The 109,892-nt window shown below is 66.7% G+C and carries 113 protein-coding genes, 1 tRNA gene and 1 pseudogene (2 of these 115 only partly in view); 61 read left to right on the forward strand and 54 right to left on the reverse strand.

Annotated features, from left to right (window positions below):
- The 4 genes from odhB to lpdA form a co-directional block, all read left to right on the forward strand.
- Positions 1–68, forward strand: partial view of a 2-oxoglutarate dehydrogenase complex dihydrolipoyllysine-residue succinyltransferase gene (gene odhB, locus AC0J5K_RS13075; protein WP_274565976.1) — the 3' portion only. The gene continues 1,483 nt to the left of window position 1, outside the view; the window shows 68 of its 1,551 coding nt (coding positions 1,484–1,551); the start codon falls outside the window, past its left edge; the stop codon is at positions 66–68.
- Between the two features lie 120 nt (positions 69–188).
- Positions 189–452: a hypothetical protein gene (locus AC0J5K_RS13080; protein ID WP_274565977.1), complete on the forward strand. Its 264-nt coding sequence runs from the start codon at positions 189–191 to the stop codon at positions 450–452.
- Between the two features lie 115 nt (positions 453–567).
- Positions 568–978: an MAPEG family protein gene (locus tag AC0J5K_RS13085; RefSeq protein ID WP_274566002.1), complete on the forward strand. Its 411-nt coding sequence runs from the start codon at positions 568–570 to the stop codon at positions 976–978.
- A gap of 87 nt (positions 979–1,065) precedes the next feature.
- Complete coding sequence (gene lpdA / locus AC0J5K_RS13090) at positions 1,066–2,460, forward strand: dihydrolipoyl dehydrogenase (protein WP_274565978.1); 1,395 nt, start codon at positions 1,066–1,068, stop codon at positions 2,458–2,460.
- 112 nt (positions 2,461–2,572) lie between these two features.
- Here lpdA and AC0J5K_RS13095 read toward each other — a convergent pair whose 3' ends face one another.
- The 3 genes and pseudogenes from AC0J5K_RS13095 to AC0J5K_RS13105 all read right to left on the reverse strand — a co-directional run bounded on the left by AC0J5K_RS13095 (position 2,573) and on the right by AC0J5K_RS13105 (position 4,900).
- Positions 2,573–3,322, reverse strand: coding sequence for a lysophospholipid acyltransferase family protein (locus AC0J5K_RS13095; RefSeq protein WP_274565979.1), 750 nt, complete (start codon positions 3,320–3,322; stop codon positions 2,573–2,575).
- Positions 3,322–4,196, reverse strand: a pseudogene (locus tag AC0J5K_RS13100) (cell division protein FtsX). Before AC0J5K_RS13100 ends, AC0J5K_RS13095 begins: the two are co-directional and overlap by 1 nt.
- 26 nt (positions 4,197–4,222) lie before the next feature.
- Positions 4,223–4,900 (reverse strand): cell division ATP-binding protein FtsE, encoded by a 678-nt coding sequence (locus AC0J5K_RS13105; RefSeq protein WP_048532711.1) that lies wholly within the window; start codon positions 4,898–4,900, stop codon positions 4,223–4,225.
- Between the two features lie 176 nt (positions 4,901–5,076).
- Between AC0J5K_RS13105 and AC0J5K_RS13110 the strand changes: the two genes are divergently transcribed.
- Complete coding sequence (locus AC0J5K_RS13110; RefSeq protein ID WP_274565980.1) at positions 5,077–5,922, forward strand: zinc-ribbon domain-containing protein; 846 nt, start codon at positions 5,077–5,079, stop codon at positions 5,920–5,922.
- Between the two features lie 18 nt (positions 5,923–5,940).
- On the opposite strand, the gene AC0J5K_RS13115 is transcribed toward AC0J5K_RS13110, so the two are convergent.
- The 6 genes from AC0J5K_RS13115 to argH form a co-directional block, all read right to left on the reverse strand.
- Entirely contained in the window at positions 5,941–8,475 is a 2,535-nt protein-coding gene (locus AC0J5K_RS13115; RefSeq protein WP_274565981.1) for a TIGR02302 family protein, read from the reverse strand.
- 71 nt (positions 8,476–8,546) lie between these two features.
- Positions 8,547–9,812, reverse strand: coding sequence for a diaminopimelate decarboxylase (gene lysA / locus AC0J5K_RS13120; RefSeq protein ID WP_074836449.1), 1,266 nt, complete (start codon positions 9,810–9,812; stop codon positions 8,547–8,549).
- A 42-nt stretch (positions 9,813–9,854) separates the two neighbouring features.
- Positions 9,855–11,012 (reverse strand): sugar-transfer associated ATP-grasp domain-containing protein, encoded by a 1,158-nt coding sequence (locus tag AC0J5K_RS13125; RefSeq protein ID WP_420398600.1) that lies wholly within the window; start codon positions 11,010–11,012, stop codon positions 9,855–9,857.
- A gap of 110 nt (positions 11,013–11,122) precedes the next feature.
- On the reverse strand, positions 11,123–11,449 hold the full coding sequence (locus tag AC0J5K_RS13130) for a DUF2834 domain-containing protein (RefSeq protein ID WP_274565983.1): 327 nt from the start codon (positions 11,447–11,449) through the stop codon (positions 11,123–11,125).
- Positions 11,450–11,454: 5 nt separating this feature from the next.
- Positions 11,455–11,601, reverse strand: a complete 147-nt coding sequence (locus AC0J5K_RS13135; protein WP_274565984.1) for an argininosuccinate lyase — start codon at positions 11,599–11,601, stop codon at positions 11,455–11,457.
- Complete coding sequence (gene argH / locus AC0J5K_RS13140) at positions 11,598–12,989, reverse strand: argininosuccinate lyase (protein WP_274565985.1); 1,392 nt, start codon at positions 12,987–12,989, stop codon at positions 11,598–11,600. Before argH ends, AC0J5K_RS13135 begins: the two co-directional genes overlap by 4 nt.
- On the opposite strand from argH, the gene AC0J5K_RS13145 reads away from it, so the two are divergent.
- The 3 genes from AC0J5K_RS13145 (at position 12,988) to AC0J5K_RS13155 (ending at position 14,888) form a co-directional block, all read left to right on the forward strand.
- Positions 12,988–13,560 carry a TlpA family protein disulfide reductase gene (locus AC0J5K_RS13145; protein ID WP_074836306.1) on the forward strand — a complete coding sequence of 191 codons (573 nt, stop codon included), beginning with the start codon at positions 12,988–12,990 and terminating at the stop codon, positions 13,558–13,560. The genes argH and AC0J5K_RS13145 overlap by 2 nt on opposite strands.
- Positions 13,561–13,744: 184 nt before the next feature.
- Positions 13,745–14,086, forward strand: coding sequence for an antifreeze protein (locus AC0J5K_RS13150; RefSeq protein WP_274565986.1), 342 nt, complete (start codon positions 13,745–13,747; stop codon positions 14,084–14,086).
- Positions 14,034–14,888, forward strand: a complete 855-nt coding sequence (locus AC0J5K_RS13155) for a hypothetical protein (RefSeq protein WP_274565987.1) — start codon at positions 14,034–14,036, stop codon at positions 14,886–14,888. Before AC0J5K_RS13150 ends, AC0J5K_RS13155 begins: the two co-directional genes overlap by 53 nt.
- Positions 14,889–14,948: 60 nt before the next feature.
- Here the strand turns inward: AC0J5K_RS13155 and arsJ are convergent, their stop codons facing one another.
- Genes arsJ through AC0J5K_RS13170 form a run of 3 tightly spaced genes read right to left on the reverse strand, consistent with a single transcriptional unit; the run spans position 14,949 to position 18,083 of the window.
- A complete protein-coding gene (gene arsJ / locus AC0J5K_RS13160) occupies positions 14,949–16,220 on the reverse strand; it encodes an organoarsenical effux MFS transporter ArsJ (RefSeq protein WP_074836301.1) in 1,272 nt (423 codons plus the stop codon).
- Positions 16,221–16,236: 16 nt separating this feature from the next.
- Positions 16,237–17,238 (reverse strand): ArsJ-associated glyceraldehyde-3-phosphate dehydrogenase, encoded by a 1,002-nt coding sequence (locus AC0J5K_RS13165; protein WP_274565988.1) that lies wholly within the window; start codon positions 17,236–17,238, stop codon positions 16,237–16,239.
- Positions 17,235–18,083 (reverse strand): arsenate reductase/protein-tyrosine-phosphatase family protein, encoded by an 849-nt coding sequence (locus AC0J5K_RS13170; RefSeq protein WP_274565989.1) that lies wholly within the window; start codon positions 18,081–18,083, stop codon positions 17,235–17,237. Before AC0J5K_RS13170 ends, AC0J5K_RS13165 begins: the two co-directional genes overlap by 4 nt.
- Before the next feature lie 131 nt (positions 18,084–18,214).
- Here AC0J5K_RS13170 and modA point away from each other — a divergent pair, with 131 nt between their 5' ends.
- Genes modA through modC form a run of 3 tightly spaced genes read left to right on the forward strand, consistent with a single transcriptional unit; the run spans position 18,215 to position 20,729 of the window.
- Positions 18,215–18,988: a molybdate ABC transporter substrate-binding protein gene (modA, locus tag AC0J5K_RS13175; RefSeq protein ID WP_274565990.1), complete on the forward strand. Its 774-nt coding sequence runs from the start codon at positions 18,215–18,217 to the stop codon at positions 18,986–18,988.
- A complete protein-coding gene (gene modB, locus AC0J5K_RS13180; RefSeq protein ID WP_274565991.1) occupies positions 18,988–19,656 on the forward strand; it encodes a molybdate ABC transporter permease subunit in 669 nt (222 codons plus the stop codon). Before modA ends, modB begins: the two co-directional genes overlap by 1 nt.
- The gene (modC, locus tag AC0J5K_RS13185) at positions 19,653–20,729 is read left to right on the forward strand and encodes a molybdenum ABC transporter ATP-binding protein (RefSeq protein ID WP_274565992.1); all 1,077 of its coding nucleotides are present in this window, start codon (positions 19,653–19,655) and stop codon (positions 20,727–20,729) included. Before modB ends, modC begins: the two co-directional genes overlap by 4 nt.
- Before the next feature lie 228 nt (positions 20,730–20,957).
- On the opposite strand, the gene AC0J5K_RS13190 is transcribed toward modC, so the two are convergent.
- A complete protein-coding gene (locus AC0J5K_RS13190) occupies positions 20,958–21,842 on the reverse strand; it encodes an MBL fold metallo-hydrolase (protein ID WP_074836291.1) in 885 nt (294 codons plus the stop codon).
- Positions 21,843–22,402: 560 nt separating this feature from the next.
- Between AC0J5K_RS13190 and AC0J5K_RS13195 the strand changes: the two genes are divergently transcribed.
- The 11 genes from AC0J5K_RS13195 (at position 22,403) to AC0J5K_RS13245 (ending at position 36,500) form a co-directional block, all read left to right on the forward strand.
- On the forward strand, positions 22,403–23,722 hold the full coding sequence (locus AC0J5K_RS13195) for a nucleotide sugar dehydrogenase (RefSeq protein ID WP_074836290.1): 1,320 nt from the start codon (positions 22,403–22,405) through the stop codon (positions 23,720–23,722).
- Between the two features lie 43 nt (positions 23,723–23,765).
- Positions 23,766–25,241, forward strand: coding sequence for a glycosyltransferase (locus tag AC0J5K_RS13200; protein WP_274565993.1), 1,476 nt, complete (start codon positions 23,766–23,768; stop codon positions 25,239–25,241).
- Between the two features lie 8 nt (positions 25,242–25,249).
- Positions 25,250–26,344 (forward strand): hypothetical protein, encoded by a 1,095-nt coding sequence (locus AC0J5K_RS13205; protein ID WP_274565994.1) that lies wholly within the window; start codon positions 25,250–25,252, stop codon positions 26,342–26,344.
- Entirely contained in the window at positions 26,341–27,744 is a 1,404-nt protein-coding gene (locus tag AC0J5K_RS13210) for a mannose-1-phosphate guanylyltransferase (protein ID WP_274565995.1), read from the forward strand. Before AC0J5K_RS13205 ends, AC0J5K_RS13210 begins: the two co-directional genes overlap by 4 nt.
- Positions 27,734–29,236: a right-handed parallel beta-helix repeat-containing protein gene (locus tag AC0J5K_RS13215; protein WP_274565996.1), complete on the forward strand. Its 1,503-nt coding sequence runs from the start codon at positions 27,734–27,736 to the stop codon at positions 29,234–29,236. Before AC0J5K_RS13210 ends, AC0J5K_RS13215 begins: the two co-directional genes overlap by 11 nt.
- 3 nt (positions 29,237–29,239) lie before the next feature.
- A complete protein-coding gene (locus AC0J5K_RS13220) occupies positions 29,240–29,992 on the forward strand; it encodes a hypothetical protein (RefSeq protein WP_274565997.1) in 753 nt (250 codons plus the stop codon).
- Complete coding sequence (locus AC0J5K_RS13225) at positions 29,992–31,290, forward strand: alginate O-acetyltransferase AlgX-related protein (protein WP_274565998.1); 1,299 nt, start codon at positions 29,992–29,994, stop codon at positions 31,288–31,290. The genes AC0J5K_RS13220 and AC0J5K_RS13225 overlap by 1 nt, the downstream gene beginning before the upstream one ends.
- Entirely contained in the window at positions 31,278–33,995 is a 2,718-nt protein-coding gene (locus tag AC0J5K_RS13230; RefSeq protein ID WP_274565999.1) for an SEL1-like repeat protein, read from the forward strand. Before AC0J5K_RS13225 ends, AC0J5K_RS13230 begins: the two co-directional genes overlap by 13 nt.
- A complete protein-coding gene (locus AC0J5K_RS13235) occupies positions 33,923–34,978 on the forward strand; it encodes an alginate lyase family protein (protein ID WP_074836280.1) in 1,056 nt (351 codons plus the stop codon). The genes AC0J5K_RS13230 and AC0J5K_RS13235 overlap by 73 nt, the downstream gene beginning before the upstream one ends.
- Positions 34,979–35,079: 101 nt before the next feature.
- Positions 35,080–35,154, forward strand: a tRNA-Phe gene (locus AC0J5K_RS13240).
- A 272-nt stretch (positions 35,155–35,426) separates the two neighbouring features.
- On the forward strand, positions 35,427–36,500 hold the full coding sequence (locus AC0J5K_RS13245) for a dsDNA nuclease domain-containing protein (protein ID WP_274566000.1): 1,074 nt from the start codon (positions 35,427–35,429) through the stop codon (positions 36,498–36,500).
- An 840-nt stretch (positions 36,501–37,340) separates the two neighbouring features.
- Here AC0J5K_RS13245 and AC0J5K_RS13250 read toward each other — a convergent pair.
- The 4 genes from AC0J5K_RS13250 to nrtS all read right to left on the reverse strand — a co-directional run bounded on the left by AC0J5K_RS13250 (position 37,341) and on the right by nrtS (position 40,875).
- A protein-coding gene (locus tag AC0J5K_RS13250; RefSeq protein WP_350185620.1) for an IS3 family transposase occupies positions 37,341–38,500 on the reverse strand; the annotation gives its coding sequence in 2 pieces (ribosomal slippage) (positions 37,341–38,242 and positions 38,242–38,500; 1,161 coding nt in all).
- A gap of 30 nt (positions 38,501–38,530) precedes the next feature.
- Entirely contained in the window at positions 38,531–39,919 is a 1,389-nt protein-coding gene (locus tag AC0J5K_RS13255; protein WP_274566003.1) for a relaxase family protein, read from the reverse strand.
- Entirely contained in the window at positions 39,913–40,194 is a 282-nt protein-coding gene (mobC, locus tag AC0J5K_RS13260; RefSeq protein WP_274566004.1) for a plasmid mobilization relaxosome protein MobC, read from the reverse strand. The genes AC0J5K_RS13255 and mobC overlap by 7 nt, the downstream gene beginning before the upstream one ends.
- Before the next feature lie 426 nt (positions 40,195–40,620).
- Positions 40,621–40,875 carry a nitrate/nitrite transporter NrtS gene (gene nrtS, locus AC0J5K_RS13265; RefSeq protein ID WP_274566005.1) on the reverse strand — a complete coding sequence of 85 codons (255 nt, stop codon included), beginning with the start codon at positions 40,873–40,875 and terminating at the stop codon, positions 40,621–40,623.
- 214 nt (positions 40,876–41,089) lie between these two features.
- Here nrtS and AC0J5K_RS13270 point away from each other — a divergent pair, with 214 nt between their 5' ends.
- The 4 genes from AC0J5K_RS13270 to AC0J5K_RS13285 all read left to right on the forward strand — a co-directional run bounded on the left by AC0J5K_RS13270 (position 41,090) and on the right by AC0J5K_RS13285 (position 44,504).
- Entirely contained in the window at positions 41,090–41,677 is a 588-nt protein-coding gene (locus AC0J5K_RS13270; RefSeq protein WP_074836268.1) for a uracil-DNA glycosylase family protein, read from the forward strand.
- 127 nt (positions 41,678–41,804) lie between these two features.
- Positions 41,805–42,590, forward strand: a complete 786-nt coding sequence (locus AC0J5K_RS13275; RefSeq protein ID WP_074836266.1) for an SseB family protein — start codon at positions 41,805–41,807, stop codon at positions 42,588–42,590.
- A gap of 115 nt (positions 42,591–42,705) precedes the next feature.
- Positions 42,706–43,626: a manganese-dependent inorganic pyrophosphatase gene (locus AC0J5K_RS13280; RefSeq protein ID WP_074836265.1), complete on the forward strand. Its 921-nt coding sequence runs from the start codon at positions 42,706–42,708 to the stop codon at positions 43,624–43,626.
- A 5-nt stretch (positions 43,627–43,631) separates the two neighbouring features.
- On the forward strand, positions 43,632–44,504 hold the full coding sequence (locus tag AC0J5K_RS13285) for a hypothetical protein (protein WP_274566006.1): 873 nt from the start codon (positions 43,632–43,634) through the stop codon (positions 44,502–44,504).
- Here the strand turns inward: AC0J5K_RS13285 and AC0J5K_RS13290 are convergent.
- The 6 genes from AC0J5K_RS13290 to AC0J5K_RS13315 all read right to left on the reverse strand — a co-directional run bounded on the left by AC0J5K_RS13290 (position 44,492) and on the right by AC0J5K_RS13315 (position 50,532).
- Positions 44,492–45,280: an extensin-like domain-containing protein gene (locus AC0J5K_RS13290; RefSeq protein WP_274566007.1), complete on the reverse strand. Its 789-nt coding sequence runs from the start codon at positions 45,278–45,280 to the stop codon at positions 44,492–44,494. The genes AC0J5K_RS13285 and AC0J5K_RS13290 overlap by 13 nt on opposite strands.
- A gap of 18 nt (positions 45,281–45,298) precedes the next feature.
- A complete protein-coding gene (locus AC0J5K_RS13295; protein WP_048532752.1) occupies positions 45,299–46,222 on the reverse strand; it encodes a prephenate/arogenate dehydrogenase family protein in 924 nt (307 codons plus the stop codon).
- The gene (gene hisC, locus AC0J5K_RS13300; RefSeq protein ID WP_274566008.1) at positions 46,222–47,304 is read right to left on the reverse strand and encodes a histidinol-phosphate transaminase; all 1,083 of its coding nucleotides are present in this window, start codon (positions 47,302–47,304) and stop codon (positions 46,222–46,224) included. Before hisC ends, AC0J5K_RS13295 begins: the two co-directional genes overlap by 1 nt.
- A 302-nt stretch (positions 47,305–47,606) precedes the next feature.
- Positions 47,607–49,028 (reverse strand): homospermidine synthase, encoded by a 1,422-nt coding sequence (locus tag AC0J5K_RS13305; RefSeq protein WP_074836258.1) that lies wholly within the window; start codon positions 49,026–49,028, stop codon positions 47,607–47,609.
- A gap of 77 nt (positions 49,029–49,105) precedes the next feature.
- Positions 49,106–49,726 carry a 30S ribosomal protein S4 gene (rpsD, locus tag AC0J5K_RS13310; RefSeq protein WP_048532758.1) on the reverse strand — a complete coding sequence of 207 codons (621 nt, stop codon included), beginning with the start codon at positions 49,724–49,726 and terminating at the stop codon, positions 49,106–49,108.
- 191 nt (positions 49,727–49,917) lie between these two features.
- Positions 49,918–50,532 carry a DNA-3-methyladenine glycosylase I gene (locus tag AC0J5K_RS13315; RefSeq protein WP_274566009.1) on the reverse strand — a complete coding sequence of 205 codons (615 nt, stop codon included), beginning with the start codon at positions 50,530–50,532 and terminating at the stop codon, positions 49,918–49,920.
- Positions 50,533–50,617: 85 nt separating this feature from the next.
- On the opposite strand from AC0J5K_RS13315, the gene AC0J5K_RS13320 reads away from it, so the two are divergent.
- From AC0J5K_RS13320 to phbB, 3 genes are all read left to right on the forward strand, one after another.
- Positions 50,618–51,454, forward strand: coding sequence for an EAL domain-containing protein (locus AC0J5K_RS13320; protein ID WP_274566010.1), 837 nt, complete (start codon positions 50,618–50,620; stop codon positions 51,452–51,454).
- Positions 51,455–51,645: 191 nt separating this feature from the next.
- Positions 51,646–52,821: an acetyl-CoA C-acetyltransferase gene (locus AC0J5K_RS13325; RefSeq protein ID WP_048532764.1), complete on the forward strand. Its 1,176-nt coding sequence runs from the start codon at positions 51,646–51,648 to the stop codon at positions 52,819–52,821.
- Positions 52,822–52,965: 144 nt separating this feature from the next.
- Entirely contained in the window at positions 52,966–53,688 is a 723-nt protein-coding gene (phbB, locus tag AC0J5K_RS13330) for an acetoacetyl-CoA reductase (RefSeq protein WP_048532766.1), read from the forward strand.
- A gap of 201 nt (positions 53,689–53,889) precedes the next feature.
- Here the strand turns inward: phbB and AC0J5K_RS13335 are convergent, their stop codons facing one another.
- From AC0J5K_RS13335 to AC0J5K_RS13345, 3 genes are all read right to left on the reverse strand, one after another.
- Positions 53,890–54,063: a YdcH family protein gene (locus AC0J5K_RS13335; protein ID WP_074836254.1), complete on the reverse strand. Its 174-nt coding sequence runs from the start codon at positions 54,061–54,063 to the stop codon at positions 53,890–53,892.
- Positions 54,064–54,154: 91 nt separating this feature from the next.
- Positions 54,155–54,940 carry a tRNA1(Val) (adenine(37)-N6)-methyltransferase gene (locus AC0J5K_RS13340; RefSeq protein ID WP_274566011.1) on the reverse strand — a complete coding sequence of 262 codons (786 nt, stop codon included), beginning with the start codon at positions 54,938–54,940 and terminating at the stop codon, positions 54,155–54,157.
- On the reverse strand, positions 54,915–55,127 hold the full coding sequence (locus AC0J5K_RS13345) for a putative signal transducing protein (protein ID WP_048532770.1): 213 nt from the start codon (positions 55,125–55,127) through the stop codon (positions 54,915–54,917). Before AC0J5K_RS13345 ends, AC0J5K_RS13340 begins: the two co-directional genes overlap by 26 nt.
- Before the next feature lie 55 nt (positions 55,128–55,182).
- On the opposite strand from AC0J5K_RS13345, the gene AC0J5K_RS13350 reads away from it, so the two are divergent.
- Positions 55,183–56,181 carry a polyprenyl synthetase family protein gene (locus AC0J5K_RS13350; RefSeq protein ID WP_074836251.1) on the forward strand — a complete coding sequence of 333 codons (999 nt, stop codon included), beginning with the start codon at positions 55,183–55,185 and terminating at the stop codon, positions 56,179–56,181.
- Positions 56,182–56,273: 92 nt separating this feature from the next.
- Here AC0J5K_RS13350 and AC0J5K_RS13355 read toward each other — a convergent pair whose 3' ends face one another.
- From AC0J5K_RS13355 to AC0J5K_RS13365, 3 genes are all read right to left on the reverse strand, one after another.
- A complete protein-coding gene (locus tag AC0J5K_RS13355) occupies positions 56,274–57,092 on the reverse strand; it encodes a 4-(cytidine 5'-diphospho)-2-C-methyl-D-erythritol kinase (RefSeq protein WP_274566012.1) in 819 nt (272 codons plus the stop codon).
- Positions 57,079–58,797, reverse strand: a complete 1,719-nt coding sequence (locus AC0J5K_RS13360; protein ID WP_274566013.1) for a tetratricopeptide repeat protein — start codon at positions 58,795–58,797, stop codon at positions 57,079–57,081. Before AC0J5K_RS13360 ends, AC0J5K_RS13355 begins: the two co-directional genes overlap by 14 nt.
- Before the next feature lie 138 nt (positions 58,798–58,935).
- Positions 58,936–59,154 carry a DUF6356 family protein gene (locus AC0J5K_RS13365; protein ID WP_244526470.1) on the reverse strand — a complete coding sequence of 73 codons (219 nt, stop codon included), beginning with the start codon at positions 59,152–59,154 and terminating at the stop codon, positions 58,936–58,938.
- Between the two features lie 105 nt (positions 59,155–59,259).
- On the opposite strand from AC0J5K_RS13365, the gene AC0J5K_RS13370 reads away from it, so the two are divergent.
- The 4 genes from AC0J5K_RS13370 (at position 59,260) to AC0J5K_RS13385 (ending at position 61,080) form a co-directional block, all read left to right on the forward strand.
- Positions 59,260–59,718 carry an Lrp/AsnC family transcriptional regulator gene (locus AC0J5K_RS13370; RefSeq protein ID WP_274566014.1) on the forward strand — a complete coding sequence of 153 codons (459 nt, stop codon included), beginning with the start codon at positions 59,260–59,262 and terminating at the stop codon, positions 59,716–59,718.
- 13 nt (positions 59,719–59,731) lie between these two features.
- Positions 59,732–60,214, forward strand: coding sequence for a DUF6173 family protein (locus AC0J5K_RS13375; protein WP_274566015.1), 483 nt, complete (start codon positions 59,732–59,734; stop codon positions 60,212–60,214).
- A gap of 79 nt (positions 60,215–60,293) precedes the next feature.
- Positions 60,294–60,428 carry an aa3-type cytochrome c oxidase subunit IV gene (locus tag AC0J5K_RS13380; RefSeq protein ID WP_074836245.1) on the forward strand — a complete coding sequence of 45 codons (135 nt, stop codon included), beginning with the start codon at positions 60,294–60,296 and terminating at the stop codon, positions 60,426–60,428.
- Between the two features lie 22 nt (positions 60,429–60,450).
- Positions 60,451–61,080, forward strand: coding sequence for a hypothetical protein (locus AC0J5K_RS13385; RefSeq protein ID WP_170850529.1), 630 nt, complete (start codon positions 60,451–60,453; stop codon positions 61,078–61,080).
- A gap of 49 nt (positions 61,081–61,129) precedes the next feature.
- Here AC0J5K_RS13385 and AC0J5K_RS13390 read toward each other — a convergent pair whose 3' ends face one another.
- Together AC0J5K_RS13390 and AC0J5K_RS13395 are read right to left on the reverse strand one after the other, a co-directional pair.
- Positions 61,130–61,456 (reverse strand): AzlD domain-containing protein, encoded by a 327-nt coding sequence (locus AC0J5K_RS13390; protein ID WP_074836243.1) that lies wholly within the window; start codon positions 61,454–61,456, stop codon positions 61,130–61,132.
- On the reverse strand, positions 61,453–62,166 hold the full coding sequence (locus AC0J5K_RS13395; RefSeq protein ID WP_048532781.1) for an AzlC family ABC transporter permease: 714 nt from the start codon (positions 62,164–62,166) through the stop codon (positions 61,453–61,455). The genes AC0J5K_RS13390 and AC0J5K_RS13395 overlap by 4 nt, the downstream gene beginning before the upstream one ends.
- Before the next feature lie 52 nt (positions 62,167–62,218).
- Here AC0J5K_RS13395 and AC0J5K_RS13400 point away from each other — a divergent pair, with 52 nt between their 5' ends.
- Genes AC0J5K_RS13400 through AC0J5K_RS13410 form a run of 3 tightly spaced genes read left to right on the forward strand, consistent with a single transcriptional unit; the run spans position 62,219 to position 65,548 of the window.
- Positions 62,219–63,103 (forward strand): formate dehydrogenase accessory sulfurtransferase FdhD, encoded by an 885-nt coding sequence (locus AC0J5K_RS13400; RefSeq protein WP_274566016.1) that lies wholly within the window; start codon positions 62,219–62,221, stop codon positions 63,101–63,103.
- 43 nt (positions 63,104–63,146) lie between these two features.
- Complete coding sequence (mobA, locus tag AC0J5K_RS13405; RefSeq protein ID WP_274566017.1) at positions 63,147–63,776, forward strand: molybdenum cofactor guanylyltransferase MobA; 630 nt, start codon at positions 63,147–63,149, stop codon at positions 63,774–63,776.
- On the forward strand, positions 63,773–65,548 hold the full coding sequence (locus AC0J5K_RS13410) for a bifunctional molybdopterin-guanine dinucleotide biosynthesis adaptor protein MobB/molybdopterin molybdotransferase MoeA (RefSeq protein WP_274566018.1): 1,776 nt from the start codon (positions 63,773–63,775) through the stop codon (positions 65,546–65,548). Before mobA ends, AC0J5K_RS13410 begins: the two co-directional genes overlap by 4 nt.
- Positions 65,549–65,673: 125 nt before the next feature.
- Here the strand turns inward: AC0J5K_RS13410 and AC0J5K_RS13415 are convergent, their stop codons facing one another.
- Positions 65,674–66,732, reverse strand: coding sequence for a hypothetical protein (locus tag AC0J5K_RS13415; protein ID WP_274566019.1), 1,059 nt, complete (start codon positions 66,730–66,732; stop codon positions 65,674–65,676).
- A 47-nt stretch (positions 66,733–66,779) separates the two neighbouring features.
- Positions 66,780–67,250 carry a transcription elongation factor GreA gene (greA, locus tag AC0J5K_RS13420; protein WP_048532790.1) on the reverse strand — a complete coding sequence of 157 codons (471 nt, stop codon included), beginning with the start codon at positions 67,248–67,250 and terminating at the stop codon, positions 66,780–66,782.
- 296 nt (positions 67,251–67,546) lie between these two features.
- Here greA and AC0J5K_RS13425 point away from each other — a divergent pair, with 296 nt between their 5' ends.
- Positions 67,547–69,196 carry an electron transfer flavoprotein-ubiquinone oxidoreductase gene (locus tag AC0J5K_RS13425; RefSeq protein ID WP_048532792.1) on the forward strand — a complete coding sequence of 550 codons (1,650 nt, stop codon included), beginning with the start codon at positions 67,547–67,549 and terminating at the stop codon, positions 69,194–69,196.
- A 34-nt stretch (positions 69,197–69,230) separates the two neighbouring features.
- Here AC0J5K_RS13425 and AC0J5K_RS13430 read toward each other — a convergent pair whose 3' ends face one another.
- On the reverse strand, positions 69,231–70,175 hold the full coding sequence (locus AC0J5K_RS13430) for an L-threonylcarbamoyladenylate synthase (RefSeq protein ID WP_074836232.1): 945 nt from the start codon (positions 70,173–70,175) through the stop codon (positions 69,231–69,233).
- A gap of 92 nt (positions 70,176–70,267) precedes the next feature.
- Between AC0J5K_RS13430 and AC0J5K_RS13435 the strand changes: the two genes are divergently transcribed.
- Positions 70,268–71,986, forward strand: coding sequence for an acyl-CoA dehydrogenase (locus AC0J5K_RS13435; RefSeq protein ID WP_074836230.1), 1,719 nt, complete (start codon positions 70,268–70,270; stop codon positions 71,984–71,986).
- A complete protein-coding gene (locus AC0J5K_RS13440) occupies positions 71,986–73,038 on the forward strand; it encodes an MBL fold metallo-hydrolase (protein ID WP_074836229.1) in 1,053 nt (350 codons plus the stop codon). The genes AC0J5K_RS13435 and AC0J5K_RS13440 overlap by 1 nt, the downstream gene beginning before the upstream one ends.
- A gap of 201 nt (positions 73,039–73,239) precedes the next feature.
- Here AC0J5K_RS13440 and AC0J5K_RS13445 read toward each other — a convergent pair whose 3' ends face one another.
- On the reverse strand, positions 73,240–73,824 hold the full coding sequence (locus tag AC0J5K_RS13445) for a YqgE/AlgH family protein (protein WP_244526469.1): 585 nt from the start codon (positions 73,822–73,824) through the stop codon (positions 73,240–73,242).
- 118 nt (positions 73,825–73,942) lie between these two features.
- On the opposite strand from AC0J5K_RS13445, the gene AC0J5K_RS13450 reads away from it, so the two are divergent.
- Positions 73,943–74,740, forward strand: coding sequence for a protein-disulfide reductase DsbD domain-containing protein (locus AC0J5K_RS13450; protein ID WP_083416010.1), 798 nt, complete (start codon positions 73,943–73,945; stop codon positions 74,738–74,740).
- Here the strand turns inward: AC0J5K_RS13450 and AC0J5K_RS13455 are convergent.
- Positions 74,737–75,126 (reverse strand): YbgC/FadM family acyl-CoA thioesterase, encoded by a 390-nt coding sequence (locus AC0J5K_RS13455; protein WP_074836225.1) that lies wholly within the window; start codon positions 75,124–75,126, stop codon positions 74,737–74,739. The two genes, AC0J5K_RS13450 and AC0J5K_RS13455, sit on opposite strands and share 4 nt — an antisense overlap.
- 163 nt (positions 75,127–75,289) lie before the next feature.
- Between AC0J5K_RS13455 and AC0J5K_RS13460 the strand changes: the two genes are divergently transcribed.
- Entirely contained in the window at positions 75,290–76,111 is an 822-nt protein-coding gene (locus tag AC0J5K_RS13460) for a glycosyltransferase (RefSeq protein WP_074836224.1), read from the forward strand.
- A 113-nt stretch (positions 76,112–76,224) separates the two neighbouring features.
- Complete coding sequence (locus tag AC0J5K_RS13465) at positions 76,225–76,476, forward strand: hypothetical protein (RefSeq protein ID WP_048532805.1); 252 nt, start codon at positions 76,225–76,227, stop codon at positions 76,474–76,476.
- A 69-nt stretch (positions 76,477–76,545) separates the two neighbouring features.
- Here the strand turns inward: AC0J5K_RS13465 and AC0J5K_RS13470 are convergent, their stop codons facing one another.
- Positions 76,546–77,172: a hypothetical protein gene (locus AC0J5K_RS13470; protein ID WP_074836221.1), complete on the reverse strand. Its 627-nt coding sequence runs from the start codon at positions 77,170–77,172 to the stop codon at positions 76,546–76,548.
- 118 nt (positions 77,173–77,290) lie between these two features.
- Between AC0J5K_RS13470 and AC0J5K_RS13475 the strand changes: the two genes are divergently transcribed.
- The 3 genes from AC0J5K_RS13475 (at position 77,291) to AC0J5K_RS13485 (ending at position 80,009) form a co-directional block, all read left to right on the forward strand.
- Positions 77,291–78,526, forward strand: coding sequence for an MFS transporter (locus AC0J5K_RS13475; RefSeq protein WP_274566020.1), 1,236 nt, complete (start codon positions 77,291–77,293; stop codon positions 78,524–78,526).
- Between the two features lie 158 nt (positions 78,527–78,684).
- Positions 78,685–79,557: a 50S ribosomal protein L11 methyltransferase gene (locus tag AC0J5K_RS13480; RefSeq protein WP_274566021.1), complete on the forward strand. Its 873-nt coding sequence runs from the start codon at positions 78,685–78,687 to the stop codon at positions 79,555–79,557.
- A gap of 107 nt (positions 79,558–79,664) precedes the next feature.
- The gene (locus tag AC0J5K_RS13485; protein WP_048532809.1) at positions 79,665–80,009 is read left to right on the forward strand and encodes a Rossmann-fold NAD(P)-binding domain-containing protein; all 345 of its coding nucleotides are present in this window, start codon (positions 79,665–79,667) and stop codon (positions 80,007–80,009) included.
- Between the two features lie 225 nt (positions 80,010–80,234).
- Here the strand turns inward: AC0J5K_RS13485 and AC0J5K_RS13490 are convergent, their stop codons facing one another.
- Positions 80,235–80,450 (reverse strand): DUF1127 domain-containing protein, encoded by a 216-nt coding sequence (locus AC0J5K_RS13490; RefSeq protein ID WP_048532810.1) that lies wholly within the window; start codon positions 80,448–80,450, stop codon positions 80,235–80,237.
- Between the two features lie 321 nt (positions 80,451–80,771).
- Here AC0J5K_RS13490 and ruvC point away from each other — a divergent pair, with 321 nt between their 5' ends.
- The 4 genes from ruvC (at position 80,772) to AC0J5K_RS13510 (ending at position 84,406) form a co-directional block, all read left to right on the forward strand.
- A complete protein-coding gene (gene ruvC, locus AC0J5K_RS13495; RefSeq protein WP_074836216.1) occupies positions 80,772–81,266 on the forward strand; it encodes a crossover junction endodeoxyribonuclease RuvC in 495 nt (164 codons plus the stop codon).
- The gene (ruvA, locus tag AC0J5K_RS13500; RefSeq protein ID WP_048532812.1) at positions 81,263–81,928 is read left to right on the forward strand and encodes a Holliday junction branch migration protein RuvA; all 666 of its coding nucleotides are present in this window, start codon (positions 81,263–81,265) and stop codon (positions 81,926–81,928) included. The genes ruvC and ruvA overlap by 4 nt, the downstream gene beginning before the upstream one ends.
- Before the next feature lie 25 nt (positions 81,929–81,953).
- The gene (gene ruvB / locus AC0J5K_RS13505) at positions 81,954–82,979 is read left to right on the forward strand and encodes a Holliday junction branch migration DNA helicase RuvB (RefSeq protein WP_274566022.1); all 1,026 of its coding nucleotides are present in this window, start codon (positions 81,954–81,956) and stop codon (positions 82,977–82,979) included.
- Positions 82,980–83,068: 89 nt separating this feature from the next.
- Entirely contained in the window at positions 83,069–84,406 is a 1,338-nt protein-coding gene (locus AC0J5K_RS13510) for a GH1 family beta-glucosidase (protein ID WP_274566023.1), read from the forward strand.
- Here the strand turns inward: AC0J5K_RS13510 and AC0J5K_RS13515 are convergent.
- The gene (locus AC0J5K_RS13515) at positions 84,403–86,601 is read right to left on the reverse strand and encodes a primosomal protein N' (protein ID WP_074836211.1); all 2,199 of its coding nucleotides are present in this window, start codon (positions 86,599–86,601) and stop codon (positions 84,403–84,405) included. The genes AC0J5K_RS13510 and AC0J5K_RS13515 overlap by 4 nt on opposite strands.
- A gap of 288 nt (positions 86,602–86,889) precedes the next feature.
- Here AC0J5K_RS13515 and AC0J5K_RS13520 point away from each other — a divergent pair, with 288 nt between their 5' ends.
- Positions 86,890–87,600, forward strand: coding sequence for a DUF484 family protein (locus AC0J5K_RS13520; protein ID WP_074836210.1), 711 nt, complete (start codon positions 86,890–86,892; stop codon positions 87,598–87,600).
- The gene (locus tag AC0J5K_RS13525) at positions 87,597–88,550 is read left to right on the forward strand and encodes a tyrosine recombinase XerC (protein ID WP_407657382.1); all 954 of its coding nucleotides are present in this window, start codon (positions 87,597–87,599) and stop codon (positions 88,548–88,550) included. The genes AC0J5K_RS13520 and AC0J5K_RS13525 overlap by 4 nt, the downstream gene beginning before the upstream one ends.
- A 60-nt stretch (positions 88,551–88,610) precedes the next feature.
- Here the strand turns inward: AC0J5K_RS13525 and AC0J5K_RS13530 are convergent, their stop codons facing one another.
- From AC0J5K_RS13530 to AC0J5K_RS13540, 3 genes are all read right to left on the reverse strand, one after another.
- Positions 88,611–90,107 (reverse strand): TRAP transporter large permease, encoded by a 1,497-nt coding sequence (locus AC0J5K_RS13530; protein ID WP_274566024.1) that lies wholly within the window; start codon positions 90,105–90,107, stop codon positions 88,611–88,613.
- Positions 90,104–90,679: a TRAP transporter small permease gene (locus tag AC0J5K_RS13535; protein WP_274566025.1), complete on the reverse strand. Its 576-nt coding sequence runs from the start codon at positions 90,677–90,679 to the stop codon at positions 90,104–90,106. Before AC0J5K_RS13535 ends, AC0J5K_RS13530 begins: the two co-directional genes overlap by 4 nt.
- Before the next feature lie 64 nt (positions 90,680–90,743).
- Entirely contained in the window at positions 90,744–91,784 is a 1,041-nt protein-coding gene (locus tag AC0J5K_RS13540; protein ID WP_274566026.1) for a TRAP transporter substrate-binding protein, read from the reverse strand.
- 258 nt (positions 91,785–92,042) lie between these two features.
- Here AC0J5K_RS13540 and AC0J5K_RS13545 point away from each other — a divergent pair, with 258 nt between their 5' ends.
- Genes AC0J5K_RS13545 through AC0J5K_RS13560 form a run of 4 tightly spaced genes read left to right on the forward strand, consistent with a single transcriptional unit; the run spans position 92,043 to position 95,508 of the window.
- Complete coding sequence (locus tag AC0J5K_RS13545) at positions 92,043–92,735, forward strand: CDP-alcohol phosphatidyltransferase family protein (protein WP_048532821.1); 693 nt, start codon at positions 92,043–92,045, stop codon at positions 92,733–92,735.
- Positions 92,732–93,598: a DMT family transporter gene (locus tag AC0J5K_RS13550; RefSeq protein WP_274566027.1), complete on the forward strand. Its 867-nt coding sequence runs from the start codon at positions 92,732–92,734 to the stop codon at positions 93,596–93,598. Before AC0J5K_RS13545 ends, AC0J5K_RS13550 begins: the two co-directional genes overlap by 4 nt.
- A 40-nt stretch (positions 93,599–93,638) precedes the next feature.
- Positions 93,639–94,370, forward strand: a complete 732-nt coding sequence (locus AC0J5K_RS13555) for an esterase/lipase family protein (RefSeq protein ID WP_074836206.1) — start codon at positions 93,639–93,641, stop codon at positions 94,368–94,370.
- Entirely contained in the window at positions 94,360–95,508 is a 1,149-nt protein-coding gene (locus tag AC0J5K_RS13560; protein WP_420398604.1) for an alpha-D-ribose 1-methylphosphonate 5-triphosphate diphosphatase, read from the forward strand. The genes AC0J5K_RS13555 and AC0J5K_RS13560 overlap by 11 nt, the downstream gene beginning before the upstream one ends.
- Before the next feature lie 76 nt (positions 95,509–95,584).
- On the opposite strand, the gene AC0J5K_RS13565 is transcribed toward AC0J5K_RS13560, so the two are convergent.
- The 4 genes from AC0J5K_RS13565 to AC0J5K_RS13580 form a co-directional block, all read right to left on the reverse strand.
- Positions 95,585–96,658: a 5-(carboxyamino)imidazole ribonucleotide synthase gene (locus AC0J5K_RS13565; protein WP_274566029.1), complete on the reverse strand. Its 1,074-nt coding sequence runs from the start codon at positions 96,656–96,658 to the stop codon at positions 95,585–95,587.
- Positions 96,651–97,139, reverse strand: a complete 489-nt coding sequence (gene purE / locus AC0J5K_RS13570) for a 5-(carboxyamino)imidazole ribonucleotide mutase (RefSeq protein WP_048532826.1) — start codon at positions 97,137–97,139, stop codon at positions 96,651–96,653. Before purE ends, AC0J5K_RS13565 begins: the two co-directional genes overlap by 8 nt.
- Positions 97,140–97,291: 152 nt before the next feature.
- The gene (locus AC0J5K_RS13575; protein ID WP_274566030.1) at positions 97,292–98,245 is read right to left on the reverse strand and encodes an endonuclease/exonuclease/phosphatase family protein; all 954 of its coding nucleotides are present in this window, start codon (positions 98,243–98,245) and stop codon (positions 97,292–97,294) included.
- 6 nt (positions 98,246–98,251) lie between these two features.
- Positions 98,252–98,476 carry a YdcH family protein gene (locus tag AC0J5K_RS13580; protein WP_048532827.1) on the reverse strand — a complete coding sequence of 75 codons (225 nt, stop codon included), beginning with the start codon at positions 98,474–98,476 and terminating at the stop codon, positions 98,252–98,254.
- Between the two features lie 157 nt (positions 98,477–98,633).
- Here AC0J5K_RS13580 and AC0J5K_RS13585 point away from each other — a divergent pair, with 157 nt between their 5' ends.
- Positions 98,634–99,047, forward strand: a complete 414-nt coding sequence (locus AC0J5K_RS13585) for an Hsp20 family protein (RefSeq protein ID WP_048532828.1) — start codon at positions 98,634–98,636, stop codon at positions 99,045–99,047.
- A 5-nt stretch (positions 99,048–99,052) separates the two neighbouring features.
- Complete coding sequence (locus AC0J5K_RS13590; RefSeq protein WP_048532830.1) at positions 99,053–99,280, forward strand: DUF1150 family protein; 228 nt, start codon at positions 99,053–99,055, stop codon at positions 99,278–99,280.
- A gap of 106 nt (positions 99,281–99,386) precedes the next feature.
- Here the strand turns inward: AC0J5K_RS13590 and AC0J5K_RS13595 are convergent, their stop codons facing one another.
- Positions 99,387–101,462, reverse strand: a complete 2,076-nt coding sequence (locus tag AC0J5K_RS13595; protein ID WP_420398605.1) for a bifunctional sulfate adenylyltransferase/adenylylsulfate kinase — start codon at positions 101,460–101,462, stop codon at positions 99,387–99,389.
- A 125-nt stretch (positions 101,463–101,587) separates the two neighbouring features.
- Positions 101,588–102,499: a LysR substrate-binding domain-containing protein gene (locus AC0J5K_RS13600; protein ID WP_274566032.1), complete on the reverse strand. Its 912-nt coding sequence runs from the start codon at positions 102,497–102,499 to the stop codon at positions 101,588–101,590.
- A 109-nt stretch (positions 102,500–102,608) separates the two neighbouring features.
- On the opposite strand from AC0J5K_RS13600, the gene AC0J5K_RS13605 reads away from it, so the two are divergent.
- Complete coding sequence (locus tag AC0J5K_RS13605) at positions 102,609–103,142, forward strand: DUF6647 family protein (RefSeq protein WP_274566033.1); 534 nt, start codon at positions 102,609–102,611, stop codon at positions 103,140–103,142.
- A 78-nt stretch (positions 103,143–103,220) separates the two neighbouring features.
- Here AC0J5K_RS13605 and trxB read toward each other — a convergent pair whose 3' ends face one another.
- Positions 103,221–104,225: a thioredoxin-disulfide reductase gene (gene trxB / locus AC0J5K_RS13610; RefSeq protein ID WP_048532834.1), complete on the reverse strand. Its 1,005-nt coding sequence runs from the start codon at positions 104,223–104,225 to the stop codon at positions 103,221–103,223.
- A gap of 201 nt (positions 104,226–104,426) precedes the next feature.
- Here trxB and AC0J5K_RS13615 point away from each other — a divergent pair, with 201 nt between their 5' ends.
- Entirely contained in the window at positions 104,427–104,927 is a 501-nt protein-coding gene (locus tag AC0J5K_RS13615) for an Lrp/AsnC family transcriptional regulator (RefSeq protein WP_048532836.1), read from the forward strand.
- 13 nt (positions 104,928–104,940) lie between these two features.
- On the opposite strand, the gene AC0J5K_RS13620 is transcribed toward AC0J5K_RS13615, so the two are convergent.
- Complete coding sequence (locus AC0J5K_RS13620; protein ID WP_274566034.1) at positions 104,941–106,554, reverse strand: hypothetical protein; 1,614 nt, start codon at positions 106,552–106,554, stop codon at positions 104,941–104,943.
- Positions 106,555–106,719: 165 nt separating this feature from the next.
- Here AC0J5K_RS13620 and AC0J5K_RS13625 point away from each other — a divergent pair, with 165 nt between their 5' ends.
- Complete coding sequence (locus AC0J5K_RS13625; protein ID WP_274566035.1) at positions 106,720–106,911, forward strand: DUF1127 domain-containing protein; 192 nt, start codon at positions 106,720–106,722, stop codon at positions 106,909–106,911.
- Between the two features lie 15 nt (positions 106,912–106,926).
- Here the strand turns inward: AC0J5K_RS13625 and AC0J5K_RS13630 are convergent, their stop codons facing one another.
- From AC0J5K_RS13630 to AC0J5K_RS13645, 4 genes are all read right to left on the reverse strand, one after another.
- A complete protein-coding gene (locus AC0J5K_RS13630; protein ID WP_274566036.1) occupies positions 106,927–107,574 on the reverse strand; it encodes a pseudouridine synthase in 648 nt (215 codons plus the stop codon).
- A 48-nt stretch (positions 107,575–107,622) separates the two neighbouring features.
- Positions 107,623–108,540, reverse strand: a complete 918-nt coding sequence (gene rarD, locus AC0J5K_RS13635; protein WP_074836191.1) for an EamA family transporter RarD — start codon at positions 108,538–108,540, stop codon at positions 107,623–107,625.
- Positions 108,541–108,801: 261 nt separating this feature from the next.
- Positions 108,802–109,632 carry a 3-deoxy-8-phosphooctulonate synthase gene (gene kdsA, locus AC0J5K_RS13640; RefSeq protein WP_274566037.1) on the reverse strand — a complete coding sequence of 277 codons (831 nt, stop codon included), beginning with the start codon at positions 109,630–109,632 and terminating at the stop codon, positions 108,802–108,804.
- Positions 109,629–109,892, reverse strand: the end of a protein-coding gene (locus AC0J5K_RS13645) for a 3-deoxy-manno-octulosonate cytidylyltransferase (protein ID WP_048532842.1). Its footprint extends 528 nt past the window's final position; the window shows 264 of its 792 coding nt (coding positions 529–792); the start codon falls outside the window, past its right edge; its stop codon occupies positions 109,629–109,631. The genes kdsA and AC0J5K_RS13645 overlap by 4 nt, the downstream gene beginning before the upstream one ends.

Genomic DNA, 109,892 nt, shown 5'->3' on the forward strand with positions numbered 1-109,892 from the left:
CGGTCACCTTCCTCGTCCGCGTCAAGGAAGCGCTGGAAGACCCGGGGCGTCTGCTGATGGATTTGTAACCCGGCGCCGGGCCGTCGGCCGGGCGTCCGCCCGGCACGCCCGCGGGAACCGCAACCGGGAGGGGGCCGCGCCCCCGCCCCTTACGCGGCGGCCTGGGGAGGGAAACGAGGAGGCACAAGATGCAACTGCTTTGCCGCTACGACGTGAACGATTTTGCCAGCTGGAAAGAGCATTTCGATGCCGACACCGAGGCACAGCGCGACGCCGGCCTCTCGCTTCTGCAAATCTGGCAGGAACACGACACGCCATCCCGGGTGTTCTGCCTCTTCGAGGTCAACGACCTGGACAAGGCCCGCGACTTCATCGATGGTCCGCGCGCCAGGGCCCGGTCCGAGACAGCCGGCGTCCGGGACGCGGCCTGCCACATCCTGGATACGCTATGAGGATCGCACCCGCCGCCCCGGCCCCCCAGGCCCCCCTCGCCCCGGACCTGCTCCGGGGCCTCTCGCTTGCCCGCCCCCAGGAGGCCCCGGGTCAAGCCCGGGGCGCGTTGTGTCCGTGACCCCCGAGCTCACCGCCCTCACCCTCGCAGCCCTGCTGCAAATCGGCCAGATCGCCCTGATGGCGGTCCCGGCCAATCTCGAGCTCGGCCCGGGCAAGACCCTCTCTCCGCGCGACCGCCCCCGTCTGGGTGGCGCGCTCGAGGATCAGGTGAGCCTGCGCACCGCGCGGCTCTACCGGGCGATGAACAACCACTTCGAGAGCCTGATCCTCTTCGCCATCGCCACCCTGGTGGTGACCTTCGCCGACAAGGCCAGCGGTGTCACCGCCGCGGCCTCGGGCCTCTACCTTGTCGCCCGGCTGCTCTACATCCCGGCCTATGCCTTCGGCTGGGTGCCCTGGCGCAGCCTGTTCTGGGCACTGGGCCTTGTCGCCATCCTCACCCTGCTCGTGGCAGCCTTGCTATGAGCCCAACCCGCATCTTCTTCTGGCCGCAAATATCCCGGGGGTCCGGGGGCAGCGCCCCCGAATTGCCCGACCAAGAAAGGACACACCATGGCAAGTTATGATGTCATCGTCATCGGCGCAGGCCCCGGCGGCTATGTCGCCGCCATCCGCTGCGCGCAACTGGGTCTCAAGACCGCCTGCGTCGAGGGCCGCGAGACCCTCGGCGGCACCTGCCTCAACATCGGCTGCATCCCCTCCAAGGCGTTGCTGCACGCCACCCATCAGCTGCACGAGGCCGAGCACAACTTTGCCAGGATGGGCCTCAAGGGGAAAAGCCCCTCGGTCGACTGGAAGCAGATGCAGGCCTACAAGGACGACGTCATCGGCCAGAACACCAAGGGCGTCGAATTCCTGTTCAAGAAGAACAAGATCGACTGGCTCAAGGGCTGGGGCTCGATCCCCGAGGCCGGCAAGGTCAAGGTCGGCGACGAGGTGCACGAGGCGAAAAACATCATCATCGCCTCGGGCTCCGAGCCTTCGCCGGTGCCCGGCGCCGATGTCACCGTCGACGAAAAGGTCGTGGTCACCTCGGAAGGCGCGCTGGCCCTGGGCAAGGTGCCGAAAAAGATGATCGTCATCGGCGCCGGTGTCATCGGGCTCGAGATGGGGTCGGTCTATGCCCGGCTCGGGTCCGAGGTCGAGGTGATCGAATATCTCGACCACATCACCCCGGGCATGGATTCCGACGTGCAGAAGCAGTTCAAGAAGCTGCTCGAGAAGCAGGGGCTGAAATTCACGCTCGGCGCCGCGGTCTCGAGCGTCGAGGCCACCAAGACCAAGGCCAAGGTCAACTACAAGCTGCGCAAGGATGACAGCGAGGCCACGGCCGAGGCCGATGTGGTGCTCTGCGCCACCGGCCGGCGGCCCTTTACCGACGGCCTCGGCCTCTCCGATCTCGGCATCGAGACCACCAAGGGCGGCCAGATCAAGGTGGGCGACGACTGGCAGACCAGCGTCAAGGGCGTCTATGCCATCGGCGACGCCATCGAGGGCCCGATGCTGGCGCACAAGGCCGAGGACGAAGGCATGGCAACGGCCGAGGTCATCGCCGGCAAACATGGCCATGTGAACTACGGGGTCATTCCGGGCGTGATCTACACCCATCCCGAGGTCGCCAGCGTCGGCAAGACCGAGGAACAGCTCAAGGAAGAAGGCCGCGCCTACAAGGTCGGCAAGTTCTCCTTCATGGGCAACGGCCGCGCCAAGGCGGTGTTCGCCGGCGACGGTTTCGTCAAGCTGCTGGCCGACAAGGAAACCGACCGGGTGCTCGGCTGCCACATCATCGGCCCGGCGGCCGGCGACCTGATCCACGAAATCTGCGTGGCGATGGAATTTGGCGCCTCCGCCGAGGACGTGGCGCTGACCTGCCATGCCCATCCGACCTTCTCCGAGGCGGTGCGCGAAGCGGCGCTGGCCTGCGGCGACGGCGCGATCCACATGTGAGACCGCGCCGGTGGCGGGCCCAGCCCCGCCACCGGCCATGCCAGAAATCCTCACGGAATTTTTGCACATTTTTCCGGTGACGGAATTTCGCCTGCCCGACCGGCCGGATCGTTCAGGGCCGGGTCAGGTGCCGGTTTTCCTCCGGTAGATCCGCGAACCCCGCCTCGAGCATCAGCTCCTGCGAGCGCCGCTCGACCACCTCTTCCAGCGTGTTCAGAAAGCTCGCGCGCGACTGCCCCGGCGCGATCGGCTCGAGGAACTCCACCACCGCAAGGCCGGGTTTGCGCAAAACGCCGTGGCGCGGCCAGAAGACACCGACATTGGTCGCCGCCGGCACGCAGGGCTGGCCCAACTCAGCGTAGAGCACATGCGAGCCCACCTTGTAGGGCAGATAGCGGTTCGGCGCGACGCGGGTGCCCTGCGGATAGATCACCAGCTGGCCGGGGTTGGCCATGCCGGCGGCGACGTCGGCCACCATCTTCTTGATCGCGGCCCCGCGCTTGCCGCGGGCAACCGGAACACAGCCGATGCGGGCGGCATATTGCCCGAGGACCGGTGCCCAGAGCAGCTCGCGCTTCATGATGAACTTGGCCGCCGGCAAGGCGGAGAAGATGATGATGATGTCGAGAAACGACTGGTGCTTCGCCGCGACCAGAACTTCGCCCTGCGGCACCGCGCCGCGCACCTCGGTTTTCAGCCCGACCATCCAGCCGGCGGTCCAGCGGACCCAGCGGCAATAGGTCTTGCAGGCCCATTGCGCGCCGTCGCGGCTGGCCAGCGCCAGCGGAAAAAAGGCGATCCCCATGAGGCCGAGCATCAGGTACATCTGGAAATTGAACAGCAGCGACCGCGCATATTGCATCAGCGAAGTCCCCCAAGCACGCGCATCGCCGCATAGCGGGTGGCGGCAAAGGCCACCACCGCCGCGAGGAGCGGCACCAGCAACGGCAAGAGCCAATGCCCCCCTGAAAGCGCAGCCCGGTAAGCACGCCGGCCTCGGAGCCGGCGCCGGGCAGCAAAACCACCGCCAGCAGCCCGGCAAGGACGCCGGCGCCTGCGCCGGTGGCGGCGCGCAGGGTAAAGCGGCGCACGAAGGCGCGGGCGATATAGGTGTCGGTGGCGCCCACAAGGCGCAGCACCTGAATCACCTGGGCATTGGCCGCCAGCGCCGCATTGGCCGCCAGGGTGATCATCGCGCCCATGGTGCCAAAGATCAGCACGATTGCCAGCCAGCCCAGCAACTTGAGCCGTCCTGCCGCGCTGACCAGCGGTTTGCGCCAGCGGGTATGATCGTCCAGCACCGCGCCGGGCAGCTCGGCCTGGAGCCTGAGCCGCAGCCCGTCGCCGTCATAGCCCGAGGCGGTCTCGCGCACCTCGATCAACTGCGGCACCGGCAGGCTCTCGACCGGCAGGTCCGGGCCGAACCAGGGCTCCAGCAGGGCGCGCTGTTCGTCCGGCTCCAGCGCGCGGGCCTCGGCCACGCCGGGGGTCTCAGACAGGATCGTGAGCGCGCGCTCGGTCTGCGCGGCCATCTGCGCGGCGGGTGCCGAGATCCGCAGCGTGGCGCTGCCGGCCAGTGCGTCACGCCAGTTCGCGGCCAGCCGCCCGGACGCCAGCGACAGCGCCAGCGCAAAGACCGCGAGAAAGGCCATGGCCCCGGCAGTAAAGACGGTCAGCCGGGCGGTGAAGCCGGTGGGCGGCACCACCCGGTCGGCGCCGGCATCAAAGGACAGCATGTCGGTCACGGCGGCGAGGTTGATCTTCACAGGTCCGCCCCCGCCAGTTGCAGCTTGCGCCCGGAGATCCGCAACACGCGGGCCTGCACGTGGTGCTTGGCGGCGCGGATCAGGCTGAGATCATGGGTGGCAATCATGACCGTCTTGCCCATCTTGTTGAGTTCGACGAGCAATTTCAGCAGCCGCTGCGACATTTCCCAGTCGACGTTGCCAGTGGGCTCATCCGCAAGGATCACGTCGGGCGACAGGATCAGCGCCCGGGCCAGCGCAGCACGCTGCCGCTCGCCGCCCGACAGCTCGGGCGGCAGGGCCTGGGCGCGATGCGCCAGGCCGACCCAGGACATCAGCTCCTTGAGGTTGGCCTGCGCCGCCAGCCTGTCCTGTCCCGAGACCGCCAGCGGCAAGGAGATGTTCTCGGCCACCGGCAGGTGATCGAGGAACTGGCAATCCTGATGCACCACGCCGATCCTGCGGCGGGCATAGGCGATGCCGTCCCGGTCGAGCTCGCGCACGTCCTGATTGAAAAGCCGCACCTGCCCGCCGGTCGGCACCAGCGCGCCGTAACAGAGCTTGAGAAAGGTGGTCTTGCCGGCGCCGGAGGGGCCGGTGAGGAAGTGGAACGACCCCGGCGCCAGCCTGAGCGACAGGTCGGTCAGCAGTTCGCCGCCGCCATAGCTGTAGGCCACTTCATCAAGCTCGATCACGTATGCGCCCCGCCCTGTAAAATAAGGTTCGTCGTCAAGTCCGGCCCGTAATGCAACAGCCCTGCCCCACTTGCAATCCGCGCCCTTGGCGGCATTGCGCTTTTCCTTGCCGATCGGTGGACATATGATCCAAGCTGAGGCAGGGGTAGCCCCCGAAAGAGCGACAGGTGGGAAAGATGCGGCTGACGTGCCCGAATTGCGACGCGCAGTATGAGGTTCCGGATGATGTGGTTCCGCCCGAGGGCCGGGACGTGCAATGTTCGGCCTGCGGCAAGACCTGGTTTCAGCCCGCCGCCAGCGCCCCGGAGCACGAAGATTTTGACCACGCTCGGCAGTCGGCACGCCCGGGCCCGGAAGACGCGTCAGCCGGCGCGCCGGAGCCAGCGCCCGCCACACCGCCGCAGCCCGCCGCGCCCCAACGCCAGCTGGACCCGGAAGTCGCCAGCGTGCTGCGCGAAGAGGCCGAGCGCGAGAGCCGGGTGCGCGAGGCCGAGCGCGGCGCCGTCGAGAGCCAGCCCGATCTCGGGCTTGACGACATGCGCCGCACCGAAGACGAACAGGCGCAGCGCGCGCGACAATCGCGCGAGCGCATGGCGCGCCTGCGCGGCAAGGATCCGAAAGCGCCGGAGCCGACGCCCAGCGCCACCGCGGCGGCGGCCGCCGCCGCCAGCGGCTCGCGGCGCGAACTGCTTCCCGATATCGAAGAGATCAACTCGACCCTGCGTTCCACCGATCAGCCGCGCAAAAGCGAGGCCAGCGAAGAGATCGCCGCCGAGCCCGAGCGCACCGCACGCAGCCACTTCCGCCGTGGCTTTACCTGGGTGTTGCTTCTGGTGGCGATTGCGGCGCTGATCTATGCCTATTCGCCGCAGATCGCCGAGACGGCCCCGGGACTCGCGCCAGCGCTCGAGAGCTATGTGATCTGGGTCAACGGGCTGCGGGGCTGGCTCGATGCGCAGGTGCTGGCGGCGCTGCACTGGCTCGACGGCATGTCGTCGGAGGCGGCACAAACCCCGGGCTGATCCCGGCCTCGCCCGCCATCAGAACCGGTCGAGCAACCGTTCCAGATAGTCGCGTTCGATTTCCGGCCGGGCGCCCTCGCCCGAGCGGCGGCGGATTTCATCCAGAAGCTCACGGGCGCGGCGATAGACGTCTTCGCCGTTCAACAACTCTTCGCCGCTGCTGATGGTGCCGGAATTGCCGGCGTCGCGGCCCAGCGGATCACGCCGCTCGCCCTCGCGGGCGCCGGCGGTGTCGCCCTGGCCGCCCTGTTCCCGCTGTTCCTCGGCCAGCGCTTCGCCGAGGTTGCGCATGCCCTCGCGCAGCGCGTCCATCGCTTCGGCCTGGCGGTCGATTGCCTCGGCCAGATCATCCGCGCGCAGCGCCTGTTCGGCGCCCTCCATGGCGCGTTCGGCATCCTCGAGCGATTGCTGTGCCCGGCGGCCGGCCTCAGTGCCCTGACCGGGCAGCGCGCCACGCTGGCGTTCGACCTCGCGCCGCAGCGCCTCCTGCCGGTCGGCCAGCTCGCCTTCGAGCCCGCCTTGACCCTGTTCACCCTGCTGCTGACCCTGGCCCTGGCCTTCGCCCTGCTGGTGCTGCTCGCCCTGGCCCTGCTGGCCATCCCGACCCTGGTTGCCCTGGTTCTGGCCTTGCTGGGCATTGGGGTTGAACTGTTCCTGAAGGTCGCGGAACGCCTGGTCCGACAGCCCCTGCTGATCGCGCAGGGTCTCGGCCAGCCCGTCCATTGCCTGTTGGCCGGGCGACTGCTGGCCCTGACCCTGCTGGCCCTGGGTGACCTGCATGTTTTCGAGCATCTGCTGCAATTCGGCCAGCGCCTGTTCGGCCTCGGCCATCCGCCCCTGTTCCATCAGCTCCTGGATCCGGTCCATCATGGCCTGAAGATCGTCTTGCGTCATCTCCATCATGTTTTCCGGGGTCTGCGCCGTTTCGGGCTGTTCCCCGTTCTCGCGCTGCTGCTGGGCCAATTGCCGCATGTAATCCTGCGTCGCCTCGCGCAGCTCCTGCATCAGCTCGGCGATCTCCTGATCCGAGGCGCCGTTCTTCATCGCCTCCGACAACCGCTCCTGCGCCCGGCGCAGCCGTTCGAGCGCATCCGACAGGTCGCCATCCTCGAGCAGCACCGCCAGATCCCACATCGCGGCGGCCAGTTCGTCACGTTGCGCACCGGTCATGCCGGTGGCGGCAAAGCTCTCGAGCCGGCGCTGGATGGTACGCATCCGCAGGTAGGGCACGGCCGACCGGAAAAGACCTTCGGGACGGTGGGTGATGGCACGCAGGATCATTGCCGCGTCGCCGGCATTGCCGCGCGACCACAAGAGCGCCCGGCGCTGGTCGATGATGGCGGCGGCGAAAGGATCGAAAAACCGGCGGCCGGGCAGCGGCGTGGCCAGGGTCTCTGGCGCGCTGGTCTGGTCGCGGTCGTCGATGACCCGCAGCTCGATGGTGACCGGCAGGTTGGCCCAGGGATGTTGCGAGAAATCCTCGATCAGAGTCTCGTTGAACGCCGCCCGCGAGCCGGAAATCGGCAGCGGCAATGGCACCCTGATCGCCGCGCGCGGCTCGGGCTCGACGGCCAGGCCATGGCGGCGGTCGACCTCGGCCAGATCGAGCCGGATGGTGGCCTCGCCGGAGCGGATGCCGTAATCGTCCTCGGCCTCGAAGGGCAAGGACATCTCGCCGCGCGCGGCGGTGGTGATCTCGTCGATCACGCGCACCTGCGGGGCGGTGTCTGCGGCGAGCGCGATCTGCCAGTCACGGCCGCCCGGGCCGTCGATCACCAGCGCCCCGGGCTGGCGCACCTCAAAGCTCTGCGAGGCCTCGGCCACGCTTTCCACCTCGGCAGTGCGGCCCGAGACCGTCTCGCGCGCCGTCAGCGCACCGACCTCGCCGTAAAACCGCAGGGTGATGCGACTGCCCTCGGCCACCTCCAGCGTGCCGCCGGTCTGATCGGCAAGGTAGAGCGACGGCAGGCCGGTATAGGCCGGCGGCTCGACCCAGCCTTCCCAGGTCGGGCCAGAGGCCAGCGCCTGGCCGCCGGCGGTGACGCCGGTGACCGAAGAGACCTTCCAGAACGAGCCGAAGAGCAGCGCCACCGCCAGCGCCAGAACCGCCACGTAACGCAGGGCAAAGGGATCGCGCCGCGACACCCGCAGATCCGGCGAAACGGCGCGCGCCTCGGCGGCGTGCGCGGCCATGCGATCCTGATGCGCCTGCCAGACCGCGACCGAGGCGGCATCACTGCCGCCGATCGCCTGATTGTCACGCAGGGTTTGCAGCGGCCGTCCCCGCAGCGTCGCATCGAGCCGGTCGAGCGCCTCGTCGCGGCGCGGCCGGCGGAACCGGCGCAGGCCAAGGCCCAGCGTCAGCAGCCCGCCCAGCGCAAAAAACACGATCAGCGCCCAGACCGCCTCGAGCGGCAGGAGATCCTGCATACCGAGCATCAGGAGGGCAAGCGCCACAAGCGCCACCGACCACAGCGGCCAGAAGGCACGCGTCACACGCTCGGACCAGAGGCCGAGATATGTCAGGGTCACCGCGCCGCGAATGCGGCTCACACTCTCAAGATACCGTGTCGTCCGGGGGATGATACCGCTCCATACTGACCGGCCCGAACGCGGGGGCGCGCTCAGAGCCACTCGGGGATGGTATCGCGGTTTATCATTTCGTCAAAGGTCGGACGGGCGCGGATGACAGCAAATTTATCATCCCGCACCAGAACCTCGGGGATCAGCGGGCGGGTGTTGTATTCGCTTGCCATTACAGCACCATAGGCCCCGGCCGAGCGGAAGGCGACCAGAGCGCCGGGGACCAACGGCGCCATCATCCGGCCCCTGGCAAAGGTATCCCCCGATTCGCAGACCGGGCCAACGATGTCATAAGCGGTCTGCTCGACCCCGGCCTCGGGCTCGATCACCGGCACGATATCATGCCAGGCATCGTACATCGCCGGGCGGATCAGGTCGTTCATCGCGCCGTCGAGGATCAGGAACTGCCGGTCCTCGCCCTGTTTGACGTAGATCACCTTGGACACCAGGATACCGGCATTGCCGGCGATCAGCCGCCCCGGCTCGATCTCGACCTCGCAGCCGAGGTGGCCGACGGTCTCCTTGATCAATGCGCCGTATTCCACCGGCAGCGGCGGCGCCTCGTTCGAGCGGGTGTAGGGAATACCCAGCCCGCCGCCGAGATCGAGGCGCTCGATGTCATGGCCGTCGGCGCGCAGCGTTTCGGTCAGTTCGGCCACCTTGCGGTAGGCCAGCCGGAACGGCTCGAGCTCGGTAAGCTGCGAACCGATATGCACATCGATGCCCACCACCTTGAGGCCCGGCAGACTGGCGGCATGGGCATAGACCTCGCGGGCGCGCGAAATCGGGATGCCGAACTTGTTCTCGCTCTTGCCGGTGGCGATCTTGGCGTGGGTCCTGGCATCGACATCCGGGTTCACCCGGATGGTGATCGGCGCCTCGACGCCCAGCGCGCTGGCGACTTCGGAGATCACCGCCATTTCCGGCTCGCTCTCGACATTGAACTGGCGGATGCCGCCGGTCAGCGCAGTGCGGATCTCCTCATGCGTCTTGCCGACACCGGAAAACACGATCCGCTCGCCCGGCACGCCGGCCGCCCTGGCACGGGCATATTCCCCGCCCGAGACCACATCCATCCCCGCCCCGGCCTGCGCCAGCGTCTTCAGGATCGCCTGGTTCGAGGCCGCCTTCATCGCGTAGCAGACCAGATGCGGCAGACCGTTCAGCGCCTCGTCGAACAGGGTGAAATGGCGCAGCAGCGTGGCGGTGGAATAAAGATAGAACGGCGTGCCGACCGTGGCGGCAATCTCGGCCACGGGCACGTCCTCGGCGAAAAGCGCGCCGTCGCGGTAGAGAAAATGATCCATGGCGGCGGTCATAGCAAAACCGCCGGTGGGATCAATGGGCGATCAGCGCCGCGTGCCGGGCGCCGCGCCGCGCCCGAGTGCCACCTGCACCGCCTGCGCCTGCCGCGCCGCCACCGCCCGAAATCGGGGCGCGAAGCGCGGGTTCATCACGCCTTCGCCATGGGCCAGCTGATAGAGCGCGTGGCGCGGCGTGCCGGTGCCGCTGACAAGCGCCGGGCCGTCGACGGTCAGGCCGATATCCCAGCCCATGATGCCGCATTCCGGCAAGAGCGCATGGGCCGCAGAGGCCAGCTCGCAGGCCGCGCGCCAGTCGGGCAGCTCCTGCCCCGTCAGGCGCCGGCCGGTAACCGGATGGCTGCTGCGCCACTCGGTGTCGGGCCCGCTGCCCCGACGGATCTCGCCCAGCGTGCCATCGGACAGGTCGACCGGGCAGAGCATTCCCGCGCCCGCATCCGGCAGGCAGGCCAGCGCATAGAGCACGGCAGGCGCCTGCGGCGCTTCGGCCAGGGTCACCAGCCGGAGGGTGACAAGCGCCGGGCCGGTCAGCGCCGTCAGTGCGCCGTGCTGACGCAGCGCGCTCTGGAACACCAGGCCGGTGCGGCCGTGATCCCGCATCACCTCTTCGGCAAAGCTCGCCAGATCGGCGCAACGGCCATTGGCAAAGCGCAGGAAGCGGCCTTCGTCGTCGATCCGGTCGATGCGCGGCGCGCCGGTGCTGAGCCGGCCGAAGGTCGGCTTGGCCAGCAGCGGATAACGCGCTCCGGCGGAGAGAAAACCCAACAACTGGCCGGTGTTCCTGAGCCGGGGAATGCCGCCAAAGGCATGGCTCTTGCCGACGGTGGCCTGGGTCTCGGCGGTGGGCATTCCGCGTTCGGCAAGGTACTGCACCAGCGCCACTTTGTCGGAAACGATGGCGTCGTGGAGCCAGACCCCATCCGGGGAGAGCGAAAGATTGAGCTCGCGGCTGGCCTGTTCGCCAAGAAAGCGCGCGCGGCCGCGGCCGGTGTGGGCGTTGTCGTAAAGTCCGAAATCGTAGTATTCGCCGGTGTCGATCCCGGTGCCCCTGACCCGCAGCGCCAGCATCTGGGCATATTGCCTGACCGGCCCGACTCCGTGTTCGCGGGCCACCCGCATCAGCCGGCCCTGGCCTGCGGCGGGTGGCACGGAAACGGCTGTCTTGTTGGCAGAGACAAAGGTCATGGCGCGCTGTGGATTCCCCTGGCTGAGTCCGGCCATAATTTCCCAGCCAAATATGGCTGGAATGGGGCAGCTGCGTTACAAACGCGGGAATTCTGGTAGAGGAATGCGCGCTAAAGTATAGGCCGGCTGCGCAGGAAGAGATAGAGCGGCAGGCCGCAGGACAGGCCGATCAGAAAGGTTGCCGGAATCGCCAGCAGCGCCTCCCAGTTGCGGCGCACCGCCACCTCGGCGGCGATCCAGAGGGTCAGCGCCAGGGCGGCAATCGTCAGGTCCCAGACCAGCCCGCTGGTCGCCGCATTGGCGTGCCAGGCCGCCACCAGGCCCGGCAGGTCAAACCCGTTCTGCGAAAACCAGCGTAGGAGATAGGCCATCGGATGCACCGCCCCCCAGAGCGCGAGCGCGAGGTAGAGCCAGCGAAGCGGAGAGACCCCGGCCATGGCGTTCAGCTCGAGCCGCCGGAAAGGCCGACCTCGGCGGTGCCGGTGACCGACAGGTTCACCGGCGTCCTGGCCTCGGGCCGCTCCGGTTCGCCGTCGACGCCACAGGCCGCCAAAAGCACGAACGCGGCCAGCGCCGCGAGGCGGCTCATGCCAGCGCCTCTTTCCAGCGCGCCACCTGTTCGCGCACCCGCGACGGCGCGGTGCCGCCATAAGAGATGCGCGAGGCCACGGAATTATGCACGCCCAGAACGTCAAAGACGTCCTGGGTGATATGCTCATGCACCGATTGCATCTCTTCGAGGCTCAGGTCGGGCAGATCGCAGCCCTTGGCCTCGGCCTTGGCCACCAGCGACCCGGTGACGTGATGTGCATCGCGGAACGGCATGCCCAGCACCCGCACCAGCCAGTCGGCCAGATCGGTCGCGGTCGAGAATCCGGTGGCGGCCGCGGCCTCGAGGCTGTCGCGATTGGCCGACATGTCCTTGACCATCCCCTCCATCGCGGCCAGCGCCAGCATCAGGTTGTCGGCGGCGTCGAAGACCTGTTCCTTGTCTTCCTGCATGTCCTTGGAATAGGCCAAGGGCAGCCCCTTCATCACCGTCATCAGCGCCACGTTGGCGCCGAAAATGCGGCCGATCTTGGCACGGATCAGTTCGGCCGCGTCGGGGTTCTTCTTTTGCGGCATGATCGAGGAGCCGGTCGAGAACCGGTCCGAGAGTGTCACGAAGCGGAACTGCGCAGAGGACCAGATCACCAGCTCTTCGGCCAGGCGGCTGAGGTGCATGGCGCAGATCGAGGCGGCGGCGAGGAATTCCAGCGCGAAGTCCCGGTCAGACACGGCGTCGAGCGAATTGGCGGCGGGGCGGTCGAAACCCAGCGCCTGCGCCGTCGCCTCGCGGTCGATCGGAAAGGAGGTGCCGGCCAGCGCGGCGGCGCCGAGCGGGCATTCGTTCATCCGGCGACGGGCGTCCTGGATGCGGGAACGGTCGCGGGCGAACATCTCGACATAGGCCATCATGTGGTGGCCCCAGGTGACAGGCTGGGCGACCTGCAAATGGGTAAAGCCCGGCATCACCCAGTCGGCACCGGCTTCAGCCTGGGCCAGCAGCGCCTTGATCAGCGCGCCCAGCGCCTGATCCACGGCATCGAGCTGGTCGCGGGTCCAGAGCTTGAAGTCGGTCGCCACCTGGTCATTGCGGCTGCGGCCGGTGTGCAGACGACCGGCGGGTTCGCCGATCACCTCTTTCAGCCGGGCCTCGACGTTCATGTGAATGTCTTCCAGCGCGGTGGAAAAGGCGAAATCGCCCCGCTCGATCTCTGACAAGATCGTGAGAAGCCCTTCCCTGATCGCTTCGGCGTCTTTACCGTCAATGATGCCTTGGGCGGCCAACATGGCGGCATGGGCGCGCGAGCCCTCGATGTCCTGCGCGGCCATGCGCTGATCGAAGCCGATCGAGGCATTGATCGCCTCCATGATCGCGTCCGGTCCAGCGGCAAAGCGGCCGCCCCACATCTGGTTTGAGGATTTGTCTGACATGAAGCTCACTCGTCGGGGATTGAATGCATCGGCTCTTGCTGCCGCTGTCTATATGGGCTTGGGGGCAAGCGCAAATGCTGCCGATCCCGCCGCGCTCGAGGCGCTGCGCGAGGGCGACATGCAAAAGCTCAAGGTGCATCCCGCCCCGGTCTCGGTGCCGGCACGGGATTTCACTGATTTCGATGGCGCGGCGCTCAACCTCGACGATTACCTTGGCAAGGTGGTCCTGCTGAACTTCTGGGCCACCTGGTGCGCGCCCTGCCGCAAGGAAATGCCGATGCTGGCCGATCTCCAGACCGAGCTGGGCGGCGAGGATTTCGAGGTGGTGACGCTGGCCACCGGCCGCAACCCGGCGCCCTCGATGACCCGGTTCTTCGAAAGCATCGGTGTCGACAACCTGCCGCTGCACCGCGATCCCGATCAGGCGATAGCCCGCGGCGTCCGGGTGCTGGGCCTGCCGACAACGGTGATTCTCGACCGCGAAGGCCGGGAGATCGCCCGCCTTGAAGGTGACGCCGATTGGTCGGGCGAGAGTGCCAAGGCCATTTTGCAAGCGATGATTGACAGCTGACCCCTTGGAATAGCGCCGCTTTTCGCGCCTCCTGACCTAACGGCAACAGGCCGCCGACGCCCGCCGCAGTGCAGCATTAAATATGCTGCAAGCGCGGCAATTCGTGTTATACTGGCCGGTGACAGAAATCGTGGCGAGCGCCACGTCCGGGCGTGCCCGGTGCCGCGAAGGACGACACGGTGAGATGCAGACAGGCTTGAAGCAGGCCCTCGACAGCTGGAACGCCTGTCTTGCCATGGGCGCGCTGGCCGCGCAGGCCCAATGCGTCATCGCCTATCGCAGCCTCGGCATGTTTGGCGGCTGGTCGGTTGCACGGGATGAAACCACCCGCATGTTCACCGAAAAGCCGGCGGCCTTTTTCGAGGCCCATCTGGCTGCGGCGCTGGCGCTGGCGTCGGGCCAGCGCCCAGAGCAGGTGACGTTGGCCTGGGTGGCGCCGCTGTCGGATGCCGTGGGCGACAACCGGAGCCGGCTTGCAAAACGCGGGCCTGCCGGGCCGGGAGCCCTGTTCGGAAACCTTGCATAAACAGGAAAGACTGATGAATCTGCTTGTCAAACAACTTGAAATGTCGGCGGCCTGCCTTCAGATGGCCAACCGCGCCTTCGAATCCAACATGCGCCTTGCGCAGGTCATGATGACTTCGGCCTTCGAGAGCGCCAAGCTGCTCTCGCCGGTGGGTCCGGTCGTGGCCACCCCGGCAAACACCGCAGCCGAAGCGCCCGGAAAACCGGCGACGGCCAAGCCGGCCGCCCGCAAGGCCCCGGCCCGCAAACCCGCGGCGAAACCGGTGAAACCGGTCGCGGAGAAACCGGCCCCCGCCGCACCGGCTGCAAAGACGGCTAGCGCACCGGCCCAGGTGACAAAACCTTCGGCCAAGGTCGAAACGCCGAAGCCCGCAGCCAAGGTCGAGGCACCGACGGCCGAGGCGCCGAAACCTGCTGCCAAGGTTGAGGCGCCCAAGTCAGACGCACCGAAGCCTGCTGCCAAGGTCGAAGCGCCGAAAACCGAAGAGGCCAAGCCCGCCGCCAAGGCCGAAGCGCCCAAGACAGTCGCACCGAAGCCCGCTGCCAAGGTCGAAGCGCCGAAAACCGAGGTGGCGAAGCCTGCTGCCAAGGCTGACGCGCCGAAAACAGAAGCGGCGAAGCCTGCTGCCAAGGCCGAAGCGCCGAACGCAGAAGCGTCAAAGCCCGCTGCAACAACCGAAACGCCGAAAATTGATGCTCCCAAGGCAGAGGCCCCCAAGGCGGCCGCGAAACCGGCCGCCCCGGCGCGGCGCACCCGCAAGCGCATGCCCGCAACGCCCAAGCCGATGCCGGGCTCCAAGTAAGCTCGGCTTCAAGGCTCAAGAGCTCCACGACCCCCGCCACCGGCGGGGGTTTTTTCTTGCCTAGCCCCGGGCCTGCCCCGGCGCCAGCCTCACCATCGCGCCCCAGCTCAGCGCGATGAACAGCGCCGCCGCGGCAAGACAGAGCGCCACGCCGCCAATCTGATAGGCCAGCCCCGACATCACCGTGCCCAGAAGCCGGCCCGCCGCATTGGCCATGTAGTAGAAGCCGACATCCAGCGTCACGCGGTCGTCGCTGGTGAAGGCGAGGATCAGGTAGGAATGCAGCGCCGAGTTCACCGCAAAGAGCGCCCCGAAAATCAGCAGGCCGATCACCAGCACCCCGGTCAGCCACGGGGCCGGCGCGCCAGACATCACCACCAGCGCCGCCAACGCCGCCGGCACCGGGATCAGCGCCGCCACCCAATGCCGCGCCAGGGCGGCAATTTCGGGGTCGGGCCGGGTTCGGGCGCGCAACAGCCGTGGCGCCGCGGCCTGCACCGCGCCATAGAGGATGGTCCAGACCGCCATGAAACTGCCGATCATGAAAAAGGCCGCGCGGTTGCCGGCTTCGGTGCCATCCGACAGCACGGCGTAGAAATAGATCGGGATGCCGACCACGAACCAGACATCGCGGGCTCCAAAAAGGAACACCCGCGCCGCGCTCAGCCAGTTGATCTCGCGGTTCTTCGATATCACCTCGCGGAATTTCGCGTCCTTGCGCCCCATCGACAGCCCCGCCGGCATGCGCAGCGCGACAGCCAGGAGGATCAGGGACAGCACCGCCGCCATGCCCAGCACCGAGGCGGTGAAGCCGAAAAGGCCCAGCGCCGCAGCGCCGGCCAGGAAGCCGAGACCCTTGACCGCGTTCTTCGAGCCGGTCAGCAGCGCCACCCAGCGAAACAGCCCGCCGCCCTCTTTCGGGGCCAGCACCTTGACCGCCGATTTCGATGACATCTTGGCCAGGTCCTTGGCCACGCCGGAAGCCCCCTGCACCGCCATCACATAGGCCACCGAGGCGCCCACCGCCCAGCCGGGATCGAGCTGCGCCAGCGCCAGCAGCGCCAGCACCTGCACCCCCAGCCCGGCATACAATGTCGAGGTCAGGCCAAAGCGCGCGGCGATCCAGCCGGCAGAGAGGTTGGTCACCACGCCGGCGATCTCGTAGAGCACGAAGAGATAGGCCAGCTGTACCGGGCTGAAGCCCAGGGTGTGAAAATGCAGCAGCACCAGCATCCGCAGCGCGCCATCGGTGAGCATGAACGCCCAATAGGCGGCGGTGACGGCAATATAGGCGGCAAGCCCGTTCGGGGTCTCAGCGGTCTGAGCGGTCATTGCTTCGGCTCCGCTCTCAGAGGTCCGCGCCGACCATCAGGGCAACATCGGCCAGCCGGTTGGCATATCCCCATTCATTGTCGTACCAGGCATAGATCTTCACCTGCGTGCCATTCACCACCATCGTCGAAGGCGCATCGACAATCGCGGACCTTGGGTCATTGGTGTAATCGGTCGAGACCAGCGGCCGGGTCTCATACCCCAGAATGCCCGTGAGCGGACCTTCGGCGGCGGCCGCTTCAAACAGCGCGTTGACCTCTTCGGTCGAGGTTTCGCGCGCCACTTCGAAAACGCAATCGGTCAGCGAGGCATTGAGCAGCGGCACCCGCACCGCATGGCCGTTCAGCTTGCCGGCAAGCTCCGGGTAGATCAGCGTGATCGCCGTCGCCGATCCGGTGGTGGTGGGGATCAGAGAATTCAGCGCCGACCGGGCGCGACGCAGGTCCTTGGCGGGACGGTCGACGATGGTCTGGGTATTGGTCACATCATGGATCGTGGTGATCGACCCATGTTTGATGCCGAGGTTCTCGTGGATCACCTTGACCACCGGCGCGAGGCAATTGGTGGTACAGCTTGCCGCCGTGACGATGCGGTGACCGGCCGGATCATAGCGGTCGTGGTTCACCCCCATCACGATATTGGCGGCGTTGCCGTCCTTGACCGGGGCGGAGACCACGACCTTTTTCACGCCCGCGTCGAAATAGGGCTGGAGCGTGGCCGCACTCTTGAAGACCCCTGTGCAATCGATCACCGCGTCCACACCCTCGAGCGGCAGATCGGCGATCTCACGGCTTTGCCGGCAGGGGATGCGGGTGCCGTCGATGGTGATGCTTTGGTCATCGGCAGCAAAACTGGCGGGCCAGCGGCCATGCACCGTGTCGAACTCCAGAAGATGCGCGTGCATTGCCGGTTCGCCGACCGCATCGTTGACAAAGACGATCTCGGCGCCGCGTTCGAGAAGCGGACGCAGGACAAGCTTGCCCATCCGCCCGAGGCCGTTCAAGGCATAGGTGGTCATGCAGTTTCCTTTTCGCGGCCGATGTCATCGACCCTGTTTTGCAGCGAGACGCGGTCGAGCGCATCGAGCGGCAGCGCGGCAAAGGCGATGATCCGGTGCCGCATCATGGCGTAGGTCTGTTGAAAGGCCAGGCTGCGCTCGGCCGCGCTGCCGGTGGCCTTGACCGGATCGTGCAGGCCCCAGTGGGCGCTGATCGGCTGACCCTGCCAGGCCGGGCACTCCTCGTTGGCGGCGCGGTCGCAGACGGTAAAGACGAAATCGAAGGTCGGTGCCTCGGGCCCCTGGAATTCATCGACGTTCTTGGCCCGCAGATCGCCGGTCGGAATGCCCTTGGCGGCCAGTATCTCGAGCGCCATCGGGTTGAGCTCGGAACCGGGCCTGGTGCCGGCTGAATGGGCCTTGAACCGGTCGCCCGCCACATCGCGCAGGATCGCCTCGGCAAAGATCGACCGGGCGGAATTGCCGGTGCAGATGAACAGAACGTTGTAACTGCGGTCACGCATGGTCTGGCTCCTGTCGGACAGGGGGTGAAAGATCGGCGGGCAGAGATCGGGCCGCCCGCGACAGCAATCGAGAAACAGATCGCTCACCAGACCCTGCGCCGCCTTTGTGTCAAGCGCGTAAAGCAGCGAGGTGCCGCGCCGGGTCTGGGAAATCAGGCCGACCCGGGTGAGCGCGGCAAGATAGACCGAAAGCGTCGAGGCCTTGTGCCCCAGCACCTCGGCGATCTCGCCGGCCGGCAGCGCATCGGGGCAGCGCCGGACCAGCAGGCGAAACACCGAAAGGCGCTGCGGATGGCTGAGCGCGGCGAATTGTTCGGTGAGGGTGGAGGTTTCTTTTTCCATATTTTGTGAAGTATCGAATGAAAGATGATTCCACAACGGAAAAGCGCCGCGCCTGTCCCGCGTCGAAGGTCGGGCTTTTATCCCTGCCCCGGCGCCGATAAGGTTTCGGAAACCTTGGAAAACCGCCCGACATGCCGCTGCCCCGCCGTCATTTTCTGACCCTGACCGCCGCTGCCCTGGCCCTGCCGGCGCAGGCCGAGGCGCCGCCGGTGATTGCCGCGGCGGCCTCTTTGCGCTTTGTCATGCCGGCCTTGACCGCGGGCTTTGCCGCCGCCGGCGGAGGGCCGGTGCGGGTGGCTTTTGGCTCCTCCGGGACGCTGGCACAGCAAATCCGAAATGGCGCCCCGTTCGAGCTCTTTCTGTCGGCCGATGCCGCCTATGTGCAGGTTCTGGCCGATAGCGGTGCGGTTCAGGCGGCCGCCACGGTCTATGCCCGCGGCCGCCTGGCGCTGATCGCGCCGCACGGCGGGCTGGCAGTGGATGCGGCGATGGACGGGCTCGCCGCGGCGCTGACCCGAGGCGAGATCCGCCGCTTTGCCATCGCCACCCCGGAACATGCGCCTTATGGCCAGCGCGCCCGCGAGGCGCTGCTGCATCGCGGGCTCTGGGAGGCCATCGCCCCGCATCTGGTCTTTGGCGAGAATGTCGCCCAGGCGGCGCAATTCGCAAGCTCGGGCAATGCGCAGGGCGGGCTGGTCGCGGCCTCTCTGGCGGCGGCCGACACCCTGCGGGCACGGGCCGAAAGCGCGCTGATCCCCGACGCCTGGCACAGCCCGCTCGATCAAAGCATGGTGCTGACGCCCAAGGCTGGCGCGACCGCCCGGGCGTTTCACGAGTTCATGCAAACACCGGCGGCGCAGGAGATCCTGGCCGCCTATGGCTTTGCCGCGACGGAGCCCGCCTGATGGACTGGCCCGCGCTCTGGCTCTCACTGCATCTGGCGGGCTGGACGGTGGTACTGCTCTTACCGGTGGCGGTGTTTCTCGGCCGCTTCATGGCCTTTCACCGCTTTGCCGGCAAGGGCGTCGTCGAGGCGCTGGTGATCCTGCCGCTGGTTCTGCCGCCAACGGTGCTGGGGTTCTACCTGCTGGTGGCCTTCGGCGCCGAAGGCCCGGTGGGCCGGCTCTGGCAGGGCGCGTTCGGCGGGCCGCTGGTGTTCAGCTTCGAGGGGCTGGTCGCGGCTTCGGTGCTGTTCAACCTGCCGTTTGCGGTGCAACCCGCCCAGCGCGGCTTCGAGGCGGTGCCGCGCGAGGTACGCGAAGCGGCGGCCTGCTGCGGCATGGCCCCGCTGACGGCGCTCTGGCGGGTCGAGCTGCCGCTGGCCTGGCCCGGGGTGCTGACCGGTATGGTGCTGACCTTCGCCCATGTGCTGGGCGAATTCGGCATCGTGCTGATGGTCGGCGGCGCGATCCCGGGCGAGACGCGGACAGTGGCGATCTCGATCTACGACCGGGTGCAGGCCTTTGACATGGCCGGCGCGGCGCAGATGTCGGCGGTGCTGCTGGCAATCTCGCTGGTGACCATCGCGGTGACCTTCCGGCTTTCGGCGCGCGCCGGGCGGAGGCTGTCGTGACGCTCGAGGTGGCGGTCAGTTCCGGGACGCCGATCCCGCTCGATGTGGCGTTTCAGGTCGAGGCCGGCGAACTGCTGGCGCTGGTCGGGCCCTCCGGCGCAGGCAAATCCACCCTGCTCCGGGCGATTGCCGGGCTCTGGCAACCGGACCAAGGCCGCGTCGCCGTGGGCGGCGAGACCTGGCTCGATACCGCGCGGGGCACGCGGCTGCCCACCCATCGGCGGCGGCTGGGCGTGGTGTTCCAGTCTTACGCGCTGTTCCCGCAGATGACGGCACTGGCCAACGTGATGGCCGCCGGCGCCGATGAGACGCGGGCGCGCGCCGTGCTGGAGCTGGTGCATCTGGGCGGGCTCGAGGCACGCCGGCCGGCGGAGCTTTCGGGCGGGCAGCAACAGCGGGTCGCGGTGGCCCGGGCGCTGGCGCGCGATCCGGCGGTGCTCTTGCTCGACGAGCCGTTCTCGGCGGTCGACCGGGGCACCCGCGAGGGGCTTTACGCCGAGATCGAACGGCTCCGGGCACATCTGAACATGCCGGTGGTGCTGGTGACCCACGACATGGAGGAGGCCCGCCGGCTGGCCGACCGCATCGTGGTGATCGACCGGGGCCAGGTGCTGCGCGACGGGCCGACCGAGGATATCCTGTTCGATCCGCGCGCCCTGCGCGGCATGGGATTGCGCGAAGCCGGAGCAACGCTGACGGCGCGGATCGATGGCCAGGAGGGGGACGGGCTGACCCGGCTGCGCAGCGCCGGCGGGCCGCTCTGGCTGCCGCGGATCAGCGGCACCCCGGGCGATCTGGTGCGGGTGCGGATCATGGCGCATGACGTCATGCTGGCCCGCCGCCGCCCCGAGGCGATTTCGGCGCTCAACGTGATCCCCGGGGTGATCGAGAGCCTGCTGCCGGGCGACGGGCCGGGCGCGCTGGTGACCCTGACGGTAGGCGACGAGGTGCTGTTGGCGCGGATCACCCAGCGTTCGGTGCAGGCGATGGGGCTGGCGGTCGGACAAAGCTGTTTCGCGCTGGTCAAGTCGATGGCGGTGGCCCGGCATCAGGTCGGGCGCGAAGACCCGTAGACAGGGCGTCGGCCCCCAGTGCGGGGTACGGTGGCGCAAGGCGCCCCATTGGAACCGCATAGAGCAGGATCGGCGGGCAACGGGACATGCGAGGGTGAGTGGGCACCGTTCGGTGTTTTCGCAAAGGGATGCGTCGCGTCTCGGGACGGGGAGAAAGGCCCCGGATCATATGTCCGGGGCGGAAAGGCGGCGGCGGGGCCCCGGATCAGGTCCGGGGCGCGCGACGGTTCAGAGGCCGTTGACCGGCACCTTGAGCACCGGGTTGCCGTCCTTGTCGCGCGGCACCTCGCCGGCGCGCATGTTGACCTGAAGCGAGGGGATGATCAGCTTGGGCATGGCCAGCGTGGCATCGCGCTCGGTGCGGAACTTGATGAAATCCTCGCGCGTCTTGCCGCCACCGACGTGGATGTTGTGCGCCTTTTCCTCCGCCACCGTGGTCTCCCACTGGATGTCGCGGCCGTTGGGGCCGTAATCGTGGCACATGAACAGCCGCATCTCGTCCGGCAGGCGCAGCACCTTCTGGATCGAATCGTAGAGCTCGCCGGCATCGCCGCCGGGGAAATCCGCCCGCGCCGAGCCGCCGTCAGGCATGAAGAGCGTGTCGCCGACAAAGGCCGCATCGCCGATCACATGGGTCATGCAAGCCGGAGTATGCCCGGGCGTATAAAGCGCAAAGGCCTCCATCGTGCCGATCATGTAGCGATCGCCATCCTCGAACAGCTTGTCGAACTGGCTGCCATCGCGCTGAAACTCGGTGCCTTCGTTGAACACCTTGCCGAAGGTGTCCTGCACCACCATGATTTTCGATCCGATGCCGATCTTGCCGCCGAGCCGGTCCTGAATATAGGGCGCGGCCGAGAGGTGATCGGCATGAACATGGGTTTCGATGATCCACTCGAGACGACACCCCTGCTCTTCGATCGACCGGATCAGCGCATCGGCGTGATCATAGGTGATCCGCCCTGCCGCATAATCGATGTCCATGACGGAATCGATGATCGCACAGGCGTCCGACCCCGGATCCCGGACGATATAGGAAATCGTATTCGTGGCCTCGTCAAAGAAAGCCTGCACCTGCGGGGTAACGGTCATGTTCACGGGATAGCTGGTCATAATGCCTCTCCTGATCCGGGGCGCCCTGCGGCGCCTTTGGCCTGACGTCAGTTAAACTAGCATGAAAGACGTTTCAATACATAGCAATGTTTGAATGCGTCAATCGAACCACCGCGACAAGGGTTTTGCTACGTAGCGGAACCCTGTGAAGTTTTTTCTTGCAGCGGATTTCTGAACACTGGTTCATGTGGCCCGGGCGGCGGCGGTGACTCGGACTGGACGCGCAGATTGACGCCCCCTCAATTCACGCTCAAATCACGATATATCGTGGCATCCGTGAATTTCCTGTCAATATCTTCACTCAAGGTTAACCCAGGATTAATGGGAGTGACGTGATGCCTTTGCGCGTCATCCTATACCGATGCCCCGGAATCGACTGTGGCGCAAATACCACCGCAAATGTGAACGCGCACAAAATTCACGTTTTACATTACCAATCTGACGCAAATTCTTAATATCTCCGTATAAAACGAGCATACTAGTCTCAAAAAATGCCCAAAATAAGGGCAACAATAAAAAATCATAACCGCCCACAAGGGTGGACAGTAGAGGTAGAGCAAATGGCAAGAATCAGTGTCTTTGGCATTGGGTATGTAGGCGTGGTCTCAGCGGCCTGCCTGGCCCGCGACGGTCATCAGGTCATCGCGGTCGATGTCGAGCCGGGGAAGGTCGAGGCGATCAATGCGGGGCTTTCCCCGATCGTCGAAAACGGATTGGATGCGCTTATTGCGCAGGTTGTCGGCGACGGCAAGCTGTCTGCCACGGACGATGTGCAGCATGCGATCGACAACAGCGACGTCTCCTTTATCGCCGTCGGCACGCCCAGCGCGCCGGATGGCTCTGTCGGGCTGACCTATGTCGAGACCGCCTGCCGCAACATCGGCGCGGCAATGGCGAAAAAGCAGGGCTACCACAGCGTGGTCATCCGCTCGACCATCGTCCCCGGCTCGACCGAGCACACCTGCATCCCGGCGCTGGAAGCCGCAAGCGGCAAGATCGCCGGGCGCGACTTCGGCGTCGGCTATTACCCCGAATTCCTGCGTGAGAGCACCGCGATCGAGGATTACGACGATCCCGGCCTGATCGTCTTCGGCGCGCTGGATCAGGGCACCGCAGACATCCTGACCGCGATCAACATCGACCTGCCCTGCGACATCAAAGTTGTCGATGTGCGCACCGCCGAGATGGTGAAATACACCTCGAACACCTGGCGCGCGGTCAAGGTGACCTTTGCCAACGAGATCGGCAATATCGCCAAGGCCGCCGGCCTCGACGGGCAGACGGTGATGGAGATTCTCTGCTCCGACACCAAGGTCAACATCTCGTCCTACTTCATGCGGCCCGGCTTTGCCTTCGGCGGCTCCTGCCTGCCCAAGGACGTGCGCGCCCTGCGCCATCTGGCGGAGACGCAGAACACGCCGGCACATCTGCTGAACGCGGTGCTCGAGGCCAACGAGGCACAGATCCGCCGCGCCGAGGCGATGGTGGAACGCACCGGGGCGAAAAAGGTCGGCTTTGTCGGCATTTCCTTCAAACCGGGCACCGACGACCTGCGCGAAAGCCCGCTGGCAGAGCTGGCGGCACGGCTGATCAGGAACGGCGTGCAGGTCGATGTCTATGATCCCTATGTGCACGAAGCCTATGCCAACGACAATTCGGCGGCGGGCCGCGGCAATGACGTGATCCCCGATCTCAAGGACCGGATGACCCCGGACCTGGATGCGATGATCCATGAGGCCGGCGCGATTCTGGTGGGCAACTTCTACCGCGACACGCTGGATACGCTCGAGGCCGCGGCCAAGGACCGCCCGGTGCTCGATCTGACCCGGATGAACCGCCAGAAGGTGTCGAGCGGCACCTACGAGGGCATCTGCTGGTAAGCCAGCACTTCGCAACATCGTGATCGCAGAGAGGAGCCGAGCCATGCTTGCGCTCTCCCATATGGCCTATTTTTCGTTGGTCGTCCTGTTGGTGACCCTGGTGCCCAGAGCGGCACTGGGGGAGATCCAGTATGCGACCAACACGATCTTCATCATGGGCTTCCTGGGCACGTGGCGGTACAGCTGGGCGGCCATCAACTTTGCCCGCGCGGTGGTCTTTCGGCGGGTCATCCATCCGCGGCGCAAGCGTCTTGCGCGGCGGCGGTTCGCCCAACGGGCCGGCAGATCGCACATGTACATGCTGGTCACCTCCTACATGGTGGAGCCGGAGGTCACCCTGCCCGTCTATCGCAGCGTGTTCCGCGCCGCCGCGCGCGCCCGGGACGGGGCGACGATCGTGGCTTCGGTGGTCGATGGCGCCGACGCGCGGCTGATCCGACAGATCTACGAGACCCAAGCCGAGGACATGACCGGCGTTCAGCTGATCGTCGACCGCATCAAGGCCAACGGCAAGCGCGACGCGCTGGCCCGGACCCTGCGCATCCTGGGTGGCCTTTCGCCCACCCACCGCGACATCCTCGTCTTTGTCGACGGCGACACCATGGTGCCCGAGGACATCTGGACCGAAAGCGCGCCGGTGTTCACCGATCTCAAGGTCGGCGCTCTGACCACCGACGAAGACGTCGAAGTCGGCCGCGAGAGCCTGTTCAAGGATTGGTTCGTGCTGCGCTTCAACCAGCGGCAGGTGATGATGTGTTCGATGGGGCTGTCCAAGCGGGTGTTGACGCTGACCGGGCGGATGAGCGTCTTTCGCGCCGATCTGGCCACCGATCCGACCTTCATTCAGGCCATCGGCCAGGATTTCCTCGACCACTGGCGGCTGGGCCGGGTGGATTTCCTGACCGGCGACGACAAATCCACTTGGTTCTGGCTGCTCAAGAACGGCTACGAGATGCATTACCTGCCGGATGTGCGCTCGGTCAGCTTCGAGTTTCAGCCGCGGCCGACGTTTCTAGACAGTTCCAAAACGCTGATGGTGCGCTGGTTCGGCAACATGATCCGCACCAACGGCCGGGCGCTGCGGCTCTCGCCGCGGCTGATCGGTGGCTTTACCTGGTGGTCGGTGCTCGACCAGCGGGTCTCGATGTGGACGACGCTTGTCGGGCCGATCACCGTGGCGCTGGCCGCGATCATGGTCAGCCCCTCGGTGATCCCGCTCTACATCGCCTGGGTGATGATCACCCGCTATATCTTCTGCGTCATCATCGCGCTGTTCCGGGGCAGCTGGTTTCCGGTCACCCATCCGCCGATCCTGTATTTCAGCCAGGTCGTGGGCGCGGCGCTGAAAACCTATGTCCTGTTCCGCATGGACAAGCAGAAATGGACCCGCCAGGGCGGCGGAACCGGCGGCGCGATCACCGCGCTGCGTGACAAGCTCAAGGCAACCGAAAGTGCCGCCCACCACGCGCTCGCGCTGGTCTGGCTGACGGTTGCGATCCTGTATTTTACCAAAGTCTGAGGTGCGCGATGCTTGACAAGATCACCATGGAAAAAGACGAACATGGCGCACCCAAAGCGCCTCAGGTCCCGACCGAGTTCGGATTTGACAACGAGCACCCGGTACTGCCGGTGCCGTTCACGGCCCAGATCGGCGAGGCCCGCTTTACCGGCACCGGGGTTTCGGTGACGGCGGCCTACGTCGAATTGCTGAACGCGGTTCCGCCGGCGCTGATCAACAGCCGTCAGCCGGTGCGCCTGCGGTTCGATTTCGGCGGCTTCACCATCACCCTCTTTCCCGAGGCCAAGGTCAGCGTCAATGCCACCGGCGACGAGCTCACCTTGCAGTTCATCGACCCCACCGGCCCGCATCTGCCGCAGCTGCGGTATATCCTGAACACCTATATCGCCGGCGACGTCGTCAGCCTTGGCTCGATGATGAGCTACACCGGCCCGACCCAGCTCAAACAGCCGAAGGCGGGCGGCACCGAAGAGGACAACCGGCGCCGGCTCAAGAGCATCGGCGTCGTGCTGACCTCGCTGCTGCTGATCTATCTGGCTCTGAGCGCGCTCTTTGTGCGCTACACCACCAATTACGAGCTGCGCCCGGTCTTCATCATGCGCGCCGGCAATGAGATGCGCGCCACCAGCGGCGGCCAGATCATCTATCTCAACGCCGATGCCGGCAAGGGCGAGGTGCTCTATTCGCTCTCGGCCACCACCGGCGACGTGCTGAATTTTCAGTCGCCCTGCGACTGCACCGTCACCCTGACCGATGGCATGTTCGAAGGCGCCACCGTGCTGCCGGGCGACAGCATCCTGATGCTGTTCGGCCAGGACGAAACCGTCAGCGTGCAGACCCAGATGAGCACCGAAGGCCTGTCGCGCGCGATGGCAGGCGAGGTGGTGCATCTTCAGATGAATGACGGCCGGGCGATCCCGGCGCAGATCATCCTGACCTCGGCTACCAGCGCCGCGGCGGAAGACGGCGATCTCTTCCTGCCGGTCCGGCTTCGGCCGCAGCCTGGCGCATTGACCGCCGATGATATCGGCAAATCCGCACGGGTGCGGATTTCCAAGGCACTTTTCGCCAAACCGTTTGAGAATGGGACGGACGGACAATGAAAGAGATCACCCCCCTGATCATCTGCGGTGGCAATGGCACGCGGCTCTGGCCGATCTCGCGCACGCACAGCCCGAAGCAGTTTCAACGGGTCGGCGATGCCGCGTCGCTCACCTTTTTCCAGTCCGCCGTCGAACGGCATTCCGGCGAAGGCTTCGGCACCCCGCTGATCGTCTCGTCCGCGAAACACGGCCGCACGCTGCATCGCCAGCTGCGCCAGATCGGCCGCGGCGCCGAGGTGATCCTCGAACCGATGGGCCGCAACACCGGCCCCGCCGTCCTTGCCGCCGCGCTCAAGCTGGCGGCCAGGGATCCGGATCAGCTGATGCTGGTGGTGCCGGCCGATCACGTGATCGAGGGCGACATCAACACCGCGATCAAGGCGGTGCAGCCGGGCGCGGAGGCCGGATACATCGTCACCTTCGGGATCAAGCCGCGTTATGCCGAAACCGGCTTTGGCTATATCACCGACGGCGGCCCGATCATCGCCCATCCCAACCTGCGCGAGGTCGAGCGCTTTGTCGAAAAGCCCCCCACCCGCAAGGCGCGGCTGCTTGTCGAGAGCGACATCGCCTATTGGGCCTCGGGCATCAGCCTGTTCAAGGCGGCGACCATCATCGAGGAATACGCCCGTCACGATCCCGAAACGCTCGACCACGTGGTGCAGGCGCTGAGCGGCGCGTCCGAGACCGCCGAGGGCCTGCTGCTTGACGGCGAAGCCTTTGGCCAGGCCGATGCCGAACCGACCGAAAAGGCGGTCTTCGAGCAGACAAGGCGCATCGCGCTCTGCCGGCTCGACGTGGAATGGAGCGACGTCGGAAGCTGGACCGCGATGTACGGCATTTCCAACACCGACGCCTCGGGCAATGTCATTCAGGGAGACGTGATCTCGGTCGAGAGCAAGAACTGCATGATCCGCTCGGAAACCCGTCTGGTGACCTGTGTCGGGCTCGAGGATATCATCGTCGTCGACACCGCCGATGCGCTGCTGGTCACCAAGGTGGGCCATTGCCAGTCCGTCAAGCAGGTGGCCGAACACCTGAAGTCGAACGAGCGCATCGAGGCCGAGAAACACCAGCGCACCGATTACGAATGGGGCAGCATCCGCCAGCTGGTGGCGCGCGATCACATGACGCTCTGCACCGTCACGGTCAAACCCGGCGGCACCATGCGGCTCGATCCCGCGCCGGGACGCGAGGCGATCGTGGCGGCGGGCGAGGTGCTGCTGACCAATGGCCGCACCCAGGCGCGGCTGCGCGACGGCGACCGCCAGACGCTGTGCCATCAGACGCGCACGACGTTGAGCAATCCGACCGACACGGCGGTCGAGGTGCTGGTCTTCACCATCGTCTTGCAGGAGGCCCCGCAGGACCTGGCCAGCAGTGCGCGTCATGCCTCGTGAACGGCACATGACACGCGCCGGGCTCTGGGTTGCGGCGGTGATGGCGGCCGGCATGGCCCTGCCCGGTTTCGCCGCGCCAGACAGCCATGGCCAGCAGCAGCGGCAGGCCGTCCTGCGGCTGGCCGAGGCGGTGGCGGCGGATGAGGCCGCGCGGTTCGGCGCCCGGGCGCTGATGGCCGAAGCCGGCTTTGCGCTGCCGCCGGCGGCCGATGTCACGCCGATCGGGGGCCCCGCCGGCGCGTCGATCTCGACCGGCAGTTTCGATCTGCGGATCGCGCTCGGCCGTCTGGCGCAGGCCTTCGGGCATGAGGACAACAGCGCCGTCCTGGCGGCGCAGGCCGGGCGCGGCCCCCAGGTGCGGATGATCGAAAGCGGCAGCCTCGGGCTGGCCGATCTGGCGGCGCTGATGGGCGAGGACGCGGTGCCCGGCACGGGCGGGCTCGAAGTGCGTGCGCCGCTGATCATCCGGCAGGGGGCCGAGCTGCGGATCGGGCCCGGCGAGCGGCTGGACCTCAGCCGCAGCCACGGCGCCTTCGTGCTGAATTTCGGCCGGCTGGTGCTGGAGGGCGCGGTGCTGCGCGGGGTCGGAGGCGAAAGCCCCGACAATGCGGAATTCGCCCCCTTCGTCACCACCACCGGCGCCGGCACGCTGCACGTGCGCGACGCCGAGATTGCCGATCTCGGGTTTGGCAGCACGGTCAAATATTCCGGTCTCTCGGTCATTCGCGGCGCGCTCGACCGGCCCGCCGCCGGCTCTTTCATCGCCAACAGCAAGATCGCGCGGATCAAGCGCATCTCGGTGCAGGCCGCCGAGGGGCTGGTGATCGACGGCAACCGGATCCAAGACGCGGGATCGGCCGCGCTGGTCATCCTGCACAGCCGCGACACCCGCGTCACCGCCAACCTTCTGGCCGGGCGCTCGGTGACCAACGCGATCCGGGTGCTCGACGGCTCTTCCGGCACGGTGCTGGCGGGCAATGCCATCCTTGAGGGCGACCGCGTCGGCATCCTGATCAAGAACGCCCCCGACCGCACCCGGGTCGAGGGCAATATCGTCTGGGCCCGCGATGGCAGCGGCATCAAGCTCGACCGGGCCCGTTGTGCCCGTGTCAGCGGCAATTACGTGATCGGCAACCGGCAGAAGGGCATCGAGGTACGCCACAGCCTGGCGGCGCATCTGGACGGCAACGTCCTGGTCAGCAACAAGAGCGCCGGCATCTGGGTGTCGGGCCAGCCCGCCGGCGCGGTGACTCGGATCGAGGACAATGTGCTCGACGCCAACGGCGCCGGCGTGGCCACGGCCACGGCCGAGGCGATCCTGCTGGAAGGCAATGATTTCACGCGGCAATTCCCGCGGTTCCTGGCCGGAGACCTGGGCCGGCAGGCGCGTTACATCGCCTCGGACATTACCGGCCGCGCGCCGATCGCGCTGGACGCGGCGGGCCTGGTGCGGATCGCCGATCTGCCCAGTCATTGCGGACAGGAGGGCTGAGCCATGGCAATGCGCCGAACCATCGTGCTGGCAACGGTGCTGGCCGGGACACTGGCCAGCGCCGGCCTCGCCCAGCCGCTGACCCTGCCGGCAGCCCCCGAAAGCCGCAGGATCGCGGTAGTGGTCGACCGTGGCATCACCCACACCCGCCAGTTGCCCGGCGCCGAGCTGCGGCGGCTGCGCAAGGCGATGGTCGGCAACAGGCCGCTGCGCGACGCCGATCTGCGCCGGCTGGCCGAGGCCGGGGACGGACTGGCGGCACTGCGCATGGTCAAGCGCCTGCGGCCGCGCGGCCCGGCGGAACATGCCTCTGACATCGCCTATTACGCCAGCATCGCCTCGGGCGCCGGCCGGCAGGGCCTGTTCGACGATTTTGTCGCGGCGCTCTATCTGCTCGACCCCGCGCGCGAGCCGAAACACCGCGTGTCGCAATATATCCGCGTGCTCTATCCCCATGCCTGGGCCGGCAACAGCCTGGCCCAGGATGCGCTGATCGCGCTCAATGGTCCGGGCAATCTGTTTGGTCCGATGTCCGAGGCCACCCGCGCCCGCATCCGTCAGGAGGGTGGCGCGCGCATGGTGCTGGCACTGGCGATGAAGGATCTGAGCCGCGACGATCTGGATGCGGCGGCGCTAACCCGGGTGATCGGCTATCTCGAGCTGGCCGAACGCACGGGCGATCTGCCCATCCGCACCGTGGCGCAGAGCCTGCGCCGGAGCGCCGAGGCGCGGCAGCGGCACAGGGAGGCGACATGATGACGCGATGCGCAACATTCCGGCGGCGCGCCGCCGCGGCGATGCTGGGGCTGGGATTGGCCAGTCTGGGACTGGCGGGGCCGGCGGCGGCTTCGGGCTATGGTTGCCGCGGCTTGGCCGAAGGGCAGTTCATGGCCAGCGTCGAGGGGCGCGACGGCGTGTTCTTTCGCCTGCATCCCGACCTGCACAATCATCACCCGATGGCGCCGGAGACGATCGCCGATCTCGCCACACTCACGCAGGCGCTGGCCGCGAAGGGGACGGCACTGATCTATGCGCCGGTGCCGGTGAAATCGCTGGCGATGCCGAAATACCTGTCTCCCGCCACCACCAATTACGGCTTTGACTATTCGCTGGCCACCACGGTCTATCTCGACGCGCTGTCGCAATTGCAGGCGGCCGGGGTGCGCGCCGTCGATCTGCGCGCCGAAATGGTCGACGCCACCGGCCCCCTGCCCTATTTCCGCACCGATCCGCGGCTGACCGCCGAAGGAGCGCGCTTGGCCGCCGCCGCCATCGGCGCCGCGATCAAGGCGGTGCCGGGGATCGATGCGCTGGCGCAAGGCCGGTTCGAGACGGTGCCCACCGGTTCGGCCAGCGTGGCCTCGCACGCCCGCCTTGTCCGCCAACGCTCCTGCGCCGAGCCGCTGCCGCCGGCCGAAACCGCGACCTGGAAGACCAGCCGTACCTTTACCGCCGAGGGCGCGAGGGGCGTTGTCGCCTTGGTGGGCAGCGAGCATTCCGACACGCCGGAGGCCAATTTCGCCGGCTTTCTGGCGCAGCAAACCGGGCTCGACGTGGTGCAATATTCGGTGCCGGGTGGTGGTGCCTTTGCGGCGATTTCCACCTATCTGACCTCGGCCGAGTTTCAGAACGCCCGGCCCAGCGTGCTGGTCTGGGAACTGCCCCAGGCCGAGGCCCCGGGGCTTCATGACGACCAGCCGATGGCCGAACTGATCGCCGCCGCGCGCCACCGCTGCGACATCCCCCTCGAAGTCGCGCGCGACGCCGACGATCCCAAGACCCTGCGCGTCGATCTTTCGACGCTTGATACGGAGAGTGCGCACATGCTGTTTGTCGATGCCGCGGGCGCCCCGGCCCGCCGCGCGGTTCTGGCCTTTGGCAATGACGCGGGCGAGACCCGCCACCGCGAAATCCTGCGCCACCGGGCGCAGCTGCCCAGCGGGCGGTTCTATGCGCCGATGACCGGTCTCTGGAGCGCGGGCGTCAGCTCGGTCGCGGTGACGCTGGACGTGGATTTCGGCGAGCATGCGGAGGTGCGGGCATGTCTGCGCTGAGCCGTCTTCTGGGTGCGCCCTGCGTAATGGCGCTCTTGGCGCCGGCGGCGCTGCCGGCCGTGCCGCTCGATCTGGCCTTCCTGCCGCCGGCGGTCGAGGAACAATCGCTCTGCGGCCGCGCCGCGGCCGAGCGGCGCGTCGACGACGGCAGCCCCGGCGACGAGGACGCGCTGACCGAGATGGAACGCGCCCGCTATCTGCAACGCGACATCCGCCGTTATCAGAGCGCCGATCCCGACCGGCATTTCGACTTTATCGCCACCCTGCGCGCGCGGCTGTCGAGCGCGGACGCGCGCTTTTCAGGGGCGGCCGAGCTGATCGACCTGATCGGTCTGCACATCGACGCCGGCCGCTTCGATGCGCTTGAACAGGCCGGGCTTGTGGCGCAGCTGACGGCGCAACGCCCGCTGCTGACCAACGGCCAGAAAATGCAGCTGGCGCAGTTCCATCGCAATGGTATCGGCACTCCCGCCGACACCTCCGCCGCCGATGACCTGATCCTCGAGGCGGCCTTTGCCGGTCACCCCGAAGCGCTCCTTTTGGTGGCGCGGCGCATGGCCGAAGCGCGCCCCCTGCCCGGCTGGGACGCGCCGGAGGATCTGACCGCCACCATGGCCTTTGGCGGGCTGCTGGGACAGATGGACAGTGGCGTCTGTGCCCGCGCCGAACGCATCGCACACGAATACCTCACCGGAGGCATTGTCCGCCGCAATGCCGAGATCGGCTGGGCGTGGTATCGCTTCGCCGCCGATCTGGGTTCGGCCAGGGCGGCCTGGCGGATGGTGGAATTTCATCTCTCGGCCGCGGCCGAAGATCAGGACAGCGCCGAGATGTTGCATTATCTCCGGCGCGCCGTGGCCCGCGGCATCGTGGTCGATGACGGTTCCCGGGGGCGGCTCGAGGAGGGCGGCATCGACGCCGACACCCTGCGCGAGATCCTCGCCCATACCCAGGCCGACGACCGCGGCCGCCGCCGCGCCTCGCTGACGCCGCTGTTGCAGACCGGCGTGAACATCGATGCCATGGAGACCAGCCTCTCGGGGCCCTACCTCACCTATCTGCGCGAGATCGCCACCATTCCCGGCGCGCCCGGCCTGGTCTTTACCCAGCTGGCGCAGGAGCTTTCGGTGCGGCTCGGCCGCTGGGCCGGCGAAGACGAGATCATCGCGCAGCTCGAGATCGCCACCGCCCGCAACGACCCCGCGGGCATGCGCGCGCTTGCCGCCAGGCTGCTGCGCTATCGCGACGATCCCGCGCAGCTCAACCGCGCCGTCGACCTCTTGACCCTGGCCGCCACGCGCCACCGCGACGCCGCCGCAATGAACGACCTCGACCGGCTGTTCCGCTGCCAGGCGCCCGATGCGCCGCTGCTGGATCAGGCCGAACCCTGGGCGCGGGCCTATGCCGGCACCACGCACAAGATGGTGGCGCTGACGCCGTCGAACCTGATGGCGCTCGATCCCTACAAGGACCCCTGGCGTCTGGCCCGTCTGCAATCGCAGGCGTTGGACGGGCGCACCCTGTCCCTCGCCCATTACCTGCAACTCGTGCAGCGCGACCCGATCGCCACCGAGACGGCACAGCGGATCTGGGCCGACCGCACCGACAATTCCGATAAGACGTTGGAAGAGTTCGCCAAGCTCGAGTTTGCGCTGGCCACCAATCCGGCGGAACGGGCGCTGGCGCTGGAATTCTTCCGCCGGGTCTATCTCAACAATGGCGTGACCACCGCGCTCGATCTCTCGGTCGCGATGATCAACGACAGCGGCATGAACCCGGCCATGGCCGAAGAAGTGCGGCACCTGCTGCGCCAGGCCAGCCACCGGGGCGAAGGTGCCGCGATCCGACTGCTGGCGCGGCTTGGCAAGACGCCGGAAGCCGAACGCCGGGTCTTTGACGAATTTGCCGGGATCATCGACGACCGTGGCGATTTTCTCGCCATGATGTTCGCCCTGCCCCACGTCGCCGAAACCAAGCGCGACGATTACTTCGACCGCGCGGTCAGCCTGATGGCCTGTTCCACCAAGGACACCGACGAACTGGGCGAGGCACATGCAATCCACGGCACGGCGCCGATGTCGTTTCACTGGCGCCAGATCGGGCTGGCCATCGCCGGTCACAACACCCTGTCAAAACTGCGACTGACCAATGGCCAGATGGCCGGATTCGACACCCGGCCGGCACCGGGGCCCGCGCAGGTTGTCGCCCGCGACCGGGCCGGAGACCTGCAAGGCCAGTGGCGGCTGTTTCACCTGACCGCGCAGCCCGATCTGGCGAGTTACGCGCCGCAACAGGCGGCCGCGCATTTCAAGGCACTGGTTGACCGCGGCGACACCCTGCCGCGCGCCTTCGAACAATACCTCGCCGCACCGGAGGAGCTGCGCCGGGCGATCGACGAAACGTTCGATTTCCCGCAGCTGGTGGCCCGGATCGCCGCAGCAGGCGAGCCGGAGGCGCTCTGGCGTCACGCCCGGCTGCTGCAAAACCGTGCCACAACGGCGCAATCCCTGGCCGAGGCCATCACCGCCCTGCGCGCCGCCGCCCACGCGGGCGCGGTGTCGGCGATGGCGGAACTTGGCCGCAACCTTGCCATGGGCGCGGGCGTCGCCCGCAATGAAACGGAGGCCCTCGAATGGCTCGACAAAGCCGCCACCGGCGGAGATTCAGACGCCGCGGATCTGGCGCGCTGGCTGCGGCTGCGCTGAGCCTCGGGCTTGCTGCGCCGGCGCTGGCCCTGACCTGCCCGGAACCGCCGGCGCCGGTGCTGACGCTCGCCTATGACAGCCGCTACGCCGATCAAGGCGCGACCCGCTCCGAGATCGACCCGGCCGCCGAGGCCGCCGCCGAAGCCGCGCTGGCGCCGCTGGACGATTTCATCCGCGACCTCGCCGAACTGGCCAACCGGGTGTATGAACCAGGCGCGCAGAAAGCCGTGATCGCCGATTGCGTGATCGCCCAGCTTGCGACCTGGGCCGAGGCCGGCGCGCTCGAGACGCTGGCCACCGAGACCGCCCAGCTCACCATTGGCGCGCGGCTGGCCGGTCTGGGGCTGGCCCTGCGCCAGATCGTGCCCCATGCCACCCGGCACGAAGATCTCTCGGCCATCCAGCGCTGGCTGAGCGCCCTGGCCTATCGCCAGCTCGGTTTCTGGGAACAGGCCCCCGGCGGCGCCCGCCAGGGCAATCTGCGCGCCTGGGCGGCGCTCGGCGTGGCGGCCATCGCCGATCTGGGCGGCGATCGGCTGTTGCGCGGCTGGGCTGCCTGGTCGACCGATTACGTGCTCTGCACCGCCGCCCCCGATGGCAGCCTGCCGCAGGAGATGACCCGCGGTCGGCTGGCCTTCCACTACCAGATGCACGCGGTGGCACCGCTCGTGGTGGCCTCGCGCCTGCTGGCCGATCACGGTTTCGCCCCGGGGGCGCGCTGCGACGCCGCGCTCGACCGCGTGGTGGGCTTTGTGCTCGACGATCTGACCGACGGCGCCACCACCCGCGAGATCACCGGCGAGGAGCAGAGCTATTTCGACGGCAGCCGCGAGATCTCGGCCTACAACCTCGCCTGGCTCGAGGCCTACCTGACCCTCACGACCTCGTCGGATCTGGAAGTGCTGGCAGCGGTTTACCGCCCGCTGGCCAGCTCCAAGCTCGGCGGCGACCAGGGGCTGATCTGGCGACGTGCGGCGGAGTGAAGAAATGCCGTGCCGGGGGGCAGAAATTTGCAAAAACCCACTGGACACTCCGGCACGGCTCTCCTAGAAGGCATCCACCCGAACGCAACGCGTTCTCCCGTGCCCGGGTAGCTCAGGGGTAGAGCAGTGGATTGAAAATCCTCGTGTCGGTGGTTCGATTCCGCCCCCGGGCACCATTTTAGTTAGAGAAATCAAGATCTTATCCGTATTCGAATTATGCTCACCGCATAGGCGCTTTGGGCTGGGTGCCCATTGGGTGCCACATAGCAACGTCAGGTGCCGAATATGACAACAAGACTGGCTCCACGCATGACTCCTGATGCCGCGGTGTTCACTTCCGCCGCGAGTCGGACTGCAAAGCACTGAGCAAACGTTATTGCAAATCGCCTCAGCAACTCTAAGGTGAACGTCGTACAACATAGCATACGTTTGTCGAGCGAAGCGTTTGATGTCGAAGACACTTTTGGAAGAGATGCTAAAGAAGCCACAGCGCGAAACGGCTGGGGCTGATACAAATCTGCGATTTGACTATCAAAAAAACTGGGCGTTTTGTGAAATGATAAAGAGGCATTTGAAAGGTGCCGACTATCTGGTTGCTTTCGAATACCACGACGATGTGGTCTTCATGGAGCCAGACGACGATCCACAGAACGTGGATTTCTGCCAAGTCAAAACAAAGAGATCATCTTCAAATGTCACTTTGGGGTTCTATTTAAAGCGCGACAAAGCCAAGGAGGGGAAAAAGCCTTCAATTCTCGGCAAGATGTACGAGAACTTTGACGGCATCGGAGCGGGACATACGGTCAAGACAATTCTTGTCTCGAACGTGCCGTTTTCGTTTTGCGTTAGCAATTCTTGCGCAGCTGACCTCAAGGAAAACGACGTAGAAAAAATTAAAGAGAAACTGACAGCCGAGCTACCAGATTTTGATGAAGACCGCCTAAGCAATGTGCACTTTCTTGCAACTGGTATCTCTCTGGACGCCATGCAAAGCTTCCTAATGGGCGAAGTGTCCGAGTTGTTCAAGAAGGAGCTTGGAGAAGGCCATGGGGTCAACATGCACGCGTGGACTAGGCTGGTGCAAGACGAGATCAATCGCAAGAACAACATCGACTCTGAGACCATTTCTTCCACTAGTGACCTAAAGCTAAAGAAGTGCGTTGACCGTAAGTTCTTGACTGGCACCATCCAGCTGGTCGCAAACAACAAAACTCGCGCGCCTGATATGGCGTTGGTAAATGCCGAACTGAAGGACGCTGGTTGGTCCGCTATTGATCTTATGAAACTGGGAAAGAAGATCTCTAACGCAGTTTCTGACTACACCAACCCAACGAACGGCGATGCACAGCAACTGAGGCAACGTCTCGAACACCTTTTTCACTCCGCAGTACCAGAAACACTACCGGGATTCCTTACCAGTGCTTTGTCGCAAGTGGAGACGATTACGGACGGCCTATCGCTGTATAGCGAAAAATTCTACTTTCTGGCGTTTGCAGTGATCGTGTTCAATGAAGAAATTTAACTTTCATAAACTCATTAGAAACCTAAGAAAAGGTCGTGAAGATGACAGGCTTGGTATTCAAAAGGCTTTGGATAGTATCAAAGCTCGAGAAAGCCGCGAGGATGGTGAGCTTTCAGCCCGGGACCAACATTCTGACGGGGGAGAATGACGTTGGTAAATCGACGCTGATTAAGTCCCTCTACCATTCTATTGGCGCTGACGCGCCTCAGATGAACAATACTCGTTGGAAGCGAGCTAAAGCGTTTTACTGCTCTGAAATTTCCTTGAATGGCGCAACCTACTTTATTGTGAGGGACGGAAAGCACTTCGGCGTCTTTGATGCCCAGAAGGATATGCTTTCAAAGCATAGTGGCATATCAACGGAAGGCGGTATTGCTGATTTCATTTGTGACCAATTGGATTTCAACATTGAATTAGAGAAGAGCGCGGACGGCAAGTTGGGACGAGCAGGACCAGCTTTTTACTTTCTTCCATTTTACGTTGATCAAGACGCCGGCTGGACTAAAAGTTGGGATTCGTTCAGCGGGCTTCAGCAGTTCACTTCGTTTCGCAAGAACATGATCGAGTATCATCTGGGGATACGTCCACAGAGCTACTACGACGCCAAGAAGAAAGAGATGGAATTCGTAGAGGCGAAGTCATCGCTCCAAGGTGAAAGAAACGTGTTGTCCACAGCACTAGCCACTTTTCAGAAACGGTCCTCTCAAATCCAAGTCAGCCTTGATCCTGAGGCTTTCAAGGAAGAGTTGGACCAGTTGGTCGACGCTTATAATTTGCAGAGAGCGCGGCAACAGGATGCTCTGTCTAAGGTCAATGACCTGCCCCCCGCTGGTCCCTCGCTCATGACGAGAGTCTGCCGGTTTGATTTTGGTAGTCGTCGGTTTCGGGCTTGGCAAGCGTGGCAGGCGCGGAGCCCTCAAATAGCTCAAGCGCCTGCCGCGCTTGCTTTGGCGTTCTGTTCCCCAGCGAAGAGTGCGGCCTGACGTTGTTGTAATCGTAGCGCCACAGCGCCAGCTTGCGGCGGGCATCGTCGAGGGTATCGAACAGCTCTTCATTGAGAAGCTCGTCCCGCAGGCTGCCGTTGAATGACTCGATAAAGGCATTCTGCTGCGGTTTTCCGGGGTCGATGTAATGCCAATCCACGCCGTTCCTGTCGGCCCATCTCAGGATTGCCCGGCTGGTGAATTCCGTGCCGTTATCACTGACAATGCAAGCAGGCTTTCCGTAGATCCGGACGAGCGCGTCCAGTTCTCGGGCAACTCGCTCACCTGAAATGCTGGTGTCTGCCGCCAGGCACAGGTTTTCCCGGCAGCAATCATCATTCACGGCCAAGATGCGAAACTTCCGCGACGCCCCGAAGCTGTCCGACAGGAAATCCAGGGACCAGCGCTGGTTGGTCTGTGTGGCTTCAGGCATTGGCGTTCTCGAGCCCCGGGCGCGTTTACGGCCCCGCCGTCGTTTCACTGCAAGGCCCTCCTCTCGGTAGAGGCGGTAAAGCTTTTTGTGGTTCATGATCATGCCTTTTCTCTCAAGCAGCACGCCGATCCGCCGGTAGCCGAACCGGCGGCGTCTGCCAGCGATCTCCTTCATCTCCTGGCGGATCTCAGGATGGTCGGGCGGGCGTTCGCGCCGGACCGTCTTGGGGTCGACACCGACAAGCCGGCAGGCCCTGCGCTGCGAGATGCCATGATCCCGCATCGCATTGAGCGCTGCCTCTCGCCGCTCCTTCGGTGCCGTCAGCTTTTTCCCAGCAGGTCTTTCAGAACCACATTGTCGAGCATCGTGTCTGCCAGCAGCCGCTTCAGCTTGCCGTTCTCATCTTCCAGCGCCTTCAGCCGCGCGGCCTCTGACACCTCCATGCCGCCATACTTGGACTTCAGCTTGTAAAAAGTCGCCGGGCTCAGGCCGTGCCGACGGCACACCTCCGCTGTCGGCATCCCGGCTTCCTGCTCTTTGATCATCCCGATGATTTGCGCCTCGGTGAAACGGCTCTTACGCATTCGTCTGCTCCTTCAGAGTTGGCGCAGACTCTACATCATGGTGAGGGATTTTGCGGGGGGCAGGTCACATCCAACTGGGCTTGCAGCCTCTTCGTCGAGCGCGCTTCCAAGCCGCTCAATTCCGCGGCTGAGGTTTCGCAGGCTGTCACCAACCGCTCGACGCAGGCGAGCAAGTCGCGCTCCAAGGCTGTCAGGGGTGTCGTCATTCATCTCTCCTCGATCTTGATGCAAATGACCGGCGTCCTGGCCAGTGTGCAGGTCTTCAATTCGGTCCGGTCGGGGTCCAGAGTCAGCCAGGTCTGTTCCCCCTGGTCGATCCGCGTCAGGCCCAGTTCCGCTATCTCCGAGCGCGTCAGCATGGACGTCCAGAACCAACTCGCGGCCATCGTCGAGGCGATCCCCGTCACGATCAGCCCCGAGATCACCCAGGGCGAGATCGTCAGCCAGCGCCTGATCTGCTCGGTCCGCGTCTCGAACAAGCTCCTGTTCTCGTTCAGGAAGCGGCGCGTATCGTTCTCGATGGTACGCCGCGCGTCGCTCGCAATGGCCGTCAAATCGGTCCTGAAGCTCTCCAGCTGGGATGCCATCGAGGCGGCGTAGTCCTGGCGTATCGTGTCCAGTTCCGCGTTCAGCTTCTCGCTCAGCCGGGTTGGCTTGCCAGTCTTCATGGAAAATCTCTCCTTTCAAACGCCAGCGCTCGCCGGTGTCGGGGTCTTGTGCGGTCAGGTAGGCTTTGCCGACGCGGGGCAGGTCGAAGCCTGCGTCTGCGAGAGCGTCGACCATGCTGGCGCGGTCTGTGATCAGGCCGACGCTGATCTGGTCTTGCAGCCACGCGTGCAGCTCGTCGCGACCCTGAGCGCGGGTTGGAGTCTCAATGGTGTCGCGGACCTCTTGGGTGCGTTCCAGCTCCATCGGATCGGCCCAGCCGTAGCGGTGGTTCATCACATCACGCAGGCTATCGAAGGCATTCTCATAGCCGGGTGGCGCGATGTTCAGGCTCCGGCCCGAAGTCAGCTCCAAGCGCGGTGTGCAAAAGTGAAGCTCGACACGGTCTTCGTGGGTATGTCGGACCCAGAGCACGTCAAATTGCGTCGGGTCCAGCCCCGCGAAGGCCAGCCGCTCGAAGTGGTCCATGACCTCGGCCTGCTGTTCCTCGGTCGGGGCGTCGGTGGCGGCAAAGCTGATTACACCCGCGCGGTAGCTCCACTGATGGCGGCTGGCGTCGATCAAGGCCTCGGTGCGGTCGGGATTGCCACGCAGGACCTCGGGCAAAGGCTCGCGCCTGACGGTCATCGGCTGCCCGTCCGCTTCGCGGATCAGGTCACGGTTCTCGTCGTAGGCCAGCACCTTGTCCGCGACGAGGTAGCCGACAGGACCCGCCCCTGCGCCTTTGCCGTTGCGGAAGAACTTGATCAGCATCGGCGCGACGCCTCGATGATCTGGGCAAGCTGGCGCTCGATGGCCAGCAAGCGGCGGGCAACGGTGAGAGCGTCGAGGTCAACGCGGCCCGCCAGCATCGCACGGTTCAGCCAGCGCGCGATCTGGTTGAGGTTGCCGCCAATGCGCCCGACCGCCAGCACCAGTGCCGGATCGACGCGCGGCACGGGCTTGCGGCGGCGCGCTTCGGTCAGGCCAAGCGCCTCTCGCAAGAGCGTCGCGGCAGGCAGGCCATCGGCCTCAGCCTTGGCGCGCAACTCGGCCTTCTCTGCCGCTGTGCACCGGAAGACGAAAGTCTCGGTCAGCGGCTCTTTGGTGCGGGCTTTTCCCGCGCAGGTGGGGTTCGAAGGGGAGGCGTGCCGCCCCTCGCAAGGTCCCGTGTCAGCAGCGCCAGCGTATGACATGGGTCGCCTTGCTGTTTGCGCTTCAGTCGGTCCGGTGCTGGTCATGATCTGAGGCCTGCCGCCTGGATTTGCGCCTGCGTCACCAGTTCAGCGGCCAAGAGCGCATCGATCTGGCCGGGAGTGATGTGGCGGCAAAGGGTGAAAATCCTCGTGTCGGTGGTTCGATTCCGCCCCCGGGCACCATTTAGACCCAAGACCTCTTCAAGATCAGCGCCTTAAGGGCCAATTCCGTCCAACCGCAGCCTCGCGCGGTCAGCCTTGGCGCCCCTTGAATTCCGGTCAGCCGGCATCGCGCTCGCGGATGGCCAGTACCGAGGAATAGGTCGAGACCGAAAAGGGCACCAGGAAGGTCAGGCAGATCTTGGCGAATTGCCCGGCGTTCACCGTTCCCGCAAGGATCGCGTCGCCGTGGTTGAGCAGCCCCAGAACGATCCCGACCACAATCGCCACGCGAAGCGCGCGGGTGACAACCGATCTGCGGGTCGCGATCCGGATAAATCCCTCGCGGGGCGTGCCGCCCGTGGTGCTGGTCATTGGCTCTTTCTCCCGGCTCTGCGCTGCGCCGCCGGCCCAAGGCACGCTGTTGCGCGACGCGCGGCGGCAGACGTCCCCGCAGAAAGCAGGTCTGCCGGCGAAAGTCGAGCCTGCGGGGCGCCGGCGCAAGACACGCCGCGCTGCTTCGGCCTGCCCCGGCGCGGCTTTGTCGGTGCCGGCTTGTGTCCGTCCGGCCCGGGCCTATCTAAGCAGCATGAGCGACCTGCACACCGCGATCTCTGCCTGCCGGCTCTGCGCCGCGCGATTTGCCGCGACCCGCACCCGGCATACCCCGCGGCCGGTGGTCTGGTTCGATCCGGCGGCACGGCTGCTGATCGCGAGCCAGGCGCCGGGGCTGCGGGTGCATGAGGCCGGGGTGCCATTCTGGGACCGGTCGGGCGACCGGCTGCGGCACTGGCTGGGAGTGGACAAGGACACCTTCTACGACCGCAGCCGCATCGCCATCCTGCCCAACAGCTTCTGCTTTCCCGGCTATGACGCCAACGGCAGCGATCTGCCGCCGCCACGGCTCTGTTCCGAAACCTGGCACAGTCGGGCGATGGCATCGATGCCCAACCTGCGGCTCAAGCTCGTGATCGGCGGCCATGCCCAGAAATGGCATCTGGGCACGCGCCGCCCGGTCACCGAGGTGGTGCAGGACTGGCGCGCGGCGCCCGAGGGAGTCATCCCCCTGCCCCATCCCTCCTGGCGCAACACCGGCTGGCTGAAGAGGAACCCCTGGTTCGAGGCCGATCTGGTGCCGGAGCTGCAACGCCGCGTGCGCGAGGTTCTGGCGGGCTGAGCCGATGTTGTCCACGCCTTTCGCTTGCCTCGTCGGCCCGGGCGAACTACCCGAGAGCGAAAGCAACCCCGGGGCCCGCGGCCGATCTGCCGCCGTTTCCCCGGACACGAGGCAAGGAGATGCCGAGATGACAGACCCCACGCCGCTCGACCTGGCCCATGCCGCGATGGAGGCGGCGCCCGAAGATGACGCCGCGCGCCTGCGGTTTTACGAGCGGCTGGCCGATGGCGAGGTCTTTCTGCTGCTCGCCGGCGCGCCCGAGGGCGAGAACGTCGAGCCCGAGCTGTTCGACGTGGCCGATGCGCGCTTCGTGCTGGTCTTCGACCGCGAAGAGCGGCTGGCGCGATTCACCGGCCGGATCTCGCCTTATGTCGCGCTCTCGGGACGGGCGATTGCCGGCATGCTGGCCGGTCAGGGCATCGGACTGGCGGTCAACCCCGAGGTGGCGCCGTCGCAGATCCTGATCCCGCCCGAAGCGGTCGACTGGCTGGCCGAGACCCTGTCGGACGGCCCCGCCGAGGCCGAGGCGCGGCCCGAAGAGATCACCGCGCCGCGCGGCCTGCCTGAGGCGCTGCTGACCGCGCTCGATGCCAAGCTGGCCAGCGCCGGCGGGCTGGCGCGTTTTGCCTATCTGGCGGGCGTTACCTATACCGGCGGCGCGCGCGGCCACCTGCTGGGCTTTGTCGGCGCGACACCGGGGGCCGAGCCGGCGCTGGCGCGGGCGATCAACGAGGCCTTGACCTTTTCCGGGCTGGAGGCGGCGGCGCTTGACGTGGCCTTCTTTGCCACCAGCGATCCGATGGCGGCGACGCTGGCGCGCCACGGGCTGCGCTTCGACCTGCCGCAGCCGCCGACACCGGAGGATCGCCCCGCCCCCGGCAGCGACCCCGACAAGCCGCCGATCCTGCGCTAAAGCGGAGCCGGGCGCGAAACCCCACCCATCGTCGCACCCTTACCCGCCCCCGTGACATCGCGGAACCTGCCGCCTATAAGGCGCGAAACATCCCATCTCCCCGAGGACGACATTCATGACCATCCAGGTTTTCGGCCATAAATCCCCCGACACCGATTCCACCGGCGCGCCCATCGTCTGGGCCTGGTATCTCTCCGAGATCAAGGGCACCCCCGCCGCGCCCAAGCTGCTGGGCGAGCCCAATACCGAAGCCGCCTTCGTGCTCGCGCATTGGGGCCTCGACAAGCCCGAGATCATTTCCGGCGTCGCCGCCGATGCGCCGGTCGTCATCGTCGACACCAACAACCCGGCCGAGCTGCCCGAGGGGATCAACGACGCCGACATCCAGGCCATCATCGACCACCACAAGCTGGTCGGCGGGCTGGAAACCAAGGGCCCGATCGACATCCGCATCGAGCCGCTCGCCTGCACCGCGACCATCATGTACAAGATGATCGGCGACGATCTGGCGCAGGCCCCGAAGGCGATCAAGGGCGCGATGCTGTCCTGCATCATTTCCGACACGCTGGAATTCCGCTCGCCCACCACCACGCAGGAAGACCGCGCCATCGCCGAAGCGCTGGCCAAGGATCTCGGTGTCGAGATCGGCGACCTGGCGGAAAAGATGTTCGCCGCGAAATCCGACGTCTCGGCGTTTTCCGACGCCGAGCTGCTGCGGATGGATTCCAAGGAATATGGCGTGGGCGACACAAAATTCCGCGTCTCGGTGCTGGAAACCACCGCACCCAAGACTGTCCTCGACCGCAAGGATAGCCTGATGACCTCGATGCAGGAGGTGGCGAAAGAGGATGGCGTCGATCAGGTGCTGCTCTTCGTGGTCGACATCCTGAACGAGGAATCGACCCTGCTGGTGCCCAACGAGCTGGTGAAAAACGTCGCCGCCAAGAGCTTTGACGCCGAAGCCGCCGGCGACACGCTGGTCCTGCCCGGCGTGGTCAGCCGCAAGAAGCAGATCATTCCGAACCTCAAGGTCTGATTGCGGTGGGCCTGTTCGGTCTCTCGAAAACCTCGGGCGCGCTACCGGATTTCGCCGCGCTCCCGGTCGAACAAGCCATCGCTTCGCTCGCGGCGCTGCCGGCAGCGCGCAAGAACAGGGCCGCGGCCTCGGTGCTCTACTCCGCCCGGGCCCGGCCATCGGCACTCGACGACCAGATCACGCTTTTCGACGCGATTGCCGCGCTGCCCGACCTCGCGCCGCATCACCGCGCCAATGCCCGCATTGCCCGGACCCACAAGGCGCTGGAGCTGGGCGACGACACCCGTCTTTCGGAAGGGCTGGCGCCGCTGCTGGCGCTCGGTGACGAGATCGCGGCGTTTTCCACCAGCGAGGACATCCGGCAGGATCGCTGCCACGTCGGCTTTTCCCGGGCCTATGTGGCGCTGAACGCGGCGCTGATGTTGGGCGATGCCGCGCTGCTGGCCGATCTCGCCACCGAGGCGGTGGCGCTCTGCCGCAGCCAGCTTGCCCGGCCCCTGCCCGCCGGGTTCTACCGCAGCTCGGCCAATGTCATGCGCTGTCTCGCCTTCGCCCTCGTCTCGGACCGCCAGGCGGCAGAGCCGGCACAGGCGGAGGAAATCGCCGATCTCGCCCAGGTCGTCTTTTCTCGGGCGCTCGACCTGCGCCCGCCCCCGGGGCGGCGCGAAAAATCCCGCAAGGTCAGCTCGGGCATCCCGATGCCGGACGCGGAGTTCATGCGCACCGCGGCGCTGGCGCAACTTCTGAGCCAATGGGCGCGGAGCCGGGACGCCGAGCGCCGGGCCCTGTCCGACATGATCGGCGACCTCGCCGTGGCCCAGCGCACCCCGGACCAGCGCGACAGGCTGCGGGCCGCCTGGCAGGCTCAGCGACAGTAGGCGCCGCCGCGATGGCGCGCGGTGTCGTAGTGCAGATGATCCTCGTGATAGCCGTCTGACCCCGGCCCCAGGGTGGTGCCGAAAATGCCGCAGGCCGCGCCATGCGCCCGCTGCAACGCGCGCCCCTTGCGGCCCCGCCGCCAGTCGCGCAGCACGTTGAGCGTGTCACCGTTGACCAGGACAATCTCGGAAATGTCGATCGCCTTGCCCTTGCCGTGTTCGCTGATCTTGGCGCCGGGCCGGTTGTTGCGGGTGCGGCAGGAATAATGCGCCGCAACGCGCAGACCGGCGATGCCGCCGCCCATCTTGCCCACCGCCGGCCGCAGCCCGGTGTCGACCCAGGACTGCAAGGCCCGCGCGGTGCCGCAGGTCAGCACCGCGCGCTGGCTGAGCTGCACGCCCGAGACCGCCGAGACCCGGACCGCCCGGTCGGTGCCGCAGCCGGCGATCCGGCCGGCCACGGGGCCGATCTCTTCGCCTTCGACCCCCACCAGCCCGCAGAGTTGGCCGCGCGGCTTTTCGCGCTGTGCCATGATCTTGGTCACGAACCCCTCGGGGCGCACCGTGGGCCGGGGCGAACGCAGCGGGCGCAATGGCAGCGGTGGCAGCAATTGCGCCCGGGACATGGACGCGAGAAAGACCCCGACCGACCGCGCCATCGGCCGCAGGCTGGTCTCGGGCGCCATGGAACTGGCGGAGACAGAGGTGGCCAGAAGGCCGGTCAGCAGCGCGGGCAGTACCCGCCTTGTCACAACCCGCGTCGCCAGCCCCCGCATCAACCGCCCCTCGTTACCCTACCTGTCGTGTTTCTTCGCCCGTCCGAAATCCGGGGCATCGGTGTCCTGCCCGGCCTCGATGATACCACGCCTGATCGCCCGCGTCCGGGTGAAATAATCGAACAATTCCTCGCCGTCCCCGGTGCGGATCGCCCGTTGCAGCGCAAACAGCTCTTCGGTGAAGCGACCGAGCATTTCCAGCGTCGCCTCCTTGTTGGTGAGGAAGACATCGCGCCACATCGTCGGATCGGAGGCGGCGATGCGGGTGAAATCCCGAAACCCGGCGGCCGAGAACTTGATCACCTCCTGGTCGGACACGCGGGAGAGATCGTCGGCCACGCCCACCATCGTATAGGCGATCAGGTGCGGAATATGGCTGACCACGGCGCAGACCAGATCGTGATGCGTCACTTCCATCCGCTCGCAATTGGCGCCAAGTGCCTGCCAATAGGCCTCGACCCGCTCCACCGCAGCCCTGTCGGCGCCGTCGGGCGGCACGATCAGCGTCCAGCGGTTGTCGAACAGCGAGGCAAAGCCCGCCTCCGGCCCGGAATGCTCGGTGCCGGCCATCGGGTGGGTCGGCACGAAATGCACGCCGTCGGGCACATGCGGACCGACCGCCTCGACCACGGCGGCCTTGACCGAACCGACGTCGATCACCGTGGCGCCGGGTTTCAGATGCGGGGCGATGGCCTCGGCCACCACACCCATCGCGCCCACCGGCACCGCGAGCACGATCAGATCGGCGCCCTCGACAGCCGCCTCGGCGCTGTCGCAGACCGTATCGCAAAGCTGGATGCGGCGTGCCGTGTCGCGCGTCGCCTGCGAGCGGGCGTAGCCGCTGATTTCCGCGGCGACACCGCCGCGCCGCATGGCATGAGCCATCGACGAGGCGATCAGCCCGAGCCCGATCAGGGCAACCTTGCCGTAGATCTGCGCCATCAGCCGCCCTCCCGCCAGCGCGAGAGCGCGGCGATCACCCGGCCGGTCTGATCGGCGTCGCCGACGGTGATGCGCAGACCCTCGGGGAAGCCGTAGCCGCCCACCGCGCGCACCAGGATGCCGGCGGCCTGCAAGGCCCGATCGGCCGTCTCCGCCTCGGCCGCGTCGGCAAAACGCGCCAGCACGAAATTGGTCTCGCTGTCGTCGCAGGCCAGGCCCAACTGCCGCAGCGCGCCGGTCAGCCGCGCCCGCTGATCGCGGTTGAGCGCCACACAGTCGTGCAGCCAGTCCGCATCGCGCACCGCCGCCTCGGCCGCCGCCATCTGCAATTCCGACAGGTTGAACGGCTGGCGCAGCCGGCGCAGAACGTCGATCATCTCCTGCGGGCCATAGCCCCAGCCGACACGCAGGCCGCCAAGGCCGTAAATCTTGGAAAAGGTCCGCGTCATCAGAACGTTGGGCCGTTCGGTCGCCAGCGCCGCGCCGCCGTCGTAACTCTCGGCGTATTCGGCATAAGCCGCGTCGATCACCAGGATGACGCGCTCCGGCAGACCATCGGCCAGCCGCAACAGCTCTTCGTCGGCGAGCAGCGTCCCGGTGGGGTTGCCGGGATTGGTGAGAAGCACCACCCGGGTGCGCACGGTCACCGCGTCAAGAATGGCATCGACATCCACCCGCCGCCCGGCCTCGGGCACACGCACTGGCGTCGCGCCGGTCATATGGGTGAGAACCGGATACATTGAGAAGCCATGTTCGGTGTGGATGATCTCGTCACCCGGTCCGGCATAGGCCTGGGTGACGAATTGCAGCACCTCGTCCGAGCCGACGCCACAGATGATCCGCTCGGGGTCGAGCCCGTGCACCGCGCCAATGGCGCCGCGCAGGGCGGCGTGATCGGTCGAGGGATAGAGATGCACCTGCCCCGCCGCTGCCACGATGGCCGCCTGCGCGCCGGGCGGCACGCCCAGCGGGTTTTCGTTCGACGACAGTTTGAGCACGTCGTCACGCCCGGCAATCTTCGACTTGCCGCCCTGGTAGAGGGCAATCTCCATGATCCCGGGTTGCGGGGTGATCAGCGTCATGAGGGGCTCCTTTCAGGGCAACCTCTTAGAGCGCCCGGGCAGACAAGGGAAGGTGCGCAGTGCCGCGGAGCGGCGACGGCACGGCACCACCGGCGGCTCTCCGGGCGCGATGCGCGGGGGAGCCGGCCACGAGGTCCCGGCGCGGCGGCCGGGACGGGGGCATGCGGCCCGGCTGCGGAAGATCGCCTTTGGGGGCGGTTGCGCTCAACAGGCGCCGGCCATCGGAGGCAACCCGCCCCGGCCCCCGCGCCGGGGCCGGGGCCGCTCGGCCGGCAGGCGGCACGGGGCGCTCCCCGCCCGCCTCAGCTCGCCAGCACGTTGCGGAACAGCCAGGGATCGCTTTCGTCGATGTCCTCCGGAAAATGCTCCCAGCGGTCCTTGAGCGGGGTCCAGTCGGTATAATGCGCCTCGACCGGCCCGAGGTAGGGTCGTTGCACCTCGAGACAGCGCGCATGGTCCATCTCGTCGGTCTCGACGATGCCGGCCTGCGGGTTCTCCAGCGCCCAGACCATGCCGGCGAGCACCGCAGAGGTCACCTGCAAGCCGGTGGCGTTCTGATAGGGCGCCAGGTCGCGGGTCTCTTCGTTCGACAGGCGCGAGCCATACCACAGCGCGTTTTTCTCGTGCCCGAAGAGCAGCACGCCCAGCTCGTCGATGCCCTCGACGATCTCGTCCTCGGTGAGGATGTGGTGTTTCTGCTGCTGTTGGCCCGAACCGAACATCTCATGCAGCGACAGCACGGCGTCATCGGCGGGGTGATAGGCGTAATGACAGGTCGGGCGGAACTCGGGATCATGCCCCGCGCCCACGGTGTAGTAATCGCTGATCGAAACGGCCTCGTTGTGGGTCACCAGAAAGCCGAACTGCGGGCCGGGCGTGGGACACCAGGTATGAACGCGGGTGATGGCGCCCGGACGCTCCAGCCAGATCGCGGATTTGCAGCCGGTTTCCTGGCGATGGGCATTTTCGGGGAACCAGGTCTCATGCGTGCCCCAGCCGAGCTCCGCCGGCTGGAACCCTTCGGCGATGAACCCCTCGACCGACCAGGTGTTGACGAAAACGCCCCGCGGCCGCGGCGTGCGCCGCGCCTGGGTGTCGCGCTCGGCGATATGCACGCCCTTGACGCCCAGAGATTGCATCAGCTTCGCCCAGCCTTCGCGGTCGGCGGGCGCCTCGGCCTCGCGGCCGGTGTCGCGGGCCAGCGTCAGCAGCGCCTCCTTGACGAACCAGCTCACCATGCCCGGGTTGGCGCCGCAGCAGGAGACGGCGGTGGTGCCGCCGGGATTGGCTGCCTTCTCGTCGCGCACCTTCTGCCGCAGGGCATAGTTGGTGCGCGCGGCATTGTCCTCGGTGTCGAAATAGTAGCCGGCCCAGGGTTCGACCACGGTGTCGATGTAGAGCACCCCAAGCTCGCGGCAGAATTTCATGATATCGAGCGAGGAGGTATCGACGCTGAGGTTGACACAGAACCCCTTGCCGTCGGGGAACAACCCGCCCAGCACCTCGCGATAATTTTCGGCGGTGAGCGCCACGTCGATGAAGTTCAGCTTGTGCTGGCGCAGGAAGTTGTGGTGGCTCTTGTCGGGCTCCACCACCACAAAGCGATCCGCATCATATTCGAAATGCCGTTCGATCAGCGGCCAGGTGCCTTTGCCGATCGAGCCGAAACCGATCATCACGATCGGGCCGTCGATGCGGCCATAGATGGGATAGTCCTGAGTCATGCCTGTCTCCTCGGGGCCGGAACAAAAAAAGGCCGCGCAAGCAGCGCGGCCTTTCGGAACATCAGTGCCAGAACGATTTAGTTCTGTGCGTAATATTCGATGACGAGATTCGGTTCCATCACAACCGGGTACGGCACGTCGGAAAGACCGGGCGCGCGCACGAAGGTGGCGGTCAGCTTGGAGTGATCGGTGTCGATGTAATCGGGCACGTCACGCTCGGCCAGCTGGGTGGCTTCGAGGATCGCGGCCATCTGCTTGGATTTCTCGCGGACTTCGATCACGTCACCCTCTTTCACGCGGTAGGAGGGGATGTTGACGCGGCGGCCGTTCACGGTGACGTGGCCGTGGTTCACGAACTGACGGGCGGCGAACATGGTCGGCACGAATTTGGCGCGGTAGACCACGGCGTCGAGACGGCGCTCGAGCAGGCCGATCAGGTGCTCACCGGTGTCGCCTTTCAGACGCTCGGCTTCGCGGAAGATCCGGCGGAATTGCTTTTCGGTCAGGTCGCCGTAGTAGCCTTTCAGCTTCTGTTTGGCGCGCAGCTGGAGGCCGAAGTCGGACAGTTTGCCCTTGCGACGCTGACCGTGCTGGCCGGGGCCGTATTCGCGGCGGTTGACCGGGGACTTCGGACGGCCCCAGATGTTTTCGCCCATGCGGCGGTCGATCTTGTACTTGGCAGACGTGCGTTTGGTCACGGCTGATCTCCTTTACCTTGGCTCCGCAACCTGATCCGAAACCGTTCCAAATCGGTCCCGCCCCGGCCCTGCTGCGGCGATATAAAGGGCGTTGTCCTCTAAGACCCCGTTGCCGGGGCTTCGACAGGCATCCCCTTGCGGGGGCCACCAACACCAATGAAGCCGCGCGTATACAGCAGCGCGCGGCAGAGTCAACAGGGCGCGCGCCTCTCACCTGACGGATCGGCGCCCTCGGCCAGCGCCGCGCAGGCGGCATGCCGCGGACAGCAGACCAGATGGTCGTTGACCAGTCCGCAGGCCTGCATGAAGGCATAGGTGATCGTCGGGCCGCAAAACCGAAAGCCGGCCTTCTTCAAGTCCTTCGACACCCGCTCGGACAGCGGTGTGAAGCCCGGCACCTCGGCATCGCTGGCCCAGCGGTTCTGTAGCGGCACGCCATCGACGTACCGCCAGAGGAAATCGTCGAACCCCTGCCCCAGCTCGCAATAGGCCCGGGCATTGGAGATTGTGGCCTCGATCTTGCCGCGATGACGCACAATGCCGGGATCGGCCAGCAGCCGCGCCACCTCGGCCTCGCCCCAGCCGGCGATCACCTGCGGGTCGAACCCGGCAAAGGCCGCGCGAAAGGCCGCGCGCTTCTTGAGAATCGTGATCCAGCTCAGCCCGGCCTGAAAACCGTCGAGGATCAGCTTTTCCCAGAGCGCGCGGGCATCGTATTCCGGCACTCCCCATTCGGTGTCATGATAGGCAAGGTAGATCGGCTCCGGCCCGGCCCAGCCACAGCGCCTGCCACCTGCATCCGCCATCTGCCCTCCTCGCTATTTCGACCCTGTAAACCCCAGATTAAACCTTGTGGCGCAGATTGGCCGGGACCGCAACGGAGGGTCTTGGATGAACGAGCGACGGACTGACATGCGCGGGCGCCGCCAAAACGGCAACGCGCTGGCCGAGGCGCTGATGCTGCGCGACCGTGACACCCTGCGCATGGTCGATGAGGCGGTCAGGCACAAGCAGGTGATGCTGGCCTTTCAACCCGTGGTGCAGGCGCGCCGCCCCGACCGCATGGCGTTTTACGAGGGGCTGATCCGGGTGCTCGACGAAACCGGCCGGGTGATTCCCGCCGTCGATTTCATCCAGCCGATAGAAGAGAGCGAAACAGGCCGGCGGATCGACTGCCTGGCGCTGGAAAAGGGCCTGCTGACGCTGGCGCGCACGCCGTCCCTGCGGCTTGCGATCAACATGTCGGCGCGCTCGATCGGCTATCGGCCCTGGATGCGCACGCTGGACCGCGGGCTCAAGGCCGATCCGACGGTGGGCGAACGGCTGATTCTCGAGATCACCGAAAATTCGGCCATGCTGGTGCCCGAAATCGTCATCGGCTTCATGTCTGACCTGCAAAAACGCGGGATCGCCTTTGCGCTCGACGATTTTGGCGCCGGCTTTACCGCCCTGCGACATTTTAAGCAGTTCCAGTTCGATATCCTCAAGATCGACGGCCAGTTCATCCGCAACATCCATGCCGATCCCGACAACCAGGTGCTGACCCAGGCGATACTCGCGATCGCACAACAGTTCGACATGTTCACCGTGGCCGAGAATGTGGAAAATGCCGAAGATGTGTCGGCACTTACGGCGATGGGCGTCGACTGTCTGCAAGGCTATTTCTTCGGCGCGCCCACGGTGTCTCCGGGCTGGCTTGACGGCCGCAAGGCCCGGGCCAGCGCCTGAGATTTCAGCACCCTTGCCGACCATTCCGGCAGTTGTAAATCGCGGCTGCGACATGCACGTCAAGCGGTACGGGAACTGTTGTGGCATGGTCGGGCTTACGTTATGGCATCGTCTCGAGCGGCGGGAGGATACGGGCCGCACGATGAGGTCCTGCTATCCTCCCTGCGCCACAAACGGTGAAGGAAGAAACCATGACCAATGTCGTTATCGCCTCGGCCGCCCGGACCCCTGTCGGGTCTTTCCTGGGCTCGTTTGCCAACACCCCCGCCCATGATCTCGGCGCCTCCGTGCTCCGGGCGCTTGTCGAGCGTGCGGGCATTGAAGGCTCCGACGTGAGCGAGACCATCCTCGGCCAGGTTCTGACCGCGGGCCAGGGCCAGAACCCGGCGCGTCAGGCGCATATCAACGCCGGCTTCCCGCAGGAATCCGCCGCCTGGGGCATCAACCAGGTCTGTGGCTCGGGCCTGCGCGCCGTGGCACTTGCCGCCCAGCACATCCAGCTTGGCGATGCCTCGATCGTCGCCGCCGGTGGCCAGGAAAACATGTCGATGTCGCCGCATTGCGCCAACCTGCGCAATGGCCAGAAAATGGGCGACATGAAGTACATCGACACCATGATCCGCGACGGTCTCTGGGATGCCTTCAACGGCTATCACATGGGCCAGACCGCCGAGAACGTGGCCGAGAAATGGCAGATCAGCCGCGACCAGCAGGATGAATTCGCCGTCAGTTCGCAAAACAAGGCCGAAGCCGCGCAGAAGGCCGGCAAATTCGCCGACGAGATCGTGCCCTTCACCGTCAAGACCCGCAAGGGTGACATCGAGGTGAAGGATGACGAATACATCCGCCACGGCGCGACCATCGACGCGATGCAGAAGCTGCGCCCCGCCTTCACCAAGGACGGCTCGGTCACCGCGGCCAATGCCTCGGGTCTCAACGACGGTGCCGCCGGCGCCCTGCTGATGTCGGCCGACGAAGCCGAAAAGCGCGGCATCGAGCCGCTGGCGCGCATCGCCTCTTATGCCACCGCCGGGCTCGACCCGTCGATCATGGGCGTCGGCCCGATCTATGCCTCGCGCAAGGCGCTGGAAAAGGCCGGCTGGTCGGTCGATGATCTCGACCTGGTCGAAGCCAACGAAGCCTTTGCCGCCCAGGCCTGCGCCGTGAACAAGGACATGGGCTGGGATCCCTCGATCGTGAACGTCAACGGCGGCGCCATCGCCATCGGCCACCCGATCGGCGCTTCGGGCGCCCGCGTGCTCAACACCCTGCTGTTCGAAATGCAGCGTCGCGGTGCCAAGAAAGGCCTCGCCACGCTCTGCATCGGCGGCGGCATGGGCGTGGCGCTCTGCGTCGAACGCCCGTAACCCTTCGGCCGGGGCGCAGGGGCGCCCCGGCCTCTCCCATCCCTCAGGAAAAACCGCAACAGACGAAAGTTGCGCAATATTGTTGCGCAATGAACGGTGGCGCGGTAACACCATTACAAACGCAGATTGAATTGGAGGAAGATCATGGCAAGAATTGCACTCGTCACCGGCGGTTCGCGCGGTATCGGCGCGGCGATTTCCAAGGCGCTCAAGGCGCAGGGTTGCACGGTGGTCGCCACCTATGCCGGTAACGACGAGGCCGCGGCCAAGTTCACCGAGGAAACCGGCATCAAGACCTACAAGTGGAACGTCGGCGACTACGACGAATCCAAGGCCGGGATCGAAAAGGTCGAATCCGAGGTCGGCCCGATCGACATCGTGGTCGCAAACGCCGGCATCACCCGCGACGCGCCGTTCCACAAGATGACGCCGCAACAATGGAACGAGGTGATCGACACCAATCTGACCGGCGTGTTCAACACCGTCCACCCGATCTGGCCCGGCATGCGCGAGCGCAAGTTCGGCCGCGTCATCGTGATCTCTTCGATCAACGGTCAGAAAGGTCAGTTCGCCCAGGTCAACTATGCCGCCACCAAGGCCGGCGATCTCGGCATCGTCAAGTCGCTGGCGCAGGAAGGCGCGCGCGCCGGCATCACCGCCAATGCCATCTGCCCCGGCTACATCGCCACCGAAATGGTCATGGCGGTGCCGGAAAAGGTCCGCGAATCGATCATCGGTCAGATCCCCGCCGGCCGCCTCGGCGAGCCCGAGGAAATCGCCCGCTGCGTGGCCTTCCTGGCCTCCGACGACGCCGGTTTCATCAACGGTTCGACGATCTCGGCCAACGGCGGCCAGTTCTTCGTCTGATCCGGGCACTTGCTTCTGATACGCGAAATGGCCGGTCCCAGCGACCGGCCATTTTCTGTTCTGCCACCGCCGCACGGCGGCCCGGCACCAAAAAGGGGCGGACACCCGCCCCCATCTGATGGCCAGCCGGCCGGGCTACATCCCTTTGCCACGGCCAGAATTTCTTGCACCGGCAGCGCACATGGTGCCGACGGTGACGCGTTAGGCCACTTCCTCCGAAATCCGGGAGATTTCTTCCTTCAGCCGCAATTTCTGCTTTTTGAGGTTCGCGATTGTCAGGTCGTCGGTGCCTGGGGCCCGCTGGGCTTCCTCCACCCTGTCCGACAGTACCTGATGCTTCTTCTTCAATTCGTGCAGGTGCGAACTCAAGCTCATGAGGATCCTCCTAAGGTTCGTGTGGATCCCCAGTGCAGCACACTTTTACAGTTCTGTCACGCTGCGACTGCGAAAGACCGCGGAGCCCCGCTCACCCTTGTTTTCCTGCCGCTGCAAAAGGCAAGGCCGCCCCGTTTCGCAGCACATCCGCGATCCGAGGCGCGTAATCGTCGCCATCGGCCAGATGCGCTTCGCCGTGGTGCAGCACAACCGGAGCGTGCAGGCGAAAGGCCGCGCCGCCGCCCTTTCGGCCGCGCAGCAGAACCAGCCGCGCGGCCCGTCCGGCGCGCGGGATCAGCGGCAGCACCTCGAGCCCGCCGAGCCGCCCCTCGCAGCCTGCCAACATCTCGGGCAGCCGCTCGGCGCGCTGGATAAAGGTGGCAAAGCCGCCGGGCCTGAGCCGCCGGGCCGCGACGGCAATCCAGTGCCCCAGCACCAGCCCCTCGCCACGGCCCGTCTCACGCCCGGCATCGGGGCTGGCGTGGCTGGTGGTACGCTGGAAATATGGCGGGTTGGCAAGGACTTGATCGAAGGTTCTGGCCTTCACCCCGGGCGGCAGATCGGCCAGATCGGCGCAGACCACCTCGGCGGACAGCCGGTTGCGGGCGGCGTTGCGCCGCGCCAGTTCGGCATAGTCGGACTGCACTTCCACCCCGCAGAGCGTCAGTCCCGGCACCCGCGCCCCGAGGCAGAGAAGCGCCGTTCCGACGCCGCAGCCCAGTTCGAGCACCGCCTCACCCGGCCGCGCCGCGACGGCCGCCGCCAGCAGCACCGGGTCCACGCCGGCGCGATAGCCGCGGCGCGGCTGCAACAGCTGCACTCGACCACCGAGAAAGGCATTGTCGGTTGTCTCAGTCGAGACGGATGTCATGGTCATGCATCAGCACCCGCGCCCGCGCCAGCTCGTCCCGGCGCACCATCAGCCGGCGCGGCAAAATGCCGATCGATCCTTCGAGCACGCTCATATTTACGTCCAATTCAAACCATTCTATACCCTCGTCCTGCAACAGGGCAGTGGCATAGGCGATGACGGTGATGTCGTTGGTGCGCAACAGCTCTTCCATGTTGGCGATGTAAGGGCAAGGTGGCAGACATGTCGAGCCTTGTGACGGGAGTGTGATGAGCTTGGACAACGCGGTGGCAAAACCTCACGAACGGCTGGCCGAGCTCCTCGCCGCGGATCTCGAGGCCGTGGGCGAGGTGATCCGGGGCCGCATGGCGTCGAAACATGCGCCGCGCATTCCCGAGGTGACGGCGCATCTGGTCGATGCCGGCGGCAAGCGGCTGCGGCCGATGCTGACGCTGGCCTGTGCGCGGATGTGCGGCTATGAGGGCGCCGATCACGTCAAGCTGGCGGCGACGGTCGAATTCATCCACACCGCGACGCTGCTGCATGACGACGTGGTCGACGAAAGCGCCCAACGCCGGGGCCGGCCCACCGCCAACCTGCTGTGGGACAACAAGTCGAGCGTTCTGGTGGGCGACTACCTCTTTGCCCGCGCGTTTCAACTGATGGTGGAACCGGGCGATCTCCGGGTGCTCGACATCCTGTCGAACGCCGCCGCGACGATTGCCGAAGGCGAGGTCTTGCAGCTCTCGGCCGCACAGAACCTGGCCACCGACGAAGCGGTCTATCTGCAAGTGATCCGTGGCAAGACCGCCGCGCTGTTCTCGGCCGCGACCGAAGTGGGCGGGGTCATCGCCGGCCGCCCGGAAGAAGAGATCAAGGCGCTGTTCGATTTTGGCGATGCGCTGGGGGTCGCCTTTCAGATGGTCGACGACCTGCTGGATTACTGGGGCTCGGAGGCGACCGGCAAGAACGTCGGCGACGATTTCCGCGAACGCAAGCTCACCCTGCCGGTGATCAAGGCGGTGGCCCAGGCCGATGCCGAGGAACGCGCCTTCTGGAAACGCACCATCGAGAAAGGGCGGCAGGAAGACGGCGATCTCGCGCAGGCGCTGGCGCTGCTGGAGCGGCACGGCAGCCTCGAGGCCGCGCGGCAGGACGCGCTGGACTGGGCCGACAGGGCGCGTGACGCCCTGACCCGCCTGCCCGACCACCCGATCCGCGCCATGCTCGACGATCTCGCCACCTATGTCGTCGCGCGGGTGAACTGACCGGTCCCGAACCTGCCCCACCCCGTCCCGGACCTGATCCGGGACCCCCTGGCCCACCGGGAGGCCCCGGATCAGGTCCGGGGCGCGGGCGCTCAGGTCAGGGTCGTGGCGGCCACCCACCAGCCGGGATGTGCCGCGCGCAGGCGCGCCGCCGCAGCGGTGGCCGCGCTGCCGTCGGGGAACAGCCCGAAACAGGTCGCGCCAGACCCCGACATCCGCGCCAGGTCGGCGCCTTCCTCGTCCAGCGCCGTCAGGACGCGGCCGATCACCGGCTGCACCCCGATCGCCGGCGGCTCGAGATCGTTGCGCATGGTGCGCAGCCAGGCCAATGTGCTGTCGCTCCGGCCATTCAGCGGCCAATCCGTCATCGGCGGATTGTCCCGTGATCTCAGCGCCCTGAAGACCGCCGGCGTCGAGACCGCGACGCCCGGATTGACCAGCACCGCATTCATCGGCGGCTGCGACAGCGGCAGCACCTGTTCGCCGATCCCCGACATCCGCGCCGCATGGGCCAGCAGACAGACCGGAACATCGGCCCCGAGGCGCAGGGCGTCGCCGCTGAAGGGCCGGCCGTAAATCGTCTCCATCGCCCGCAAGACCGCCGCCGCGTCGGAAGAGCCGCCGCCAATGCCCGCCGCCGCCGGAAGGTGCTTTTCCAGCTCGATGCGGACCGGCGCGCCAAAGGCCTCGGCCGCCTTCCAGCAAAGGTTGCGCGCGTCCTCGGGCACACCCGCCGCCATCGGCCCGGTGACGCGCAAGGACATCTCGTCGGCCGGCGCCACGCGCAGGACGTCGCCGACCCCGGCAAAGACCACCAGCGAATCAAGCAAGTGATAGCCGTCGGCACGCTGGCCGGTGACATGCAGTGTCAGGTTGATCTTCGCCGGGGCGAAGGCCTCAGTTGGCGCCATTCTCCACCACCTCGAGCGGCGGCGCGCCTTCCTCGGCCAGCACGGCGTCGAGGCCAAGCTCCAGCTTGCGGCGGATGCGCTCGGGATCGGCCTCGCCATCGGGGTCATCGGGATCGACAAAGCTCAGCGCCCGGTGCCACTGGAACCGCGCCTCGAGCTTGCGGTCCACCGCCCAATAGACGTCGCCCAGGTGATCGTTGACCACCGGATCCACCGGCATCAGCTCGGCGGCACGTTCCATGTGGCCCACCGCCTCGTCATAGCGGCCCAGGCGATAGAGCACCCAGCCGAGGCTGTCGACGATATGCCCGGAGTTCGGCCGCATGTCGACGGCGCGTTCGATCATCGCCAGCGCCTCATCGAGCTTCTGGCGCTTTTCCACCAGCGAATAGCCAAGATAGTTCAGCACCTGCGGCTGATCCGGGCTGAGATCGAGCGCGCGGCGGAAATCGGCCTCTGCGCTGGCCCATTCGCCGCGCCGCTCCTGTGCGATGCCGCGGGCGAAAAATACGAACCATTGCGCCTTGGTCGGCTCGCCATAGAGCGCCACCGCCTTGTCATAGGCCGAGGTGGCGGCGTCGTAATCGGCCTCGCCGCGATATAGATCGCCAAGCGAGACATGCACCACCGGCAGGTCGCCATGGGTTACCGCCAGGGCTTCGAGTTCGGTGATCGCGTCCTTGACCTTGCCCGAGGCACGCAGCGCATCGCATTTGCCCAGAACCGCGGCGTGATAGGCCGGATCGTCCTCGGGCACCCGTTCATAGGTGGCGACGGCCAGCTCGTAGCGGCCCAGATCCTCCATCAGCTGCGCGGTCAGCAGGATGGCGTCGATGTGATCGGGGCGCAGATATTCCGCGATCTGGGTATAAAGCAGGGTGTAATCGTCGCCCGCTTCGCCCTCGAGCGCGCCGGCAATGGTGTAAAAGACCTCGGCCATGCCTTCGCGCGGCGAGCTGACGATATCAAAACCCACCGGCGCGGAGCCTTCGAGCGATTCGCGCAGCGCGCTCAGCCCCGGGTCGAGGCGCGCGTTGAAGCTTGCGTCCATCAGCTCGGCGGCCTCGGCGTTGCGGCCGAGCTGGCTCAGCACCTGGGCCCGCGCAACGATGCCACGACGGGTCAGCAGGGCGCCGCCGCTGGTCTCGTCCGACATGATTTCCTCGGCGCGCTCGAAATCGCCGACCGAGGCCAGCGCCAGCGCCTTGTGATAGGCGGCAAAGCTGCCCAGCCCCTTTTCGTTGGCAACCTCGTCAAAGGCCACCAGGGCGGCGCTCATGTCGCCCTGCCCCAGCTTGGCCCAGGCCACCAGCAGCCCGTCGACCAGCGGGCCGATGCCGCGGCTGTCGTCGATCATGCCGAGGATATCGCCGTAGCGGCCGTCGCGGGCATGGCCCGCCGTCAGCGCCATCTGCGCCAGTTGCGAGCGAATGCCCATCTCTTCGAGCTTGCGCGCGTGATCAATTGCACGATCGACCTCGCCCAGCGACAGGCGGGCGGCGCCGGCCGCCTCGATCAGGCTGGGATTTTCGCGGTCGAGGAACAGGGCCTTTTCGTAATAATCGGCCGCCGCCCGGAAATCCGTCTGATACCCGGCCTGACGCGCGGCCAGATAGGCCCCCGACAGGGTTGCCGCCGAAACCGGCGCCGCAGTGGCAAGCGCCAGGCCCCATGCCACGATCCATCCAAATCTGTTCGCTGTCACCCGCTGCTCCTCATTGGCTTGTCAGACACCCTAGTTTGCAGGCAGTAAACAGGCAATGCAGCGGTTCTAGATATCCCCTTATCGGCGATTTCACGTCATCGTGAGACGAAAATCGGGGCCGTCGCCGGGAAAATCGGCTCAGTGCCGGCGCGTCAGCCGGTCATGCATCCGGCGCACCAGCCGGCTGGCCGTTGTCTCGCACAGCGCCGGAAACACCGCATGCACCAGCGCGGCCCCCGCCGCCAGCACCAGCAGCCCGGCAAAGCCCAGGGCAAAGCGCATGTGCTGGAAATAGCTCTCGTTGACCGAGGCGGGATGGGCGGTGAAAAAGGCCATCGGGCCGTTCTGTGCAGACATGGGTCTCTCCGTAAGGTGCGTTTGCCCAAGGCTAGCCCTGCGGGCGTGAGAGGAGATCCCGAAATTCATTGCACATCGGCCCGACATTGGGACATGATCCCAGCTATGACCGATCTTGACACATTCGATCTCAAAATTCTCACCGCGTTGCAGCGCGACGCCACCCAGAGCATGGATGATCTGGCTGCCGCCGCCGGGCTGTCGCGCAATGCCTGCTGGCGGCGGATGCGCAATCTCGAAGAGCGCGGCGTGATCCGCAAGCGGGTGGCGCTGCTGGATCCGGCGCGCGCCGGCTGTCCGCTTCAGGCCTTTGTCATGGTGCGCACCAATGCTCATGACGCCGACTGGATGGAGAAATTCGGCCGCGCCGTCCGGCTGCTGCCGGAAATAACCGGCGCCCACCGGATGACCGGCGAACTCGATTACGTGCTGCGCGTGCGGGTCGCCGACGTGCCGGCCTATGACGCGTTTTACAAGAAGTTGATCGCGATGGTGCCGGTCTCGGATATCTCTGCCAGCTTTGTTATGGAAGACATCAAGGACACCACCGAACTCCCGCTCTAACGCCAGAGGCCCCATGGACGAGACCGATATTTCCACCACCGCCGAGGCCTATGAGGCCGCCGCCCTGCCCCGTCGGATCGAGGTTTATGCCGATGACAGCCGCAAGGGCGGGGCCACGCCGGACGGCTGTGTCACCGACAAGCCGGTGGCCCGGAAAAGCCCGGCGGAATGGGCCTATGAGCGGCTGGTTCTCTATATCCGCGACTTCGAGGCCGATCTCGACAATGCGCATGAGGTGGCGATGGGGTTCACCGGGTCGCCGGCCGGTGTATTGCGGATTGAGGGCATGGGATTCTTCGATCCTGACATCATCACATTCTACGGCACCGACCCGCAGGGCATCCGCACCCAGCTTGTCCAGCATATCAGCCAACTCAATGTCTTGCTGCGGGCCCTGCCCAAGCTGGTCGAGGCCGAGAAGCCCCGGCGGATCGGTTTCCGGCTGGCGCAGAGGCTCGAGGATGCCACCCGCGAAGAGTCGCCGGAAGCGACATAATCGCGCGCCGATGGAGGCGTGACACCCCTTCGGGAATCCGCTACATCCTCGGGCAAACCAGTTCAGAGGACTACGACAGATGGCTGATCACAAGCACGGCGAGATGGACATCACCGTTCAGGAAGAAACCTTCAACGGGTTCGTCACGGCCACGATCCGGGTGGTTGTGGCCACGATCCTGATCCTGCTGTTCCTCGCGATCTTCAACACCTGACGCTGCGGCCGGGACCTGACTTATGAAAACGCTGATTGCGGCCTGTCTGGGCCTCGCCGTTCTGGGCGGCTGCGGTGCCGCGCCGGATCGCACCCGGTACGATGATCTCGAGGTGGTGCAACGCGCTGCCTATCGTCATGACGGGCCGCCGGCGCTGACGCTTTATACGATGGTCAGCAACAAGACCGGGGCCGGCGCGCATACCAGCCTGATGATCAACGGGTCGCAGCGGGTGATTTTTGATCCCGCCGGATCAGTCCAGCATCCGGATATTGCCGAGCGGGGCGACGTGCTGTTCGGCGTCACCCCGCGAATCGCCGATTTCTATGCCCGCGCTCACGCTCGTGAAACCTTTCACGTGGTGATCCAGCGGATCGAGGTCGATGCCGCCACCGCCGAAAAGGCGCTGCAATTGGCGCTCGACAATGGCGCGGTGTCACAGGCCTTTTGCAGCCAGGCCACCAGCCGGCTGCTGCGGCAACTGCCGGGGTTCGAAAGCATCCGGCCGACATTCTTTCCCAACAGTCTCAGCGATCAGTTCGCCAAACTGCCCGGCGTGACGACGCGCACCCTGAGGGAAAACGATTCGGATGACAAATCCGAGGCGATTGCGGAATTCGACGCCGAACAGCGCGCCCGGCGGAGCCAATGACGCCACGCGTTAAGATTGACTAGCGCGCCGCGCGGGCCCGGCCCGCGCCCTACCCCACCAGATAGGGCGTGAGATAGAGCCCGGCCGCCCCGGCCCCGATCGCCGCCAGCACGTTGCGTGTGGCCAGCCCGACGAGGATCGTGGCCGCGGCGGCGACCATACGCGGGGCATCCGGGGTGCCACCCGTGGCCGCCGGCCAGACAACAAGCGGTGCCACCAGCCCCGGCAGAAGCGCCACCGCCGTATATCGCAGGTGCCGCAGCACCCAGGCCGGCAGATTGCGCCCGCCGACAAGGCCGGTAAAGCTGAACCGCAGCAGGAAGCTGCCCAGCCCGATGACGATGATCGCCACCCAGATCTCGACCGTGGTGATCATGCCGCCGCTCTCCGTGTCAGCCGTCGCTCGGCCTCGGCCCCGGCCATCATCGCGGCGACACCCGCGACCAGAAGGCCAAGGTTGTAAGGCAGAAAGGCAAAGACCAGCGCCACCACGATCGACACCAGCGCCGCGATCACATGCGGCAAGGTGCGCAGCATCGGCGTAAGCAGCGCCAGGAAAGTGATCGGAATGGCAAAGTCGAGCGCCATCCACTCGGGCACGCTCTTGCCCAGCAACGCCCCCACCACCGTGGCCACCCACCACAGCGGCGACACCGCCAAGGCGGTGCCGAGGAAATAGGCCACCTTGTTGGCGACCGGCAGATCCGGCTCGCGCTCGAAGGTGAGCTGGCTGGTGGCAAAGCTCTGATCGATGGTGAAATAGGCGCAGAGCGCGCGCTGCCAGACCGGCGCCGCGCCCAGGTGCGGCGTCAGCGCGGCAGAATACATCGCCATCCGCAGGTTGACCGCCAGGGCCGAGATCAGCACGATCAACAGCGGCACATCCTCGACCATCAGTTGCAGCGCAGTGAACTGCGCCGCGCCGGCGATCACCACAATGGAAAAGGTCAGCGCCTCGAAGACGTTGAGCCCGGCCTCGGTGGCGACCACGCCGAACAGCCCGCCAAAGGGGATGATGACGAGAATAAAGGGCGCGCCGTCGCGCATCCCGCGCCAGAAATCGCGTTTGGGGGTGGAGGGTTGCATGGCTTCATCCTAGGTTCGCGCAAGCCCTACTAAGAGACGCCGGGAGACGCAATTGCCGACCGCACCAGATGCCGCCCCCTTTCTGATCGCCCCCGATCCCTCGGCCCCGCGTCTGACGCGGGTGGTGCGCGGTGTCGATCATGCCGGCCAGGCGCAGGAAATATCGGTGGTCGAGGAGCGGCCGCTGACGATCTATCTCAACTCGCAGGAAATCGTCACCGCGATGACGATCGGCGATTATCCCGAATATCTGGCGCTGGGCTTTCTGCGCAATCAGGCGATGCTCGGCTCCGAAGACGTGGTGACCGGGGTCGATTATGACGCCGATCTCGAGGTGGTCGTGGTGCGCACCGCGCGCCAGACCAGCCACGAGGACAAGCTCAAGAAGAAGACCCGCACCAGCGGCTGTGCCGTCGGCACGGTCTTTGGCGACATGATGGAGGGGCTCGAAGACCTTACCCTGCCCGAGGCCGAGCTGCGCGCGAGCTGGCTCTATGCGCTGTCGGCCCGGATCAACCGCACGCCGTCGCTCTATCTCGAGGCCGGGGCGATCCATGGCACGGTGCTCTGTCACCAGGACCGCCCGCTGGTCTACATGGAGGACGTCGGACGGCACAACGCGGTCGACAAGATCGCCGGATGGATGATGCAGGAGCGCGTCGCCGGCGGCGACAAGATCCTCTATACGACCGGCCGGCTGACCTCGGAAATGGTGATCAAGACGGCGCATATGGGCATCCCGGTGCTGGCCTCGCGCTCCGGCTTTACCGCCTGGGGGGTCGAAATTGCCCGGCAGGTGGGCCTGACGCTGATCGGGCGGATGCGCGGCAAGCGCTTTGTCTGCCTGTCGGGCGAAGAACGCATCACCTGGGACGCCGACCCCGACAGCGTGCCGGAGGAACCCGGCAAGCACCGGCGCAAGGGGGCCGGGCAATGACGGCCGAAGCTCTTCGAGACCTGCAAAGCGGAGGGGCGCACCGATGAGCGCGCCGCTGGGCGTGATCCTTGCCGGCGGCCAGGCCAGGCGCATGGGCGGCGGCGACAAGGGGCTGTTGCCGCTTGGCGGCACCACGATACTCGCCCATGTGATCGCCCGGTTGCAGCCGCAGGTGAGCGAGATCGTGCTCAACGCCAATGGCGACCCGGCGCGCTTCGCGGGCCTTGGCCTGCCCGTGGTTGCCGACACGATCCCGGGCTTTGCCGGCCCGCTGGCCGGGGTTCTGGCCGGGTTGGACCACGCGGCGACGCGCGGTTTCGACCAGATCGTCACCGCCGCCGCCGACACGCCCTTTCTGCCCGCCGACCTGGTGGCGCGGCTCGGCGCGCAGGCCCGGGGCCAGGCCCATCCGCTGGTGCTCGCCGCCACACCGCGCGACGTGGAAGAGACCAAATCCATGTCGAAATCCGGCCTGATCCGTCACCCGACCTTCGGCCTCTGGCCGGTCGCCCTGCGCGACGACCTGCGCGCGGCATTGCACGAGGGGCTGAAAAAGGTTGTGCTCTGGACCGACCGGCACGGTGGCCGCGAGGCGCTTTTCCCCGACAGCCAGGCCTTTTTCAACGTCAACACGCCCGAGGATCTGGCGCACGCGGAGGCACTGCTGTCATGAGACTCTATGGCGTGACCGGCTGGAAAAACTCGGGCAAGACCGGGCTGATGGAGCGGCTGGTGTCCGAGATCACCGGACGCGGCTTTACCGTATCGACGGTGAAACATGCCCATCACAGCTTTGACGTCGATCAGCCGGGCAAGGATTCGCACCGTCACCGCGAGGCCGGCGCGGCGCAGGTTCTGCTGGCCTCGCGCAACCGCGTGGCGCTGATGACCGAGCTGCGTGGCGCCAGCGAGCCGCCGCTCGAGGCGCTGCTGACGCAACTCGCGCCCTGCGATCTGGTGCTGGTCGAAGGCTACAAGCGCGACCGTCACCCCAAGATCGAAGCCCAGCGCGCCGCCACCGGCCAGCCGCTGATCGCGCCCGGCGACCCGACGATCCGCGCCGTCGCCTCGGATGCCGCCCCGGCGCTCGACCGGCCGGTGTTTCACCTCGACGACACCGCCGCCATTGCCGATTTCATCCTGCGCGAGGTGGGGCTGGTGGCGCCGGAAGCGCCTGCGGCGGACGCAGCGCCCCTCGCCCCGCCGCCGCTCAGCAACGATTGCTTTGCCCTGCCGGCCGGGGTCGACTGGGTGCCGGTAGAGGACGCCCTGGCGCATCTGCGTGCCAACCTGCGCCCGGTGGTGGGCATCGAACAGCAGCCGCTGGAGGCGGCCGAGGGCCGCATCCTCGCACAAGATCTCACCGCTCGCCGCGCAAACCCGCCGCAGGCCAATTCGGCGGTCGACGGCTATGGCTTTGCCGGCCCGCTGCCCGCGGGCGTGGCCCGGCTGCCGCTGGTCGAAGGCCGGGCGGCGGCGGGGGTGCCCTTTGCCGGCGCCGTACCGCCGGACCATGCTCTGCGCATCCTGACCGGCGCGGCGCTGCCCGAGGGCGTGGACAGCGTGGCGCTGCAAGAGGATGTGACGACCGATGGCCGGCAGATTGCCCTCAACGGGCCGCTCAAACGCGGCGCCAATGCCCGCCCCGCCGGCGAGGATGTGGCCGAAGGCGCAACCGTGTTGCGTGCCGGGCGCCGGCTGACCCCGGCCGACCTGGCGCTGCTGGCGGCCGTCGGCCACGGGACATTGCCGCTTCGGCGGCGGCTGCGGCTGGGCGTGCTGTCCACCGGCGACGAGATCCGGCCGCCCGGCGCCGCGGCGGGCGGCGGGCAGATTTTTGACGCCAACCGCCCGATGCTTCTGGCGCTGGCGCGGCGCTGGGGCGTCGAGGCGGTCGACCTGGGGATTGCCCCCGATGACCGCGCCGCGCTGCGCGCCCGGCTCGACGACGCGGCCGGGCGGGCAGATGTGCTGCTGACTTCTGGCGGCGCCTCGGCGGGGGACGAAGACCACATGTCGGCGCTGCTGCGCGAAGCGGGGGCGATGCAGCTCTGGCGGATCGCGGTCAAGCCTGGCCGGCCGCTGGCGCTTGGCACCTGGCACGGCGTGCCGGTCTTCGGCCTGCCGGGCAACCCGGTGGCGGCGCTGGTCTGCGCGCTGGTCTTTGCCCGCCCGGCGGTCGCGCTGCTGGCCGGCGGCGACTGGCAGGCGCCGCAGGGCTTCGAGGTGCCGGCGGGGTTCGCCAAGCGCAAGAAACCGGGGCGGAGGGAATACCTGCGCGCCCGGATGCGGGAGGGGCGAGCAGAGGTCTTTGGCTCCGAAGGCTCGGGCCGGATCAGCGGGCTGAGCTGGGCCGAAGGGCTGGTGGAACTGCCCGATGGCGCGGCCGAGATCGCCGTCGGCGATCCGGTGCGGTTTCTGCCATTCGGAAGTTTCGGGATGTGAACCGGCGCGCTCGGTGACAGGCCGGGAGGTCCCGGGTCAGGCCCGGGACGCGAGGATTTCAATACCCCTGCCCCGGACCCCGATCCGGGGCCTCCGTGTCAACCATCCCGCAGCCGGATCAGCCGTCAGTCGAACGTCCCCGCGACCCGGCCCAGCAACATGAAGGCGCGCGAGGTGCGGGTGTTGGAAAACGCCGCCACCTCGGCATCCGAGGCGCGTTCGGAAAAGCTCTGGAACGCCCGGTCATAGACCCGCAGGAAATGATGCGCCGCGTCGCGGAAGATCGGATCCTGCTTCATCCGCCCCGCCGACAGTGCCAGCGACGACCGGTCGCGCACGCCGCCCAGCCCGGCGATGGCGCGGCCGCGAGCGCCCTCGGCAAAACGGCGCCAGACGTCGGGCTTGGCCATGTCGGGGCGCAGGTCGTCCATGTAGATGCCGTCCTGGCTCAGCAGGGTCAGCACATCCTGCGCCGCCTGCACCAGCTGCGCGGTGGGCCGATGCTTCAGCGCCCGGCGCAGGGCGGAGAAACCGTCGCGGTCCTCGGCCGTTTCCGGGAAGTTCAGCGCGCGGATGAAATCGTCATTCGACAGCTCGGGCGTCAGCGCCTCGGCCGGGGTGCCCAGCGCCAGCGCCGGCTGATCGTCGGCCTGGCCCTGCGGCCGCGCGGCGGGCGCGCGGGCGCCGGGCTGGGCCGGACGGTGGCTGCCGATCTCGCGGGTCGAGGAGAACATCGCCAGCGTCGCCTCGGCCTTGCGCTGCGCCGCCGCGATCTCGTCGAGCTTGCGGCCCACCGAGGTCGCCGAGGCGCCGCCCTGGCTCTGGCTGACATAGGCATGGCGCAACGCGTCGATGGCGGTCTGAAGCCGTGTCGCCTCGTCGCGCATCACCCGCGAGGCGCGCGCAGCGGTGGCGGCGACCCAGATCATCCCCACCGGCATGAACACCGCCAGCATGGTCATCAGGAACCGCAGACTGTCATCGGTGCCGTTCGACGGCTCTAGCACGACAAAGAAGATCGCCGCCCCCAGCAGCCAGACCAGCGACAGCGCCACGGCGGTCACCTCGATGCCGGTGACCTGCGGGCCGCGGCTGCGGTCGTAGATGCCCAGTGGCGTCGGCGCCGCCGGCGCAAGCCGGGCGCCCGTGTCGGGCGGGGGGGTGTCGGATGTCGCGTCGGGCATGGCCGGGCTCTTCATGAGGGGGCGCTCAGCGCGCAGGGAGCGCGCCGTCAGATATAGGCGACTTTCAGGATTTCGTAGTCCTTCGTCCCGCCCGGCGTGCGGACTTCGACGCTGTCACCCTCTTCCTTGCCGATCAGGGCACGGGCGATCGGCGATTTCATGTTCAGCAGGCCCTTTTCGACATTGGCTTCATGTTCGCCGACGATCTGCCAGGTCTTTTCCTCGTCGGTGTCCTCGTCGACGACGGTGACGGTGGCGCCGAATTTGACCGGCCCCGACAGCTTGGTCGGATCGATCACCTCGGTCAGGCTGAGCACACCCTCGAGTTCCTTGATCCGGCCTTCGATGAACCCCTGTTTTTCCCGCGCCGAATGATACTCGGCGTTCTCCTTGAGGTCGCCCAGTTCGCGCGCCTCGGCAATCGCCTGGATGACGGCGGGACGCTCGACGGATTTGAGCGTTTTCAATTCGGATTCGAGCGCGGCGTGGCCGGCGCGCGTCATAGGTATCTTTTCCATAGGCCTTACCAGAAAGGGCCGCCTGCCCCTGTCGAGGCGGCGGCGAATTCATCTCAGCTCGTTTCAGCGACATTGCCCCGAGCATCGGACCGGATGCAAGGGGGATTTCCCTGCATGGGCAAAGCGCCGCGCGATTCGGCAGCGCCGCACAGCTTGAGCGCTAACATCCCGGAATTTTCCGAATTGTCCGGCAAATGACCGGTTTTGACGCAGCGCCGGACGTTGACCAAGGGGTATTTTCCGGGCAGGACTCTGCGGATTATGATGCAGGTGCAGCACAAGCCAAGGGGACGGAGATGAGCGACGTGGCGCGCGAAGCGATGGAATATGATGTGGTGATCGTGGGCGCCGGGCCGGCCGGCCTGTCCGCGGCGATCCGGCTCAAGCAGCTCGATGCCGATCTCGAGGTGGTGGTGCTGGAAAAGGGCTCCGAGGTGGGGGCGCATATCCTGTCGGGCGCGGTGCTCGATCCTTGCGGCCTCGACGCGCTAATCCCCGACTGGAAGGACAAGGGCGCGCCGATCAATGTGCCGGTCCGGGATGACAATTTCTACATGCTGGGCGAAGCGGGCAAGGTCCGCATCCCCAACTGGCCGATGCCGAAGCTGATGAACAACCATGGCAACTACATCGTCAGCATGGGCAATGTCTGTCGCTGGATGGCGGAACAGGCCGAAGCCCTGGGCGTCGAGATCTTCCCCGGCATGGCCTGTTCCGAACTGGTCTACGGCGAGAACGGCGAAGTGAAGGGCGTGATCGCCGGCGAGTTCGGCCGCAACCCCGATGGCAGCGAGGGTCCGGGCTACGAGCCGGGCATGGAGCTGCACGGCAAATACGTCTTCCTCGGCGAAGGCGTGCGCGGGCATCTGTCGAAGGAAGTGATCGCGAAATACGACCTCTCGGCCGGGAAAGAGCCGCAGAAATTCGGCCTCGGCATGAAGGAGATCTGGGAGATCGATCCCGCCAAACACCGCGAAGGCTCGGTCACCCACACGATGGGCTGGCCGCTGGGCGGCAATGCCGGTGGCGGATCCTTCATCTATCACCTTGACAACAATCAGGTTTACGTGGGTTTCGTGGTTCACCTGAACTACAAGAACCCGCATCTCTTCCCCTATATGGAATTCCAGCGGTTCAAGCATCACCCGATGGTGGCCGAGCTGCTGAAAGGCGGCAAGCGCGTCGCCTATGGTGCGCGGGCGATCACCGAGGGCGGCTATCAGTCGATGCCCAAGATGGTGGCGCCGGGCGTGGCGCTGCTGGGCTGTTCGGTGGGCATGGTCAACGTGCCCCGCATCAAGGGCAACCACAATGCCATGCTGTCGGGCAAGGCGGCGGCCGAGGCGGCTTATGATGCGATCAAGGCCGAGCGCGCCGGCGACGAGCTGAGCGCCTATGAGACCGAAGTGCGCGAAGGCGCAATCGGCAAGGACCTGAAGAAAGTGCGCAACGTCAAGCCGATGTGGTCGAAATGGGGCCTCACTGCTTCACTGGCGCTTGGCGGGCTCGACATGTGGACCAATTCGCTGTTTGGCGGCTCGCTCTTCGGCACGTTGAAGCATGGGAAATCGGATGCCGAGGCCACCCAGACGGTCTATCACCACAAGCCGATCGACTATCCCAAGCCCGACGGCAAGCTGAGCTTTGACCGGCTCACCAATGTCGCCTTCTCCTTCACCAACCACGAAGAGAGCCAGCCCTGTCACCTGCGGCTGCTCGACCCCTCGGTGCCGATCGACGAGAACCTGCCGAAATACGCCGAACCGGCGCAGCGCTATTGCCCGGCCGGGGTCTATGAAGTGGTGGAAAAGGATGGGCGGTCGGAGTTCGTGATCAACTTCCAGAACTGCGTGCATTGCAAGACTTGCGACATCAAGGACCCGTCGCAGAACATCAAATGGGTGACACCGCAGGGCGGCGACGGGCCGAATTATCCGAATATGTGAGGTGAGCGCCGCGCCGGAACGCCCATACGGCGGCTCAGCGCGGCGCCGCCGCCCGCCGCAGCCGGTCGTTGATCGCCCGGCCCAACCCCACCTCCGGGATCGGCGCCACCGCGATCACCGACGCCTGACCGTCCAGCGCATGCAGCGCCCCGAAGAGCCGCGCCGCCGCCTCGTGCAGATCGCCACTCTCGGACAGGGACATCGCGCCCGACACCGGCCCGAAGCCCAGCAGCACCTCGCCCGCGCGCGCCTCGGTGGCATCCATCCGCAGGCCCGCCTCGGGCGCGTAATGCGACAGCAGCTGACCGGGCGCAGAAGGCGCCTCGGCCGAGCCGCCGGTCTCGAGCGGCGCGCCCAGCATCGCCTCGAGCGCCTCGGCCGGCAGCCCGCCGGGGCGCAGCAGCACCGGCGCCGGCGCCAGCCAGAGGATCGTCGATTCCACACCGACCTCGCTGGCGCCGCCCATCAGCACCGCCTCGATCTCGCCATCGAGCCCCGCCAGCACATGGTCCGGCAAGGTCGGGCTGATCCGGCCCGAGGGGTTGGCCGAGGGCGCCGCCAGCGGCCCGTCAAAGGCCCGCAACAGCTCTTGTGCCAGCGGATGCGCCGGCACCCGCACCGCCAGAGTCGACAGCCCCGCCGTCACCAGCGGCGATATTCCGGCATCCTCGCGCAGCGGCAGAACAAGCGTCAGCGGCCCCGGCCAGAAGGCCTGCGCCACCCGGTCGGCCAGGTCGCTCCAATGCACGTACCGCCGCGCGGTGGCGATATCCGCCACATGGGCAATCAGCGGGTTGAAGCTGGGCCGGCCCTTGGCGGCATAGATCCCCGCCACCGCCGCACCGTCGCGGGCATCGGCACCGAGGCCGTAGACCGTCTCGGTCGGGAACGCCACGCGGCCGCCGGCGCGCAGCACCGCCACGGCGCGCGCCACTCCGCCAGAGGCGGGATCGAGCCGGTCTGTCTCAATCTGGGTCATGTCCGTGACGCCGCGTTTCAGTTGCCGCAAAGCTGCGCAGCCGTATAGCTGTAGCGCAACAGAAAGCAAAGCCTTTGCAAGGGAGTATTCCCATGGCCTATTCCGCCCCGCTCAGTGATTACGACGTCATTTTCCGCCATGTCGTGCCACTGGCCCCGGTTGCCGCAACCGAAACCTTCGCCGAAGCCTCCGAAGACATGGCCCAGGCCGTATTGGCCGAGGCCGCCCGGCTTTGCGAGGACAAGCTTTCGCAGTACCAGCGCAACGGCGATCTGCACCCGGCGGTGCTTGAAAACGGCGTGGTGCGCACCTCGCCCGGCTTTGCCGAGGGGCACAAGGCGATCGGCGAAGGTGGCTGGATCGGCATGTCGGCCAGCCCCGAACATGGCGGCATGGGCCTGCCGATGATGCTGACCACGGCGGTCAACGACATGATGTCGGGCGCCTGCCTGTCGCTGCAACTGGCGCCGTTGATGAGCCAGGGCCAGATCGAGGCGCTGGAAAACCACGCCTCGGACGCGCTGAAAGACCTCTATATCCCCAAGCTGATCTCGGGCGAATGGACCGGCACGATGAACCTGACCGAGCCGCAGGCCGGGTCGGACGTGGGCGCGCTGCGGTCGAAGGCCGAGCCCGACGGCGACGGCACCTATGCGGTCTCCGGCCAGAAGATCTTCATCTCCTGGGGCGACAATGACTTTGCCGAGAACGTCTGTCACCTGGTCCTCGCTCGCCTGCCCGATGGCAAGCCGGGCACCAAGGGCATCTCGCTTTTCCTGGTGCCCAAGTTCATCCCCGATGACAACGGCGCTCCCGGCAAACCCAACAGCCTGCGGGTGGTCTCGCTCGAGCACAAGATGGGCCTGCATGGCTCGCCCACGGCGGTGATGGAGTACGACGGCGCCACCGGCTGGCTGGTGGGCGAGGCGCATGACGGCATGCGCGCCATGTTCACCATGATGAACAACGCCCGCCTCGGCGTCGGTGTGCAGGGGCTGGGCCAGGCCGAGGCGGCGACCCAGACCGCGCTGGCCTATGCGCTCGACCGCAAGCAGGGCCGCACCCCGGTCGCGGGCGGCACCGGCACCATCGTCGATCACGCCGACGTGCGCCGGATGCTGGCCGAAATGCGCGCCGACACCTTTGTCGCCCGTGCCATTGCCGTGGCATGCGCCCAGGCGATCGACATGGGCCAGGCCACCGGCGATCCGGCCTGGACGGCGCGGGCCGCGCTGCTGACCCCGATCGCCAAGGCCTTTGGCACCCAGACCGGCATGCGCGTCGCCGAAACCGGGGTGCAGGTGCACGGCGGCATGGGCTTCATCGAAGAGACCGGCGCGGCGCAATTCTATCGCGATGTCCGCGTCACCGCGATCTACGAGGGCACCAACGGCATTCAGGCGATGGATCTGGTGGGCCGCAAGATGATGGACGGCGGCGAGGCGATGAATGCGCTGCTGGATGAGGTCGAGGCCCATGCCGAGGGGCTGCGCGCCACCCTGCCCGATCTGGCCGAGCCGGTCTGGCAGGCCTCGGAAACGCTGCGCGAAACCGTCGAGGCTCTGATCGGTACAAGCGACCTGAACGAACGCTTCGCCGGCGCGGTGCCTTTCCTGATGGGCTTTGCCCGGGTGCTGGGCGGACATTTCCACCTCAAGGCCGCCGAGGCCGACGGCGCCGACAGCGCCCGCGGCCGGCTGGCGCGGTTCTACATCGAACGGCTGCTGCCGGAACACGCCAGCCTGCTCGAACAATCGCGCGCCGGCGCGGCGGCCCTCTATGCGCTGAGCCCCGAAGACCTGGCCTCCTGATGCGGGACGGCGACACCTCCGGCATCCGCTATCCCTGGCCCGAGCCACCCGCCGAGGGCGCGGCGACGGAGGTGGCGCCGGGTGTGCTCTGGATGCGCCTGCCGCTGCCCATGGCGCTGGACCATGTCAACGTCTATGCGCTCGATGATGGCGACGGCTGGACGGTGATCGACAGCGGCGTTTCGTCGAAACGCAGCCGCGCGCTCTGGGACCGGCTGCTTGCCGGGCCGCTCGCCGGCAAGCCCGTGCGCCGCGTGGTGATGACCCACCACCACCCCGATCACACCGGCATGGTGGGCTGGCTCAAATCCACCCATGGCGCCGAGGTCTGGGCCACCCGCACCGCCTGGCTGATGACGCGGATGCTGACGCTGGACGAACAGCACGGGCCCACCGAGGAAACCCTGGCCTTCTGGCGCGCCTGCGGCATGGACCCCGAGATCCTGGCGAAACGCAGCGCCGAGCGGCCGTTCAATTTCGCCGATGTGGTGGCGCCGCTGCCGCTGGGGTTTCATCGGATCGCCCAGGGTGACGAGGTCACCATGGGCGGCCGCCGCTGGGCCGTGCATCTCGGCAATGGCCATGCCCCGGCGCATGCCACCTTCTGGAGTCGCGACGACAACCTGGTGATCGCCGGCGATCAGATCCTGCCGTCGATCTCGTCGAACATCGGCGTCTATGCCACCGAGCCCGAGGCCGATCCGGTGGCCGACTGGCTGGAGAGCTGCGAACGCTTCCTGCCGCTCGCGCGCGAGGAGCACCTGGTGCTTGGCGGGCACAAGCTGCCCTTCACCGGGCTGCCGCTGCGCCTGCACCAGTTGATCGACAACCATCATGGCGCGCTCAGGCGGCTTGCCGCCCATCTCGCAACGCCGCGCACCGCCACCGACTGCTTCGCGCCGCTGTTCAAGCGCCGGATCGGCGCCGGCGAATACGGCTTGGCGATGGTCGAGGCGATGGCGCATTGCCTGCACCTCTGGCACACCGGTCAGGCCACGCGCGAGATCCGCGACGACGGCGCCTGGGTCTGGCAACGGGTGGCTGCCGGCTGATTTTCAGCCCGGGGGGCCTTCAGCCGCGAGGTCCCGGGGCGAGCCCGGGACGCGTGCCTTTCAAGGCCATCCCTGCTCCCACCACCGCCCCGGACCCGATCCGGGGCCTCCGGGCCAAGTCCGGGGCCGCAACGCCGGGCGCGATCCCGAAGCAAACCCGGGACGCGACAAAGCGGCCTGCCCTCGCGACGCGCGCGCCGTTCAGGCGTGCCCGGCAGTCGCGGACAGCGCCAGGGCATCGATCCCCAGCACGCCCAGCGCGGCCTCCCATTTTTCCGGGTCCGGCCGGTCAAAAAGCAGCGCCGGGTCGGGTTCGCAGGTCAGCCAGCCGTTCTGCCCGAGCTCCATCTCGAGCTGCCCCGGCCCCCATCCGGCATACCCCAGCGCCACCAGACGCCGCCGCGGGCCGCGGCCGGCGCCGATCTCTTCGAGGATGTCCATCGTCGCGGTCATCGAGACCATCTCGTCCACATGCAGGGTCGCCACCGGCGATTCGTAATCCGGCGTGTGCAGCACGAAGCCCCGGCCCTGCTCCACCGGTCCGCCGAAATGCAGCCGGCTCTGGCGGAAGTCGTCGGTCACCGGCACCTCGAGCTGTTCCAGCAACTCGCCCAGCCCGAGATCGGCCACCGGCTTGTTGAAGATCAGCCCCATCGCGCCTTCCGGTGAATGGGCACAGAGATAGACGACGGAATGGGCGAAGCGCGGGTCAAGCATCCCCGGCATCGCGATCAGCACTTGTCCTGTCAGGCCGGTATCGCCGTCGTTGGTCATCGGCTCGTTCATCGCCTCTGCGCTCCCCTTGCTGCCTTGCAGTCAAGATGGGCCGTGGCGCCAGATGACGCAAGGCTCGCCACAAAGTGAGTTGGATTTCAGCCGGCTTTCCCGCATCTCATAACCTATGATGCGACACCTGCTGACTTCACTTGCGCTTGCGTTCGGACTTGCCGGGCCCGCCGCCGCCCAGACGACAGAGGTGGCGCGCGCCGCGCTGATCCCCGGCTGGCAACAGGCCGACGGCAGCCATGTGGTCGGGCTGCTGCTCGATCTCGCGCCGGGGTGGAAGACCTATTGGCGCAGCCCCGGCGACGCCGGCATCCCGCCGCGTTTCGATTGGGCCGGCAGCCGCAATATCGCCGGCCTGCGCGCGCTCTGGCCGACGCCCGAGGCGATGGACCAGAACGGCATGACCTCAATCGGCTATCCCGGCGACGTGGTGATCCCGCTGATGATCCGCCCGGAGAGCACCGGCGGCGAGATGCGCCTGACCGGCCGAATGGAGCTTGGCGTCTGCAAGGATGTCTGCGTGCCTGCGGAATTGCGGTTCTCCGCCACGCTGACCCCCGGCGACAGGCGCGATCCGCGGCTTGTCGCGGCGCTGGTCGACCGGCCGCTGACGGCGCGCGAGGCGCAGGTCGGCCAGGTTTCCTGCCGCATCTCGCCGGTCGAGGGCGGCGTCGCCCTGACCGCGCGCATCGCCATGCCCAGCGCCGGCGGCCAGGAGTTCGTGGTGGTCGAGACCGCCAACCCGTCGATCTGGGTCGCCGAGGCCGAGACCCGCCGCGCCGGCAACATCCTGACCGCATCGACCGAAATGCAGCATGTCGAGGGCGCGCCCTTTGCGCTCGACCGCTCCGGCCTGCGCTTTACCGTTCTGGGCAAACGTCACGCCGTCGACATTCGCGGCTGCGCCAGCGGCTAGGACAGCGCGCGCCGCAGCTCCGGCGGCAGCCGCAGCACCTGACCACCCGGCCCCAGAACCACCACGGTCACCAGCGCCTCGAACAGCGGCGTCTCATCCCGGCAGACCTGCTGGCGCAGTACCATGCGGGCGCCGCCGATCTTGTCCGCTGTGGTCAGGACCGTCAGGTCATCACCATAATACGCCGGGCTCAGATAGTCGCCTTCGATCCGCCTGACGACAAAGACCTGCCCGTCACGCGTCTTCATCTGCCGCTGGTCGATTCCCAGCGAGGCCACCCATTCGCTGCGCCCGCGTTCGATGAACTTGAGGAAATTGGCGTGGTAGACGATCCCCGCCATATCGGTGTCTTCGTAATAGACCCGGCAGTCGAAACGGTGGCGCATCGCAAATCCCCTGTTGCCCGCCCCCGTCAAACCATCCCGCCGCGCGCGGTGCAAGCCGGGCGGATTCAATTTGGCAACAGCCCCGACGCAAGTGCCGCTAAGCCGCTTGGTTGGCCGCCCGCCTCTCGCTAGACTTTGTCTCGAATGATCCGCGAGGCCGCCGATGCACATGATCTACGAAATGCGCTATTCCTATTTCGGGCGCTCCGGCTGGCAATCCGAGGCGTCGAACGACGCCGCCAAGCTGTTCGATGACGCGCGGCTTGACGGGCGGCATTATTTCCTCGAAAAGATCGCCCTGCGCTCGCTGGCCGATCAGAGCGATGGCGATTTCGGCCTGATCGTGCTTTCGGCCGAGGCGCTGCCAGAGCGGCACAAATCCCGGCTGCAACAGGTCTGCGGCGACATGCTGGGCGACCGCGCGCATGTGATCTTTCGCGGCCCCGACAGCGCCGGCACCTGTTTCACCCGCTACCGCAAGGCAACCTTCAACCGCGATCCCTGGAGCACGCAGATCGTGCTCGATGACGATGACGCGGTCAGCGCCGATTTCACCGAAAAGCTGCGCGCCGAGGCGATGGCCGCCAAGAAACTGCGCGCGCCGGGCGAGGAATATTGTTTTCTCTCGCATGCGCGTGGCATTTCGGCAGTGTTCCGGGACGGCCAGATATCGCTGCGCCACCGGCTCAATGCGGCCACCAATCTCGGGCTGGCGGTCACCGCCCCCACCGGATCGCGCCGTCAGCCCTTTGGCATCGCCCACAAGAAGATCCTCGAGCGTCGCCCGGTCCGGGTGATCTATTCGCGCAGCCCGAGCTATATCCGGGCGGTGCACGACAGCAACGACAGCCGGGCGCAGTATTCCGACAACATCGTACAGGCCGATGAGATGGAGAAGATGCACCGCGCCTTTCCCCTGCTGCGAGAGCTGATCGCCGACTGGCCGATTGCCGATGCAGAGACGCGGGTGGAACAAGCCGCCTGATGGCGCGGCCGCCCCCTGATCCGCGAAAAATCCGTCACGCGCGAAACTTTTGAGGTTGACCTTACGTAGCTTCCGCCGACCGAGGATTTCGGTCTGACATGGGAGATTACAGCATGAGACTTTTTCTGATTGCACTGAGCGCGGTTATTGCCGCTGGCCCCGTGGCCGCCCTGCACGAAGGCGGCAATCCGCCGGGACAGGTGGCCAAGGACAACCCTGACGACATCAGCGACCGCAATGGCAACGGCAAGGCCAACGGCGGCGATTATTCGCCCGGCTATTCGGCCAGCGTCGGCGAGGATCGCAATGGCGATGGCCGGACCAACGGCAAGGATTACGCCCCGGGTCGGCACGACAAGAAGTGAAACCTGCCCCCGACAGATGATCCGGGGTCGCGGCGTTCGGGAGGGCGCCGCGGCCCTGCCCCCACAAAGCTATTGCGCCATGCCCACCCGCGCCGCCAGCCGGAGCGCATGGCTCGGATCCTGCGCCACCGCCGGCATCACGGGATCATAGCCGGCGCGGATCACGGCGCCGATCTCGGGGCGCAAGACGGTCCTGCCCCCGGCAATGGCCAAGGGCGAGACCTCGGCAAAGGCCTGTTCCGACCAGAGCAGCATCACCTGCACCACCTGCCCCAGCGCCAGATCCGCGGCCGGCTGGGCGCCCAGCTCCTTGTCCATCCGCAGAAAGACAAAAGCCGCCTTGATCGCGCCCTGATCGTCAAAACGGAACACCCGGTACTGGTTGGCCTCTGCCGCCTTGAGCCGCGTCACAAGCGGCGCCAGATCCGGCACCAGCTTGTCGAGGTCGGGCACCTCGGTCAGCTCGTCCCAGTCACGGAAGAAGAAAAACATGCAGTTGCTGCCCAGCTCCGGGTCGGTCTCGGCCATCTGGTGGCCGGCCATGGCAACCACCGCCTCCATCGCGCCCTTGATCACAGGCAGGGTGGCCTCGGTCACGCCAAAGACGATCGGCGCGATCGGACGGCCCCAGCGGGCAAAGAGATAGCTCCCGTCGGCGCGGGTGAAAAGCGGGGCGATATCGTCGGACGTCAGCATGGCGCCGTCCTTAGCACCCTGCGACGGCGGGATAAACCGCGCTCTGTGCGGCCATGCAGAGGCGCCTGCGCGCCGGTTTCGCTCGCCTTCGCGCGCGGGCGGGCGTATGGCAAGGCTCATGATCCGTTGTGTGCCCCTTTCCACCTCCCGCGAGCTGCCGCTCTGGCAGCGGCCGGTGACGTTGCTGTTTCTTATGGCGGCGGCGATGCCAGTGGCCTTTGCCACCTGGTCGGCGCTGCTCAACAACTTCGTCATCGAAGTGGCCGGGTTTGACGGATCGGACATCGGCTGGCTGCACACGGTACGCGAAATCCCCGGCTTTCTGGCGGTGGGCGTCATCGCGCTGATCATGCTTATGCATGAGCAGGTGCTGGGGCTTGTCGCGCTGCTGCTGTTGGGGGTGGCGACGGCGGTGACCTCCTATTTCCCCTCGATGGCGGGTATCCTGACAGTGACCATGCTGTCATCGATCGGCTTTCACTACTACGAGACGGTCAACCAGTCGTTACAGTTGCAATGGCTGCCCAAAGATCAGGCGCCGCGCATTCTCGGCCTGCTGCTGGCGGCGGGCTCGGCGGCGACCCTGCTGGCCTATGGCGCCATCGTGCTGACCTGGGAGGCTCTGGGACTGTCCTATCCGCATGTCTACCTGATCGCCGGCGGCATCACTGCGGCGCTGGCCGTGCTGGCGATGCTGGCCTATCCGCGGTTCGAAGCCCCCGATCCGCAGATCAAGAAGCTGATCCTGCGGCGGCGCTACTGGCTCTATTACGTGCTGCAATTCCTGTCCGGTGCGCGGCGGCAGATCTTCGTGGTCTTTGCCGGTTTCATGATGGTCGAACGCTTCGGCTTTCAGGTGCATGAAGTCACGGCGCTGTTCCTGATCAACCTCGTGGCCAACATGGTCTTTGCTCCCGTGATGGGCCGCGCCGTCGGCCGGTTCGGCGAACGCGCGACGCTGCTCTTTGAATACGCCGGGCTGATCGCGGTGTTTCTGGCTTATGGCGGCATCTACTATTTCGGCTGGGGCGTGCTGCTGGCCGCCTCGCTTTACGTGATCGATCACATGTTCTTTGCCCTGGCGCTGGCGCTCAAGACCTATTTCCAGAAGATCGCCGATCCGCGCGACATCGCCCCCACGGCGGCGGTGGCCTTTACCATCAACCATATCGCGGCGGTGTTCCTGCCGGCAGGGCTGGGGTATCTCTGGCTGATCTCGCCCGGCGCGGTCTTTGTCGGGGCGGCGGGGATCGCCACGGCCTCCTTCTTGTTGGCGCTGCTGATCCCGCGCCACCCGGCGCCCGGCAACGAGACGGTGTTTTCCGGCTATATCGCCGCCGCCCCCGCCGAGTGATCCCGGCCCGGCCCCGCGCCGGGAGCGCTTCGCCAGCCGGGCCAAGAGGCCCCGGATCACGTCCGGGGCGCGGCGGGCCATCCGGGCCAGGCAGAGAGTGGCTGGCCATGGCCGCGACTTCGGGCTAGAGACCGGAAACGCTTGCCAGGAGGCTCCTCATGCCCACATTCACCGCCTTCACCACCCTGACCGGAAAAGATCAGGCCCATGCGCTCGGTCTGGCGATGGAACGGCTGGAGCCGGAGCCCACCGGCGTCGGCGTCTTCGAGATGGAGGATGGCTCGGGCCTCTGGGAAATCGGCGGCTATTTCACCGAATCCCCCGATGCGGCAGCGCTTGCGCTGCTCTCGGCCGCCTTCGCGGCCAAGGACTTCGTCATCTCTGAACTGCCCGAGACCGACTGGGTGGCCAAGGTCCGGCGCGAGCTTGCTCCGGTCGAGGCCGGCCGGTTCTTTGTCTATGGCAGCCATGACGCCGACAAGGTGCCCGAAAACGCCGAGCCGCTGCTGATCGAGGCCGCCATGGCCTTTGGCACCGGCCACCATGGCACCACGCTGGGCTGTCTGCGGGCGCTCGACCGGCTGGCCAATGAGGGCTTCGAAGGCCAGAGCGTGGCCGACATCGGCTGTGGCACTGCCGTTCTGGCGATGGCGGCGGCGCGGATCTGGCCGCAAGAAGTGCTGGCTTCGGATATCGACCGGGTGGCCGTCGACGTGGCCGAGGCCAATGTCCGCGCCAACGGGCTCGAGGGACGGGTGGCCTGTGTCGAGGCCACCGGCTTCGATCATCCCGACATCGCCGCGCGCGCGCCCTTTGATCTGGTCTTTGCCAATATCCTGATGGGGCCGCTGATCGCCCTGGCTCCCGATATGGCCCGGGCGCTCGATACCGGGGGATATGCGATTCTATCCGGAATCCTCACCGAACAGGCGGATGAGGTCATTGCGGTTTATTCCCGGAATGGTATCAATCTGGTGCAACGCGAAGATATTGTTGAATGGACGACCCTGACCCTCCGCAAATCTAGCTGATTTTGCGGGGTTTTTCGGTCAATTCGAGGCAGTTGCCGCAGTGCCGCCACATTTGCAGCCCATTAAGGTTCCCGTGTCTGGTGGGGGCCAGATAGTTAGAGGCTGCCATGTCGGAAACGCTTTTCCATTTCGACAAACGTGTGAATCGCATTGCCAGAAAGAACCGCAAGCTGGCGCGCGGTCACGTCAATTTCATTGACCGTACAGGGGTCATCCGTCAACGTCCGCGCCGCGGGCTCACCGGCGTGCCGCTGCGCGGCCTGCTGACCATCGGCCTGGGCTTTGTCGGCTTCAAGGGCCTGCTGATCGCCCATCAGGGCCCAGTTCAATACGAAGACAAGCTGGCGCTGCTGGCCGAGGGCACGATTTTCGAGCAGGGCGCCGCCTGGGCGATGCAGATCGAGCCCGTATCGCAGGCCGTCGCCCGCTTCATTGCACCGCTGCTTATGTGATCGCAGGGGCGCCGGCCCTGGCGTGCCGCGCCCCGCGCATCCGATTGTTTGTTAACCAGTGCTCCGGTCCGACCGCCCCCCGCGGCCCGGACCGGATTCCCGCGGCCCGCACCCACGCCTAGATTTCTGCGGGCCGCATCATCAGACTTACCCGCCCCCCATTAACGAGTAAGGCCGCGGCTTCCATCGAAGTCGCGGCCCGGGGGCGTACTCATCTGCGCGCTTTCAGTGATAATCGCCGCGTGCGACGCGGTCGATGTCAGCGCGGGTCAGACCGATGTCGTCCAGCTCGCTCTCGCTCAGCTGCGACAGCATCTTGCGGGTCTGGCGGGCGTCGTTCCACTCTTGCACGGCCGAGATCATGGCGATAATGACGCGACCGATCCGTTCGGCAACGCCGGCAATGGCGATATGGGCGTGGCTCTGTTCAGAAACTGCCATTGTTTTGCTCCTAGGCTAAAGCGCCATGGCGGCGCGTGTTTTCATTTCGCGCAATTAATGTGCAAACACGCCCCGAGCAAGCGCCACCGGCGCATTCCCCATATGCGTTTTCTGCATGGCTCTTTTGGCCCCCAAGAGTCTGAAATAAATCAATAAACTAAGGGCTTTCATGTCGTTTTCAGACCTTCGCGGGACGCGTTTTGCGACGGCCCTGGATCGCCGCCGGCCCGGTCCTGACCGGGCAATCGGCTTGACAGGTTTCGCTTGGCCTTTGTTCCCGGTTCGTGCTAGCGAAACAAAAAGGCAACAAACGGGGCAGTCATGCGGGTTCTGGGCATCGATCCGGGTTTGCGCAACCTGGGCTGGGGCGTGATCGACGTCTCGGGCAACAAGCTGACGCATGTGGCAAACGGCATCTGCCATTCCTCGGGCACGGATCTTGCACTGCGGCTGGTGTCGTTGCATGAACAGCTCTCGGCGGTGCTGGCGCGGTTCGCCCCCACCACGGCGGCGGTGGAACAGACCTTCGTCAACAAGGATGCGGTGGCGACGCTGAAGCTGGGCCAGGCCCGGGGCATCGCGCTTCTGGTGCCGGCGCAGGCCGGGCTCGCGGTTGGCGAATATGCCCCCAACGCGGTCAAGAAATGCGTGGTCGGTGTCGGCCATGCGGACAAGAAACAGGTGGCCCATATGGTCAAGATGCAATTGCCCGGCGTGGTGCTGGCCGGGGCCGATGCGGCCGACGCGCTGGCCATCGCCATCACCCATGCGCTCTATTACCGTTCGCCCAGCCTGCGCGAGGCGCGGGCGTCATGATCGGCAAGCTCTCGGGGCGGATCGACTATCGCGGCGAGGATCACGTGCTGCTCGACGTGCGCGGCGTGGGCTATGTGGTGTTCTGTTCCGAGCGCACCCTGGCCACCCTGCCCGGCCCCGGCGAAGCGGTGGCGCTTTATACCGATCTGGTGGTGCGCGAGGATCTGTTGCAGCTCTACGGCTTTCCGTCGCTGGTCGAGAAGGAATGGCACCGGCTGCTGCTGACGGTGCAGGGCGTCGGCGCCAAGGCGGCACTGGCGATCCAGGGCGCACTGGGCCCCGAGGGCGTGGGCCGGGCGATCGCGCTTGGCGATGTCACGGCGATCAAGGCGGCCAAGGGGATCGGCCCCAAAACCGCGCAGCGGGTGGTGCATGAGCTGAAGGACAAGGCGCCGGCGGTGATGGCCATGGGCGGCGCCCGGACGGCCGAACTGGGCGATGTCGAAGACGCGGTGATCGAGCCGGCCCCGGCCCGGCCCGCAGCCAAACCCGCACCCAAGACAAGCAACGCCCAGGCCGAGGCGCTGTCGGCATTGAGCAACCTGGGCTACGGTCCCGGCGAGGCGGCGGGCGCGGTGGCCCAGGCCGCCGGCGACGACCCCGCGGCCGAAACCCCGGCCCTGATCCGCGCCGCGCTCAAGCTCTTGGCGCCGAAAGGATGAGGCAAAGGCGCGAGGAGCGGCAGAGATGAGCGAACCGGACCCCACCCTGCGCCCCGAAGCGCGGCCCGAGGATGTCGACCGCGCGCTGCGCCCGCAGCAGCTCGGCGATTTCATCGGTCAGGCCGAGGCCCGCGCCAACCTGCGCGTCTTCATTCAGTCCGCCCGGCAACGCGGCGAGGCGATGGACCACACGCTGTTTCACGGCCCGCCGGGCCTGGGCAAGACGACGCTGGCGCAGATCATGGCGCGCGAGCTGGGCGTCAACTTCCGCATGACCTCGGGACCGGTGCTGGCCAAGGCCGGCGATCTGGCGGCCATCCTGACCAACCTCGAGGCCCGCGACGTCCTGTTCATCGACGAGATCCACCGGCTCAACCCGGTGGTGGAAGAAGTGCTTTATCCGGCGCTGGAGGATTTCGAACTGGACCTGGTGATCGGCGAAGGCCCGGCCGCGCGCACCGTGCGGATCGAGCTGCAACCTTTCACCCTGGTCGGCGCGACCACCCGCCTTGGCCTGCTGACGACGCCGCTGCGCGACCGCTTCGGCATTCCGACGCGGCTCAATTTCTACACCATCGACGAGCTGCACGAGATTGTCAGCCGCAATGCCGTCAAGCTCGGGGTGCCCGCCGACGACGCAGGCGCCAGAGAGATCGCCCGCCGCGCCCGTGGCACGCCGCGCATCGCCGGGCGGCTACTGCGGCGGGTGGTGGATTTCGCCGTGGTCGATGGCGACGGTCATATCACCCGCGAGCTGGCGGATGGCGCGCTGACCCGGCTGGGCGTCGACAACCTCGGCCTCGACGGCGCCGACCGGCGCTATCTCAAGCTGATCGCCGAAAACTACTCCGGCGGCCCGGTGGGGATCGAGACGATTTCCGCCGCGCTCAGCGAAAGCCGCGATGCGCTGGAAGAGGTGATCGAGCCCTACCTGCTGCAACAGGGCCTGATCCAGCGCACCCCGCGCGGCAGGATGCTGGCCCAGAAGGCCTGGACCCACCTTGGCCTGCCCGCCCCCCGCGCGCCGGGACAGAGCGACCTGTTCGGATAAACCCCGCTCCGGCGGATCGCCAAGTTGACAGCGCCGTTAGCGCTGTCATTCTGCGCCGGCACCACCCTATTTTGACAGGAGACCGACCCGTGACAGACGCGCTTCGCAACGCCCGCAGCGATTTCCCGACCGACTTCCTGTTTGGCGCCGCCACCGCCGCCTATCAGATCGAGGGCTCCGGCTTCGGCGGCGCCGGTGCCAGCCACTGGGACACCTTCGCCGCCACCCCCGGCAATGTGGTCGGCGCCGACGACGGCGCGGTGGCCTGCGACCATTACAACCGCTGGCAGGAGGATCTCGATCTGATGCAGGCGGCCGGCTTCGACGCCTACCGCTTCTCGACCTCCTGGTCACGGGTCATGCCCGAGGGCACCGGCCGCCCCAACGCCGAGGGCCTCGACTTCTACGACCGGCTGGTCGACGGCGTGCTCGCGCGCGGGATGACGCCGTTCCTGACGCTGTATCACTGGGATCTGCCGTCGGCGCTGGCGATGAACGGCGGCTGGACCAATCGCGACATTGCCGGCTGGTTCGCCGACTATTGCGCGGTGGTCTTCGACCGCATCGGCGATCGTGTCGCCGCCACCGCCACCATCAACGAGCCTTGGTGCGTCGCCTGGCTGTCGCATTTCATCGGCGCCCATGCGCCCGGCCTGCGCGACATCCGCGCCGCCGCCCATGCCATGCACCATGTATTGCTGGCCCATGGCACCGCGATGCAGGCGCTGCGCGCCAGCGGAGCGAAAGACCTCGGCATCGTGTTGAACTTCGAAACCGCCAGCCCCGCCAGCGACAGCTCCGAAGACCGGGCCGCCGCCGCCCGGGCCGATGCGATCTACAACCGCTGGTTCATCGAGGCCATCGCCGGCCAGGGCTATCCGGCCGAGGCGCTCGAAGGCCTCGGCCCGCATATGCCGGCGGGCTGGCAGGCGGATATGGACACCATCGCCACCCCGCTCGACTGGCTGGGAGTGAATTATTACACCCGCGCGCTTTATGCCGCAGACCCCACCCGGCCCTGGCCACGATACCGCACGGTCGATGGCCCGCTGCCCAAGACGGCAATGGGCTGGGAAATCCGCCCCGAGGGCCTGCGCGAATTCCTGCTGCGGCTGGCACAGGGACCGGCCCGGGGGCTGCCGATCTATGTCACCGAGAACGGCATGGCGGGCGATGATGCGGTGCAGGACGGTGCGGTACACGACCCGCTACGCCAGGGCTTCATCGACTCCCATCTCGATGCCGCGCGCGCCGCCATTGCCGAGGGTGTCGATCTGCGCGGCTTCTTCTACTGGTCGCTGCTGGACAATTACGAATGGGCCTTCGGCTATGACAAGCGCTTCGGCCTCGTGCACGTCGATTACGCCACCCAGACGCGCACGCCCAAAGCCTCGTACCACGCCCTGGCGCGCGCGCTGAGCCGCTAGAAGAAACTTTGCGGGTCGATATCCACCGCCAGCCGCAGCCCGCCACGCACCGGGAACTGGCCGATCCATTCGGCCAGCGCCCCCTGCAAGGCCACGCCCTTGTCGGCCTTGACCAGAAGCCGCACCCGGTGCCGCCCGCGAACCCGGGCGATCGGCGCCGGCGCCGGGCCAAAGACCTGCGCCCCCACCCGCCGCAGCGCCGCGTCATTGCGCGCCAGCGCCGCGCCCAGGTCGAAGGCCGGCTGCGCCTCTTCGGCTGAAATGATGATCCCCGCCAGCCGGCCATAAGGCGGCACCCCGGCGGCGCGGCGTTCCTCGGCCTCGGCCTGCCAGAAGCGCTCCTCGTCGCCGGCAATGATCGCCCGGATCACCGGATGTTCGGGCTGGTGGGTCTGGATCAGCGCAAGTCCGGGCTTCTCGGCCCGCCCGGCGCGGCCTGCGACCTGGCGCACCAGTTGAAAGGTACGCTCGGCAGCCCGCAGGTCGGAGCCATGCAGGCCAAGATCGGCGTCGATCACCCCGACCAGCGTCAGCAGCGGAAAATTGTGCCCCTTGGCCACCAGCTGGGTGCCGATGACGATATCGGCACCGCCGCCGGCGATCTCCTCGATCTGCGTCTTCAGCGCCCGGGCCGAGCCGTACATGTCCGACGACAATGTCGCCACGCGGGCCTGCGGAAACAGCGCCACCGCCTCCTCGGTCAGCCGCTCCACCCCCGGCCCCACCGCCGCCAGCCGGCCTTCCGCCTCGCAGGAGGGGCAGATTTCGGGCATCGGCCGGCTCTCGCCGCATTGATGGCAGACCAACCGCTTGAGAAACCGGTGTTCGACCATCCGCGCATCGCACTGCGGGCATTCGATCTGATGGCCGCAGGCGCGGCACAGCGTGATCGGCGCATAGCCCCGCCGGTTGATGAACAGCAGCGACTGCTCGCCGCGTTCCAGCCGGGCATTCACCGCCGCCTGGAGCGTCGGCGAGACCCAGCGATCCGATGGCAGGCTTTCGGCCCGCATGTCGATCGCCCGCATCTCCGGCAGCACCGCCGCGCCAAAACGCGACGTCAGCTCGATCCGCGTGTACTTGCCGGCCTGCGCATTGGCCCAGCTCTCCAGCGACGGCGTCGCCGAGGCCAGCACCACCTGCGCGTCTTCCAGCGAAGCGCGCAGCACCGCCATGTCACGCGCATTATAGAGCACCCCGTCGCCCTGCTTGTAGGAGGTGTCATGTTCCTCGTCGACGACGATCAGCCCGAGGTCGCGAAACGGCAGGAACAGCGCCGACCGCGCGCCCACGACCATCTGCGCCCCGCCCTCGCCGACCATCTTCCAGCAGCGCCGCCGCTCGGTCTGGGTAATGCCCGAATGCCATTCCGCCGGTTTCGCGCCGAACCGCGCCTCCACCCGGGTCAGGAATTCCTGGGTCAGCGCGATCTCGGGCAGCAGCACCAGCGCCTGCCGTCCGCGGCGCAGGCAATCGGCCACCGCCTCGAGGTAGACTTCGGTCTTGCCCGATCCGGTGACCCCGCGCAGCAGCGTCGTGGAATAACCCTGGCCGGCGGCGGTGTGCAGATGTGCCACCGCCGTCATCTGGTCGGTGGTCAGCGTCTTGCCGGGACGCGCGGGATCGAGCGGCAGATAGGGCGTGTCGCGCGGCGCCTCCTCCTCACGCACCACGCCCTGGGCGGCCAGCCCCTTGACCACCGAAGGCGAAACCCCGGCCATCTCGGCCAGCTCCTTGAGGGTAAAGGCCAACCCGCCATAGTCCTCCAGCACCCCGAGCACCGCGCGACGCGCCTTGGTGTCGCGATCCGGCAGCCCCTCGCCCCGGCGATAGATCTTGCGCGCCCCCGGCGGCGCGCCCAGCCCCGGCGCCCGGGTGGCCAGCCGCAGCATCGCCGGCAGGGGCGTCAGCGTATAGGCGCCGGCGCGGGTCAGAAAGGCACGCATCCCCTCGCGCATCGGCGCCGCGTCGAGCACCCGGATCACCGCCCGCAGCTTGGCGCGGTCGAACTCCCCCGCCCCGGCGCCCCAGACCACGCCCAGCATCCTGCGCGGGCCCAGCGGCACCTCGACAAAGGCCCCGAGATGGCAGCCGCCCGCCGGCGCCAGGTAATCCAGCACCCCGGCCAGATCGCCCATCGCCTGGGTCAGAAGCACACCGATCCGGTCGCCTTCGTCGAAATAGCTGCGGCACATGCGGCCCTGTCCCTCGCGGCTCGAAACTCTGCCGAGAGGTATGCCACCGCTGCCGGTTTGCCAAGACACCGGCAGCGGACGGCCCTGGCCGCCCCTTTCCTCTTGCTGCAAATACCGCGGGGAGCGCGAGGGGCTGGCCCCTCGCTCCCGCCCCGGCCCCGCAGTCCGGCGTTGGCAGAAAGGCACAACCTGAAGAAAAGGCGCAAAGCCGCTCAAAAACCTGCGGAAAGCCCGGGCAGGCCCTGCTAGCCTCCGGCAAGGACCACGGGATTCGCTTAAGGGACACGCATGACCTCCAGCCTCAAGATCGACGACGACCTCCGCGCCACCATCATTGCGCGCCCCACCGTGATCCTCGACGACAAGGACGTGATGCATGCGCTGATCGCTGCCAATGAAAAGGCCATGGGCAGCAATATCGTCGATCTGCGCGGCATTGCCATGGAGCGGCTGGAACGTCGCCTCGACCGGCTCGAGGACACTCACCGCAGCGTCATTGCCGCGGCCTATGAGAATCTCGCCGGCACCAACCAGGTGCACCGCGCCATCCTGCGCATGCTCGACCCGGTGGATTTCGAAGCCTTCCTACGCGGCCTGGGCGGCGAAGTGGCCGATATCCTGCGCGTCGATGCGGTGCGGCTGGTGCTGGAAAGCGCCGAGCGAGCCGAGGACGATCCGGCGTTCTCGAAACTCGGAGATGTGCTGCGGGTGGCCGAACCCGGCTATGTCTCGCAATATGTGACCGAGGGCCGCATGGGCGGGCTGCGCCCGGTCACCCTGCGCCAGCGCGCCGCCGGCGATCCGGCGCTCTACGGCGGCAAGGCCGGCGACATCCGTTCCGAGGCCTGTCTGGTGCTCGATCTCGGCCCCGGCCGGCTGCCCGGCATGTTGGCCTTCGGCGCCGAGGATCCGCATCTCTTCACGCCGCAGCAGGGCACCGATCTGCTGGCCTTCTTCGCCGGTGTCTTCGAGCGCTCGATGCGCCGCTGGCTGGCGTGAGCACGCCCGCGACCTTCATCTCGCCTGCGGCGCGCGACGCGTTGGAGGACTGGCTGACCCAGGCCCGCGCGCTGCAAGGCCGGGCCGAGAACACCACCGGGGCCTATCGCGCCGATGTGCTGAACTTCCTAACCTTCATGACCGAATACCACGGTGGCACCCAAGGGCTGGGCCCGCTCTCGCGCATCACCCTGCGCGACATGCGCGCCTGGATGGCCCATACTCGCGGACCGGAGGTGGGGCCGCGCACGCTGGCGCGCAAGCTCTCGGCGGTCAAGAGCTTCTACCGCTGGCTGGCCGAACGCGAGGGCTTCGAGCCCACCGCCGTGCTCTCGACCCGGGCGCCGAAATATACCCGCAAGCTGCCCCGCCCGCTGGCCGAAGAGGCCGCCCGCGCGATGATCGACACCATCGAGATGCAGAGCCAGACCGGCTGGATCGCCGCCCGCGACATGGCGGTGGTGACGCTGCTTTACGGCTGCGGGTTGCGGATCTCCGAGGCGCTGGGGCTGAGCCGCGGCGCCGCGCCGCTGGGCGACAGCCTGCGCGTTCTGGGCAAGGGTCAGAAAGAGCGGATCGTGCCGGTGATCCCCGCCGCCGCCCGTGCTGTCGATGCCTATCTCGCCCTCTGCCCTTTCGATCCCGAACCGGAGGCGCCGCTGTTTCTCGGCGCCCGCGGCGGGCGGCTCAACCCGCGGCTGGTGCAAAAGGCGATGCAGCAGGCGCGCATGCAGCTCGGCCTGCCCGCCAGTGCCACGCCGCATGCCATGCGCCACAGCTTCGCCACCCATCTGCTCAACGCCGGCGGCGACCTGCGGGCGATCCAGGAACTCCTCGGCCATGCCTCGCTGAGCACCACCCAAGGGTACACCGGCATCGACAGCGCCCGGCTGCTCGAGGTCTACGAGAAAGCGCATCCCAAGGCCGGGCAGGCCGGGACATTCGGGTAGACCGGGAGATGATCGCCGGTTCGCGTCGCCACCCCCGGGCAAGACCCGCGCCCCGCCGCCTCACGCCAGCAGGAACAATGTGATCCCCGGAAACAGTACCAGAAGGATCACCCGCAGGATGTCGGAGGTGACGAACCAGATCACCGCGCGATAGGTGTCGGCCATCGGTGTCGTCCGGTCCATGGTGTTGATGATAAAGAGGTTCATCCCCACCGGCGGCGTGATCAGCCCGACCTCGACGACGATCAGCACCAGGATGCCGAACCAGATCGCCACCTGTTCCGCCTCGATCCGGTTGGCGATGCCTTCGGTCACCCGGATGCCCAGCGCCTGCATCTGCTCGCCGCTCAGCTCGGCGCCCGTCGCCATGGCCTCGCGGATCGCGGCCAGCATCTCGGCCGCCATCCCCTCGGGCACCCCCGCCGCCAGCACCTCGCGCGCCGCCTCGGCCTGCATCGCGGCGAGATCGACAAAACCGAAATCCATCAGCGAGATCACCGGGAAAAAGATCGGGATGGTCAGCAGGATCATCGACAGGCTGTCCATCAGGCAGCCGAACACCAGATAGAAGACCAGCACCAGCGCCAGCACCGTCCAGGGGCTGAAGCCCTGCCCCACTACCCAGTCGGCCAGCTCCTGCGGCACCTGGGTCAGCGCCAGGAAGCCATTGTAGATCCCCGCCCCCAGAACGATGAAAAAGATCATCGCGGTCGACGAAGCGGTGACCAGGATCGCCTCCTTGAACACTGTCCAGGACATGTTGCCGCCGATCAGCGCAATGATGCCGGTGCCGGCGGCGCCGACCGCGGCGCCCTCGGTCGGGGTGAACCAGCCGACATAGATGCCGCCCACCACCAGGCCAAAGACCAGCACCACCGGCCAGACGTCGAGGAAATTCCGCAGCCGCGTGGCCCAGGGCACCGGCGCCCGCACGCCCGCCGCCTCGGGGTTCACGCGGACATAGATCGAGATCGTCAGGATATAACCCAGCGCCGCCAAGAGCCCCGGCACGAAGGCCGCAAGAAACAGCTTGGCGATGTTCTGCTCGGTCAGGATGGCATAAATCACCAGGATCACCGAGGGCGGGATCAGGATGCCCAGGGTGCCGCCCGCCGCCAGCGTCGCGGTCGAGAAGCCGCCGGAATAGCCGTAACGCTTGAGCTCCGGCAGAGCGACGCGGCTCATGGTGGCGGCCGTGGCCAGCGACGAACCGCAGATCGCGCCAAATCCGGCGCAGGCGCCGACGGCGGCCATCGCCACCCCGCCCTTGCGATGGCCGAGAAAGCTCTCGGCGGCGCGAAACAGCGCCGCCGACATGCCCGACAGCGTGGCGAACTGGCCCATCAGCAGGAACAGCGGGATGATCGACAGCGAATATGAGGAAAAGGTGGTGTAGGTCTCGCTCTTGAGCCGCGCCATGAAGACCGTGGTGCCATCGGTGGCGAGCCAGAGCCCGCCGATGCCACAGAGCAGCATGGCCAGCCCGATCGGCGCGCGCAGAAAGATCATCACCAGCAGTACGGGAAAAGACAGGAAACCCAGCGTCAGCAAGCTCAATGCACCGCTCCTTCGGCCTGCGGCAGCCGCGCCCGCCCGGTCAGGGCAAAGGCCAGCCGCGCATAGGCGCAATAGCCTGCCACCACCGCGGCCACGCCGGCCGCCACGAGGCTGGCCGCATAGGCCCACCAGACCGGGAATTGCAGCAGAAAAGTGGTCTCGCCATTGCCGTATTTGCCGATCATGCCGGCCGCCAGACGCAGGGTGATCAGCCAGATCGTCAGGCTCAGCACAACCTCCCAGAAGGCGATCAGCCAGCGGTTGGCGCGCAGCGGCAGGGCCTGGATAAAGATGTCCACCGTCGCATGGCCGCCGTGCAGCTGGCAGATCGGCAGGAAGGCAAAGATGGCAAAGGCCACCCCGGCTTCGACCAGTTCGAAATCGCCGGCCACCGGGCCGACCCCGCTATTGATCAGCGCCGCGCCCAGGGCCTCGCCCAGAACGCCGGAATGGCCCAGGGTATTGAGCCCGCGGCCCAGCACGCTGACACAGGTCAACCCGACCAGGACAGTCAGCACCAGCCCGCCGGTGATCGCCATCAGCCGGGCCAGCCGGTCCATGAATATCAGCATCTTGCCCGGCCCTCCCGGCGTCTTGGTACGGCCCCCGGCGGCGTTGCGCCGGGGGCCGTGGGCCTCACATCGAGGCGTCTTCGATCAGCTCGAGCGCACGGGCGCGCAGCGCCACGCCGTCAATGCCCTTGCCCTCCATCTCGGCGATCCAGGCATCGATCGTGCCCGCGGCCGCGGCCTGCCATTCCGCGGTCTGCGCGTCGCTCAGGGTGATGATATTGTTGCCCAGGTCGAGCGCGGTCTCGCGTTCGGGCGCGTCGTCCTCCTGCATCTGCCGGCCGAATTGCGCCGAGGTCTCGAGCCCGGAATTGGCATCGATCACCGCCTTGAGATCGTCGGGCAGCGACTCGTACTTGTCCTTGTTCATGGCAAAGACGAAAGCCGCGGTATAGAGCGCCTTGTCGCCGCCCATCTCGGTATGGTTCTGCACCAGTTCCGGCACCTTGAGCGCGCCGGTCACCTCCCAGGGGATTACCGTGCCGTCGATCACGCCTTTCGACAGCGCCTCCGGCACCGCCGGCACCGGCATGCCAACCGGCGTCGCGCCCAGCGCGGCGAACATCTGGTTGGTCACCCGGGTCGGCGCCCGCAGCTTGACGCCGTTGAGGTCGGAAACCTCTACCACCGGATCCGAGGTATGGATGATCCCCGGCCCGTGCACATGCAGGGCGATCGGTTTGATGTCCTTGAAATCGTCCTCCATCATCGTCTCTTCGGCCAGCGACCAATAGGCCCGGCTGGCGGCCTCGGCGGTGGTCATGGTGAAGGGCAGTTCAAATACTTCGGCCCGCGGGAACCGGCCCGGCGTATACCCCGGCAGGGTCCAGACGATATCGGCCACGCCATCGACAAGCTGGTCCATCAGCTCCGGCGGGGTGCCGCCCAGCGCCATTGCGTGAAACAGCTGGATGTCGATCCGGCCATCGCTCTCGGCCTCGACCTTCTCGGCCCAGGGGATGAGGATGTTCTGCGGCACATTGGCCTGCTCCGGCAGGAAGGAATGCAGCCGCAGCGTCACCTCCTGCGCGAAGGCCGCCCCGCCCCCGAAGGCGGCGGCCAGCGCCGTGCCCATTGCCAGCTTCACCAGGTTACGCGTATCGGTCATCATCATTCCTCCCATAGGCTCCCATTGGACATTTCTTTTCGGGCCTTGCCGACCCTGTAGCTTCCGCTCTGCCTCAGGCAAATAAAATTGCCGCCGGCGAGATAAGCTCAGACTATACCCATCCGTTGCAACGCGCATCATTTTCGTAGCGGCGGCCGCAGGTCCGGGCGCTGGCCTGCCGTGGGGTTCACGCGGATTTTCAACACTGTGCCAGCGGCCCCCATTGAATCCAACCGCCATATCGGGGATGACTGACCGATGACAAATCTCCGCGCTCTCTCGATCCACTGGCTGACCGCCACCGGCGCCGTCTTTGCCATGCTGGCGCTTCTCGAGGCGGCGCGCGCGGACTGGCCGATGATGTTCGTCTGGCTGGTGGTGGCCTTTGCGGTCGATGGCGTCGACGGGCCGCTGGCGCGGAAATACGACGTCAAGCACAATGCGCCGCGGTTTGACGGCGTGCTGCTCGATCTGATCATCGACTACCTGACCTATGTCTTCATTCCGGCCTTTGCGCTGTTTCAATCAGGCCTGCTACCCGGCTGGCCCGGCTGGCTCGCGATCATCGTCGTGACCTTTGCCAGCGCGCTGTATTTCGCCGATACCGGCATGAAAACAAAAGACAATTCCTTCGCCGGGTTCCCCGGCTGCTTCAACATGGTGGTGATTGTCATGTTTGCCATCGCGCCGCCGCCGCCGGTGATCCTGGCCATCGTGCTGGTCTGTGCCGTGGCGATGTTCCTGCCGCTCAAGTTCATCCACCCGGTCCGCACCGAGCGCTGGCGCCTGCTGTCGCTGCCCGTGGCGCTGGCCTGGACCTTCTTTGCCGGCTGGGCCGCCTGGGTGAACTTCGATCCCCAGAGCTGGGCGCATTGGGGGTTGGTGGTGACCTCGCTCTACCTGATCTCGGTCGGCATCGTGCAGCAGATCGTGCCGGAGGCAGCGGCATGAGCGCCGCCTCCGCCCCCCCGCCGGCCGGGAGCGCCGGCCTGCGCCTGGTCGGGCTGACGGCGCTGGTGATGGTGGCCTTTGCGGCCAATTCCGTGCTCAACCGCATGGCGCTCGAAGGCGGCGCCGGCGCCTCGAGCTTTGCCCTGATCCGGCTGATCTCCGGCGCCGCATTGCTCGGCCTGCTGGTGTCGCTGCGCGGCGAGGCGCGCGCCCAGCGCCCCACCCGCGCGGTCTGGCCCGGGGTGGCGACGCTGACGCTCTATATCCTCGGCTTCTCCTTTGCCTATCGGACATTGCCGGCCGGGATCGGCGCGCTGATCCTGTTTGGCGGGGTGCAGATCACCATGTTCGCCGGCGCGGTTCTGGCCCGCGAGCCGCTGCCGCCGCTGCGCATCCTCGGCGCGGCGATTGCCTTTGCCGGCCTGGCCTGGCTGATGGGGCCGGGCGCGGAACGGCCCGATCCGCTGGGCGCGGCGCTGATGCTGGCCGCCGCGCTGGGCTGGGGGCTGTTTTCGCTGATCGGACGCAAGCGCGGCGCGCCGTTGCAGACCATGAGCGCGTCGTTCCTCTGGTCGGTGCCGCTCGGCGCCCTGGCCTTTGCGTTCTGGCCGGATGCGACCGACCTGCGCGGCGTGATCCTCGCGGTGATCGCAGGTGCGGTGACCTCGGGCCTGGGCTATGCGCTGTGGTACACCGTGCTGCCGCAACTGCGCGCCGCCACCGCCGCCGTGGTCCAGCTGACCGTGCCGATCATCGCCATGGCCGGCGGCATGCTCTTCCTGGCCGAGCCGCTTACCCTGCGCTTCGTACTCTCGGCGCTTCTGGTGCTGGGCGGCGTGGCGCTGTCATTGCGCGCAAGGTGACCCCTTCCGCATGCCCCGCCCGCCGCTTATCTGAGGCCTCATGCGTCTTGTCCTTGCCCTTGTCCTGTTCATGCTGCCCGGCGTCGTCCGGGCCGAGTGCATCGTCTTCCTGCACGGCCTGGCCCGCAGCGAATACAGTTTCGCGGTGATGGAACAGGTGATGCGCCTCGAAGGCTATGACACGGTGCTGCCCTCCTATCCCTCGACCTCGGCCGATGTGGAAACCCTGGTCGGCAAGACCCTGCCCGAAGCCCTGGCGCAATGCGGCACCCAGACCACGCATTTCGTCACCCACTCCATGGGCGGCATTCTGCTGCGCGTCTGGCTGCGCGATCACGGCACGCCCGACAATCTGGGCCGCGTGGTGATGCTCGCCCCGCCCAACCACGGTAGCGAGCTGGTGGACGAGCTCGGCGGGCTCGAGCTGTTCCGCTGGATGAACGGCCCGGCCGGGCTGCAACTGGGCACCGATCCCGAAAGCCTGCCGCCGCAGCTTCCCCCGGTGGAGGCAGAACTCGGCGTGATCGCCGGCAACCGCTCGCTCAACCCCTATTTCTCGTCGCTGATCGACGGGCCGGACGATGGCAAGGTCTCGGTCGCCTCGACCAAGGTCGAGGGCATGGACTGGCATATTACCCTGCCGGTCACCCATACCTTCATGATGAACAATCCGATCGTGATACAACAGACCCTGCTGTTCCTGCGCGAAGGCCGTTTCGACCCCGGCATGGATCTTGCCGACATGCTGTTCGGAGATGACGATGCCAATTGATCTCACCTTCACCGGCGCGCGCTGGCTCTCGCCGCATGGGCTGCGCGGCGGGCCGCTGGCGATCTCCGGCGGGTTGGTCGGCGCGGCGGCTGGCGGGCGCCCTGTCGACGTCTCCGGCAAGTTGATCCTGCCCGGCATCGTCGATCTGCACGGCGACGGTTTCGAACGCCATCTCGCCCCCCGCCGCGGCGCCATGACCGACCTTGCCGCCGGGTTGGTCTCGGCCGAAGCCGAACTGGCCGCCAATGGCATCACCACCGCCGTTCTGGCGCAATTCTATTCCTGGGAAGGCGGGCTGCGTAGCCCCGAGTTCGCCAGGCGGATGCTGGCGGCGCTGGCCCGGGTGCGGCCGCAGCTCGACACGGATTTACAGGTCCAGCTGCGGCTCGAGACCCATATGATCGACGATTTCCCGACGGTGCTCGGGCTGTTGGCAGAGCATGACATCCGCTATGTCGCCTTCAACGATCATGTGCCGCACGACCGGCTGGCTTCCGGCCGCGCGATCCCGCGGCTCACCGGCACGGCGCTGAAATCCGGCCGCAGCCCCGAAGCGCATCTGGCGCTGATGCAGGCGCTGCATGCGCGCTCTGCCGAAGTGCCGGCGGCGCTGGATGCGGTCTGCGCCGATCTGCGCCGGCGCGACATCCGCTACGCCAGCCACGACGATGCCAGCGCCGAGGACCGCGCCACCTGGGCCGCCCGCGGCGCCGCGATCAGCGAATTCCCCGAGACCCGCGAGGCCGCCCAGGCGGCGCGGGACCGTGGCCAGCCGGTGGTGCTTGGCGCGCCCAACGTGGTGCGCGGCGCCAGCCACAAGGGCAAGGTCTCGGCCCGGGCGCTGGTCGAGGACGGGCTCTGCACCGCGCTGGCCTCGGACTACCACTACCCCGCCCCGCGCAACGCGGTCTGGCAGCTGGTCGATCTCGGTCTGCTCGATCTGGCGCAGGCCTGGGCGCTGATCTCCTCCGGCCCGGCAGCGGTCCTTGGCCTGACCGACCGCGGCACGCTGGCGCCCGGCCAACGCGCCGATCTGGTGGTGCTCGACGCCACGACCCGCCGGGTCGAGGCGACGCTTTGCGCCGGGGTCTTCACCCATCTGGCCGGCGAAACCGCCCGCCGGCTGGTCACCACCTGACCCCGTCCCGGACCCCGATCCGGGACCTCCCGTATCGCAGGTTTTCGCAGCAGAGAGCCCCCTGCCGCCAACGGGTTTATCCTACGGTCTTCACCCGGTTCACATGCCCCATCTTGCGCCCCGGCTTGACCTCGGTCTTGCCGTAGAGATGCAGGCTGGCATGGCGCTCCCTGGCAATCTCCGGCACCCGGTCCATGTCCTCGCCGATCAGGTTTTCCATCACCACATCGGCATGTCGGCCGCCATCGCCCAGCGGCCAGCCCGCCACGGCGCGGATATGCTGTTCGAACTGATCGACGGCACAGCCCGCCTGGGTCCAATGGCCCGAGTTATGCACCCGCGGCGCGATCTCGTTGACCACGAGGCCCCGGCCGGTGACAAAAAGCTCCACCCCCATCACGCCGACATAATCCAGCGCATTGAGGATCTGCCCGGCCAGCAGCACCGCATCGGCCTGCATCATCGGCCGGATCTCGGCCGGCACCGTGGTGGTGCGCAGGATGCCACCGTCGTGCACATTCTCGCCCGGGTCGAAACAGGCCACTTCGCCGGTCACCCCGCGCGCCGCGATCACCGAGATCTCGCGTTCGAAATCTACGAAGCCCTCCAGCACCGCCGGCGCGCCCGCCATGTCGGCCAGCGCCTGACCGGCATCGCCCGGCCCCATGATCCGCGCCTGGCCCTTGCCGTCATAGCCGAAGCGCCGGGTCTTGAGGATCGCCGGCGTGCCGATCCGCGCCAGCGCCGCCTCGAGCGATGCCGCGTCACCGACATCGGCATAAGGCGCCACCGTCAGCCCCGACCCCGACAGGAAATCCTTCTCGATCAGCCGGTCCTGGCTGACCCGCAGCGCCTCGCGCCCGGGCCGGATCGGCCGCAGCGCCTCGAGGATATCGAGCGCCGCCGTCGGAATGTTCTCGAATTCATAGGTGATGACATCGACGCTCTCAGCAAAGGCCCGCAATGCCGCGGCATCGTCATAGCCCGCCGTCGTCACTTTCCAGGCGACATCACCGGCCGGCGGATGGGCCCCCGGCTCGAAGACATGGCAGCGAAAGCCCAGCCGGCTCGCCGCCACCGCGAGCATGCGGCCAAGCTGGCCACCGCCCAGAATGCCGATCACCGCCCCCTGCGCCAGAGCCTTATTCATCGACCGGCACCTCCGGGATCGAGGCCGAGAGCGCAGCACGCCAATCCTCCAGCCGCTGCGCCAGCCCGGCATCCTGCAACGCCAGAATGCCCGCCGCCATCAGCCCCGCGTTTTTCGCTCCCGGCGCGCCGATCGCCATGGTCGCCACCGGATAGCCGCGCGGCATCTGCAAGATCGAATACAGCGAATCGACCCCCGAGAGCGCCCGGGTCTGCACCGGTACGCCGATCACCGGCACCCGGGTCTTCGACGCCATCATACCCGGCAGATGCGCCGCGCCGCCGGCGCCGGCGATGATCACCTGCACCCCCCGGTCCACCGCCGTCTTGCCGTAGTCCCAGAGCCGGTCCGGCGTCCGATGCGCCGAGACGATGCGCGCCTCATAGGCCACGCCCAGCTCGTCCAGCACATCCGCCGCTTCCTTCATGGTGGGCCAATCCGACTGGCTGCCCATGATGATGCCCACTACCGGCTCTGTCATCGCATCCCCTCACGTTAGGAAGGCCGCACTATAGCCAGAGCGCCCCCATTGGCAACGGCCCCGCCGGTCGCAGCGGCAGCATTTTCGCATTCCCGTGGCTTCTTCTCTTGAAAAATACCGCCGGGGGAGGCCGCAGGCCGGGGGCAGCGCCCCTAATCCCCGAAAGTCACATCCACCACCACCGGGTAATGGTCGCTCGGCCAGACCGGCCCCAACCGCTCGCGAAACACCGCCGCCGGGCGCAGCGCGCGCAGCCCCGGCCCCAACCCGACATGATCGATCGCGCCAAAGAGGTTGAGCCCGCGATCGAAGTGATAGGTCGCCCCCGGCACCGGCACGAACCGCAGCCCCTCCGCCTCCAGCGGCGCCAGCAGCGCCGAGCCCGCCAGCGCGTTGAAATCACCCAGCACCACCATCGAATGGCCCGCCGCCCGCCAGTCCGCCAGCCGCGCGCGGATCAGCACGACGGATTTGCGCCGGTTGTCCAGGCTGGAATAATCCAGATGCAGGTTCAGCACCCGAAACACCGCGCCGCCCCGACGGTCTCGGAACTCGGCCCAGGCGGCAAAGGCCGGCCAGGAGCCATTGAAGGTGCGCGAATAGATCACCTCCGGCGTCTCGGAAAAGAAAAACCAGCCCTGATCCAGCAATTCGAGCCTGGCGCGGCGGTAGAGGATCGGCTGGGTCGGCGGAAATTCCCGCCAGGGCCCGGTGGCCGCGGCGGCATAGCCCGGGTTCTGCTGCAACAGCCAGTCGCGGGCGAGGTTCTCGTCGCTGCCCGAACCGCCGGCGAAGCTTTCCATTTCCTGAAAGGCCACCAGATCGGCCGCGAGCGCCTTGAAGGTCGCATCCAGAACCGGCTTGCGCCGGCGCCAGTCCGCCAGCGACCAGCGGCCGGTGTCGCGCCGGGTAACGATGTAATGCACGTTGTGCGTGGCCAGCCGCAGCCCGCCCGGCACAGGTGGGCCCAGCGCCGGCCCGCCCGAGAGACGCAGATGCTGCACCCCCAGCGCCAGCAGCAGGAGGCCAAACAGCCCCAGGACGCCAAGCAGCGCGCGCCGCAGGCGTTGGGGCCAGACTTTGGGCCGGACCGCAAGCCGCGCCATGGCGGATCAGGCGATGATGTCGGGCAGCAGCCGGTCCTCGATCTGGGCGATCTTGTCCTTCAGCATCAGCTTTTTCTTCTTCAGCCGCTGAATGGTCAGCGCATCGGCGCGGCCCTCGGCCTGAAGCGCATCGATCGCCTGGTCGAGATCGCGGTGCTCGCGTTTGAAGACCTCGAGTTCAACGCGCAAGACCTCGTCGGTCTTCATCGCCAGTTCGGTCTGCATGTTCATCCGGGTATTCTCCATCGCGGGCAGGTGTTCAGGATACTGTGTTCAAAGGCTTTTGGCAAAGGCCTTGCAGCCCACCGGATGCCACACCATATTCGTTGTGAACCGGTTGCCGCTGACGGGGCCGGTCAAGAGATGTCGCTTTGCCAAAGGACGTGTCATGACAAAACTGACCCTGGGCTCCTACCCCCATATGCTGGGGTTCGAGCAGCTGGAGCGCCTGCTGGAACGCACGGCGAAGACCGGCAACGAAGGCTATCCGCCTTTCAATATCGAACAGACCTCCGATCATTCGTATCGCATCACTCTGGCCGTGGCCGGATTTGCCGAGGGCGATCTCTCGATCACCGTCGAGGACCGACAACTGGTGATCCGCGGCCGCCAGCGCGACGACGGCAGCGAACGTGTCTTTCTCCATCGCGGCATCGCGGCGCGGCAGTTCCAGCGCAGCTTCGTGCTGGCCGATGGTGTCGAGGTGGGCGAAGCGGTGATGGAAAACGGGTTGCTGCATGTCGATCTGACGATGCAACGCCCAGAAACCGTGGTGCAGACGATCAATATCAGGAAAGGGTGAATGTCATGAACACGAATTATGATTTCGGCCAGACGGTGCCGCTCAATATCGTCTATGTGAAACCGGTGGCGGTCGCCGACCTTCCCGAGGAAATCCGCGATCAGGCGCATGGCGCCGAAACGCTTTACGCCGTCCACCGCGAGGATGGCGAGCAGCTGGCCCTCGTGGCCGACCGCAAGCTGGCCTTCGTTCTGGCGCGGCAGCACGACATGGCGCCGGTCGCGGTCCACTAGGCCGCCCTCCCCGCCGTACCGAGCCGGGCGGACACACTCCGTATGACAGGCAAAAGGCCGCGGGATCACCCGCGGCCTTTGTCGTTTTGCGTGGCTTTTGCCGCGATCAGCCGGCGATCAGCCCCATGCTCTCGAGCTTCAGGATCACCTGATGCGCGCAGTTGTCGACCTCGACATTCTCGGTCTCGACGCTCAGTTCAGGATCCGCCGGCACGTCGTATGGATCGGAGATGCCGGTGAATTCCTTGATCTTACCTTCCCGCGCCAGCTTGTAGAGCCCTTTGCGGTCACGCCGCTCGCATTCCTCGAGCGAGGTGGCCACATGCACCTCGATGAAGGCGCCGAATTGCTCCACGTCCTCGCGCACGGCACGGCGGGTGGTGGCATAAGGCGCGATCGGCGCGCAGATGGCGATACCGCCGTTCTTGGTGATCTCGCTGGCGACATAACCGATGCGGCGGATGTTGAGGTCGCGGTGCTCCTTCGAGAAGCCCAGCTCGGAGCTGAGGTTCTTGCGCACGATGTCGCCGTCGAGCAGCGTCACTGGGCGGCCGCCCATTTCCATCAGCTTCACCATCAGCGCGTTGGCAATGGTCGATTTGCCGGAGCCGGAGAGACCGGTAAAGAACACGGTGAAGCCCTGTTTGGCCCGCGGCGGACGGGTGCGGCGCAGCTCGGCCACCACCTCAGGGAACGAGAACCATTCGGGGATCTCCAGCCCCTCTTGCAGACGCCGGCGCAGCTCGGTGCCCGAGATGTTGAGGATGGTGACATTGTCACGGTCCTCGATCTCGTCGGCGGGCTCATATTGCGCGCGCTCTTGCACATAGACCATGTGCTTGAAGTCCACCATCTCGACGCCGATCTCGCTCTGGTACTCGCGGAACAGATCCTGCGCATCATAAGGCCCGTAGAAATCCTCGCCCTGGGAATTCTTGCCGGGGCCGGCGTGGTCGCGGCCGACAATGAAATGGGTGCAGCCGTGGTTGGCGCGGATCAGCCCGTGCCAGACCGCCTCGCGCGGGCCGCCCATGCGCATCGCCAGGTTCAGCAGCGACATGTTGGTGGTCGATTGCGGATACTTGTCCAGCACCGCCTCGTAGCAGCGCACGCGGGTGAAGTGATCGACGTCGCCCGGCTTGGTCATGCCGACGACCGGATGGATCAGCAGGTTGGCCTGGGCTTCCTTGGCGGCGCGGAAGGTCAGCTCCTGGTGGGCGCGGTGCAGCGGGTTGCGGGTCTGGAAGGCCACGACCTTGCGCCAGCCCAGCTTGCGGAACAGAGCGCGCAGCTCGTTCGGCGTGTCGCGGCGGCCGCGAAAATCATAATGCACCGGCTGCTGGATACCGGTCACCGGCCCGCCGAGATAGACCTTTCCGGCGGTGTTGTGCAGGTAGTTGACCGCCGGGTGGGCCGCATCATCGGCGCCGAACACCTTTTCCGCCTCGCGCGATTTGTCGGGGGTCCAGCGATCGGTCACGGTCATGGTGCCGAGGATCACGCCTTCCTGATCGCGCAGCGCGATGTCCTGGCCGATCTCGAGCGAGGCGGCGAATTCCTCGGAAACGTCGAGCGTGATCGGCATCGGCCAGAGCGACCCGTCGGCCAGGCGCATGTTCTCGACAACGCCGTTGTAATCCTCTTCCGACAGGAACCCCTTGAGCGGGTTGAAACCGCCGTTCATCAGAAGTTCCAGATCACAGATCTGGCGCGGGCTGAGATCGTGGCTGACCAGATTGCCGGCCTCCACCTTCAGCTTCTGAGCGCTCTCGTAAGAGACATAGAGTTCCGAAATCGGAGCCAGGTTGTTCTGCATCAATTCAGTCCTGTGTTTGATGTGGACGAGACCGCTGGCGGTGCCCGTCAGTTCGGCATGAAGCGCTTCGTATTCCGCCAGCTTGCGGGCGAGGAAACTCTCGGTCAGCCGGTTCTTTTCCGCTGCCCCGCGCGGGGTCAGCACATAGGCGAACCGCTGGCGCCGGTCGGGCCCCGAACGTTCGCTGATCTTGATGAACCCGGCCGCCTCGGCAGATTTGAGCCGCGTGTTCAGCGTACCCAGCGACAGGCCCAGCGCCTCGGCGATCGACCGCTGCGACGCCTCCGGCGCCAGATCGAGCTGGCGCAGGAGACGAAAGACATTGCCGTCCTCATCGGTGATCGGTTTGGCTTTGGGCGGGGCCATGGGAGCGACTCAAAGTATGTTCAACGCTGAACACATCGCACAAGTCGCCGCCTCAGGAAAGCCCGAAGCGGCGGCGCAGGCACGCCGTTGCCGAAATGCCGCTTTGCAGCAGCCGCATGACGCGCTCAGGCCAGCGCCGAGGCCACCCGTACCCCGACCTGCTCGCGCGCGACCTCGGCGAAGATCCAGTCGCGAAAGGCGCGGATCATCGGATCGCCGGCCCGCCCCTCGGGATAGGCCAGGGAATAGATCACCATCGGCAGGGTCACCGCCTCGAACAGCCGCACCAGCCGCCCGGATGCCAGCGTGGCCCGCACCACCGCATCATAGGCCAGCGACACCCCCTGCCCTCGCTCGGCTGCGGTGGTTGCCAGCTCGCAACTGGGAAAGACCGGGCCCTGCGGCAGTGCGGCCGGCGTCACTCCGGCGGCCTGGAACCATTCGCCCCAGGCATCGTCGGTCTCGTCGTACATCAGCCGCAGGCGCAGAAGGTCACCGGGCCGGTGCACGGCGGCCCGGTGTTTCAACTCGGGGCTTATCACCGGATAGCGGCTCGATTCCATCAGGGGCTCGGTCGACACACCCGCCGTCGGCGTCACCGACCACTGGATCACCACATCGCTGTCGTTGCTGGCGAAATCGGTCGATGGCGCACCGGTCGAGACCCGAAGCCGCACCCGGTCGCCAAATTCCAGCCGGTCCAGCCGCGGCACCAGCCAGCGCGCCGCAAAGCCCGGCGTGCAGAGCACCCGGAAAGGCCGCGCCCCGGCCTGGCTGACCGCGCGGGTGCTCTCGTCGAGCTGGTCGAGCAGGCCGGTCAGCTTGCCGGCGTAGCCGCGCCCGGTCAGCGTCAGCTCGAGCCGGTTGCCGTCCCGCTCGAACAACGCGGTGTCGAGATATTGCTCGAGCGCGCGGATCTGATGGCTGATCGCCGAGGGCGAGAGGCACAGCTCCTCGGCGGCGTGTTTGAAGCTGCGGTGGCGCGCGGCGGCTTCGAAAGCCCGAACCGCGGCGAAAGGCGGCAAATGTCGGCCCATGGCAGATGAATTCCCTTCATCCGGGGATGAAAAAACGTCTTTTGCGGCATCCCTCGCCCCCAGCGTATCATCAAAGCACAGCCTGACAAAACAAGATGCGGAGGACGTGATGACCTTCCCTTTCCGGGCCAGCCTTGCGCTGGCACGCACAGGCGCCCTATGCCTGATGCTGTCCCTCTTGCCCGCTGCTGCCGAACCGGCCGATCCGCTGGCCTGGCGCACCGCGCCGACGCTGGCCGATCTCGTGGCCCATCTCGACGATTGGCTCGACCGCCGCTCCGATCTGCCGCGCCGTGCCCAGCCGCCCGCCGTGCGGCTTGTCAGCGCCGTCCGGGCCGCCGCGCTGGACGGGCTGTCCTCGCGGCACGCCGCCCTGCGCGGGCTCTACGATGCCGAGGCGCAGGTGATCTGGCTGATCCGTCCCTGGTCGCCGCGCGATCCCTTTGACGTCAGCACGCTGCTGCATGAGTTGGCGCACCACCGACAGGCCGAGGCGCGGCACTGGTATTGCCCCGGCGCGCAGGAACTGCCCGCCTATCGGCTGCAACAGGCCTGGCTGAACGAGTTGGGCCTCGAGCCCGAGGTCAACTGGATCGCGGTGGTGCTGGAATCGGGATGCACGCCGCGCGACATTCACCCCTAGGCGCCGCGTCAAACGCCGCGGGGGGATGGCGGCGCGCCCATCACCCCCGGGGTTGCACCGGGCGGCTTGGACCCCGGCTCAAGCCGGGGTTTCGGCGCCGTAGCCCAGCGGTTCGGTCACCGCCTCGGGGCTGCGCTCGGCTTCGCCGTGCTCGGCCAGGAACTTCTCGGCATCGAGTGCCGCCATGCAGCCCATTCCGGCCGAGGTCACCGCCTGGCGATAGATGTGGTCGGTCAGATCTCCGGCGGCAAAGATGCCCGGCACCGAAGAGCGGGTGCTGCCCGGCTCGACCTTGACGTAACCGCCGTTGTGCAGCTCCAGCGTATCTTTCACCAGTTCGGTCGCCGGCGCATGGCCGATGGCGATAAAGACGCCCTTGCAGGGGATTTCGGTGATCTCGCCGGTCTTGACGTGCTTTACCCGCACGCCCTCGACGCCCTTGGGCATGTCACTGCCAAAGACCTCATCCAGCTCGTGGAACCACAGCGGCTCGATCTTGGGATGTTTCAACAGCCGCTCCTGAAGGATCTTCTCGGCGCGCAGCTCGTCGCGGCGGTGCACCAGCGTGACCTTGGATGCGAAATTGGTCAGGAACAGCGCCTCTTCGACAGCGGTGTTGCCGCCGCCGACCACGACGATCTCTTGCCCGCGATAGAAGAAACCGTCGCAGGTGGCACAGGCCGAGACGCCAAAGCCCTTGAAGGCCTCTTCGCTGTCCAGCCCCAGCCATTTCGCCCGCGCCCCGGTGGCCAGGATCACCGCGTCGGCGGTGTAGGTGGTGCCGCTGTCCCCCTTGGCCACGAACGGCCGCTTGGAGGTATCGAGCGACGTGATGATGTCGCCGATGATCTCGGTGCCCATCGCCTTGGCATGGGCCTCCATCCGCACCATCAGATCGGGGCCCTGCACTTCGGTGTCGCCGGGCCAGTTCTCGACCTCGGTGGTGGTGGTCAGCTGGCCGCCCGGCTCGATTCCCTGCACGAGGATCGGGCTCAGCATGGCGCGGCTGGCATAGACCCCGGCGGTATAGCCCGCGGGGCCGGACCCGATGATCAGAACTTTGGTGTGGCGTGTCTCACCCATGTTGTGCCCCTTTGGCTTGCGCTTGCATGTCAGAGGCCGCATATAGCGATCCCGTCGCCCGACGAAAAGACCATGCAGGGCCGCTATGCGCCCTGACACCGGCCAGACCGGCGCGGCAAAAACAATCTTGCGCAAGAACGAAACATTATTGCGTCGCCTGACAGGGCTGGTATAACAAACGCAATTTCGGCGGAGGGATACATGCCGGGAACTCGACTAGACCCGATAGATCGCAAAATCCTGGCCGAGCTTCAGGCCGACGGGCGGATGACCAATGTCGAGCTGGCCCGCCGGGTCGGCATTTCGGCCCCGCCCTGCCTGCGCCGGGTGCGCACGCTCGAAGAGCAGGGATTCATACGCGGCTACCATGCCGATATCGACGCCCGCGAGCTGGGATTCGAGGTGCAGGTCTTTGCCATGGTCGGTCTGGTCAGCCAGGCCGAGGCCGATCTTTCGGCCTTCGAGGACCGCTGCCGCGCCTGGCCGCTGGTGCGCGAGTGCCACATGCTGAATGGCGAGGTGGATTTCATCCTGAAATGCGTGGCGCCCGATCTGTCGAGCTTTCAGAGCTTTCTGACCGGCGAACTGCTGACCGCGCCCAATGTCGCCTCGGTCAAGACCTCGCTGGTGATCCGCGGCGCCAAGGACGAGCCCGGCGTGCCCTTCGACGTGCTGGAAGCGCGGCTGAGCAAGAGCGCCTGATCCGGCCCGCGACTCAGCCGTCCTGCCGCCACAATTCCTGAAGCGCCTTGTAATAGGCCGGGTCGTGCTGCCATTTCGGCATCAGGTTGCGCGCCATCTCGAAGGTGATGTCGGGATAGGCGGCCCGCCATTTCCGCGCCGCCGCCATTGCCGCATCCTTGTTGCCGGCCAGCCAATGGGTGCCAAAGAGCATCCGGTAGGCCCAGGTCACCCCGGTCCCTTCGCGCAGCCCCTGTTCACAAAGCGCCACCGATTCGTCGAACCGCCGCATCGCCCGCAGCGCGGCAGAGCGGCCGAACAGCCCGTTGAAGCGGAAGGGATCGAGCGGGCTGAGCTGATCGTAGCGATCAAAGGCCGCCATGCCGGTGTCGAACTCTCCGACATAAACCGCCGTCCAGCCCAGCCGCAGCCAGCCCCAGGCGTTGTTCGGATCAAGCAGCAACGCCCGGTCGACCAGGCTCCGCGCCCGGGCAAAATCGTTGAGCGCCAGCCCGCAGGCCGCCGACAGCGCCACCAGCGCGCCGGGATCGTCCTGCACCATCGGCGCCGCCCGAGACACGAGCGTCCGGGCCGCCGCCTGATGCGGTGCGCCGTCGGTTGTCCAAGTGTAGCAGCAGTGATGTGCATGGCACCACGCCTTGTAGGCCATCGCCGGCGCGAAATCCGGCTGATGCAGCAACGCCTGATCCAGCAGTGCGATGGCGCGTTCGTTCTCTTCGCCGCGATGCGCCCAGAAATGCGGCAGCGCGGTCAGCATCAGCTCATAGGCGGTCCGGTCCTGCGGCGGCCGGGCGCGGGCGCGGGCGATCTCGGCGGCGCGCAGGTTGGGCAGGATCTGCCCCGCCACCTGGGCCGCGATCCGGTCGAGCAGGTCGAACAGATCGTCCAGCCGATCATCGAAGCGCGCGGTCCAAAGCGTATGCCCGTCGTGGCCCCGCACCAGCTGCACCGAAATCCGCAGCCGTTCGCCCGCGCGGCGCACCGACCCCTCGACGATGTAATCCGCCTTCAGTCGCGCCGCCGCCTCGGGCACCGAAAGCCCCGGATCGCCCAGCGCAAAAGCCGATTGCCGAGCAATGACGCGGAACTCCTTGCACCGGCTGAGCGCGCTGGTGATCTCGTCGACCACACCGTCGGCGAACATGTCCCGCGCGGCGGCGCCAAATTCCTCGAACGGCAGCACCGCAAGCGTGGGCCGCTCGCCCCGCGCCGCGTCGCCGGCATCGGCGGGCGCCTCTGCGGCGCGCCCCGCCCGTGCCTGCCGCAGCCAGTCCTCGAATCCTTCCGAAGCCAGATCGAACCCCTCGAGCAGATCGCCGGCGCCGCCCTCGTCAACCTGCACCGCGCCGGCATCGAGCCAGACCGCCTGGCGATCCGCCGCCAGAATCGCCTCCGGCACGGCCCGTTTCAGCACCGAAAGCTCCTGTCGCAGCGAGGCGCGCGACTGTTCTTCCGACCGGTCGCTCCAGAGCAGCTCGGCCAGATACCCCCGTTCGGCCCGCATCCCCGGCTGCAACGCCAGACAGACCAGCATCGCCTGCCCCCGCCGCGTCAGGCCGGCCAGCGGCCGGCCATCGCCGGTGGCGATCCGCAAGGGGCCGCGCAGATGGATCACGAGATCGGGCATTTCGGCTGTCAGGCTCCTCTCACCGCCGATTTTACGGTGTATCCGGCTCATTTTACGAAAGTCTTGCACGCGGGGGCGGCCTTTGCACCCGGCTTTTTGCGCTGCTTTTGCAGGCGGCTGTCAGTCTGAGGTCATCCAATGTCATACCTCGAAAGGAGCCCGACCATGCAGATCCATCGCAGCCTCCCCCGCCCCCTTCACCGCCCCGCCACCCGCTCGATCCTGGCCCGCGTTCTGGGCTGGCTGATCGCCGCCGACGGTGCCTATCGCCAACGCCAGCAGATGCGCCGCCTGAGCGACGCGGCACTGCGCGACATGGGGCTCACCCGCCGCGACGCCGATACCGGCGGCCACTGAAACCGGCCGGCGCCCTCAGAACGGCGCCACCGCCCGGAACTTCACCCCATCGCCGCCATCTGGATGGCGGAACCGCAGCTCCTCGGAGTGCAGCATCAGCCGAGGATAGGCCCGCGCCGCGCCGCTGGCATAAAGCGGATCACCGAGGATCACATGCCCCAGCGCCAGGGCATGCACCCGCAACTGGTGGCTGCGCCCGGTCTTGGGCATGAAGCGCACGCGGGTCTCGTCGGCCTTGTAGGATTGGACCCGCCAATCGGTCTGCGCCGCCCGGCCGGTCTCGTGACAGACCTTTTGCAACGGCCGGTTCTCCCAGTCGACGATCAGCGGCAGATCGACGGTGCCGGTGCGCGGCTCCAGCCGGCCCCAGAGCCGCGCGACGTAGGTTTTCCTGACGCCGCGCTTCTCGAATTGCAGACCAAGGTGGCGCTGGGCATGCGGCGTCAGGCCAAAGACCATCACGCCGGATGTGTCGCGGTCCAGCCGGTGCACCAGCAGCGCCGTCGGAAAGGCCTCCTGCACCCGGGCGATCAGGCAATCGGCCAGATGCGGCCCCTTGCCCGGCACCGACAGAAGGCCGGCGGGCTTGTTGACGATGAGGATCTCGTGATCTTCGTGCAGCACGTCGAGCGGCGTGTCGGGGGGCTGATAGCTGTCATCCATGCGCCGAGGGTGTGGCAAATGCGCGGCGCCGCCGCAAGGGGTCACGGGTCAGGCGCCCAGCCGCCGCATGCCGCGCAGCATTGCCACCGAATAGATCACCAACGCCGCCCAGATCATCGGAAAGGCGATCATCCGAGCCTGGCCGAAGGGCTCCTTGAAAACCAGCACCGCGCAGAGAAAGATCATCGTCGGCGCGATATATTGCAGCACGCCGATGGTCGAAAGCCGCAGCCCCTTGGCGCCATTGGCATAAAACAGGAGCGGCACGGCGGTGACGACACCACAGCCCAGAAGCAGCCAGGTGTCCAGCGTCAGGCTGGTGGTGAAATGCGATTGTCCGGTCGCGACCGTCCAGGCGATGTAACCCAGCGCCGGCGGCGTCAGGATCAGCACCTCGAGCAGGAACCCCTGGTTGGGGCCGATCGGCAACTGCTTCTTGGCCAGGGCATAAAATCCCCAGGACAGCATCAGCCCGACCGCCGCCCAGGGCAGCCGCCCGGCATCCAGCGCCAGAACCAGCACCGCCGCCGCCGCCAGGGCGATGGCGGCGATCTGCGCCCGGCTCAGCCGTTCACCCAGCAGGACCGCGCCGAGAAAGACCGAGAACAGCGGGTTGATGTAATACCCCAGCGCCGCGTCGAGCGCACGGTCGTTGGCAATCGCCCAGACGTAGATGCCCCAGTTGATCGACACCAGCGCCGCCGTCACGCAGCCCATCGCCAGCATCCGCGGGTTGCGCAGCGCCTCGCGCAGGGTGGCCGTCCGCCCCAGTGCCACCAGCACCACCGCCGCGATCGGCACCGACCAGATCACCCGGTGCGCCACCACCTCGGCCGGCGGAATATGCGCCAGCAGCTTCATGTAAAGCGGCAGAAAGCCCCAGATGACATAGGCCGAGACGGCAAAGGCCAGGCCCTGCGCGGTATCTTCGTTGGTCTTGGGCTTGAGAGCTTCGGCAGGGCGCATCTGGCGGATCCTTCTGCAAGGCGACCGGATCCTGTTGCCAGAACCGCGCGACAAAGGCGACCCGGAAAATGCGCTCTCTATTGCGGGACCGGGGGCAGAGGGTCGCGCAGCACGCCCCGGCCTCGCGCCGGGGCCTCTCAGCCCCAAGAGAACCCGCCCGCAAGCGGCCCGGGCTGCGGCGCAATCCCCGCGCCCCGGACCTGTTCCGGGGCCTCACGGTTTGCGGCTCGAGGTCCCGGCGCGGGGCCGGGACGCGGGGGCTCAGAGCCCCTTGGACAGCCGGTCGAAAGCCACCAGCCGGTCGATCAGCGCGCGCATCTGATCCACCGGGATCATGTTCGGCCCGTCCGACGGCGCATTGTCCGGATCCTCGTGCGTCTCGATGAAGAGCGCCGCCACACCCACCGCAACTGCCGCCCGGGCCAGCACCGGAGCGAACTCGCGTTGGCCGCCCGAGGTGGCGCCCTGCCCGCCGGGCTGCTGCACCGAATGGGTCGCGTCGAAGACCACCGGATAGCCGGTCTTGGCCATGGTCGGCAGGCCACGGAAATCGCTCACCAGAGTGTTGTAGCCGAAGGAGGTGCCGCGATCACAGAGCATGATGCGCTGATTGCCGGTCGAGGCGATCTTTTCGGCGACATTGCCCATGTCCCACGGCGCCAGGAACTGGCCTTTCTTGACGTTGATCGCGGCGCCGGTCTCGCCCGCCGCCAAGAGCAGATCGGTCTGTCGGCAGAGAAAGGCGGGGATTTGCAGCACGTCCACCGCCTCGGCCGCCGGGGCGCAATGGCTCTCGGAATGCACGTCGGTCAGCACCGGGCAGCCGAATTCCTCGCGGATCTTCGACAGGATGGTCAGGCCTTCCTCCATCCCCAGGCCCCGCTGGGTCGAGATCGAAGAGCGGTTGGCCTTGTCGTAGCTGGCCTTGAAGATGAACCGGGTGCCACTTGGCGCGCAGGCCTCGGCGATCTTCTCGGCCATCATCCGGGCATGGTCGTGGCTTTCGAGCTGGCAGGGCCCGGTGATCAGCGCCAGGGGATCTTGCGCACTGATGGCGATCTCGCCGATGGTGACGGTTCTGGTCTCTGTCATTGCTCTTTCAACACCTTCTCGATCCGCGCCACATCGGCGGGGTTGTTCAGCTCCCAGAACATCCGGCCCCGCGATTCGACCACCACGCAGCGCACCGGCACGCCGTGCACCAGGAAGCGCAGCTGCTCCAGCCCCTCCAGCGTCTCGAGCCGGCTGACACCCCAGAAGGTGTAAGACCGCAGCGCCTCGGGCCGGTAGGCATAGACGCCGACATGGTGATAGACTGGAATGTCGCGCTCGGGCACCTTGGCCGGGTCGAT

The organism is Marinovum sp. E3, from assembly GCF_055755275.1.

Bases quoted from the DNA above. Each gene is read 5' to 3' on its own strand.
- AC0J5K_RS13125 (WP_420398600.1), bottom strand. From the start codon at position 11,012: ATGACCTTTGTCTCTGCCAACAAGACAGCCGTTTCCGTGCCACCCGCC.
- AC0J5K_RS13575 (WP_274566030.1), bottom strand. From the start codon at position 98,245: ATGGCGCGGCTTGCGGTCCGGCCCAAAGTCTGGCCCCAACGCCTGCGG.
- AC0J5K_RS13255 (WP_274566003.1), bottom strand. From the start codon at position 39,919: ATGCTGATCAAGTTCTTCCGCAACGGCAAAGGCGCAGGGGCGGGTCCT.
- AC0J5K_RS13460 (WP_074836224.1), top strand. From the start codon at position 75,290: ATGCACATGATCTACGAAATGCGCTATTCCTATTTCGGGCGCTCCGGC.
- kdsA (WP_274566037.1), bottom strand. From the start codon at position 109,632: ATGACAGAGACCAGAACCGTCACCATCGGCGAGATCGCCATCAGTGCG.
- AC0J5K_RS13135 (WP_274565984.1), bottom strand. From the start codon at position 11,601: ATGAGCCGCCTCGCGGCGCTGGCCGCGTTCGTGCTTTTGGCGGCCTGT.
- AC0J5K_RS13350 (WP_074836251.1), top strand. From the start codon at position 55,183: ATGAGCTTGGACAACGCGGTGGCAAAACCTCACGAACGGCTGGCCGAG.
- AC0J5K_RS13595 (WP_420398605.1), bottom strand. From the start codon at position 101,462: ATGGCCCCGCCCAAAGCCAAACCGATCACCGATGAGGACGGCAATGTC.
- AC0J5K_RS13440 (WP_074836229.1), top strand. From the start codon at position 71,986: ATGCGGGACGGCGACACCTCCGGCATCCGCTATCCCTGGCCCGAGCCA.
- AC0J5K_RS13475 (WP_274566020.1), top strand. From the start codon at position 77,291: ATGATCCGTTGTGTGCCCCTTTCCACCTCCCGCGAGCTGCCGCTCTGG.
- AC0J5K_RS13600 (WP_274566032.1), bottom strand. From the start codon at position 102,499: ATGGGCCGACATTTGCCGCCTTTCGCCGCGGTTCGGGCTTTCGAAGCC.
- AC0J5K_RS13165 (WP_274565988.1), bottom strand. From the start codon at position 17,238: ATGACCACCTATGCCTTGAACGGCCTCGGGCGGATGGGCAAGCTTGTC.
- arsJ (WP_074836301.1), bottom strand. From the start codon at position 16,220: ATGACCGCTCAGACCGCTGAGACCCCGAACGGGCTTGCCGCCTATATT.
- AC0J5K_RS13170 (WP_274565989.1), bottom strand. From the start codon at position 18,083: ATGGAAAAAGAAACCTCCACCCTCACCGAACAATTCGCCGCGCTCAGC.
- AC0J5K_RS13580 (WP_048532827.1), bottom strand. From the start codon at position 98,476: ATGAACATGCAGACCGAACTGGCGATGAAGACCGACGAGGTCTTGCGC.
- AC0J5K_RS13235 (WP_074836280.1), top strand. From the start codon at position 33,923: ATGGCTCGACAAAGCCGCCACCGGCGGAGATTCAGACGCCGCGGATCT.
- AC0J5K_RS13080 (WP_274565977.1), top strand. From the start codon at position 189: ATGCAACTGCTTTGCCGCTACGACGTGAACGATTTTGCCAGCTGGAAA.
- AC0J5K_RS13335 (WP_074836254.1), bottom strand. From the start codon at position 54,063: ATGAGCTTGAGTTCGCACCTGCACGAATTGAAGAAGAAGCATCAGGTA.
- ruvA (WP_048532812.1), top strand. From the start codon at position 81,263: ATGATCGGCAAGCTCTCGGGGCGGATCGACTATCGCGGCGAGGATCAC.
- argH (WP_274565985.1), bottom strand. From the start codon at position 12,989: ATGTCAGACAAATCCTCAAACCAGATGTGGGGCGGCCGCTTTGCCGCT.
- AC0J5K_RS13455 (WP_074836225.1), bottom strand. From the start codon at position 75,126: ATGCGCCACCGTTTCGACTGCCGGGTCTATTACGAAGACACCGATATG.
- AC0J5K_RS13425 (WP_048532792.1), top strand. From the start codon at position 67,547: ATGAGCGACGTGGCGCGCGAAGCGATGGAATATGATGTGGTGATCGTG.
- trxB (WP_048532834.1), bottom strand. From the start codon at position 104,225: ATGGGTGAGACACGCCACACCAAAGTTCTGATCATCGGGTCCGGCCCC.
- AC0J5K_RS13465 (WP_048532805.1), top strand. From the start codon at position 76,225: ATGAGACTTTTTCTGATTGCACTGAGCGCGGTTATTGCCGCTGGCCCC.
- AC0J5K_RS13630 (WP_274566036.1), bottom strand. From the start codon at position 107,574: ATGGATGACAGCTATCAGCCCCCCGACACGCCGCTCGACGTGCTGCAC.
- AC0J5K_RS13195 (WP_074836290.1), top strand. From the start codon at position 22,403: ATGGCAAGAATCAGTGTCTTTGGCATTGGGTATGTAGGCGTGGTCTCA.
- AC0J5K_RS13620 (WP_274566034.1), bottom strand. From the start codon at position 106,554: ATGCCCGATCTCGTGATCCATCTGCGCGGCCCCTTGCGGATCGCCACC.
- AC0J5K_RS13520 (WP_074836210.1), top strand. From the start codon at position 86,890: ATGACCTCCAGCCTCAAGATCGACGACGACCTCCGCGCCACCATCATT.
- AC0J5K_RS13470 (WP_074836221.1), bottom strand. From the start codon at position 77,172: ATGCTGACGTCCGACGATATCGCCCCGCTTTTCACCCGCGCCGACGGG.
- AC0J5K_RS13585 (WP_048532828.1), top strand. From the start codon at position 98,634: ATGACAAAACTGACCCTGGGCTCCTACCCCCATATGCTGGGGTTCGAG.
- AC0J5K_RS13200 (WP_274565993.1), top strand. From the start codon at position 23,766: ATGCTTGCGCTCTCCCATATGGCCTATTTTTCGTTGGTCGTCCTGTTG.
- AC0J5K_RS13375 (WP_274566015.1), top strand. From the start codon at position 59,732: ATGGACGAGACCGATATTTCCACCACCGCCGAGGCCTATGAGGCCGCC.
- AC0J5K_RS13215 (WP_274565996.1), top strand. From the start codon at position 27,734: ATGCCTCGTGAACGGCACATGACACGCGCCGGGCTCTGGGTTGCGGCG.
- lysA (WP_074836449.1), bottom strand. From the start codon at position 9,812: ATGGATCATTTTCTCTACCGCGACGGCGCGCTTTTCGCCGAGGACGTG.
- AC0J5K_RS13305 (WP_074836258.1), bottom strand. From the start codon at position 49,028: ATGACTCAGGACTATCCCATCTATGGCCGCATCGACGGCCCGATCGTG.
- AC0J5K_RS13095 (WP_274565979.1), bottom strand. From the start codon at position 3,322: ATGCAATATGCGCGGTCGCTGCTGTTCAATTTCCAGATGTACCTGATG.
- AC0J5K_RS13345 (WP_048532770.1), bottom strand. From the start codon at position 55,127: ATGGAAGAGCTGTTGCGCACCAACGACATCACCGTCATCGCCTATGCC.
- AC0J5K_RS13220 (WP_274565997.1), top strand. From the start codon at position 29,240: ATGGCAATGCGCCGAACCATCGTGCTGGCAACGGTGCTGGCCGGGACA.
- AC0J5K_RS13385 (WP_170850529.1), top strand. From the start codon at position 60,451: ATGAAAACGCTGATTGCGGCCTGTCTGGGCCTCGCCGTTCTGGGCGGC.
- nrtS (WP_274566005.1), bottom strand. From the start codon at position 40,875: ATGACCAGCACCACGGGCGGCACGCCCCGCGAGGGATTTATCCGGATC.
- AC0J5K_RS13615 (WP_048532836.1), top strand. From the start codon at position 104,427: ATGCCGGGAACTCGACTAGACCCGATAGATCGCAAAATCCTGGCCGAG.
- AC0J5K_RS13210 (WP_274565995.1), top strand. From the start codon at position 26,341: ATGAAAGAGATCACCCCCCTGATCATCTGCGGTGGCAATGGCACGCGG.
- AC0J5K_RS13480 (WP_274566021.1), top strand. From the start codon at position 78,685: ATGCCCACATTCACCGCCTTCACCACCCTGACCGGAAAAGATCAGGCC.
- AC0J5K_RS13110 (WP_274565980.1), top strand. From the start codon at position 5,077: ATGCGGCTGACGTGCCCGAATTGCGACGCGCAGTATGAGGTTCCGGAT.
- AC0J5K_RS13145 (WP_074836306.1), top strand. From the start codon at position 12,988: ATGAAGCTCACTCGTCGGGGATTGAATGCATCGGCTCTTGCTGCCGCT.
- AC0J5K_RS13320 (WP_274566010.1), top strand. From the start codon at position 50,618: ATGAACGAGCGACGGACTGACATGCGCGGGCGCCGCCAAAACGGCAAC.
- phbB (WP_048532766.1), top strand. From the start codon at position 52,966: ATGGCAAGAATTGCACTCGTCACCGGCGGTTCGCGCGGTATCGGCGCG.
- AC0J5K_RS13490 (WP_048532810.1), bottom strand. From the start codon at position 80,450: ATGGCAGTTTCTGAACAGAGCCACGCCCATATCGCCATTGCCGGCGTT.
- AC0J5K_RS13535 (WP_274566025.1), bottom strand. From the start codon at position 90,679: ATGCTGATATTCATGGACCGGCTGGCCCGGCTGATGGCGATCACCGGC.
- AC0J5K_RS13565 (WP_274566029.1), bottom strand. From the start codon at position 96,658: ATGAATAAGGCTCTGGCGCAGGGGGCGGTGATCGGCATTCTGGGCGGT.
- ruvB (WP_274566022.1), top strand. From the start codon at position 81,954: ATGAGCGAACCGGACCCCACCCTGCGCCCCGAAGCGCGGCCCGAGGAT.
- modB (WP_274565991.1), top strand. From the start codon at position 18,988: ATGGACTGGCCCGCGCTCTGGCTCTCACTGCATCTGGCGGGCTGGACG.
- greA (WP_048532790.1), bottom strand. From the start codon at position 67,250: ATGGAAAAGATACCTATGACGCGCGCCGGCCACGCCGCGCTCGAATCC.
- AC0J5K_RS13190 (WP_074836291.1), bottom strand. From the start codon at position 21,842: ATGACCAGCTATCCCGTGAACATGACCGTTACCCCGCAGGTGCAGGCT.
- AC0J5K_RS13485 (WP_048532809.1), top strand. From the start codon at position 79,665: ATGTCGGAAACGCTTTTCCATTTCGACAAACGTGTGAATCGCATTGCC.
- AC0J5K_RS13270 (WP_074836268.1), top strand. From the start codon at position 41,090: ATGAGCGACCTGCACACCGCGATCTCTGCCTGCCGGCTCTGCGCCGCG.
- AC0J5K_RS13515 (WP_074836211.1), bottom strand. From the start codon at position 86,601: ATGTGCCGCAGCTATTTCGACGAAGGCGACCGGATCGGTGTGCTTCTG.
- lpdA (WP_274565978.1), top strand. From the start codon at position 1,066: ATGGCAAGTTATGATGTCATCGTCATCGGCGCAGGCCCCGGCGGCTAT.
- purE (WP_048532826.1), bottom strand. From the start codon at position 97,139: ATGACAGAGCCGGTAGTGGGCATCATCATGGGCAGCCAGTCGGATTGG.
- AC0J5K_RS13560 (WP_420398604.1), top strand. From the start codon at position 94,360: ATGCCAATTGATCTCACCTTCACCGGCGCGCGCTGGCTCTCGCCGCAT.
- AC0J5K_RS13410 (WP_274566018.1), top strand. From the start codon at position 63,773: ATGAGACTCTATGGCGTGACCGGCTGGAAAAACTCGGGCAAGACCGGG.
- AC0J5K_RS13415 (WP_274566019.1), bottom strand. From the start codon at position 66,732: ATGCCCGACGCGACATCCGACACCCCCCCGCCCGACACGGGCGCCCGG.
- rarD (WP_074836191.1), bottom strand. From the start codon at position 108,540: ATGCGCCCTGCCGAAGCTCTCAAGCCCAAGACCAACGAAGATACCGCG.
- mobA (WP_274566017.1), top strand. From the start codon at position 63,147: ATGAGCGCGCCGCTGGGCGTGATCCTTGCCGGCGGCCAGGCCAGGCGC.
- AC0J5K_RS13355 (WP_274566012.1), bottom strand. From the start codon at position 57,092: ATGGCGCCAACTGAGGCCTTCGCCCCGGCGAAGATCAACCTGACACTG.
- AC0J5K_RS13435 (WP_074836230.1), top strand. From the start codon at position 70,268: ATGGCCTATTCCGCCCCGCTCAGTGATTACGACGTCATTTTCCGCCAT.
- AC0J5K_RS13590 (WP_048532830.1), top strand. From the start codon at position 99,053: ATGAACACGAATTATGATTTCGGCCAGACGGTGCCGCTCAATATCGTC.
- AC0J5K_RS13365 (WP_244526470.1), bottom strand. From the start codon at position 59,154: ATGTCTGCACAGAACGGCCCGATGGCCTTTTTCACCGCCCATCCCGCC.
- hisC (WP_274566008.1), bottom strand. From the start codon at position 47,304: ATGACGCTGATCACCCCGCAACCCGGGATCATGGAGATTGCCCTCTAC.
- AC0J5K_RS13395 (WP_048532781.1), bottom strand. From the start codon at position 62,166: ATGCAACCCTCCACCCCCAAACGCGATTTCTGGCGCGGGATGCGCGAC.
- AC0J5K_RS13245 (WP_274566000.1), top strand. From the start codon at position 35,427: ATGTCGAAGACACTTTTGGAAGAGATGCTAAAGAAGCCACAGCGCGAA.
- AC0J5K_RS13625 (WP_274566035.1), top strand. From the start codon at position 106,720: ATGCAGATCCATCGCAGCCTCCCCCGCCCCCTTCACCGCCCCGCCACC.
- AC0J5K_RS13550 (WP_274566027.1), top strand. From the start codon at position 92,732: ATGAGCGCCGCCTCCGCCCCCCCGCCGGCCGGGAGCGCCGGCCTGCGC.
- AC0J5K_RS13445 (WP_244526469.1), bottom strand. From the start codon at position 73,824: ATGAACGAGCCGATGACCAACGACGGCGATACCGGCCTGACAGGACAA.
- AC0J5K_RS13205 (WP_274565994.1), top strand. From the start codon at position 25,250: ATGCTTGACAAGATCACCATGGAAAAAGACGAACATGGCGCACCCAAA.
- AC0J5K_RS13315 (WP_274566009.1), bottom strand. From the start codon at position 50,532: ATGGCGGATGCAGGTGGCAGGCGCTGTGGCTGGGCCGGGCCGGAGCCG.
- AC0J5K_RS13605 (WP_274566033.1), top strand. From the start codon at position 102,609: ATGACCTTCCCTTTCCGGGCCAGCCTTGCGCTGGCACGCACAGGCGCC.
- AC0J5K_RS13150 (WP_274565986.1), top strand. From the start codon at position 13,745: ATGCAGACAGGCTTGAAGCAGGCCCTCGACAGCTGGAACGCCTGTCTT.
- AC0J5K_RS13325 (WP_048532764.1), top strand. From the start codon at position 51,646: ATGACCAATGTCGTTATCGCCTCGGCCGCCCGGACCCCTGTCGGGTCT.
- ruvC (WP_074836216.1), top strand. From the start codon at position 80,772: ATGCGGGTTCTGGGCATCGATCCGGGTTTGCGCAACCTGGGCTGGGGC.
- AC0J5K_RS13450 (WP_083416010.1), top strand. From the start codon at position 73,943: ATGCGACACCTGCTGACTTCACTTGCGCTTGCGTTCGGACTTGCCGGG.
- modA (WP_274565990.1), top strand. From the start codon at position 18,215: ATGCCGCTGCCCCGCCGTCATTTTCTGACCCTGACCGCCGCTGCCCTG.
- AC0J5K_RS13225 (WP_274565998.1), top strand. From the start codon at position 29,992: ATGACGCGATGCGCAACATTCCGGCGGCGCGCCGCCGCGGCGATGCTG.
- AC0J5K_RS13130 (WP_274565983.1), bottom strand. From the start codon at position 11,449: ATGGCCGGGGTCTCTCCGCTTCGCTGGCTCTACCTCGCGCTCGCGCTC.
- AC0J5K_RS13370 (WP_274566014.1), top strand. From the start codon at position 59,260: ATGACCGATCTTGACACATTCGATCTCAAAATTCTCACCGCGTTGCAG.
- AC0J5K_RS13290 (WP_274566007.1), bottom strand. From the start codon at position 45,280: ATGCGGGGGCTGGCGACGCGGGTTGTGACAAGGCGGGTACTGCCCGCG.
- AC0J5K_RS13280 (WP_074836265.1), top strand. From the start codon at position 42,706: ATGACCATCCAGGTTTTCGGCCATAAATCCCCCGACACCGATTCCACC.
- AC0J5K_RS13545 (WP_048532821.1), top strand. From the start codon at position 92,043: ATGACAAATCTCCGCGCTCTCTCGATCCACTGGCTGACCGCCACCGGC.
- AC0J5K_RS13340 (WP_274566011.1), bottom strand. From the start codon at position 54,940: ATGACCATGACATCCGTCTCGACTGAGACAACCGACAATGCCTTTCTC.
- AC0J5K_RS13555 (WP_074836206.1), top strand. From the start codon at position 93,639: ATGCGTCTTGTCCTTGCCCTTGTCCTGTTCATGCTGCCCGGCGTCGTC.
- AC0J5K_RS13430 (WP_074836232.1), bottom strand. From the start codon at position 70,175: ATGACCCAGATTGAGACAGACCGGCTCGATCCCGCCTCTGGCGGAGTG.
- AC0J5K_RS13275 (WP_074836266.1), top strand. From the start codon at position 41,805: ATGACAGACCCCACGCCGCTCGACCTGGCCCATGCCGCGATGGAGGCG.
- AC0J5K_RS13230 (WP_274565999.1), top strand. From the start codon at position 31,278: ATGTCTGCGCTGAGCCGTCTTCTGGGTGCGCCCTGCGTAATGGCGCTC.
- AC0J5K_RS13390 (WP_074836243.1), bottom strand. From the start codon at position 61,456: ATGATCACCACGGTCGAGATCTGGGTGGCGATCATCGTCATCGGGCTG.
- AC0J5K_RS13295 (WP_048532752.1), bottom strand. From the start codon at position 46,222: ATGGCGCAGATCTACGGCAAGGTTGCCCTGATCGGGCTCGGGCTGATC.
- AC0J5K_RS13380 (WP_074836245.1), top strand. From the start codon at position 60,294: ATGGCTGATCACAAGCACGGCGAGATGGACATCACCGTTCAGGAAGAA.
- AC0J5K_RS13540 (WP_274566026.1), bottom strand. From the start codon at position 91,784: ATGACCGATACGCGTAACCTGGTGAAGCTGGCAATGGGCACGGCGCTG.